Annotated in this window: 91 protein-coding genes, 8 tRNA genes, 1 pseudogene and 1 riboswitch; of the genes and pseudogenes, 51 read left to right on the forward strand and 49 right to left on the reverse strand. The window is 42.1% G+C overall.

Annotated elements, in window-relative coordinates:
* The first annotated feature begins 32 nt into the window (after nucleotides 1–32).
* Nucleotides 33–542, forward strand: coding sequence for a GGDEF domain-containing protein (locus IEY42_RS03310; protein WP_188923931.1), 510 nt, complete (start codon nucleotides 33–35; stop codon nucleotides 540–542).
* A 141-nt stretch (nucleotides 543–683) separates the two neighbouring features.
* Here the strand turns inward: IEY42_RS03310 and IEY42_RS03315 are convergent, their stop codons facing one another.
* Nucleotides 684–998, reverse strand: a complete 315-nt coding sequence (locus IEY42_RS03315) for a hypothetical protein (protein WP_188923932.1) — start codon at nucleotides 996–998, stop codon at nucleotides 684–686.
* A gap of 201 nt (nucleotides 999–1199) precedes the next feature.
* Between IEY42_RS03315 and IEY42_RS03320 the strand changes: the two genes are divergently transcribed.
* On the forward strand, nucleotides 1200–1694 hold the full coding sequence (locus IEY42_RS03320; protein ID WP_188923933.1) for a putative 4-hydroxy-4-methyl-2-oxoglutarate aldolase: 495 nt from the start codon (nucleotides 1200–1202) through the stop codon (nucleotides 1692–1694).
* A 25-nt stretch (nucleotides 1695–1719) separates the two neighbouring features.
* Entirely contained in the window at nucleotides 1720–3558 is a 1839-nt protein-coding gene (locus IEY42_RS03325; protein ID WP_188923934.1) for an AsmA family protein, read from the forward strand.
* 72 nt (nucleotides 3559–3630) lie between these two features.
* Here IEY42_RS03325 and IEY42_RS03330 read toward each other — a convergent pair whose 3' ends face one another.
* Together IEY42_RS03330 and gloB are read right to left on the reverse strand one after the other, a co-directional pair.
* A complete protein-coding gene (locus IEY42_RS03330; protein WP_188923935.1) occupies nucleotides 3631–5184 on the reverse strand; it encodes a lytic transglycosylase in 1554 nt (517 codons plus the stop codon).
* A 149-nt stretch (nucleotides 5185–5333) separates the two neighbouring features.
* Nucleotides 5334–6113, reverse strand: a complete 780-nt coding sequence (gloB, locus tag IEY42_RS03335) for a hydroxyacylglutathione hydrolase (RefSeq protein ID WP_188923936.1) — start codon at nucleotides 6111–6113, stop codon at nucleotides 5334–5336.
* Between the two features lie 98 nt (nucleotides 6114–6211).
* Between gloB and IEY42_RS03340 the strand changes: the two genes are divergently transcribed.
* On the forward strand, nucleotides 6212–6943 hold the full coding sequence (locus IEY42_RS03340; RefSeq protein WP_188923937.1) for a class I SAM-dependent methyltransferase: 732 nt from the start codon (nucleotides 6212–6214) through the stop codon (nucleotides 6941–6943).
* Between the two features lie 55 nt (nucleotides 6944–6998).
* On the opposite strand, the gene rnhA is transcribed toward IEY42_RS03340, so the two are convergent.
* The gene (rnhA, locus tag IEY42_RS03345; protein ID WP_188923938.1) at nucleotides 6999–7472 is read right to left on the reverse strand and encodes a ribonuclease HI; all 474 of its coding nucleotides are present in this window, start codon (nucleotides 7470–7472) and stop codon (nucleotides 6999–7001) included.
* A gap of 77 nt (nucleotides 7473–7549) precedes the next feature.
* Here rnhA and dnaQ point away from each other — a divergent pair, with 77 nt between their 5' ends.
* The 4 genes from dnaQ to IEY42_RS03365 all read left to right on the forward strand — a co-directional run bounded on the left by dnaQ (nucleotide 7550) and on the right by IEY42_RS03365 (nucleotide 10016).
* Nucleotides 7550–8278 (forward strand): DNA polymerase III subunit epsilon, encoded by a 729-nt coding sequence (gene dnaQ, locus IEY42_RS03350; protein WP_188923939.1) that lies wholly within the window; start codon nucleotides 7550–7552, stop codon nucleotides 8276–8278.
* Between the two features lie 10 nt (nucleotides 8279–8288).
* Nucleotides 8289–9623, forward strand: a complete 1335-nt coding sequence (locus tag IEY42_RS03355) for a TIGR03503 family protein (protein ID WP_188923940.1) — start codon at nucleotides 8289–8291, stop codon at nucleotides 9621–9623.
* 151 nt (nucleotides 9624–9774) lie between these two features.
* Nucleotides 9775–9851: transfer RNA gene (locus tag IEY42_RS03360), tRNA-Asp, on the forward strand.
* An 88-nt stretch (nucleotides 9852–9939) separates the two neighbouring features.
* Nucleotides 9940–10016: transfer RNA gene (locus IEY42_RS03365), tRNA-Asp, on the forward strand.
* A gap of 556 nt (nucleotides 10017–10572) precedes the next feature.
* Here the strand turns inward: IEY42_RS03365 and IEY42_RS03370 are convergent.
* Nucleotides 10573–12627 carry a TonB-dependent receptor plug domain-containing protein gene (locus tag IEY42_RS03370; protein WP_188924026.1) on the reverse strand — a complete coding sequence of 685 codons (2055 nt, stop codon included), beginning with the start codon at nucleotides 12625–12627 and terminating at the stop codon, nucleotides 10573–10575.
* A gap of 309 nt (nucleotides 12628–12936) precedes the next feature.
* Nucleotides 12937–13036: riboswitch (TPP riboswitch) on the forward strand.
* A 206-nt stretch (nucleotides 13037–13242) separates the two neighbouring features.
* Here IEY42_RS03370 and thiC point away from each other — a divergent pair.
* From thiC to IEY42_RS03410, 8 genes are all read left to right on the forward strand, one after another.
* A complete protein-coding gene (gene thiC / locus IEY42_RS03375) occupies nucleotides 13243–15207 on the forward strand; it encodes a phosphomethylpyrimidine synthase ThiC (RefSeq protein WP_188923941.1) in 1965 nt (654 codons plus the stop codon).
* Nucleotides 15207–16865: a thiamine phosphate synthase gene (gene thiE, locus IEY42_RS03380; RefSeq protein ID WP_188923942.1), complete on the forward strand. Its 1659-nt coding sequence runs from the start codon at nucleotides 15207–15209 to the stop codon at nucleotides 16863–16865. The genes thiC and thiE overlap by 1 nt, the downstream gene beginning before the upstream one ends.
* Nucleotides 16862–17689 carry a HesA/MoeB/ThiF family protein gene (locus IEY42_RS03385; protein ID WP_188923943.1) on the forward strand — a complete coding sequence of 276 codons (828 nt, stop codon included), beginning with the start codon at nucleotides 16862–16864 and terminating at the stop codon, nucleotides 17687–17689. The genes thiE and IEY42_RS03385 overlap by 4 nt, the downstream gene beginning before the upstream one ends.
* Nucleotides 17676–17924: a sulfur carrier protein ThiS gene (thiS, locus tag IEY42_RS03390; RefSeq protein WP_188923944.1), complete on the forward strand. Its 249-nt coding sequence runs from the start codon at nucleotides 17676–17678 to the stop codon at nucleotides 17922–17924. The genes IEY42_RS03385 and thiS overlap by 14 nt, the downstream gene beginning before the upstream one ends.
* Before the next feature lie 3 nt (nucleotides 17925–17927).
* Complete coding sequence (locus IEY42_RS03395; RefSeq protein WP_188923945.1) at nucleotides 17928–18698, forward strand: thiazole synthase; 771 nt, start codon at nucleotides 17928–17930, stop codon at nucleotides 18696–18698.
* A complete protein-coding gene (thiH, locus tag IEY42_RS03400; RefSeq protein WP_188923946.1) occupies nucleotides 18695–19813 on the forward strand; it encodes a 2-iminoacetate synthase ThiH in 1119 nt (372 codons plus the stop codon). Before IEY42_RS03395 ends, thiH begins: the two co-directional genes overlap by 4 nt.
* Before the next feature lie 172 nt (nucleotides 19814–19985).
* Nucleotides 19986–20270: a chemotaxis protein gene (locus tag IEY42_RS03405; protein ID WP_188923947.1), complete on the forward strand. Its 285-nt coding sequence runs from the start codon at nucleotides 19986–19988 to the stop codon at nucleotides 20268–20270.
* Between the two features lie 2 nt (nucleotides 20271–20272).
* Nucleotides 20273–21706, forward strand: a complete 1434-nt coding sequence (locus IEY42_RS03410; RefSeq protein WP_188923948.1) for a putative metalloprotease CJM1_0395 family protein — start codon at nucleotides 20273–20275, stop codon at nucleotides 21704–21706.
* A gap of 70 nt (nucleotides 21707–21776) precedes the next feature.
* Here IEY42_RS03410 and IEY42_RS03415 read toward each other — a convergent pair whose 3' ends face one another.
* The 8 genes from IEY42_RS03415 to cmoA form a co-directional block, all read right to left on the reverse strand.
* Nucleotides 21777–22673 (reverse strand): LysR family transcriptional regulator, encoded by an 897-nt coding sequence (locus tag IEY42_RS03415; RefSeq protein WP_188923949.1) that lies wholly within the window; start codon nucleotides 22671–22673, stop codon nucleotides 21777–21779.
* Between the two features lie 162 nt (nucleotides 22674–22835).
* Complete coding sequence (locus IEY42_RS03420; RefSeq protein ID WP_188923950.1) at nucleotides 22836–23966, reverse strand: DUF3541 domain-containing protein; 1131 nt, start codon at nucleotides 23964–23966, stop codon at nucleotides 22836–22838.
* Complete coding sequence (locus IEY42_RS03425) at nucleotides 23944–25710, reverse strand: hypothetical protein (protein ID WP_188923951.1); 1767 nt, start codon at nucleotides 25708–25710, stop codon at nucleotides 23944–23946. Before IEY42_RS03425 ends, IEY42_RS03420 begins: the two co-directional genes overlap by 23 nt.
* On the reverse strand, nucleotides 25673–26629 hold the full coding sequence (locus tag IEY42_RS03430) for an alpha-L-glutamate ligase-like protein (protein ID WP_188923952.1): 957 nt from the start codon (nucleotides 26627–26629) through the stop codon (nucleotides 25673–25675). Before IEY42_RS03430 ends, IEY42_RS03425 begins: the two co-directional genes overlap by 38 nt.
* Complete coding sequence (locus tag IEY42_RS03435; RefSeq protein ID WP_188923953.1) at nucleotides 26629–28137, reverse strand: UUP1 family membrane protein; 1509 nt, start codon at nucleotides 28135–28137, stop codon at nucleotides 26629–26631. Before IEY42_RS03435 ends, IEY42_RS03430 begins: the two co-directional genes overlap by 1 nt.
* An 8-nt stretch (nucleotides 28138–28145) precedes the next feature.
* A complete protein-coding gene (locus IEY42_RS03440) occupies nucleotides 28146–28919 on the reverse strand; it encodes an ATP-dependent zinc protease family protein (protein WP_188923954.1) in 774 nt (257 codons plus the stop codon).
* A gap of 25 nt (nucleotides 28920–28944) precedes the next feature.
* Nucleotides 28945–29937 carry a tRNA 5-methoxyuridine(34)/uridine 5-oxyacetic acid(34) synthase CmoB gene (gene cmoB / locus IEY42_RS03445; RefSeq protein WP_188923955.1) on the reverse strand — a complete coding sequence of 331 codons (993 nt, stop codon included), beginning with the start codon at nucleotides 29935–29937 and terminating at the stop codon, nucleotides 28945–28947.
* Nucleotides 29934–30665, reverse strand: a complete 732-nt coding sequence (gene cmoA / locus IEY42_RS03450; protein WP_188923956.1) for a carboxy-S-adenosyl-L-methionine synthase CmoA — start codon at nucleotides 30663–30665, stop codon at nucleotides 29934–29936. Before cmoA ends, cmoB begins: the two co-directional genes overlap by 4 nt.
* 478 nt (nucleotides 30666–31143) lie before the next feature.
* Between cmoA and IEY42_RS03455 the strand changes: the two genes are divergently transcribed.
* The 6 genes from IEY42_RS03455 to ruvB all read left to right on the forward strand — a co-directional run bounded on the left by IEY42_RS03455 (nucleotide 31144) and on the right by ruvB (nucleotide 38944).
* Complete coding sequence (locus IEY42_RS03455) at nucleotides 31144–33966, forward strand: transporter substrate-binding domain-containing protein (RefSeq protein ID WP_229779896.1); 2823 nt, start codon at nucleotides 31144–31146, stop codon at nucleotides 33964–33966.
* 169 nt (nucleotides 33967–34135) lie between these two features.
* Nucleotides 34136–35911 carry an aspartate--tRNA ligase gene (aspS, locus tag IEY42_RS03460; protein WP_188923957.1) on the forward strand — a complete coding sequence of 592 codons (1776 nt, stop codon included), beginning with the start codon at nucleotides 34136–34138 and terminating at the stop codon, nucleotides 35909–35911.
* Nucleotides 35912–36024: 113 nt separating this feature from the next.
* Complete coding sequence (locus IEY42_RS03465) at nucleotides 36025–36777, forward strand: YebC/PmpR family DNA-binding transcriptional regulator (RefSeq protein ID WP_188923958.1); 753 nt, start codon at nucleotides 36025–36027, stop codon at nucleotides 36775–36777.
* A complete protein-coding gene (gene ruvC, locus IEY42_RS03470; protein ID WP_160052837.1) occupies nucleotides 36774–37292 on the forward strand; it encodes a crossover junction endodeoxyribonuclease RuvC in 519 nt (172 codons plus the stop codon). The genes IEY42_RS03465 and ruvC overlap by 4 nt, the downstream gene beginning before the upstream one ends.
* Nucleotides 37289–37906, forward strand: a complete 618-nt coding sequence (gene ruvA, locus IEY42_RS03475; protein ID WP_188923959.1) for a Holliday junction branch migration protein RuvA — start codon at nucleotides 37289–37291, stop codon at nucleotides 37904–37906. Before ruvC ends, ruvA begins: the two co-directional genes overlap by 4 nt.
* Before the next feature lie 33 nt (nucleotides 37907–37939).
* Nucleotides 37940–38944: a Holliday junction branch migration DNA helicase RuvB gene (gene ruvB / locus IEY42_RS03480; protein ID WP_188923960.1), complete on the forward strand. Its 1005-nt coding sequence runs from the start codon at nucleotides 37940–37942 to the stop codon at nucleotides 38942–38944.
* Between the two features lie 68 nt (nucleotides 38945–39012).
* Here ruvB and gloA read toward each other — a convergent pair whose 3' ends face one another.
* From gloA to IEY42_RS03550, 14 genes are all read right to left on the reverse strand, one after another.
* A complete protein-coding gene (gene gloA / locus IEY42_RS03485; protein WP_188923961.1) occupies nucleotides 39013–39423 on the reverse strand; it encodes a lactoylglutathione lyase in 411 nt (136 codons plus the stop codon).
* A 441-nt stretch (nucleotides 39424–39864) separates the two neighbouring features.
* Nucleotides 39865–40506 (reverse strand): endonuclease III, encoded by a 642-nt coding sequence (gene nth / locus IEY42_RS03490; protein WP_188923962.1) that lies wholly within the window; start codon nucleotides 40504–40506, stop codon nucleotides 39865–39867.
* 10 nt (nucleotides 40507–40516) lie between these two features.
* On the reverse strand, nucleotides 40517–41212 hold the full coding sequence (locus IEY42_RS03495; RefSeq protein WP_188923963.1) for an electron transport complex subunit E: 696 nt from the start codon (nucleotides 41210–41212) through the stop codon (nucleotides 40517–40519).
* Nucleotides 41205–41849 carry an electron transport complex subunit RsxG gene (gene rsxG, locus IEY42_RS03500; protein WP_505973595.1) on the reverse strand — a complete coding sequence of 215 codons (645 nt, stop codon included), beginning with the start codon at nucleotides 41847–41849 and terminating at the stop codon, nucleotides 41205–41207. Before rsxG ends, IEY42_RS03495 begins: the two co-directional genes overlap by 8 nt.
* Before the next feature lie 2 nt (nucleotides 41850–41851).
* On the reverse strand, nucleotides 41852–42904 hold the full coding sequence (gene rsxD / locus IEY42_RS03505) for an electron transport complex subunit RsxD (protein WP_188923964.1): 1053 nt from the start codon (nucleotides 42902–42904) through the stop codon (nucleotides 41852–41854).
* A gap of 2 nt (nucleotides 42905–42906) precedes the next feature.
* Nucleotides 42907–45375 (reverse strand): electron transport complex subunit RsxC, encoded by a 2469-nt coding sequence (gene rsxC / locus IEY42_RS03510; protein ID WP_188923965.1) that lies wholly within the window; start codon nucleotides 45373–45375, stop codon nucleotides 42907–42909.
* Complete coding sequence (gene rsxB, locus IEY42_RS03515) at nucleotides 45369–45947, reverse strand: electron transport complex subunit RsxB (protein WP_188923966.1); 579 nt, start codon at nucleotides 45945–45947, stop codon at nucleotides 45369–45371. The genes rsxC and rsxB overlap by 7 nt, the downstream gene beginning before the upstream one ends.
* Nucleotide 45948: 1 nt before the next feature.
* On the reverse strand, nucleotides 45949–46527 hold the full coding sequence (gene rsxA, locus IEY42_RS03520) for an electron transport complex subunit RsxA (protein ID WP_188916400.1): 579 nt from the start codon (nucleotides 46525–46527) through the stop codon (nucleotides 45949–45951).
* 139 nt (nucleotides 46528–46666) lie between these two features.
* Nucleotides 46667–48565, reverse strand: a complete 1899-nt coding sequence (locus IEY42_RS03525) for an EAL domain-containing protein (protein WP_188923967.1) — start codon at nucleotides 48563–48565, stop codon at nucleotides 46667–46669.
* A gap of 410 nt (nucleotides 48566–48975) precedes the next feature.
* Nucleotides 48976–49051: transfer RNA gene (locus IEY42_RS03530), tRNA-Asn, on the reverse strand.
* 29 nt (nucleotides 49052–49080) lie between these two features.
* Nucleotides 49081–49156 (reverse strand) — tRNA-Asn (locus IEY42_RS03535).
* 28 nt (nucleotides 49157–49184) lie between these two features.
* Nucleotides 49185–49260: transfer RNA gene (locus IEY42_RS03540), tRNA-Asn, on the reverse strand.
* A 23-nt stretch (nucleotides 49261–49283) separates the two neighbouring features.
* Nucleotides 49284–49359 (reverse strand) — tRNA-Asn (locus tag IEY42_RS03545).
* Between the two features lie 32 nt (nucleotides 49360–49391).
* Nucleotides 49392–49467, reverse strand: a tRNA-Asn gene (locus IEY42_RS03550).
* A 1407-nt stretch (nucleotides 49468–50874) separates the two neighbouring features.
* On the opposite strand from IEY42_RS03550, the gene uvrB reads away from it, so the two are divergent.
* Both uvrB and IEY42_RS03560 read left to right on the forward strand, forming a co-directional pair.
* Nucleotides 50875–52896, forward strand: a complete 2022-nt coding sequence (gene uvrB, locus IEY42_RS03555; RefSeq protein ID WP_188923968.1) for an excinuclease ABC subunit UvrB — start codon at nucleotides 50875–50877, stop codon at nucleotides 52894–52896.
* Between the two features lie 352 nt (nucleotides 52897–53248).
* A pseudogene (locus tag IEY42_RS03560) lies at nucleotides 53249–54020 on the forward strand (EAL domain-containing protein).
* A 65-nt stretch (nucleotides 54021–54085) separates the two neighbouring features.
* On the opposite strand, the gene asnS reads toward IEY42_RS03560, so the two are convergent.
* Entirely contained in the window at nucleotides 54086–55486 is a 1401-nt protein-coding gene (gene asnS / locus IEY42_RS03565) for an asparagine--tRNA ligase (protein WP_188916396.1), read from the reverse strand.
* Between the two features lie 300 nt (nucleotides 55487–55786).
* On the opposite strand from asnS, the gene IEY42_RS03570 reads away from it, so the two are divergent.
* A complete protein-coding gene (locus IEY42_RS03570; protein ID WP_188916395.1) occupies nucleotides 55787–56122 on the forward strand; it encodes a hypothetical protein in 336 nt (111 codons plus the stop codon).
* Between the two features lie 14 nt (nucleotides 56123–56136).
* Here the strand turns inward: IEY42_RS03570 and IEY42_RS03575 are convergent, their stop codons facing one another.
* On the reverse strand, nucleotides 56137–56712 hold the full coding sequence (locus IEY42_RS03575; RefSeq protein ID WP_188923969.1) for a CoA pyrophosphatase: 576 nt from the start codon (nucleotides 56710–56712) through the stop codon (nucleotides 56137–56139).
* A 424-nt stretch (nucleotides 56713–57136) separates the two neighbouring features.
* On the opposite strand from IEY42_RS03575, the gene malQ reads away from it, so the two are divergent.
* The 6 genes from malQ (at nucleotide 57137) to IEY42_RS03605 (ending at nucleotide 69326) form a co-directional block, all read left to right on the forward strand.
* Nucleotides 57137–59326, forward strand: coding sequence for a 4-alpha-glucanotransferase (gene malQ, locus IEY42_RS03580; RefSeq protein WP_188923970.1), 2190 nt, complete (start codon nucleotides 57137–57139; stop codon nucleotides 59324–59326).
* 13 nt (nucleotides 59327–59339) lie between these two features.
* Entirely contained in the window at nucleotides 59340–61565 is a 2226-nt protein-coding gene (gene glgB, locus IEY42_RS03585) for a 1,4-alpha-glucan branching protein GlgB (protein WP_188923971.1), read from the forward strand.
* Nucleotides 61566–61613: 48 nt separating this feature from the next.
* The gene (glgX, locus tag IEY42_RS03590; protein WP_188923972.1) at nucleotides 61614–63713 is read left to right on the forward strand and encodes a glycogen debranching protein GlgX; all 2100 of its coding nucleotides are present in this window, start codon (nucleotides 61614–61616) and stop codon (nucleotides 63711–63713) included.
* 3 nt (nucleotides 63714–63716) lie between these two features.
* The gene (locus tag IEY42_RS03595) at nucleotides 63717–66251 is read left to right on the forward strand and encodes a glycogen/starch/alpha-glucan phosphorylase (protein WP_188923973.1); all 2535 of its coding nucleotides are present in this window, start codon (nucleotides 63717–63719) and stop codon (nucleotides 66249–66251) included.
* Nucleotides 66252–66352: 101 nt separating this feature from the next.
* Nucleotides 66353–67612, forward strand: coding sequence for a glucose-1-phosphate adenylyltransferase (gene glgC / locus IEY42_RS03600; RefSeq protein ID WP_188923974.1), 1260 nt, complete (start codon nucleotides 66353–66355; stop codon nucleotides 67610–67612).
* Between the two features lie 13 nt (nucleotides 67613–67625).
* On the forward strand, nucleotides 67626–69326 hold the full coding sequence (locus IEY42_RS03605; protein ID WP_188923975.1) for a glycogen synthase: 1701 nt from the start codon (nucleotides 67626–67628) through the stop codon (nucleotides 69324–69326).
* A 90-nt stretch (nucleotides 69327–69416) separates the two neighbouring features.
* Here the strand turns inward: IEY42_RS03605 and IEY42_RS03610 are convergent, their stop codons facing one another.
* The 3 genes from IEY42_RS03610 to IEY42_RS03620 all read right to left on the reverse strand — a co-directional run bounded on the left by IEY42_RS03610 (nucleotide 69417) and on the right by IEY42_RS03620 (nucleotide 74959).
* The gene (locus tag IEY42_RS03610; protein WP_188923976.1) at nucleotides 69417–71810 is read right to left on the reverse strand and encodes a TonB-dependent receptor plug domain-containing protein; all 2394 of its coding nucleotides are present in this window, start codon (nucleotides 71808–71810) and stop codon (nucleotides 69417–69419) included.
* A 243-nt stretch (nucleotides 71811–72053) separates the two neighbouring features.
* Nucleotides 72054–73775, reverse strand: coding sequence for a phospho-sugar mutase (locus IEY42_RS03615; protein WP_188923977.1), 1722 nt, complete (start codon nucleotides 73773–73775; stop codon nucleotides 72054–72056).
* A gap of 506 nt (nucleotides 73776–74281) precedes the next feature.
* The gene (locus tag IEY42_RS03620) at nucleotides 74282–74959 is read right to left on the reverse strand and encodes a glutathione S-transferase family protein (protein ID WP_188923978.1); all 678 of its coding nucleotides are present in this window, start codon (nucleotides 74957–74959) and stop codon (nucleotides 74282–74284) included.
* A gap of 208 nt (nucleotides 74960–75167) precedes the next feature.
* Between IEY42_RS03620 and IEY42_RS03625 the strand changes: the two genes are divergently transcribed.
* On the forward strand, nucleotides 75168–75794 hold the full coding sequence (locus tag IEY42_RS03625; protein ID WP_188923979.1) for an HD domain-containing protein: 627 nt from the start codon (nucleotides 75168–75170) through the stop codon (nucleotides 75792–75794).
* Nucleotides 75795–75816: 22 nt separating this feature from the next.
* Here IEY42_RS03625 and pabB read toward each other — a convergent pair whose 3' ends face one another.
* Nucleotides 75817–77253: an aminodeoxychorismate synthase component I gene (gene pabB / locus IEY42_RS03630; protein ID WP_188923980.1), complete on the reverse strand. Its 1437-nt coding sequence runs from the start codon at nucleotides 77251–77253 to the stop codon at nucleotides 75817–75819.
* A gap of 198 nt (nucleotides 77254–77451) precedes the next feature.
* Here pabB and IEY42_RS03635 point away from each other — a divergent pair, with 198 nt between their 5' ends.
* From IEY42_RS03635 to IEY42_RS03680, 10 genes are all read left to right on the forward strand, one after another.
* Nucleotides 77452–79008, forward strand: a complete 1557-nt coding sequence (locus IEY42_RS03635; protein ID WP_188923981.1) for a fumarate hydratase — start codon at nucleotides 77452–77454, stop codon at nucleotides 79006–79008.
* Between the two features lie 197 nt (nucleotides 79009–79205).
* Entirely contained in the window at nucleotides 79206–81257 is a 2052-nt protein-coding gene (locus IEY42_RS03640) for a dipeptidyl-peptidase 5 (protein ID WP_188923982.1), read from the forward strand.
* Nucleotides 81258–81735: 478 nt separating this feature from the next.
* Nucleotides 81736–82368 (forward strand): YchE family NAAT transporter, encoded by a 633-nt coding sequence (locus tag IEY42_RS03645; RefSeq protein WP_188923983.1) that lies wholly within the window; start codon nucleotides 81736–81738, stop codon nucleotides 82366–82368.
* A gap of 242 nt (nucleotides 82369–82610) precedes the next feature.
* Nucleotides 82611–82700 (forward strand) — tRNA-Ser (locus tag IEY42_RS03650).
* 133 nt (nucleotides 82701–82833) lie between these two features.
* Nucleotides 82834–84150, forward strand: coding sequence for a DEAD/DEAH box helicase (locus tag IEY42_RS03655; protein WP_188923984.1), 1317 nt, complete (start codon nucleotides 82834–82836; stop codon nucleotides 84148–84150).
* A gap of 508 nt (nucleotides 84151–84658) precedes the next feature.
* Nucleotides 84659–86458 carry a DUF885 domain-containing protein gene (locus IEY42_RS03660; RefSeq protein WP_188923985.1) on the forward strand — a complete coding sequence of 600 codons (1800 nt, stop codon included), beginning with the start codon at nucleotides 84659–84661 and terminating at the stop codon, nucleotides 86456–86458.
* A 154-nt stretch (nucleotides 86459–86612) separates the two neighbouring features.
* Complete coding sequence (locus tag IEY42_RS03665; RefSeq protein ID WP_188923986.1) at nucleotides 86613–87272, forward strand: response regulator transcription factor; 660 nt, start codon at nucleotides 86613–86615, stop codon at nucleotides 87270–87272.
* A gap of 284 nt (nucleotides 87273–87556) precedes the next feature.
* Nucleotides 87557–88681, forward strand: coding sequence for a M14 family metallopeptidase (locus tag IEY42_RS03670; RefSeq protein ID WP_188923987.1), 1125 nt, complete (start codon nucleotides 87557–87559; stop codon nucleotides 88679–88681).
* A gap of 31 nt (nucleotides 88682–88712) precedes the next feature.
* Complete coding sequence (locus IEY42_RS03675) at nucleotides 88713–89030, forward strand: zinc ribbon domain-containing protein (protein ID WP_188916374.1); 318 nt, start codon at nucleotides 88713–88715, stop codon at nucleotides 89028–89030.
* On the forward strand, nucleotides 89027–89308 hold the full coding sequence (locus IEY42_RS03680) for a YeaC family protein (RefSeq protein ID WP_188923988.1): 282 nt from the start codon (nucleotides 89027–89029) through the stop codon (nucleotides 89306–89308). Before IEY42_RS03675 ends, IEY42_RS03680 begins: the two co-directional genes overlap by 4 nt.
* A gap of 98 nt (nucleotides 89309–89406) precedes the next feature.
* Here the strand turns inward: IEY42_RS03680 and ansA are convergent, their stop codons facing one another.
* The gene (gene ansA, locus IEY42_RS03685; protein ID WP_188923989.1) at nucleotides 89407–90420 is read right to left on the reverse strand and encodes an asparaginase; all 1014 of its coding nucleotides are present in this window, start codon (nucleotides 90418–90420) and stop codon (nucleotides 89407–89409) included.
* A 169-nt stretch (nucleotides 90421–90589) separates the two neighbouring features.
* On the reverse strand, nucleotides 90590–92434 hold the full coding sequence (gene sppA / locus IEY42_RS03690; protein WP_188923990.1) for a signal peptide peptidase SppA: 1845 nt from the start codon (nucleotides 92432–92434) through the stop codon (nucleotides 90590–90592).
* A 163-nt stretch (nucleotides 92435–92597) separates the two neighbouring features.
* Between sppA and IEY42_RS03695 the strand changes: the two genes are divergently transcribed.
* Nucleotides 92598–94613 (forward strand): oxidoreductase, encoded by a 2016-nt coding sequence (locus tag IEY42_RS03695; protein ID WP_188923991.1) that lies wholly within the window; start codon nucleotides 92598–92600, stop codon nucleotides 94611–94613.
* Between the two features lie 82 nt (nucleotides 94614–94695).
* Here the strand turns inward: IEY42_RS03695 and yghU are convergent, their stop codons facing one another.
* Together yghU and IEY42_RS03705 are read right to left on the reverse strand one after the other, a co-directional pair.
* Nucleotides 94696–95547, reverse strand: coding sequence for a glutathione-dependent disulfide-bond oxidoreductase (yghU, locus tag IEY42_RS03700; protein ID WP_188923992.1), 852 nt, complete (start codon nucleotides 95545–95547; stop codon nucleotides 94696–94698).
* A gap of 139 nt (nucleotides 95548–95686) precedes the next feature.
* The gene (locus IEY42_RS03705; RefSeq protein WP_188923993.1) at nucleotides 95687–96358 is read right to left on the reverse strand and encodes a haloacid dehalogenase type II; all 672 of its coding nucleotides are present in this window, start codon (nucleotides 96356–96358) and stop codon (nucleotides 95687–95689) included.
* A gap of 240 nt (nucleotides 96359–96598) precedes the next feature.
* On the opposite strand from IEY42_RS03705, the gene IEY42_RS03710 reads away from it, so the two are divergent.
* The gene (locus IEY42_RS03710; protein ID WP_188923994.1) at nucleotides 96599–96913 is read left to right on the forward strand and encodes a hypothetical protein; all 315 of its coding nucleotides are present in this window, start codon (nucleotides 96599–96601) and stop codon (nucleotides 96911–96913) included.
* A complete protein-coding gene (locus tag IEY42_RS03715; RefSeq protein ID WP_188923995.1) occupies nucleotides 96910–97578 on the forward strand; it encodes an SDR family oxidoreductase in 669 nt (222 codons plus the stop codon). Before IEY42_RS03710 ends, IEY42_RS03715 begins: the two co-directional genes overlap by 4 nt.
* 85 nt (nucleotides 97579–97663) lie before the next feature.
* Here the strand turns inward: IEY42_RS03715 and IEY42_RS03720 are convergent, their stop codons facing one another.
* The 6 genes from IEY42_RS03720 to betI all read right to left on the reverse strand — a co-directional run bounded on the left by IEY42_RS03720 (nucleotide 97664) and on the right by betI (nucleotide 104223).
* Nucleotides 97664–98146, reverse strand: coding sequence for a MarR family winged helix-turn-helix transcriptional regulator (locus tag IEY42_RS03720; RefSeq protein WP_188923996.1), 483 nt, complete (start codon nucleotides 98144–98146; stop codon nucleotides 97664–97666).
* Nucleotides 98147–98287: 141 nt separating this feature from the next.
* Nucleotides 98288–98995 (reverse strand): TorF family putative porin, encoded by a 708-nt coding sequence (locus IEY42_RS03725; RefSeq protein ID WP_188923997.1) that lies wholly within the window; start codon nucleotides 98993–98995, stop codon nucleotides 98288–98290.
* A gap of 26 nt (nucleotides 98996–99021) precedes the next feature.
* On the reverse strand, nucleotides 99022–100239 hold the full coding sequence (locus tag IEY42_RS03730) for a BCCT family transporter (RefSeq protein WP_188923998.1): 1218 nt from the start codon (nucleotides 100237–100239) through the stop codon (nucleotides 99022–99024).
* A gap of 212 nt (nucleotides 100240–100451) precedes the next feature.
* Nucleotides 100452–102146 carry a choline dehydrogenase gene (gene betA, locus IEY42_RS03735; RefSeq protein WP_188923999.1) on the reverse strand — a complete coding sequence of 565 codons (1695 nt, stop codon included), beginning with the start codon at nucleotides 102144–102146 and terminating at the stop codon, nucleotides 100452–100454.
* Nucleotides 102147–102160: 14 nt separating this feature from the next.
* Entirely contained in the window at nucleotides 102161–103627 is a 1467-nt protein-coding gene (betB, locus tag IEY42_RS03740) for a betaine-aldehyde dehydrogenase (RefSeq protein WP_188924000.1), read from the reverse strand.
* Complete coding sequence (gene betI / locus IEY42_RS03745; RefSeq protein ID WP_188924001.1) at nucleotides 103615–104223, reverse strand: transcriptional regulator BetI; 609 nt, start codon at nucleotides 104221–104223, stop codon at nucleotides 103615–103617. The genes betB and betI overlap by 13 nt, the downstream gene beginning before the upstream one ends.
* Nucleotides 104224–104762: 539 nt before the next feature.
* Here betI and IEY42_RS03750 point away from each other — a divergent pair.
* Nucleotides 104763–105287, forward strand: a complete 525-nt coding sequence (locus IEY42_RS03750) for a NifB/NifX family molybdenum-iron cluster-binding protein (protein ID WP_188924002.1) — start codon at nucleotides 104763–104765, stop codon at nucleotides 105285–105287.
* A 6-nt stretch (nucleotides 105288–105293) separates the two neighbouring features.
* On the opposite strand, the gene IEY42_RS03755 is transcribed toward IEY42_RS03750, so the two are convergent.
* Entirely contained in the window at nucleotides 105294–106616 is a 1323-nt protein-coding gene (locus IEY42_RS03755) for a sigma-54 interaction domain-containing protein (protein WP_229779900.1), read from the reverse strand.
* 240 nt (nucleotides 106617–106856) lie between these two features.
* Here IEY42_RS03755 and IEY42_RS03760 point away from each other — a divergent pair, with 240 nt between their 5' ends.
* From IEY42_RS03760 to IEY42_RS03770, 3 genes are all read left to right on the forward strand, one after another.
* A complete protein-coding gene (locus IEY42_RS03760) occupies nucleotides 106857–108140 on the forward strand; it encodes an NAD(P)/FAD-dependent oxidoreductase (protein WP_188924003.1) in 1284 nt (427 codons plus the stop codon).
* Nucleotides 108140–108772: a Tll0287-like domain-containing protein gene (locus IEY42_RS03765; RefSeq protein WP_188924004.1), complete on the forward strand. Its 633-nt coding sequence runs from the start codon at nucleotides 108140–108142 to the stop codon at nucleotides 108770–108772. Before IEY42_RS03760 ends, IEY42_RS03765 begins: the two co-directional genes overlap by 1 nt.
* Before the next feature lie 222 nt (nucleotides 108773–108994).
* Nucleotides 108995–109861 (forward strand): MBL fold metallo-hydrolase, encoded by an 867-nt coding sequence (locus tag IEY42_RS03770; protein ID WP_188924005.1) that lies wholly within the window; start codon nucleotides 108995–108997, stop codon nucleotides 109859–109861.
* A 40-nt stretch (nucleotides 109862–109901) separates the two neighbouring features.
* Here the strand turns inward: IEY42_RS03770 and IEY42_RS03775 are convergent, their stop codons facing one another.
* From IEY42_RS03775 to IEY42_RS03790, 4 genes are read right to left on the reverse strand one after another with little or no spacing between them, the layout of a single operon-like run.
* Nucleotides 109902–110306 (reverse strand): rhodanese-like domain-containing protein, encoded by a 405-nt coding sequence (locus IEY42_RS03775; RefSeq protein ID WP_188924006.1) that lies wholly within the window; start codon nucleotides 110304–110306, stop codon nucleotides 109902–109904.
* Between the two features lie 15 nt (nucleotides 110307–110321).
* The gene (locus tag IEY42_RS03780; RefSeq protein ID WP_188924007.1) at nucleotides 110322–111071 is read right to left on the reverse strand and encodes a sulfite exporter TauE/SafE family protein; all 750 of its coding nucleotides are present in this window, start codon (nucleotides 111069–111071) and stop codon (nucleotides 110322–110324) included.
* Nucleotides 111072–111087: 16 nt separating this feature from the next.
* Nucleotides 111088–111957: an MBL fold metallo-hydrolase gene (locus IEY42_RS03785; RefSeq protein WP_188924008.1), complete on the reverse strand. Its 870-nt coding sequence runs from the start codon at nucleotides 111955–111957 to the stop codon at nucleotides 111088–111090.
* 58 nt (nucleotides 111958–112015) lie between these two features.
* Nucleotides 112016–112657, reverse strand: a complete 642-nt coding sequence (locus IEY42_RS03790) for a peroxiredoxin (protein WP_188924009.1) — start codon at nucleotides 112655–112657, stop codon at nucleotides 112016–112018.
* Between the two features lie 563 nt (nucleotides 112658–113220).
* On the opposite strand from IEY42_RS03790, the gene IEY42_RS03795 reads away from it, so the two are divergent.
* Entirely contained in the window at nucleotides 113221–113514 is a 294-nt protein-coding gene (locus tag IEY42_RS03795) for a hypothetical protein (RefSeq protein WP_188924010.1), read from the forward strand.
* 398 nt (nucleotides 113515–113912) lie between these two features.
* The gene (locus tag IEY42_RS03800; protein ID WP_188924011.1) at nucleotides 113913–114314 is read left to right on the forward strand and encodes a hypothetical protein; all 402 of its coding nucleotides are present in this window, start codon (nucleotides 113913–113915) and stop codon (nucleotides 114312–114314) included.
* Nucleotides 114315–114389: 75 nt separating this feature from the next.
* On the opposite strand, the gene IEY42_RS03805 is transcribed toward IEY42_RS03800, so the two are convergent.
* Nucleotides 114390–115310 (reverse strand): homocysteine S-methyltransferase family protein, encoded by a 921-nt coding sequence (locus IEY42_RS03805; RefSeq protein ID WP_188924012.1) that lies wholly within the window; start codon nucleotides 115308–115310, stop codon nucleotides 114390–114392.
* Nucleotides 115311–115343 lie beyond the last annotated feature (33 nt).

Consider the following 115343-nt stretch of genomic DNA (forward strand, 5'->3'; position numbering starts at 1 on the left):
AGATGTATTAAGAGCTGGTTTTGCTAGCTTGATTGAAATTTAAGCATTCATGCGGTCGCCCTGATCCGCTAACGGGCCTTAAAAACCGGTTATTTTTATCAGCAAACTTAGAGCGGATATCTTCATCAGCCAACACCTTAACCGTTTTAATGATCGACATTGATAATTTTAAACAGATTAATGATACCTATGGGCATCCATTCGGTGACGAAGTCATTTTAAGAGTTGCTGACACAATTGGCCAATATTGTCATGGCCGTAATAAAATTGGTGTGCGCTACGGTGGAGAAGAGTTTTTATGTTTAATGGTTGATGAAACTGCAGAGCACACAGCAGAATTAGCTGAAACGATTTGCCATGCAATAACTCAAATAACATGGCCAATTAAACAACTCATCGTTACCGTATCGATTGGTGTCTCGACAAATACCTTACATAAATCGGGTGATTTTAAATTAATTGAACAAGCTGATGAGGCTTTATATCAAGCAAAAAGTGACGGCAAAAATCGTGTTGTAGTGTATTCACAACAACAGTTGTAGGGGGATCCTTTCCCTATAACAGTGATGTATTGGTTAAGGTAAGGTGACGTGATGCTTGCTTATTTAAGATTGATTAGCAACGTGAATAACACCGTTAATAATAAGTTAACTGTACGATTGAAAATAAATGATTAGCCAAACTTATTTACGTAGTTGCACCATAATATTAATAACATCTTGGTATGCGATATTATACTGGCGAGATAAATTAATAATTTTGGTTTTGTAAGTTTGAATATGTTCTTGTTTCAGAAGGTCAAGTTGCTTTTCTTCTACTATGCTATTAATCGAATCTTGTAAGATTTGTAAGCGACGTAAACTGAAATCCAACGACGTAATATAAGCCGTCATCTGTTGCTTATTACGGGCGTTTTCAAGGTTTGTTGTGGTGCGTTGCTCAAAGTCTAACTCATCAAACGCATTCATCATTTGCTGTAAATTTAAATCGTTGCTCATAAGTGTAGTGTTCTAGATTATTTTCTAAAATTATATTCAAAATTAATGATTAAGTCACCATTTAACGTGTTGATGATTATTAATGTAAACAAATTGAGTTGTTTGGGTGTCGAACATAGAAATAGATGATCTATCGTTAACAAAACTTGTTGAATTGATTCATTATTAGTAATCTAATATTTTGATTCCCAAGGAGGGCTTATGTTAGATTTATTACCAGACTTATTTGATCATTATCCCGAAAAATTGACTTTGTTGGTTAATCCATGGCGCAGCTTTGGTGCAAAATCGATATTTTTTGGCGAGGTCGTCACCGTAAAATGTTTTGAAGATAATTCGATGGTGAAATCTGAGTTAGCCAAACCGGGACAAGGCAAAGTATTAGTTGTCGATGGTGGTGGCTCAAACCGTCGAGCTTTATTGGGCGATATGATAGCACTCAATGCTTATGAAAATGGTTGGGAAGGCATCATTATCAATGGTTGTGTTCGCGATGTTGGCACCATTAATGAAATACAAATCGGTGTGCAGGCTCTGGGCAGCAACCCGATAAAGACAGAAAAAAAAGACGTAGGTGAAGTGAACATAAATATCGACATCGCAGGGGTTAATATTGCTCCCGGCATGATGATTTATGCTGATTTAAATGGGATTGCAGTCAGTAAACACCCCTTAGACCTGTCTATTTTACAATAGAAAAAATACAGACAAGGAAGCAACAATGAAAGCAGTAAAGTGGTTCTTAGCAATTGTGCTCATCCTCATAGTAGGCATTACTGTCTATTTAACGATGTTTTTCGATTTAAATAATTTTAAACCGCAAATTGTCGATGCTGTCAAAAAGCAAACCGGGCGCGATTTACAAATTAAAGATGATTTGAGCTGGAGCGTTTTCCCTTCTATCGGCATTAAGCTCGGCGGGATTTCGCTGTCTAACCCTGAAAACTTTTCACCGGCATCAATGTTAGATATTAATGAAGCCGTGGCCAATGTGGCGTTAATGCCACTGTTTAGTCAACAAATTGAAGTCGATTTATTAAAACTCGATGGATTAACTCTTAATTTAGTCACACAAAAAGATGGTAAAACCAGTTTTGATGGCTTATCGGGTGAGGGTGTTTCAGAGCCTGCTGGCGATACGGCAACAGAATCTAACAGTGGTGATAGCAAAATGTCACTGCAAACGTTAGATATTGGCGGGATTGAACTCACCAATACCAATATTAACTTAATTGATATGGCAACGGATACCAGCCAAACCTTTAGCTTAAAAAGCTTTACGCTAGGCCAATTTAGCTTAGGTAAGTTTGCTGATTTTGCTTACGAGTTTGCAGCGACTTTACCGGATATGCAATTGGCATCGTCAGGACAAGGTAAAATACAAGTTGACCAAGCCCTAAAGCATATCACCATTAATGACTTTACCATGAGCCACAATGCTCAAGGTGACAGCCTACCTAAAAAGTCAGTCACGGTAGATATGACCACCCAGTTGCAAATGGCCTTAGATGCGCAAACAATTGAACTGCAATTGACAAAATTGTCAGCTATGGACATAGCCGCTACGGGTAAAGTGGATGTTAATTATGGCAATTCAGTGCCTAAAATAGCCATGACTTTAGATGTTGGTGATATTGATGTAGATGCGTTGTTACCTCAAGAGAGTGCAACTGAAGAATCTGTAACAGAAGACGTGACCGAGTCTACATCGACAAGTAGTGAACCCGATTTATCAGCATTTAAGACCGTTGACTTAACGGTTAAGCTGAGCGCTAAGTCAATTAAAGTTAGCAATATGCTCACTCAAAATTGGCAAATGAACATGGCGATCAAAAATGGCATATTAACGTTATCTTCATTAACTGCAGACTTATATGAAGGTAAATTAACGCTCAGTGCCAAACTTGATGGACGCAAAGCCGTACCAACTTACCAGTTTGATAAAACACTGACTGGCGTGAATATTCGTCCTCTATTAACTGATGCTGCTGAGGTTGATTTACTTTCAGGCCAAGCTAGTTTTCAAGTTAAGGGCAGTGGCTCAAGTTTAATTCCTGAGAAACTGAAAAAGAATCTTGATGCTGTAGGTCAGTTTGAAGTAGCTGATGGTTCATTATACGGAGTGAATATCCCGCAAATGATCCGCAGTGCACAGCAAAAATTAAAAGGTGATTTATCTTCAGCCGATAAAGAAGAGTTGAAAACCGACTTTACCAGTTTAACGGGCAGCTTTACGGTGAAAGATGCGGTTGTGACCAACCCTGATCTTGCAATGGCTTCGCCTTTACTGCGGATCAAAGGCGAAGGTACAGCCAATATTGCTTCAGAAGCGTTAGATTATAACTTAACGACCAGTGTTGTAGGGTCGCTTTCAGGTCAGAGTGATGCTACTGATGAGTCGTTAAAAGGCATTGATGTGCCGTTAACCATTAAAGGTACTTTCCAAGAGCCTAAGTTTGGTATAGATACTAAAGCGTTACTCGAAGGACAGTTTAAAGAAGAAGCCGATAAAGCCAAAGAAAAGCTTAAAGATGGTTTGTTTAAAAAGTTAGGCATTTAATCAACAAAGCGTAATACAAACAAAAACGGACAAGCATAGCTTGTCCGTTTTTATATGAGCGAAGCGGTTATGTTAACTGTTGGTCACGATTAACTTTAATATTTGACCAGGTTGAATGTACTTACTTTTTTGTAAACTGTTCCATTCGATTAACTCATCAACGGTGACGTTATACTTAGTGGCAATTCGCGCTAAAGAATCGCCAGATTGCACACGATAGTTTACCGTTTTCTCTTTGCTGCTGTTACTTGCAGTCACTTCGTTAGGGTAAATTACTAGGTTTTTGCCAACAGACAGTGTTGATTGTTGTTTAAGGTTATTCCAACGCATTAATTGAGCAACAGTGACCTGTTGAGTTTGCGCTATCTTCCATAAAGAATCACCGGACTTAACCGTATATGTTTGCTTGTTTGGACTAGACTTAATGACTTTCTGACGCGCTAATACTTGATCGGCTGTCATGGTGGCTAAATCAGGATCTTTAGCTGCAACAGGGATAATTAAGAATTTTCCCGCAATAATATTATTGCCCTTGATCCCGTTACTGCTACGAATTAACGTCGCCGTGGTTTCAAATTGGTCTGCTATTTCACTGATACTGTCACCAGACTTAATTTTATAGCGTACCCAGTTTATGCGAGAGTTTGGTTCAATAGCGGCTAATGCACGTTTAAAGTTTGCAGCTTTGTCGCTAGGTACCACCAATTGATGTGGTCCTTGTGGGGCCGTTGCCCATCGCTTTAAACCTGGATTAATCGCTTTTAAATCATCAATATTAACTTGCGCTAAGTCTGCCGCTAATGTGATATCTAGTTGACTCTCAATGTTCACGACTTCAATTTGAGCAGCGTTATCGATTGGCGTTAATGTGATGCCATATTTATCGGCATGTTTTATCACATCTGCTAAGGCCAATAATTGTGGTACATAATGCGCTGTTTCTCTTGGTAATTTTAGTGACCAAAAATCGGTTGGTTTTCCTTTTGCCTGATTATTTTTAACTGCATTTAAAACCCGGCCTTCACCAGAATTGTACGCCGCTATGGTGTAATTCCAATTTTGATCCATTTTAGGGTACAAATACTCGAGTAAATCTAAGGCTGCTTTGGTTGAGGAGGCCACATCTTGACGACCATCAAACCACCAGTTAGTTTTAACCCCAAAAGATAATGCTGTTGGTGGTGTTAATTGCCATAAACCAGAAGCATGACTTCCTGAATAGGCTAGGGGATCAAAGCCACTTTCTACGATGGGTAATAATGCCAGCTCAATTGGCATGTTACGTTGCTCAAGTTGCTCGACAATATAATATAAAAATGGGGTAGCACGCTGAGTGACGATTTCTAAATGCATAGGGTTGTCTATATACCATTGACGATATTGAGCAACTAAGGCGTTATCAGGGATTGGGAATGCCATTTTATTGCTGATCCGCAACCACAAGTTATTAATCTCTGCGACTTGCTCTTCTATTTCTTCAATGGTGACAGTGGAAGATTTTTTCGATTTGGCACTTACCGCAACAGCTTGTTGCTCGCCATCTGCTTGCGGCACAGTGGTTTGGAGCGTTTGGCACCCCGTCACTGCCAGGATACTGCCGGCAATAATGAATAAATTTGCTTTCATTTGAAGATACACTTCCTCAAGTTCTCTAGGGCTAAAAAAGGGTAGAACATACCAAATGCCTATGAGACTCTTTTGGTCATGCTTTAGTTCAGTTTGGCATTGTAGATTAAAATTTTTACCTTGTCTTATTAAACTGTTTTCATGTTGATTTAAAAACTATTCTTCCATTGCCTAAGTAGTGTAAAGGTATGAATTTCATCAATATTAGCTATGTTGAATTGTGCTGATATTGCGACCTGAATCGCATTTTTATGACAACGTAAAAAAGGGTTTATGGCTTTTTCTATGGCGATTGTGCTAGGTATAGACGGGATGTTTTTTGCGCGTAAATGGTCCACTTTTGTCGAATATTCAATCAGTTCAGGGTTGGTTGAATCTAGGTGCAAGGCAAAGTCAAGATTGGCTCGGGTGTATTCATGTGCGCAATAGACTAAAGTGTCGTCAGGTAAACGGGCTAGCATCTTTAATGATTGCAACATTTGCTCTGGGGTGCCTTCAAATAAACGTCCACATCCACCACTAAATAATGTGTCGCCGCAAAACAGTTTATTATCAATATAATAAGCAATATGACCTAATGTATGGCCGGGCACCGCCATGACTTGTACCTGGCCTAATGACGGGATGGCAATCGTGTCTTGGGTGGCAATGGTTAACGGTTGTGTAATGCCTTTAATGTGTTCATTACTTGGGCCGTATACCGCTAAGGTGTGATTAAAGTGCTGTTGTAATTGCTCAATGCCACCAGTGTGATCAGCATGATGGTGAGTGATCAGTATGCCGACCAAATTTAAGTCTGTTGTCGCCAAATAATCAATCACAGTCTGAGCACAACCAGGGTCGACAATATAAGCGTCTTGGCTTGTCGATTGGTGGACTAACCACAGATAATTATCATTAAATGCTGGAATGGTATGAACGTTAAGCATAATCTGGCTCGAGTGATGATTGATAATCTGTTAGGGTAACGATAAGACTAAATGACATCAAGCAAAGTGGTTTATTTTAACAGTTTGAGGAGTAAAACGTGGCAAGCTCGAGGTTAACACCACAGCACTGGGATGACTTACCATTTGGTGAAGTGTTACAAGCTGAAATAGAAACCACGTTAGCTCCATGGTGGCCGCGTATATTTGGCTATCACTTACTGAAAGTGGGTAGCTTAAGCAGTCATATTAATAGTTTACAATGTAGTATTAATCGCCATTTTTCGTTATTTGATGGCGAGGGAGGCAATATACAAGCTGACCCTCATTACTTACCGTTGCAACAAAATAGTATTGATGCCGTTGTTAGCTGTTTTTTATTAGATTTTGAGCAAGACCCATACCAAATATTACGTGAATTTGACCGCGTACTGATCAACAGTGGTTATGTGTTTATTGTAGGCTTTAATCCGGTCAGTCCGGCTTTTGTGGGCAAAATCTTACCCAAGTACCAAGATAAGCTCCCTTGGAGTGGACAATTTTTTATGCCTTCTAGAGTTAAAGATTGGTTGGGTTTATTAGGTTATCAGGTATTAGCCGATGAACGCTTAATGCATCACTCTTTGCTAGGGCCAGTGGGTCGTAATAATCAAACGCCCTGGTGGCAAAAAACCTTAGCTAACTGGTTACCAAGCACCGGCAGTGTTTATGTGATTGTGGCGCGTAAAATGACCGTTCCATTAACCCCAATAAAAGATAAAGCTAAAGTGAGCGCCCGCAATTGGTCTACTGCGCCAAGTGCTGGACGTGCAGGTTTATCTAAAACCAAATAGTATACAAGGGTTAACGTGCATGCATTTCATGCTATATGACATTAAGCTGATAGCATTATTCTGCCTGATACCCCACATCGGCTTGTTTAGGTTTAGCCTCAGCAGCTTGTCTCGCTAGGGTGTCACAACGTTCGTTTTCAATGTGGCCAGCATGACCTTTAACCCAGCGCCAATCAATTTTATGTTTTTGACTTACTGTATCTAAACGTTTCCACAAATCGACGTTTTTAACGGGTTGCTTAGTGGATGTGAGCCAACCTTTTTTTTTCCAGCCATGGATCCAAGATGTTATCCCTTGGCGCATATACTGGCTGTCGCTGGTTAAAATAATATTACAGGGATCATACAGTGCTTCGAGGGCAATGATAGGGGCGAGAAGCTCCATGCGATTATTAGTAGTGAGAGCAAATCCATCGGCAATTTCATGGGTTTGATTTTTGTATTTCATCACGACACCATAGCCGCCAGGACCAGGGTTACCTAAACAAGATCCATCAGTAAAAATATACAGCTGTTTGAGTTCGGCCATCAAGTTGTTACCATAACAAAATATTCGCGCCAGTATACTCAATTTAGGTAGTGGCGAGGGCTTAAAGAGTAAAAATTATGAACATTATTTCAAGTGCGAGTCGTCAAGTTATTCTTGATACCGAAACTACTGGTATGAATCAAGCAGGTGGACCGGTATATATTGGCCACAGGATTATTGAAATCGGTTGTGTAGAAGTGATTAACCGCCGTTTAACTGGCCGGACTTATCACCAATACATTAATCCTGGTCAAGCTATTGATCCCGAGGCCATCGAGGTTCACGGCATTACCAATGAACGTGTTGCAAATGAGCCACGTTTTCATCAAATAGCACAAGAATTTATCGATTTTATTGATGGCGCAGAGATTGTTGCACATAACGCAAACTTTGACGTGAGCTTTATGGACCATGAGTTTTCAAAACTCAATCCTTTAGGGCCGAAAACGAAAGATATTTGCAGTATTTTAGACAGTTTAGCCATCGCCAAACGATTACATCCAGGGCAAAAGAATAACCTTGATGCCTTATGCCGTCGTTATGGGATTGATAACGGCCGTCGGACCTACCATGGCGCGTTACTCGATGCTGAAATCCTAGCTGACGTTTACTTAATTATGACCGGCGGACAAATTAAGTTTAATTTGTCTAATGAAAAAGCCGGCCAAGAGGGCGGTGGGATAAAAAAAATAGACACATCAGCGTTTAATCTTAAAGTCGTGGGCGCATCGGCCGATGAAATATTACTACACGAACAACGACTTGACTTAGTTGCCAAGTCTGGAAAATGTCTTTGGAGAGGGTAATTTTACCTTTATGACTGCTAGCCGCTTGCGCCGTTTGATCATTATTTGCCTTCTTCTGTTCAGTCCTATTGGGACTTGGCAGCCTTTCGTTCACGCTGAAACAATAAAAGCATCACAGGCAGCCGAACTTAAAAACCGCTTTAGAATCGATTATATGGTCGACAAGCTAACCCTCGTTATCCAACGTAATTATGGTTCTGCACCTGTGGTTGTCGTATTGCCTGATGGCAGTAAGTGGTATTCAAATCGTCATCCTCAAACAGTCAAATGGGTAGATGGTCTTGCTGCTGATATGATTTATATCGAAAAACCTATGCCTGGTCCTTGGCAGCTATTAGGTGACATTACCGAAGGTTCAACGATTCAAAAAATCTCTGAACTTGATATTGATGTTGAGCCTTTTCCTCAACCGTTATTTCAAGGAGAAAGACTTAAAGTTACTGCCAGGCTGCTTGGTGATAACTTAACCATGAGAATGCCAGGCCTTGATTTTATGGTGGAATGGACAGCGAAATTTTCAAGTCAACATATTATTGGCGAGGATAACTTTGTTACCGGAACTATTATTGTTGGGGCATACAAAGACAATGGTGAAGATTTAGATGAAGTGCCTGACGATGGGGTATTTACCGGTGCGCAAAATCTTGATCAACCGACAGGTCACTATACGTTAAACGTCACGGCGCGCAATAACCTGTTTGAACGCGAATATGTCATGCCGTTTGTATTATCAGAGCAGCCAATCACGGCTGAAATGGTACCCAATAACGACCCATTAAAAGGCATTTGGCAAATTCAGACGTCAATAGACGACACGCAAGTGTTACTTGATCAAACCCATTTTTTGTTTGAGTTAGTTGGGCCTGCCGGTTTACAAATGCCTATCACACTGCAAGATCTCACCAGTGTTGATCAAATTTTGTATTTACCTAAAGTCAGTGATTTCGGCAGCTACAGGGTGAAAGGAACCGCGGTATCGACCACCATTGATGGCCGAGAGATTGTATTAAATCTACCGGAGATGTTTTTTAACTTAATTGAGCCACCAACACCAGGGCCAACAGCTGAAGAGTTAGCTTTACAAGCGGCTGAACAAGCAAAGGTAGAAGAGCAAAAAGCAAAAGATGATGCCATATTTTGGATTGTTACCGTGAATGTGACGTTATTATTGCTCGGAATTGTTGGGTTAGTGGTATGGCGCAAAAGACAAACATTAGCTAAAGCGATGGCCGCAGCTGAAAAAAGGTTAAAAGAAAACCCGGCAGTAGAAGAAAGCGCAACAGAGCAACAACCTGAGAGTATCGATTTGGATGACATCGATTTGACCATGCCAGACGAAAAATAGCTGCTACCTTAAATGTGCTTATTGGTAAGATTACTGCTTGAATTTTGTACTTAAAATGAATAATTGCACATTTTTTAGCTAAACGCGTTAAAACAGTTAAAAAACAGTTGACGATTAATTATCACAACTTTATTATTCATCGCACTTGAGTGGAGCGGTAGTTCAGTTGGTTAGAATACCGGCCTGTCACGCCGGGGGTCGCGGGTTCGAGTCCCGTCCGCTCCGCCAATCAAGTGCTTGTTTGTACTTAATAAAATATTTACCATGCTTATATTTTATCATGTTGTTATTTTATTAAGTGTAAACAAACCGTTTTGGAGCGGTAGTTCAGTTGGTTAGAATACCGGCCTGTCACGCCGGGGGTCGCGGGTTCGAGTCCCGTCCGCTCCGCCAAATAAACAAGCCCTTACAGCAATGTAAGGGCTTTTTTATTGGTTTTAATCTCCAACAACTTCAACATTTGCCCTCGACACCCGTCGCGGGTTCACTCATTCAAGATCAGCATCCGTTCCGCCAAATAAACAAGCCCTTACAGTAATGTAAGGGCTTTTTTATTGGTTTTAATTTCCAACAACTTCAACATTTGCCCTCGACACCCGTCGCGGGTTCACTCATTCAAGATCAGCATCCGTTCCGTTAAATAAACAAGCACTTACAGCTATATAGGGCTTTTTATTAGTTTTAATCTCCAACAACTTCAACATTTGCCCTCGACACCCGTCGCGGGTTCACTCATTCAAGATCAGCATCCGCTCCGCCAAATAAACAAGCCCTTACAGCAATGTAAGGGCTTTTTATTGGTTTTAATTTCCAACAACTTAAATAACTTCAACATTTGACCTCGACACCGGTGCGGGTTCACTCATTCAATCTGAGCGGTCGCTCTATTAAATAATAAAGCCCTGACTACTAAGAAAGGGCTTTACGGTGAATGTTTATCGCAACAAGATTAAAAAGAATAATTAACGCTCAGTTCGAGTGAACGCCCAGCTCCCGCTATTTGCTCAAAACCATGACTATTATCTGCTTTATATTCCGCAATACTGACCCCCCCCAGAGGGAGTTGATAATATTCATCAAGTAGGTTCTTTACCGCGACCGTCATAGTGGCTTGTTTCCAAGTGATACTACTGCTTAAATTTAACAATGAATAACTGTCTGTGGTGTTTTCGAGGCGTGTGTTGTCCACACGATCCTTTTCTGCCACCCATTGCCAGGTCACGCTGTTTTGCCAATCGCCACGTTGATGGTGTAAGCCAAACTCTGTTTGTAATGGTTTGATTTGATAAAGGGGCTGGTGAGTATCATCTCGTTCACCGTGTGTGGCACTCACATTGGCGGTAATTGACCACATACCACTCGTTTGTTGTGCAAATTGATACTCCGCATCAATTTTTGCGCCGTATAGCGTGGCGTCTACATTAGTAAATTGTAAAATATTGCGGCTGTTACCTTCGAGTCCACTACTATTGAAACTACCCACCACATTGGCGTCAATGTAATCATTAATATCGCTATACCAAGCAGTGGTAGTCAGTGAGAAGTCATCATTGATTTGCTTATATGCTGCACTCAATGTGTGGACGGTTTCTTGATTAAGATCGGGGTTGCCAATGTAGCCATTACCGTCACCATACCAACCAATCATGGTGGTTGCCATGGTGCTTTGCCCCCAGCTATAACGCTCGTACAAATTCGGAGCTCGGCCTTTACGTGCTAATCCAAGCTCAAAGGTTTCGGTATCACTGAGTTGGTAACGCGCCAATAGGGTGGCATCAATAATATGGTCATCGCGTTGACGCTCAAGGGCATTAAATGCCTCGGCCGCAGCAGCATTAACATTGGTCATCCCCATCATGCTCATGGTGTTATAGGGTTGTACTTCATCAGCATCGGTGGAGACATATTCATAGCGTAAACCTGCTGACAACCACCAGCGACTGTTGAGCGTTTGTTGCCATTCAGCAAATACTGCAGCACGTTTTCGCTCACCATTGTTGATATTGATATAGTCATTTGGACTCATCATAGTTGAGCCTGTCACCGCTGGCCAGCTATCGTCAAGTTGATATAAATAGTACTCCTGACCAAGTAAAAGCATGGCATCTTTATTGATGGGTAATTGCCAATGAAGTTGATAACTTAAATCTTTGCCCGTGGTTTCCATTGGCATTTTGCCGGTTTTTTCTTCACTAAAGAACCCCATTTCATGTTCAACTCTGTGCCAATTCATTTGGGCACTAAATAAACCGTCATTTTCGAGGTCCAATTGATAGCGCACGATCGCACCAAAGCTATCATTATTGGTCATATCCATATATTGGTTAGCAAAGCCTTGAAAGGGAATATGTTGGTGAGTGAGTTTTACTGCCAGTTGCTGTGTCTCGTCTTGCCAGGCGGCCATTAAGGCATGGTTTTGTGATTGATATAAGGTATCGAGTACTTTATCGCCATGGCCATCAACATAGCTATTAGCATCTTCGTATGAACCTTGATAACTAAAGCTCAATGTTTGGCTCGCCACGGTAGCATTGACTGCGGCGAGTGTGGTGTCGCTAACACTTTTGTATCCGCCAGACACATTGCCACTTTGCCAAATAACATCGTCACTGTTATTAAATATAGGCTGTAAACCGTTCACCTTAATAACACCCGCAATGTTATCACCGCCAGCACTGACAGGTGATACGCCTGCAACCACTTGTGTAGAAACAATTTGATTTGCTGATATGTATGAAAGTGGTGGATTCATTTGGTTGGCGCAAGAGGCGGTTATATCGCTACCATCAATCAGTACTTTAATTCTGTCTCCCATCATGCCATTTAAAATGGGTAATGCTGACACGCCACCAGCTTGCGAAAAATCAACTCCTTGTCGCGTCAATAATGCTTCAGCAGACCCTAATAAATCCTTGTTATTGGATTGTTGACCGTGTACTTCAAGCCGTTCAATGGTTTCAGTGTTTACTGTATTGATGGGGGTCGCAGCCACTTGTGGTGACATTGCAAGTATAATGGCAAGTGATAATGATGTGAGTGGATATGAGAAGTTACTATTTAAAATAGAAGGTTGAGTGTTATGTGTTGTCAATGTTGTCACCTGATAGTGTTTTTATAGTGAATTAATTTCACTGAATTTTGTTATCAGATAAATTATATCCTGCTAATGAACGCTCGGTATGCGACATAATGTCGCAGCCACAATGACTTACCGTATGATAAAGATGCTAGCCACGCTTTTCTTTCTGACTTTAAACCTAACATTCATTTTTTAAGGGCTTGTTATTTGCCATCAAGCTTGCTTATACTGCGTGACATCTTGTCGGAGTGCCATTATGGCTGAGACCGTTTATTCGGGATCCGTTGAACCTGATCAGGCTAGAACCTGCGAAGGAAACAAGCGTAGTAATGTATATTTTACGGTGTTAATTTAGTTGTATTATTGATCGAGCTAGGCTGATTATTTAATCATAACAGTCTTCTCTAACTGTTGATTCAATCAAAATTACTCCATTGTAAAAGAGCCATTATTGATGTCGCAAATAGCCTATATTTGCGCCGCAGCGTTACTCAACACCTCTCCTGACAAGCAACTTAACTCTTATAAATGAGGTTGCTAATGTCAACACAACACCGTCGTCAAACTCGCGCGAATGCGCAACAATTTATTGATACCTTAACGCCTTTACAACACCCAAATTCTGAAAAAGTCTATTTAGTTGGCAGTCGCCCCGACATCCGTGTTGCTATGCGTCAAATCCGCCAAAGCGATACTCTTATTGGTGGCAGCAATACTGACGCCATAACCCAAGTTAATCCACCAGTGATGGTATATGACTGCGCCGGTGCTTACTCTGATCCTAGCGCTGACATTGATGTGCGCCGCGGCCTAAATAAATTTCGCCAAGCCTGGATTGAAGAGCGAAAAGACAGTGAACAACTCACCCACGTCAGTTCAGGTTTTACCCAACAACGGCTAGCCGATGATGGATTAGATCATTTGCGCTTTGATGCGGTTAATGCCCCAAGGCGGGCAAAACCGGGTCGAAGAGTCACGCAAATGCACTATGCCCGCCAGGGCATCATTACTCCAGAAATGGAATACATTGCGATACGTGAAAATATGGCTCGAGAACAGGTAACGGATGCGGTTCTTACTCAGCAAGCCGCTGGCGAAGCATTTGGCGCTCAAATAGGTCAGTTAATCACGCCTGAATTTGTTCGCGATGAAGTAGCACGTGGCCGCGCGATTATCCCGCTTAATATCAACCACCCTGAAGCCGAGCCGATGATTATTGGCCGTAATTTTTTGGTTAAAGTGAATGCCAATATTGGTAATTCGGCAGTCACGTCATCAATTGAAGAAGAGGTTGAAAAATTAGTGTGGTCAACCCGGTGGGGCGCCGATACCGTCATGGATTTATCCACTGGGCGTTATATCCATGAAACCCGTGAGTGGATTATTCGTAACTCACCGGTGCCAATTGGCACAGTGCCCATATACCAAGCGCTTGAGAAGGTTAATGGCGTAGCTGAAGACCTAAGCTGGGAAGTGTTTAAAGACACGTTAATTGAGCAAGCTGAGCAAGGCGTTGATTACTTTACCATCCATGCAGGCGTGTTATTACGTTATGTGCCGATGACGGCCAAGCGTGTAACTGGTATTGTTTCTCGCGGTGGTTCAATCATGGCAAAGTGGTGTTTAAGCCATCACAAAGAGAGCTTTTTATACCAACACTTTGAAGAAATTTGCCAGATTTGTGCTCAGTATGATGTGTCACTGTCGTTAGGTGATGGCATGCGTCCGGGCTCGATTGCCGATGCTAACGATGAAGCGCAGTTTGCAGAGCTGGCCACCTTAGGCGAATTAGTCAAAGTGGCGTGGCGGTATGATGTACAAACAATCATAGAAGGCCCTGGGCATGTGCCAATGCAGTTGATTAAAATTAACATGGAAAAGCAACTTGCTCATTGTGATGAAGCACCATTTTATACATTAGGTCCACAAACCACGGATATCGCGCCAGGGTATGATCATTTTACCTCAGGCATTGGCGCCGCAATGATGGCCTGGTATGGCGTCGCAATGCTGTGCTATGTCACACCTAAGGAACACCTTGGTTTACCCAATAAAGAAGATGTTAAACAAGGTCTAATTGCTTATAAGATTGCCGCTCATGCTGCCGATGTTGCAAAAGGGCACCCAGGAGCACAGGTTCGCGACAATGCATTGTCTAAAGCCCGTTTTGAGTTTCGTTGGGAAGACCAATATAACCTGGGGTTAGATCCCGACACCGCTCGTGCTTATCATGATGAGTCTTTACCACAAGAGTCTGCAAAAGTGGCCCATTTTTGTTCTATGTGTGGCCCTAAGTTTTGCTCTATGAAAATCAGCCAAGAAGTACGTGATTACGCACAAACTTTAAGTCATTCAGACAAACATTCCTCAGGACAAGCTATTGAACTCACCGAGGCGAATGCTTATCAAACATTAGCCATGGCGCAAAAGTCAGCCGAATTTAAAGCTTCTGGTTCAGCGCTTTATCATGAAGTTAATGCAACCAATGAAGAGGTTGAATCATAATGAATCAGCCTAAAAATCCTACCAGCACTAATGTCAGTTCCCGCCCAATTGTATGGACCATTGCGGGTTCTGATAGTGGCGGCGGCGCGGGAATACAAGCCGATTTACTGACCATGAATGACTTAGAATGTCACGGCTGCAGTGTGATGAGTGCGATTACAGCACAAAACTCACTGTGCGTTAATCTGGTCGAACCCGTATCTGCCAGTATGTTATTAGCGCAGCTTGATACCTTATGGTCAGATTTGCCCGCTAAAGTGATTAAAATTGGCCTTATCGCCAACCAACAGCAGTTAGGGTTAATTGCTGAGTGGTTAAGGCGATTGAAACAACAATCACAATTGCCTTTTGTGGTACTCGATCCGGTGTTAGTGGCCAGTAGTGGCGATTATTTAAGTGATAGTCGTATCGACTTTAGCCCGCTTGCGGGGTTAATTAGCGTAATAACACCTAATTATCACGAGCTGTACCACCTAAGTGCGAGTTTACTGCCAGCGTGTGAGCCGCCAACGCAGAATCACAGTCAACAACACAACATGATATTAGCGGCGCAAAGTTTAGCTGAACATTTTCATTGTCATGTGGTTGCCAAAGGTGGAGATGCCAGTTGGCAGCAACAGCGTGCGATTGATGTATATGTCAGCAAGCAAGTGCAGGGGGCAAGTACGCTTTATGATAATCAGGTGTTTTTATTAAGCAGCGCCCGAGTCGATACCACTCATCATCATGGCAGTGGTTGTACATTATCGTCTGCCATTGCAAGCTTTGTCGCCCATGATTACGTGGTGCATGATGCCATCGTGTTGGCTAAGGCTTATGTCACTAATGGATTAATCCATAGCCGTGCTGTAGGCAACGGACCGGGTGTATTAGCGCGCACAGGCTGGCCAGATAATTTACTGTTAATGCCGCAAATCAGTGGCGTTAATGCTCAGCATAGCCACAACAATGTTAATCCCATAAAAGCGCCTCGAGTTGCACCGTTAGGGGTTTACCCCGTGCTAGATTGCTTAAGTCAATTAACACAGGTACTGGCTGCAGGCTGTAAAACCGTGCAATTTAGAGCGAAACTCATTGATGAAGATGATCCAATACAAGAGCAACAGTTAGAGGCCGATATTTGTGAAGTGATTAAGATTGGTAAAGCATTTAATGCCCAGATATTTATTAATGACCATTGGCAACTCGCGATCAAGCATCATGCTTTTGGCGTGCATTTAGGCCAAGAAGATTTAGCTTGTGCCAATATAGAAGCCATACAACAAGCTGGACTGGCTCTTGGCATTTCAAGTCACAGTTATTTTGAAGCCTTAATCGCGCATCAATGTTCACCGACTTACATTGCTCTTGGGCATATATACCCAACCACCACCAAACAAATGCCCTCCGCGCCGCAAGGGTTAGCCAAGCTACGTCGTTATGTCAGTTTAATGGCTAAGCATTACCCAACCGTGGCAATAGGCGGCATAAATCTATCGCGCCTTGCAGATGTTGCTAACTCAGGCGTGGCAGAGGTTGCCGTCGTTAGGGCGATATCACACGCTAGCGATGTGGCAGAGGCCTATCGCCAATTACACCAAGCATGGCTTCATCTCACAAGGACTCGTAAATATCTCACTGTTCATCAGCGCAACAACGACGGTCAGGAGGCAATATGAAAAGCTTAACTGACAGAGAGTACCAGCAATACTCTCGGACAATGTTACTCAACGACATTGGTGAAGCAGGACAAATAGCAATAATGAATAGTCAGGTCGCTATTATTGGAATGGGCGGTTTAGGTCTGCTAGTGGCCCAGTATCTTGCTGCGGCGGGTGTTAAGCATCTGCTATTTATTGATAATGATGTTGTGGAGATTTCAAATCTACCGAGGCAATTACTTTATACACCAACTGATATTGGCAAGCCAAAGGTGACGGTGGCAAAGCGCACATTCAGTCGTATACACAGTGATATTCACATTGATGCAATGAATATTAAACTCACCGATGACACGATTAAAGCCAACCTACAGCTAATCACTAGCAAACTCGCAGATGTTGATGTGGTATTTGATTGCACCGATAACTTGCCCAGTCGGCATGTGATTAATCAATTATGTGTACAACACCAGTTGATTTTAATCAGCGGCGCCATTAGCGGTTACCAGGGGCAAGTGTTTTGCCTCAACTTTGCAGACCAGACTTCAGTGATATTGTCTGGTTGTTATCACTGTTTATACCCCAGTCATACTCATATTGAACAAAACTGCACACAGCAAGGCGTGCTTGGTCCTGCTGTGGGTGTGATAGCGAGTATGCAAGCCTTGATGGGATTACAGCATATTAGCTCTACGCTCAACCAATATGGTGTATTGCATTGCTTTAATGCGAAATCTTTTTTATGGCAACAAGCTCAAATGAGTCGAGATCATCAATGCCATGTTTGTAAGCCAATGCACATTAGCGCGCAAGATCAGGGAGCAGAATATGTCACTAATTAACGCAACACCGTCTATCACCGTTACAACAGATTTGATTCGTCTAGAGCTCAATGGCACAACCGTGATGCTTGAGTCAGACTTAAGTTTGTCGGGGCTATTGGTTGTTAACAATATTGATGTCGCGAGTGTGGCCATTGTGGTTAATGACACTGTGATCCCCCGCAGTGGTTGGCAACACATTCAATGTCAGGCAAATGATCGCATTAACGTATTTTCAGCCGTGGCGGGAGGTTAAACCATGTTGACGATAGCCAACCATCAATTTAGTTCTCGCCTGTTCACCGGTACCGGTAAGTTTAGCGATCAGCAAACCATGCTGGCAGCCATCGCTGCGTCTCAATCACAGCTGGTGACCTTGGCAATGAAGCGCATCAATTTACACAGTAAACATGATGATTTATTAGCGCCACTGCAATCAATGGGCGTTCAGTTATTGCCTAATACTGCAGGGGCTCGCAACGCCAAAGAGGCAATATTTGCCGCACATCTTGGCCGTGAAATGTTAGCCACAAACTGGATTAAATTAGAAATACACCCGGATCCTAAATATCTGATGCCCGATCCTGTTGAAACCTTATTGGCTGCTAAGCAACTGTGCGAGCAAGGGTTTATTGTACTGCCTTATGTACACGCCGACCCCGTGTTATGTAGACGCTTAGCAGAGGTAGGTTGTGCCGCAGTGATGCCATTAGGCAGCCCCATTGGTAGTAATCAAGGCCTGGCCAGTGAAGCTTTTTTAAAGATTATTATTGAGCAAGCAACGGTGCCTGTGATTATCGATGCAGGTATTGGGGCACCTTCTCAAGCCTGTCGGGCCATGGAGATGGGGGCCGATGCCGTATTGGTTAATACTGCCATTGCCAGTAGCGCCGAGCCTATCAAAATGGCACGATGCTTTGCTCAAGCCGTTGAAACCGGAAGGTTAGCCTATGAAGCTGGGCTTGGACAGATTAATCGACAGGCTTATGCAACCAGCCCATTAACCGGATTTTTAGGCGGTGGACTATGACCACGTTTGCTGAGCAATTTAAGCAGATATCAATAAGTGATATGTCATTAACAATGAAAAGCTGTACTGCCAGTGATGTCGAGTGGGCGTTACAAAATCCTACCGCTAACTTAAACAGCTTAATGACATTATTATCGCCAGCTGCGATGGCATATTTAGAACCCATGGCTCAACAAGCTGCAGCTATAACGCGACAACGTTTTGGCGCCAATATCGGCTTATATTTACCCCTTTATTTGTCTAACTTATGTGCTAATGAGTGTGATTATTGTGGTTTTAGCATGAGAAATAAACTTAAGCGTAAAACCTTGTCATCATTAGAACTTGAGCAAGAAATCGCCATTATCAAACAACGTGGCTTTAATTCGGTATTGCTGGTTTCTGGTGAACATGAAACCAAAGTCGGCATGAAATATTTTGAGTCAATGTTGCCTCAAGTCAAAGCGGCATTCAGTCAGGTTGCGATGGAGGTGCAACCGCTTAACATATCTGAGTATCAGCGTTTAAGACAATTAGGGCTTGATGCTGTGATGATATATCAAGAAACATACCATCCGCAGACTTATGCAAAACACCACACTCGAGGCAATAAGCAAGACTTCGCTTATCGGCTAACCACACCCGATAGAGTGGCACAAGCAGGGGTTGATAAAATAGGTTTAGGGGTATTATTAGGTTTAGATGATTGGCGAGTAGATGCGTTATTAATGGGCCACCATTTAGCCTATTTAGAAAACACTTACTGGCGCACTCGTTACAGCATTTCTTTACCCCGTTTACGGCCTTGTACTGGCGGGATAATCCCAAAAGTGACTTTGACGGATGCGGGTCTTGTGCAATTGATTTGTGCCTTTAGATTATTTAATCCCCAGTTAGAAATCAGTTTGTCGACCCGTGAATCTCCCAGTTTGCGCGATAATTTACTGCCCTTGGGGATCACTCATTTAAGCGCGGGGAGTTCAACCCAACCTGGCGGTTATCAAAACCCAAGCAGTGAGTTAGACCAATTTGACATTAGCGATGAGCGCTCGGTCGAGCAAGTTGTGACACAACTAAAACATCGTGGCTTCAACCCTTTATGGAAAGATTGGGAGATGGGTTGGATAAGTGACTAATATCAGCGTCGCGCAGCGCCTAAAAACTGTACATTTATGTCGATTTAAGCCATACTAAATTGTCATTTTGGCTAGGAGAGTGCGTAGATAGAGCGTTAATTTAACGCTCGTAGTTAAAGTGCTAGCCTCAAATATCAATATCAAGTTTATAAACGCTATCAGGAGCAAAAATATGCAAGTTCAATCAGCGTATGCATCAGGAATGCAGGGATTGCAAAGTGCACAACAAGGTTTAGCGCAAGCTACCACCGCAGTTGCCACACCTGATCAGCAAAAACCAGCAGTATCAGCGTCAACTCAAGATACGGTTACATTGAGCTCACAAGCGGTAAGTCAAAGCGATCAAACTTCAGCACTCATTGATGCTACGCAGTCGGTTAATCAAGCTCAAGCTTCAACTAAAGTCATTGAAGCTGCTTCAGAAACCGTCGGTAGCTTGATTGATATCGAAGTGTAAATATGTCTTCAGCCATGAGTGCTGTTTCGGTGGGGGGAGCGAGTGTCGCTCCCTATAAGCTTGATACAAGCAAGCATTCTTCCGCTGCCCTCACACAATCTACAGCCTCTTTATCTACTGCCACTTTATCTACAGCATCGGTATCAACAAGCGTTCAAACTTCATCTGCTCAATCTAGTCACTCATCAGTTTCTGCGGTGTTATCTTCATCAACTCATCATGATGCCACAGCAAAAGCAGCTACCCATACCAATGCAGCCGCTACAGCGTTACCGCCATCAATAAACCGTGAAGTAGTACAACCATTGAGCGCGAGTTACAGTCTTAAAAGTGGCCCTAAAACAGTTGCTGCAGTATTACAGCAACCCATTTCAAGTGCGTCAACAGAGCCTGAAACAGCAAGGTCTGTTAGCTCGAACGCTCAAGCAAGCAATGTTAATACCCAGACCGTGCCTTATCCATCCAGCCTTACACAGCAAACTCACACAGCCAGTAATACCGTTCAAACACCGGTTAATATCTTTGCCGCTGAAACCGATAATCCAGCAACGGCAGATAAAGCCAATGCCACCTCGCAAGCTCAAACTGATACTGTTGTGACAACATCAAATTCACAAACTTCATCAGCAGATACCATCACGCAAGGTGAAGATGACGTTGCTGAACAACATGCACAACAGCAAGAAATCAATAAACAGATTGAACAAAAGCAGCAACAAATAGAACTCGCAGAAGCTGCACAGATAGCAGAGCTTGCTAAGCGTGATGTTGAGGTTAAAACCCACGAACAAGCCCATGCCGCGGTGGGGGGGAGTTTGGCACAAAGTCCAACTTACGAATATGAAAAGGGGCCAGATGGTCGTCGATATGCTGTTGATGGTGAAGTCAGTATTGATGTGTCAACGATTGCAGGCGATCCACAAGCGACATTAAATAAAATGCAAAAAGTTTATGCTGCGGCAATGGCACCCGTTCAGCCATCAATGGCAGATATTAGGGTCGCGGCGCAGGCGTTACAAAATATTAGCGAAGCCAAACAAGCATTAGTTGTCGAGCGTCAGCAGTCGGTCATGACTTCGGAAGAAAGCCAAAAAATAATCGAACTAGGTGATGTTTTTGCCGACCCCGATGCGGTGGACCCTTTAGCCCCGTTCATGAATAAAACCACTGAAACGTCAAGTGTAATAGATAACCTTACCAGCAATATAACCAATGAAACGGCAATTGAGTTAACTCAAGTGACCTCGTCGCAGTCAACCCTTACGGCCAATGCTCAAGCAGATGTTGTAAGTCCTTCACAAACAGATTTATCGGACACTCGTCATTCTGAATTAGCTGCGCAGTCTAATAAGGCTCGCCAGCATAGTAGTTATCAAAATACGATAGCCGTCAATGATCAGCACACTTCTTACACTAACATTGCTTTCTACGTCTAGGTTTTTTAGTTCTCATCATTACATCCATGTTATCTCATGTTAATAGCGCTATGATCTAGTCACTATAAACCTAGATTTTACTTTCATTGTGTTGCTGTAAAATCAAACTCTCTAATAGCTTAGATGCCGGTCCTTGATTATCCCGATCAGGAACCAGTAAGTTCATGATGATTTTTCGCTGTGAGCTGCCACGTAAACGTAGGCGGATTAATTGTTTGCTGGCTAGTTCTTGTTGTACAACAAAGTTGGGGATCCAACAAAAGCCAATATTACTGGCTAAAATGGTTTTTGCTTCGTAAAAATTAGACACTGTCCATCGTTGCTCTGCTTTTAGCCAGCCAATATCGTTTGCTGTATTGGTTGCTGTATCTTTAATCACAATTTGCAAGTGTTGAGCCAATTGCTTGTCATCCTCTATGTAACCTACTTGTGCAAGCGGATGATCGGGATGACACACTAGTTCAAATTTGGCTTCACAGAGCGGCTCGCTTATATGGCCTTTAGGAGGGGTGGTACAAATAGCGATATCGGCTTGTTTGTTATTAATTAACTCATGGGTTCCGGTGATCACCGAATCAATAATAGTAACTCGTGTGCCACGACTTTGCGGCAAAAATGCTTTAAGAGCTTGTACCAGCGTTTCCATTGGGTAGATAAGTTCACGGGCAATGGTTAAGTTGGGCTCCCATCCTTGACCTAAATTACTGGCAAGTTGCTCTAGTTCATCCACGGATTGGGTTAAGTGACGAGATCGACGTAATAAGACTTCACCTTGTTCGGTTAAATATGCTTTACGACCTTTCACTTCAAGTAAATTAATGCCAAGTTGATGCTGTAATTTAGCCACTGCATGATTAAGTGAAGATTGGCTCTTACTGAGCTTTTCAGCGGCTTGGGCGTAACCGCCAAAATCAACCACCGCTTGCACTATACGCCATTGTTCTAACGTTGATTTTGCTCGGCTCATGCTTAGTTCCAAATCTAATGTTTAAAATGCTTATTTTGGCATATAAAAAAGGCAAATGCAGTGCATTTGCCTTTGCTCAGTCACTGTGACTAATACGGTTCACCAATGTGGATAAGCCAATAACTGTAGTGACCAATCATCGCTTATGAGAACAAGATTATTTTAGTGCGTTATTGATTTACCTTGTGTCGGTTTGGGTGTCACTAACTTGGGCAAATGTTTTTTGGTGCTTGAAATATTATTAAGGTAGGGCCCTTGATGTAAGGTTTCAGGCCAATCTAATAGCATCATCGCCAGTACGTTTCTGTGCTCTCCCGAAGATAAGATTGCATCGCCATGTGGTGATGGGATCATGTTCACTTTCGGGTCGTACGCTGCGATGACATGTTGTTTTACCTTGTTTACAACAGGGTTGTTTGGGTTGCCTGTAATTAAAAAGCCAATGCCCACTTCGGTAATAATGTCTTCTGTGGTGTCAGTTAAAATACGATCGATGTTTTTTTCAAAATAATCCAAAATCCATTGGTATTCTTTGGGGTCAACAGGATACTGGTAGTATTCACTGGCAGCAAAAATAAAATGTGTCATGCCATATATTTTATTTTTGTATTGGCTTTTGCTCAGTTGAGCGTCTTGATCATTTGGGTAAGTCGCTATAAAAGCTTCTTTATAGACGTCATAATAGTCGCCCACGCCAATTTGCTTAGCCCAAAACACATAGTTAATTAATTGTGCCGCCCACGCTTTGATCATCTGCTTGTCTGTTAACGCTGGGGTTAAATCAGCCTTCTTTAACGTAGTGATCAATAAATCATGGCACGGTCCGGTAAAACCAAACTCATCAATACGGCTGGCATAACGCAATAATACGTTGCTGTACAACATAAACTCAGGGTAGGGCGCGATGGCTAATTTGCGTGCATCACCACGGATCCCAGGTTTGAGTTTATTCACTTCAATTTGCGATTCTGTTTTGATAAAACCGGGCCTGTCTAAATTACATGCATAGTAAGCTTGGCGCTCTGCAATGGTGAGTAAGTCAATTAACGAGCCGTTGGCGTACTTGTTTTCACCTGTCATACGATATTGACGGATGGCATAGTGCCCTTGAACCCGAGGTGGCAGTGAATACAGGTTAGTTTCTAATGTGGTTTTGATACCCTGGTAAACTTGTTCAGCGGTTAACTGATGAGCAATGTCTTCTGTTGGCTGTTTTGCCAGCGCCACACTACTTAATAAACTAGCTGATAAAAATAAGTACGAGAGTGTTTTACTCTTGCAACGTTCCAGCATGTTTAAATCTCCAAATAAGTGAATGTGGGTCAATTGGCGCGCCAATAAGCTGCTCAAGTTGATCGTGTATGGGTAAATAGGCTTCATTAATCACTAACAAATCAAAAACTGCTAGGTTTGACAGTCGGTCATTGCCTTGTTGGGTAATCAGTTGCATTAATGCCTGTTGCCACAATGGAAGATAATCGCTAATCCCTTGATTAGCAATAGCTTGATAACTATATATTACATCTGTTGCCTGCGGCCAAGGTTGACCAAAACTGTTGGCAAATTCGGCAGATAATCTAGCATTCAGATTTAGCCATTCTGCATCATCAATTTCGCCTGTAAATTGGTAAAAACTTAACGCCACTTTTGCTCTAAAGGCATGCATTTGCGTTTGATATTGCAATGCTAATTGTTCACGAGTAGACATAGGTGCAAAGTGTTGAGTGGAGCGTAAAAAATGACTTAACCACAAGTTGGCTATGGCATGCTGTTGACGGTTTTGGGTCTTATTGGCAAGTAAGTAATATTGACTGCCTTGTGCTAGCGAGACGATGGCCTGGCTTAACGCTTCAATCAATTTTTGTTGTTGTTTTTGGCTATTTAAGGTTTTAGGGTATGTGATTGAATATTGGCCAAACTGATGGCCGATAACCGATTGTTTTATCAGCTGGGCATTGATCCTCTTAGACAATGCATCTTGTGCAAGTGGATATGTATACAGTTCTCCAAGTAACCTTTGTTTATGCCAAAGTCGAATAATATTAATGGTAGGCGCGTCATCGGCTGATTGTTTATTAGTTTGTTGTTCCGCTGTAGTCTTGTCTGCTAGCAGTTCAAAACGTAGCCCAAGTGGGGCAAGTTTACTGAGTAATTGCAGTAAATAGGCTTGGGCAGAAACCGCCTCTATTGCTTCTGGTTTTGCTGTTTGCGATAGGGCGCGCGCAATATTCCAAGGGGCAATATCAAGTTGTTCGGTTTGGTCGTTTAAAAACTGAGAAAGTAAGTCAGCATTAAGTCCATGTGTTGCCAATACATATTCAGCAGTATTTTGGTAACCTAGGGTTAATGCTCGTTGTTGCTGTAATTGCTGAATATAGGAAATCGCAGATTTTATTTTATGTTTGGCACGCGTTTGATAAGCAAACCAAGCTTGTTTACGGCAGTTTTCATTACTTTGCTTAATTAGGTATTGAGCAATGTGAATATCGATATTGTTTGTATCTGTTTGCGGTGTGGCTTGCGGCAATACACATTGTTCATCATTGAATTGCATTTGTAACTGACGCTGTGACAATGCTTGGTTTACCGAAGCCTGAGCACTATGCAGTTTGGATTTTTGCTCGATATCCCATTGGTTTTGTTTGACGGTTAACAGCCGTTCACTTAATTGTTTGTAAGGAGCTGGTTCGGTCTGTAATACATCGATAAGTGCTAGGGTTTGTGTTGCTTGAGTGAGCATATATAGCTCATCAGCAAGGTGCAATTGACACCACAGTAAGCCTTGTTTACTTAGGCTGTCAGTGGCAAAAGGACGGTAGTATTGTATCCGATCATTGATGTTGTTTAATGCGAGCGTGTTTTTTTCAAACTCAACAGCTTGGTGAGCAGGAGATAAGCTAGCATTCTGCGACAAAGGCGTGAGTTTTGGTTGATATTGAAGGCACTGCTCTACAAACAGTGCCAACGGATTTGCCACAGCATTTGCTGTGGCAAACAAACTAAAACTTAGGATTACTAGAGAAATGCTTTTTAGCATAAGCCACACGTTCTTCAACTGACATCGCAGGGCCTTTCATAGCTTCAACGTGTTTGAGTCGAGGTAAAATGCCTCTACCGTTAGCTATTTGAATGGTTAACCCTGGGCGGGCGTTCAATTCAAGCAATAATGGTCCTTTGTTTTTGTCCAATACCATGTCGGTTCCAAGGTATCCCAGTTCACACATCTCATACGCACTAGATGCTGTATGTAATAAGGTTTCCCAATGTGGCACTGTCATATTATTCAATGGAAAATGAGTGTCTGGGTGTTTATCAACTGGCAAGTCAAACTGCACCGCATGTAAACTTTTACCGGTAGCAATGTCTAGACCTACGCCCACAGCACCCTGGTGCAAGTTGGCTTTACCGTCAGACGCCGCCGTTGATAAACGCAACATCCCCATGACAGGGAAGCCCTTAAATACAATTAAGCGAATGTCTGGAACGCCTTCATAGCTGAAGCCTTCAAATACTGGGTCGAACTCAATTAACCCTTCAACAATCGCTACGTCAGGCTTGCCCCCCAGAGAAAATAATCCACTGAGTATGTTCGATACATGTCGGTAAATTTCATTCTGAGTGACTTCATGACCATTTGGCTTGTAATAACAGCCATTGTTCACTTTAGTGATCACCATGATACCTTTACCGCCAGAACCTTTGGCTGGCTTGATAACAAAACCAGTACGGTCACTGACCATGGCTGGAATTTCTTGAATTTTATGTTGTTCGTGGACAACACCAATCAGGTCAGGAACCGCAATGTTATTAGCAAGTGCAAGCTGCTTAGTGATCAACTTATCATCAACGCGTTTATAAAATTTACGCTGATTATAACGACCAATATAGCTAATATTGCGCCTGTTCATATTCAGTACACCGCTACGGCTCAATTCCCAAGGCCAGGCGTACTTCATTATTTATCTCCAACCAATGGTTTAAAGCGCTTTAACTCAGTTAGGCGATAGCCTGTGTATTGACCCATCACTAATACCAGCGCCAAAATCACTAAGTGAATACCTAAAAAGTTAAACACCCAATGTTGTACTAATTGGTTATCCATTGCTAAGTAGGCAAGGGTGGCGACAAATAAACTGCCACCGCCTGAAACGAATACCTTTTTAGGGCCTTCTTCTTCCCACAGGATAGACATACGCTCGATGGTCCAGGCAAGAATGATCATCGGGAAGAATGTAATGGTTAATCCTTCACTTAAGCCTAACTTGAATGAAATCAGCGTGAATAAACCAATGATAAATATCACCACAATAATGACCGCGGATATTCGGGATATGAGCAGTAGATTAAGGGTGGACAGATAGGAACGGATCATTAAGCCAAATGCCACGATTAACAAGAAACCAATTAAGCCAGTCAGCAAGGTTGTTTGAATAAAGGCTAAGGCGATTAACACAGGCATAAAGGTACCAGAGGTTTTAATGCCGACGATGACGCGCAAAAATACCACCACTAAAACCCCAATAGGGATCAGCAAAATACCTTTAAACAAACTTTGCTCTTCAAGCGGTAATTGATAAAGCGAGAAGTCTAATGCATCGTCATTCATCATCATGTCAATTGAGGTGGCCAATGCTGAACGGGTATCTTGCAACATTGAAAAATTGACTTGAGAATTAATTCCGCCCATTACATCTAATACAGAATGGCCAGAGTATTCCCATAATACTAAGGTGTTATCACGACCTTTTTTGTTGTTTGGTATATCAAATAATACCCATTCGCCGTTGTTATAAACCTGCACATACGAGGTTAATTGTTGGCGGCGACGTTGATCCTCTAGCTGTAAACCATTGACGATACGAGCTGGAACACCTTTAGAGTGCAGCATTTGCACAAACAAGTTTGTTGAGGTATTGGCCGACAGTAATAATGCCATATTCTGGCTTTGTTCACTGTCGTTGATAAGGTTCATCAATTGCTGTGCAAATGATAAATTAGTCGCACTACGACCCCAAACATCTTCAATAACTTGATCTGCTGCTGATTTTTCGGTCGCTGGCCACAAATATGGCTCAGGTACCATCGGTGTTCCAGTAGCCTGGATATCAAGCTTACCGGTAGGTACTAAGGTCACGCGGTAATATAACGCTTGTGGACCAGAAGCTTCACGAATTGACCATATTGCCCGGCGGTTTGAGACATCGTTTGAAATGCTTAACCCGTAACCTGGTGATGTGGCGTTTTCGACAAGCACGTCAAATGCAGGGTCATTAGGTAAAGAAAAGTTCACTTCAGCAGGTTGATTACTGCCCACAAAACTCACTTTTGCATCTACAGCCCAGCTTTGAACTTGCTCACCCGGTAGAAAGGGAACATTGTGTTCAATCCCACGATAAATACTCGTGCTGATGCCGATGATAAAGAGCAGTGCAACAAAAATGTAAAACGGTTTACGAGAATGCATTACTGATCCTACTTATTTAAGGTTGTGATTTGTTTTTTTGCTTTACCGTGGATATAGATTTGGCCTACATCAACAATTGCAATATCTTTCATAAACTTGCGGCCAAGTAGTAACGGATAATCTAGGTGACTACGGTCTACGAGGTTTAAATCGGTTTCGGCTGAATATTTACCTATTTTTAAATGTGCATGAATAACAGGGCGACGATCATCATCTGAGTCGACGTCTTGTTTAATTCTCACAAATTTAACGACTTTTGTTTCAAAGGTGTTTGCGGGTTGATCAATGCCATTAGACATCACGTCATAGCGCACCCATTGCACACCGTCACGTTCAAATAATACAATATTACGTGCATCAAGTGATGATGATTCTGCACCGGTATCAATACGGGTTGCAAACATAGCTTTGACTTCATCAACAAAGACACTTTCCACTTCGCCTAATAAAAACTTTTCACCTATCATCGCTTCTGGGCATTGCTCCGGTACGGCGACAGGTTTTGGCATTGGAGGAGGCGGCATTACAATGGTTTTAGGTCTTTCAGCCATGGCAGTGCTGACTTGGTTTTTTAATTTTCTCATTTCAGCCGATAATGCGCTAATTTCGGCAGTCTGATCAATACAGCTACTATTTATCGCGTCAATTACTGCTGTTTGTGTATTAAGCAAACTGCTATTCAAGTCAGCATTCGTTAGCGGAGGTGTGGTTGGTTTTTCTGTAGTGGTACAACCTACTAATAAAGCCGTCGCAATGGATAGAGCAATTACCTGCTTTAACATGTCAATTCCTGTTGAATAGTATTCGTTAAACTAAATCGTGATTCGGTTGGTTCTTGGTAGCAATGATGATGGCCCGTTTAGGTGCGGGGTAACCTTCTACCGTTAAGGTTGCATCATTTGGATCGAGATAATCGACTAGTGATTCATTTTTCATCCAGTTTGTACTACGTTGCTCTGCAAGTGAAGTAGTATCGATATCAACACAGCGTATATCGGTAAACTCACATTTTTTTAACCATAACATCAGTGCGGCCACAGACGGTATAAACCACACATTGTTCATTTTTCCGTAACGATCTTGTGGCACTAACACTGCGTTTTCGTCACCATCTATCACTAAGGTTTCAAGCACCAACTCACCGCCCATACGCAGTTGATCGCGTAATTGCAGCAAATGGTCTATCGGTGAACGACGGTGGTACAACACCCCCATCGAAAAAACCGTATCAAATGCATCAAGAGGGGGTAACTCTTGAATACCTAAAGGCAACAAATGTATTGGGTGTTGATTGCCCGCGAGTCGTTTTATTGCTTCAAACTGGCATAAGAATAATGGCGATGGGTCAACTCCCACAACGCGAGAAGCGCCTTCACCTAACATTCGCCACATATGGTAGCCACTACCACAACCCACATCCAATACAGTGCGGTTTTGTAATGCAGAAATATGGCCTTTTACTCTATCCCATTTCCAGTCGCTGCGCCATTCGGTATCAATTTCAATACCATGGACAGTAAATGGGCCTTTACGCCAGGGTTGAAACATGCCGAGCAAATTAGTGAGCTTTTCTACCTGACCGGGTGTTAATTGATCACCACTGCCAATATCGACACTTGAAGTCAACTCTATAGTATCGGGTTGGGGGTAATTGAACTTATTGAGGACCTTTTCCCATTTTGGTAAGTTGCCGTGTTTATGGTCTCGTTGCCATTGACCTAAAATAGAAGGTAATGTTTCTAACCAGTGTTGCAGGTTAGAGTCGGCAATGTCTTTATAAAAAGAACTAAAACTTATCATTTAATCGCTACCATAGATGCAAAATTAAAGCATTGGAACCACACCGAGAAGTGTGAAAAACCATTATCATTCAAACGTTGTTGGTGAATCGTTAGGCTGTCTGGACGCATCACGTTTTCAAGTGCACTGCGTTTTTGGCTGATTTCGAGTTCACTGTAACCATTGGCGCGTTTAAAATCTAAATGCTGCTCATCTAATAGGGTTTGAATTTGAGTGTCTTCAAAAAAAAGCTTTTCAGAAATGACCAATACACCGCCAGGCAACAAACCTTCGTAAATACGTTTAATTAACGCATTACGATCGTTTACCGGCAAAAATTGTAAGGTAAAATTAAGTACAACCATTGAGGCGTTCTCAATGTTGATGTCTCTTATATCGGCACACAATAAGTTTACTTGGGTATCACTAACATAAGCCGTCAAATTCTCTTTGCAGCGGTCAATCATTGATTGACTATTATCAATAGCAAAAATTTGGCAATCGCGTCCTTCTATTTGACGTCGAATACTTAATGTTGCTGAACCTAAAGAGCTGCCAAGGTCATAAACATTACTGTTGGGAGTGACAAAGCGGTGAGCAAAATCACCCAGTGTATTGATAATTTGCGCGTAACCTGGGACAGAACGACGGATCATGTCATTAAATACGCCCGCAACACGTTGATCAAATTGAAAATCCGTTATTTGATCTGCGGCGTGTGCGTAAATCTTATCTTGTTGAGAGTTCATGAGCTGTAATGTGGGAAAAATTCAGCATGTATTTTAGCTAATCATGGTGAAGTGCAGCAAGTATCCTACTGGTAATTTGTGTGTTTTTTTTAAAATAGTTCGCCATAGTGTTAATACTATTGGTTCAGCATGGGTTTTATTGTAGTTAACATTAACATTAACAATAATTAATCATTGTTGTATGTTTTAGCGTTAATTAGCCGTAAATAAGGTGAATGATGAGCGATTTTTTCGTTTAAAAAACAACCGTGAAAAGTTAAAAAATTAATAAAATGTGCATTCACTTTGTCTAAATAATGATATTATTTGCGACAATGCTACAAACTAATAACAAATTGCTTATACAGTAGCGTAAAACGGGCATTCACCACTTTAAAATACGGTTAAAACAAGTCAAAATAGCAAGTTAACATGCGGTAAAACGCAATAACGATATAAAGTGATGTAACCATCAAAATAAAAGTATTAGGGAAAAAACTTGAAATTGATACCTTGGGCGCTGGCATTGTTTATGTGGATGCTAATTTTGCCCGCATACGGCTTTCATCACGATGATAATACCTCAGAACAGCCGACGCCATTAATCATCGTTATGGGTGAAGATACATATCCGTTTGAATATTTGGATGATAAAGGAAATCCAGCGGGTATTTTAGTGGATTTATGGCGTGAGTGGTCAACCGTCAGCGACACTAAAATTCGCTTTGTAACTCGTCATTGGCAGCAATCATTAGATCAACTCGAGCAACATAATGCCGATGTTCATATTGGTATGGCGATAACTGAAGCTCGTGCTAAAAAATTCGATTTTGCTATGCCATTTACGTCATTAAATACTTACCTCTACGTTCACAAATCACTGAATAGTAAAAAACAGATCCACGATTTAATTCCGTATCAGATAGGCATTGTTGATGGTTCTTCTCATGAAGCAATGCTGAGTGCAATAGAACCTCGCTTAAGTTTTAAACGCTTTACAAACAGAGAGCAATTACTGCAAGCGGCGGCGAAAGACGAGCTGCTTGTGTTTGCTGGGATTGAAGGATATCAACGTAACCTTGCATTAGAGCAAGATATTGCCGCTAATTTTTACAGTTCTTCGCGTATTCTCATCAAAAAAGTCCAGTTAGTTCCTGCCGTGGTAAAAGGTAATCAAGCCTTGGTTGATAAAATTAACCATGGTTTTGGATTAATTTCGCCGCAAACCATTAAACATATCGAGCGCCATTGGTTGGGATATCACAAACAAACATCTGGGATCATTATAGCAATGCAGGCCGGTGTTGAACCCTTTGCCGATCTCGGTGTCGACGGTTTACCTACAGGGATGCTGGTTGATTTATGGCGATTGTGGTCGAAAAAAACCGGCATTAATATCGACTTTGCCACCGGAGACATGAACAGCACGATTGATGATGTAAAACGTGGTGTTGCCGATGTGCATATTGGCTATCCTGAAAGCCAAGAAATGCGCAGCGGGTTAACACAGGCTTGGCATATCACATCGGTGAAAAGCCGTTACTTTAGTGCTAAAGAAAATACTAAAGATCTTCAGAGCAGTGCAATTCGGGTTGGGGTATTTCCTACTGCCCCTTATATCACCCAAGTTCAATCTGCGTTTCCCCAAGCACAATTGCGTTTTTACCACACGTTAGGTGAGATGGTTAAAGCGGCACATAATGACGAAATTAGTGGTTTTATTTCTTCTGCTGCAATGACATCGCATTATCTATTGGCCAATAAACTTTGGGCTGAATTTCGACAATATTCCGATATTGAGTTTACGACTGATATGTATGCATTAACGCGTATCGACGACAGTGGCCTTGCGGACCGTATTCAAGCAGGTTTTAACTTGATTTCGGTAGAAGAGCAAATTCAAATTGAACGTAAATGGTTGATTAACCCTGACGATCGCTTCTTTACGGGCAGTGACAGTAAAATAAAATTAACCACCCAGCAAAAGCAATATATCAGTAGTTTAGGTGCAATTAAGATGGGCTACCTTAAAAATTGGGCGCCGATGGAGTTTCAAGGTAAAAATGGCCAGTTTTTAGGGGTTAATGCTGATATTAAAAATCTACTCGTTAAGCAGTTAAACCTGACGATTATTCCTGTGGCTTATGATGATTTTGGTAAAATGGTCAATGATCTTATTAAAGGGGAGATTCATCTGGTGGCCAGTATGGCGCAAAGCAATGAACGCGAAAACTCCTTGGCTTTTTCGGCGGCTTATTGGCCCTCACCATGGGCAATTGTGACCTCGTTAACTCAACCCCCCATCTTTAATATTTCACAGGTTGTCGGTAAGCGACTGGCGGTGGTAGATGGTTACCACATTATTGACCAATTAAGGCAGCAATACCCCGGTATTGATTTGGTGATAGTTGCTGATACTGAACAGGGTATCAACGCTGTGATTAATGGTCGGGCGGATATGTTTGTTGATCAAGTTGCAACATTAGCGACAACGCTAAAAAGTGGCCAATATCCGAGTCTAAAAATGTCGCTGGTGGCTGAGTTAACCGAGCAGCATAGCCGTATAGGACTGTTCCCAGGAGTGAAAGACTTAGTGCCGTTAATCGACAGAGTCATAGCGACAATCGATGAAACCGAGCAACAAAACATGTACCAAAAGTGGGTTTCATTAGACATTAACAGTGATACTTTGCGGTACCAACGCTGGTTACAAATATTGATTGTTAGTTTGCTTGTACTGTCATTTATCGCATTGATGATATATATGTCAAATCGTCGTTTGAATGTTGAAATACAAAAGCGAATTAAAGCTGAAGAAAACCTCAAATTTATGGCAAATCACGACAATGTGACTGGCTTACCCAACCGCAGTTTACTTGACGACAGATTAAATCAAGCTGTCATGACTCATCAACGAGACAAATCTCGTTTTGCGGTATTGTTTGTCGACCTTGATGGCTTTAAAGCAGTTAATGATATGTACGGGCATCATATTGGTGATAGATTATTACATCGGGTGGGGTTAATGCTGTCAAAGAGTGTGCGTGAATCAGACACGGTAGCCCGATTTGGCGGTGATGAGTTTGTATTATTACTTCAACATATCGACAGCAAAGAAAATACTCGTCAAGTTGCCGATAATATATTACTGGCATTAAAAAGAATTACCGTGATTGACGGTCACCAGGTGAATATTTCAGCCAGTATCGGTATTGCCTTGTTTATTGAAGATGCCGATACCCCAGCAACATTACTTAAAACAGCTGATCAATTAATGTATCAAGCCAAAAAGATTGGCGGTCATCAATTTAAAATGAATTAATGCTTGTAGATTTTTCCGTCAATCAACCATGTTTATCAACTGCAACTATGGTTAATTGATGCAAACTAACTGATACTGCAATGCATAAGTGCGAGTCACGGTATATAATGCCGTTTTTATCGTTTTCAATTTCCAAAAATACCGCTTTGTGGATAAAGGATAGGGTTCAATGCGCAGTCAATATTGTGGAGACATTAATAAGTCTCATCTTGGTCAAGAAGTTACTTTAGTCGGTTGGGTTAACCGTAGTCGTGATTTAGGCGGAGTTGTATTTTTAGACTTACGCGACAGAGAAGGGCTAGTACAGGTTGTTTATGATCCAGACTTAAAAGAAGTCTTTGACGTTGCTAGCACATTGCGCAGTGAATTTTGTGTTCAAGTGACCGGTGTCGTCCGTGCACGCCCTGACAGCCAAGTTAATTCACAAATGAAATCCGGTGAAGTTGAAATTCTTGGTAAGCAACTGAATATTATCAATGCGTCAGCACCTTTGCCGTTGAGCATGGACAATTACCAAAACAACAGCGAAGAGCAACGTCTTAAATACCGCTACTTAGATTTACGTCGTCCAGAAATGGCCGAGCGTTTAATCTTCCGCGCAAAAGTGACCAGTGCTGTACGTCGTTTCTTAGATAGCAATGGTTTCCTAGATATCGAAACACCCATTTTAACCAAAGCGACGCCAGAAGGCGCACGTGACTATTTAGTGCCTAGCCGGACTTATAAAGGTCAATTCTTTGCGTTACCACAATCACCACAATTATTTAAACAATTACTGATGATGTCGGGCTTTGACCGTTACTATCAAATAGTGAAATGTTTCCGTGATGAAGATTTACGTGCTGATCGTCAACCTGAATTTACTCAAATCGATATCGAAACCTCATTCATGAGCGCCGAGCAAGTGATGGAGAAAACTGAGCAGATGATGCGTGGTTTGTTCCAAGACTTACTCAATGTTGATTTAGGTGAGTTTCCACGTATGTCATACGCTGAAGCCATGCAACGTTACGGTTCTGATAAACCAGACTTACGTAACCCACTTGAATTAGTCGATATTGCCGACTTAGTTAAAGACGTCGAGTTTGCCGTATTTAATGGCCCAGCAAATGATGCAGAAGGCCGCGTTGCCGCACTTCGTATTCCAACAGGTGCATCTTTGTCTCGTAAGCAAATAGACGACTACACCAAGTATGCCGGCATTTATGGTGCTAAAGGCTTAGCATGGATGAAGATTAACGATTTAGAGGCGGGTATAGACGGTATTCAGTCTCCTGTGCTTAAGTTTTTATCTGAAGACATTGCTAAAAACATTATTAGCCGCACAGGTGCACAAACAGGCGACATCATTTTATTTGGTGCAGACAAAGCCAACGTGGTAGCAGAAGCCATGGGGGCTTTGCGCTTAAAAGCGGGTGAAGACTTTGATTTACTTGAAGGTGAATGGCGCCCAATGTGGGTTGTTGATTTCCCAATGTTTGAGAAAATCAATGGCAGTTTCCATGCTGTTCACCATCCGTTTACCGCACCGCGCGGCATCACCCCTGAAGAATTAGCTACCGATCCGGGCGCTGCAATTTCAGATGCGTATGACATGGTACTGAACGGTTGTGAGTTGGGCGGCGGTTCTGTGCGTATCCATAATGCCGAAATGCAAAGCACGGTATTTAACATTTTAGGTATTGAAGCCGAAGAAGCCAAAGAGAAGTTTGGCTTCTTACTTGAAGCATTACGCTATGGTACACCACCACATGCTGGTTTAGCGTTTGGTTTAGACCGTATTATCATGTTAATGACGGGGGCAACGTCAATTCGTGATGTAATGGCATTCCCTAAAACAACAACCGCAGCGTGTCCATTAACGAACGCGCCAGGTTTTGCTAACCCAGTTCAATTAACTGAACTCGGCATTGCGGTTATTGAAAAGCCAAAAACTGAAGAGTAATTTCAAGCGTTCAGCATAACTCGCTCTAAATGAGCAACACATACCGAGGCTGCTGCCTCGGTCTGTTTTTTTACAAGTAGCATTTTATACTTGAATGGAAAAAGGAGCTTAATGTGGCAGGACACAGTAAATGGGCAAATATTAAACACCGTAAAGCGGCACAAGACGCCAAACGCGGTAAATTGTTTACTAAATTCATTCGTGAACTTACCGTCGCCGCAAGAGAAGGCGGATCCGATCCTGATTCCAATCCCCGTCTTCGCGCAGCAATAGATAAAGCCCTATCAAATAACATGACTCGTGACACCGTTGAGCGTGCAATCAAACGTGGCGCCGGTGAACTTGATGGTCAGCAACTTGAAACCATTATCTATGAAGGCTACGGTCCTGGCGGCACTGCAGTCATGGTCGAAACTATGACTGATAACCGCAATCGCACAGTATCAGGTGTACGTAATGCGTTTAATAAATCAGGTGGTAATTTAGGCACCGACGGCTCTGTGGCATACCTTTTTACCAAATCTGGGGTGATTTCTTACGACAATGACACTGACGAAGACACCTTAATGGAGATAGCGCTAGAAGCAGGTGCCGATGATGTGCTGACACATGATGATGGTTCAATGGATGTGTTCACTAGTCCAGATGCATTTGGCCAAGTTAAAGATGCACTTGATAGCGGTAAGCTTGAGTCTGTTAACGCAGAGGTGACGATGGTGGCCTCAACTAAAGCCGAATTAGATGCTGATACCGCTGAAAAATTTTTACGGTTAATTGACAATTTAGAAGATCACGATGATGTACAAGAGGTATATCATAACGCTGACATTTCTGATGACGTCATGGAAGCATTAGATAATCTATGATCATATTAGGGGTCGATCCCGGCTCGCGCATTACTGGCTATGGTGTGATCCAATGCCAAGGCAGACAACAAATTTATTTAGGCAGTGGTTGTATTCGCACCTCAGCCGATGATTTACCCCAGCGTTTGCAACAAATCTATGCAGGATTAACTGAAATTATCACTCAGTATCAACCTAATGAATTTGCCATCGAGCGGGTTTTTATGGCAAAAAATGCCGACTCGGCATTGAAACTTGGTCAGGCTCGTGGCGCAGCCATTGTGGCGGCAACCTGCGCGAACTTACCTGTAGCAGAATACAGTGCGACTCAGATTAAAAGTGCCGTTGTGGGCACTGGTCGTGCTCAAAAAACACAAGTACAACACATGATAAAACAACTGTTAAAGTTACCCGCCGCGCCACAAGCCGATGCCGCGGATGCTTTAGGGGTCGCAGTATGTCATTTTCATACTTATCAAAGTCTTATTGCTATGGGCGGTAAAGCGAGTAGCAGAACTTACGGAAGATACAAATGATTGGTCGTCTCAGTGGGATATTAATAGAAAAGCAAGCACCTGAAGTCGTGTTAGACGTTAACGGTGTCGGTTATGAATTACAAGTACCGATGACCAGTTTTTATGAGTTACCTGAACTCAACCAACATGCCAGTTTGTTCACCCATTTTGTGGTACGTGAAGACGCACAATTGTTATATGGTTTTATCACTAAACAAGAACGTGCATTGTTTCGGTTATTGATTAAAACCAATGGTGTTGGCCCTAAATTGGCGTTAACGATTTTGTCAGGAATGACCGCCGCTGAGTTTGTCTCTTGTGTTGAACGTGATGATATCGTCACTTTGGTCAAATTACCGGGTGTGGGCAAGAAAACGGCTGAGCGCTTAGTCATTGAAATGCGAGACAAACTCAAAAGTTTACTTGAAGCTTCTGTTGGCTCTGAGCGCGAGTTTATGCTGCAAAGTAATTATAAACCAGCGCCAATTGTTGATAGTGCAGAAGAAGATGCCATATCAGCATTATTGTCATTAGGTTATAAACCAGCACAGGCGAGTAAAGCGGTTTCTGCGGCATATGCAGAGGGCATGAGCTCAGAAACGCTGATTAAAGCGGCATTAAAATCGATGTTATAACACATTGAAAATACAGACTAGGGTATCTACATAATGATTGAAGCTGATCGCCTGATCCAACCGCAAGTACAAGGTCAAGATGAGCAAATTGACCGTGCTATGCGCCCGAAAATGTTGGATGAATATACCGGGCAGGACGATACTCGTGCCCAACTTAAAGTGTTTATTCAAGCGGCAATCAATCGCGGTGAAGCATTAGATCATATGCTGATTTTTGGCCCTCCAGGCTTAGGTAAAACCACCCTCGCGATGATTGTGGCGAATGAAATGGGCGTTAATATTAAATCAACCTCAGGCCCAGTACTTGAAAAGGCCGGAGATTTAGCAGCATTACTGACAAACCTTGAACAAGGTGACGTGCTGTTTATTGATGAAATCCACCGATTAAGCCCAGTTGTTGAAGAAATCCTTTATCCAGCGATGGAAGATTATCAACTCGATATTATGATTGGTGAAGGTCCTGCTGCACGTTCAATTAAACTCGATTTACCGCCTTTTACCTTAGTGGGTGCCACGACCAGAGCTGGGGCGTTAACCTCACCACTGCGAGCACGTTTTGGTATTCCTTTGCGATTAGAGTTTTATAACATCAAAGATCTTACTACGATTGTAACGCGCTCAGCCAAAGTGATGGAGTTAGAAATTGATCAGCAAGGTGCAATTGAAATTGCCACTCGTTCACGCGGCACGCCGCGGATAGCTAATCGCTTATTACGCCGTGTTCGCGATTATGCTGAAGTTAAACATGATGGCATTGTGACTCAAGAAGTGGCGGAGTATGCGCTGGATTTGCTTGATGTTGATATGCAAGGCTTTGACTATTTGGACCGTAAGCTCTTATTAGCGATTATTGATAAATTTATGGGCGGCCCTGTAGGGTTAGACAATTTAGCAGCAGCCATTGGGGAAGACAGAGAAACTATTGAAGATGTGCTTGAGCCATTTTTAATTCAACAAGGTTTTATTCAACGTACCCCAAGAGGGCGGATTGCAACCCAACGTGCCTATGACCATTTTAGTTTGGTCAAGCCAGAATAAATAACCTAACTTCAGATTAAATAACAAAGCCAGCGATTAGCTGGCTTTGTTTTAGGTTCATGTTGTGATTAACCTAGAGCAGCAGTCGCTGACTTCTTCTGGATCAATTCAATTTTATATCCATCAGGATCTTCAACAAAGGCAATTTCTGTTGTGCCGCCAGCAACAGGTCCTGGAGCACGCGTGACTTTACCGCCTGCTGTAGTAATGGCATCACAACGGGCGTAAATGTCATCTTCGCCAATGGCTAAGTGGCCAAAACCATTGCCTAGGTCGTAGCTCTCTACGCCCCAGTTATAAGTTAATTCGATTACGGCTTGACCAGTGGTTTCTTCTCCAAAACCTACGAAGGCAAGGGTATATTTATAGTCAGCATTTTCTGACTTTCGCAGTAACTTCATACCCATTATGTCTGTATAAAAACGAATACTGCGATCTAAATCGCCAACGCGGATCATCGTGTGTAGTAATTGCGACATATTTTACTCTCTTATTTAAAATAAAGCTGACTTTAACAAGCTCTGATGACAATGAAAAGATTAGTGCGACCACATGAATACATCACAGACAAATACGTTCTGCAGTAAATACATATTTTTTTTGCATTAGCTCACATTTGTGATGATATTTTTTGGGTTCATAAGCAAAAGGCGTTATTCTTCTTTCATACCCACATGGAGGCAGCACAATGACTACAGAATTAAAAATGGCCTTAGGCACTACCGTTGTAATCGCAATTTGTTTTAGTGCATTTTTTGTTGCAATGTATTAAGCAACAATAAGATCCTATGCTAGCGCTACATGTTGTTAGATGTAGCATAAAATATTAGTTTATTGCACGTTAGTTGATGAGTTAACCTACAATAAATTACTTAATAAAGACCAAAGCATCATACGTGTTTTGGTCTTTATTATTTCAGTTAATCCTCAGGATAGACTTTTTCTTTAAATTCGCATAAATCTTCGATCATGCAGCTGCCACAACGTGGTTTTCGTGCTAAGCAAGTGTAGCGGCCATGCAAGATAAACCAATGATGTACATCCACTTTAAATTCTGCAGGCACGACTTTTAGCATTTTTTGTTCTACCTGGTCGACATTTTTGCCCGGTGCAAATTTAGTTCGGTTTGCCATACGAAAAATATGTGTATCAACTGCAATCGTGGGCCAGCCAAAGGCAGTGTTGAGCACCACATTAGCGGTTTTACGTCCCACGCCCGGTAATGCTTCTAACGCTTCACGGTTTTCAGGGACTTCGCCGCCATGTAAATCAATTAACATTTTACACGCGTTAATCACGTTAATGGCTTTATTGTTATATAATCCAATGGTTTTGATATATTGCTTTAATCCATCGATACCTAAGTCATAAATGGCTTGAGCGGTATTGGCCACCGGAAATAACTTGTCAGTGGCTTTGTTTACGCTGACATCGGTTGCTTGCGCGGATAGGGTCACTGCCACTAACAATTCAAATGGACTGGAAAAATTCAACTCAGTTTCAGGCTTTGGATTGTTATCTCGTAACCGCGTTAAGATCTGAATGCGTTTTTCTTTATTCATAATATTTGTATTAACTTACCTTAGTGATCCGTGCGCGGGTAACGCCGACTGATTCCGCTTTGGGTTGTCTGGCTTTTACGTTGCTGTCGATAACATTTTTTAAGGCAATTAATAGCCCCATGCCAATAAACGCCCCTGGTGGCAGCATGGCTAATAAAAATGGGGTATCGACTTGCCACACATGAATCGTCAGCACACTTGCCCATTCACCTAATAACAAATCGGCGCCATCAAATAACGTGCCTTGACCTAACAGTTCTCGTGTCGCGCCTAATACCACTAATACTGCAGTAAATCCTAGACCCATCATCAATCCATCGAAGGCAGAGTGTGCCAATGAATTTCGTGATGCAAAGGCTTCTGCACGGCCGATAATGACACAGTTGGTGACAATCAGCGGCAAGAAGATCCCTAATGAAAGGTACAAATTGTAGGCATAAGCGTTAATCAATAACTGCACGCAGGTCACTAGTGCGGCAATGATCATCACAAATACTGGTATGCGGATTTCTTTGGGTACGTAATCACGCACCAGTGACACTAAAATGTTTGAACCAACTAATACCAATAGGGTTGCTACGCCAAGCCCTAAAGCATTGGTAATGGTAGCCGTTACTGCTAATAGCGGACATAAGCCGAGTAACTGTACTAAGCCTGGATTGTTTTTCCATAAGCCTTGGCTGGCAATATCGCGATAATTACTCATGATTATCCTCACATTTCACATGACTTTGGTACAGTACTTTGCGGTTTTGTTTAACAAAGGTAAGCGCCTTACTCACAGCGTTAACATAAGCCCGTGGCGTAATGGTTGCACCGGTAAATTGGTCAAACTGTCCGCCATCTTTTTTCACTTTCCATAAGTCAGTATTGTCTTTAAAAAACAATCCACTAAAGTGTGTTACCCAGTCAGATTTACGTAAATCAATTTTGTCACCCAGTCCTGGAGTTTCTTGATGAGACAGCGTTCGTACACCTAAAACCTGACTGCTATTATCCACACCAATAATAAGCTTGATTTCGCCGTTATATCCATCAGGTGCAATCGCTTCAATGGCAATCGCTACGGGTTGTTGATTTTTGTATGCCAAATACGCTGGCAAGGCTTTTTTACTGCCTAGTAACTCAGGTGAATGCACTAAGATACATTGTTCAAATAGGGCATTATCATGCAGTTCATGAGGGATAACTTGGGTGAGTGTTTCAGTTAATTGCTTTTGTTCTTGCATGGCTATTGTGTCGTAGGTAAGGGCATTGACTAACGCCACTAAACCGGTGCAGCATAATGCAAATAAGCCGAGTAATAAGCCATTTTTAATCATTGGGTTATCAGTAATAGACATAGTTATTTTCCTGTACGATGACCGTAACTGCGTGGACGCACATAATAATCAATAAAAGGCGCGCACATGTTGGCGAGTAATACCGCAAAGGCCACCGCATCAGGATAACCACCGAAGGTTCGAATTAGATAAATCAGCACGCCTATCATGGCACCAAATATTAACCTGCCCCTAGGGCTCGTGGCTGCAGTAACCGGATCGGTTGCAATAAAAAATGCCGCTAACATTGTGCCACCGCTAAACAAATGCATTAACGGGCTAACAAAGGTATCTGGACTGACTAAAAAACCAAAACTGGCGCACACGAATAAACTTGCAATGATTGCAACACTGATGTGCCAACGGATCACCTTAAGCTTAAGCATGACTAAACCGCCGACAAGATACGCTAAGTTGACCCCAAACCAGCCTTCAGCGGCCAAGCCGGAGAAAATGGGCTTGGCCAGGCTTTCGGTGGTGGTTAAGCCCATTGATAAATCGGTTTTCAACGTATCAAGCGGGGTTGCCATTGCTATGCCGTCAATACCTAAACGAAAATACTCAGCCGCAAAAGATTGATTTATTTCAAAAATAGTTTGCACACTGGTAAGCAAAGACGCGTGATTCATCGCAATGGTTTGCGGTGCAACCCACGAGGTCATTTGAACCGGAAATGAAATAAGCAGTAATACATAAGCAGCCATTGCCGGGTTAAATACGTTATTACCAAGACCACCATAAAGTTGCTTAACGATAACGATGGCAAATAACGTCCCTATGACAATCAACCACCAAGGTGCTAATGATGGAATGGCAACAGCCAATAAACATGCGGTAACTAATGCACTATTGTCACTTAAAGTCGCTTTGATGTTTTTGTTACGCAGTTTCATTACCGCTGCTTCAGCAAGATATGCCACGCTGACGGCTAACAAAATTTGCACCAGTGTGCCAAAACCAAAGTAATAACTTTGAACAGCAATACCCGGAATAAGACAAAAAGCCACCCGTTTCATCACGGTATTAGTGTGTAAACTGGTGCTCACATGGGGTGATGAGGCAATTTTAAATGCCATGATTATTGTTCCTCTTGCTCAGCACGTTTGGCGAGCTGTTTCGCTTTTGCTTTGGCTACCGCCGCTGCGACTTTGGCTTTTTTTATTTGCTCAGGGGATAAATCTGCTGAGTCCGCCGTGACTGTCAATGCTGCGTCTGGCGCTATATCGGCGGTAGACTCGACACTAACTGTAGGTTGAGACGCAGCTTCGCCGATATCGATTTGACTGGCTTGAACCATTTTTTTTGCCTTGGCTTTAGCGACTGCTGCGGCAATACGAGCTTTTTTGTCGTCAACTGCATCTGTTGTCGGTTCTGCTTCAACAGCCGTGTTATCAGTTTGGCCAACTTGAGCCAGTTTTTTTGCCTTGGCTTTAGCGACTGCTGCGGCAACGCGGGCTTTTTTGTCGTCAACTGCATCTGTTGTCGGTTCTGCTTCAACTGCCGTGTTATCAGTTTGGCCAACTTGAGCCAGTTTTTTTGCCTTGGCTTTAGCGACTGCTGCGGCAACGCGGGCTTTTTTGTCGTCAACTGCATCTGTTGTCGGTTCTGCTTCAACAGCCGAGTCATCAGTTTGGCCAGCTTGAGCCAATTTTTTTGCCTTAGCTTTAGCGACGGCTGCGGCAACACGGGCTTTTTTGTCGTCAACTGCATCTGCAGTAGGTTCAGTTCCTGCGACTTCAGTTTCAGCCGGATTGGGTGTTTGAACCGTTGATTCAGTATTTGCTTGTGCGGCTTTCTTCGCTTTGGCGCGTGCAACTGCGGCGGCAATTTTAGCTTGCTTGTCGTCGACACTCACCTCAGCTGAACTGGTGTCGAGTTCATTTGCGCGACTCACGGTATTCGCCTTAGCCGCTTTTTTGGCCTTAGCACGTTCAATGGCTGCATTAACCGCGGCCTTTTTCGGGTCTACTGTCGTTTGAGGTGCTTCAGGTGACACAGTACTTGATGTCGCTTGGGCTTTTTTAGCTGCTATGCGCGCCATGGCGGCCGCTACGGCATCTTTATCCGTTGATTTCATGTTGGATTGACGCTTAGCTGCGGCTTCTTTGGCTTTAGCTTCTCGTGCATTTTTTTCATCTTCTAAGCGTTGTATACGCGCTTCAAATCGAACTTTAGCTTGTTCAGCTTGGCGCTTTTCTTCGGCTTCTATTTTTAATGCCGACTTTGCAACACGATAGTATTCAACAAGAGGTATATCGCTGGGACAAACATAGCTGCAACAACCACATTCAATGCAATCTTTTAAATTAAAGCTGGCCGCTTTGTCATATTCTTCAGCTTTTGCATGCCAAAATAGCTGTTGTGGCAGTAATAATGCAGGACAGGCGACGGCACATTCACCACAACGGATACAGGCTTTTTCATCAACATCAGGGGCAATCTCATGAGCACTAGGTGCTAATAAACAGTTAGTCCCTTTCAATATTGGCACATCTAAATCCGCCAAAGCGTAACCCATCATAGGGCCGCCTACGATAACCTTTTGTGCAGCAGATGGATTAAAGCTTACAGCTTGTAAGGCATCGTTAATGGTGGTACCGATAGGCAACCAATAGTTGCCCGGCTGACCAATTTGCTCACCGGTTAAGGTGACAACTCGTTCAATGAGTGGTTTACCTTGATATACCGCTTCTTGAATGGCATAAGCTGTGCCCACGTTGTGAACCACTATACCCAGTTGTGCCGGGATATGGCCGCTGGGTACTTCTTTCCCGGTAATTATTTGAATAAGCTGTTTTTCACCACCTGATGGGTATTTGGTCGGGATGACTGTAACTCGTATGATACCCGCAGGTAATGTACTGCGCTGCACAGCATCTTGCATGGCCTTTGCTGCTTCAGGTTTATTGTCTTCGATGGCAATGATGATGCGCTGTGGATTTAGTAAGTGATGTATTACTGCAATCCCTTTTAAGATTTCATCACTGTAATCGCGCATTAACCGATCATCAGAGCTGATGTAAGGTTCGCATTCAACCCCATTAATAATCACTAAATTGATTTCGCTAGCTGGGTTTAGTTTTACATGGGTTGGAAAGGCCGCTCCACCCATTCCTGCAATGCCTGCGTTTTTTATCTTGTCTAATATTTGATTTTTGGATAATTGTTCGAGTGAGTGCGGTATCAGCTCGCACCAAGCGTTTTGGCCATCGGCCTCAATAACGCAGCTTAATGTCGGCAATGAAGAAGGATGATTAGTTGCGTGTTGTTCAATGGCCACCACTCGGCCAGAGGTAGGTGCATGTACTGGTAAATAGGTAAAACCTGTACCTTCTGTCAGCATTTGGCCTTTGAGTACCTGATCGCCTACTGCAACGGTTAACACGGCTTGCTCACCAACCAAAGGGACGGGAACCACAAAGCGATGTGCTAGCGGTAAACGAGCAATGGTTGATTGATTCGATAATGTCTTTAATTGGGGAGGGTGGATCCCGCCAGGAGATTGCCACAAAGTTCCTTTATCGAGTTGTTCTAATAACGTTAGCACGCTGGCTCCTCTTGCTCAGAATGGATCACTTTGACTGGAATAGTATTGAGTTTCCAATCCCAGTTTTGCAGCGTCGTTTCTACGGGTATCATATCGATACAGTCAACAGGACAAGGCTCCACACACAAGTCACAGCCGGTGCAGTCATTGGCTATGACGGTATGCATGAGCTTACCTGCACCTATAATGGCATCGACAGGGCAGGCTTGAATACACTTAGTGCAACCAATGCATTCATCTTCACGAATGTAAGCCACTTTTTTTACACTAGATTGAGCTTCGGCATTTAATGGTTCTTGTTCAACGCCCATTAGCTCAGCTATTTTTTCCATGGTAGCTGTGCCGCCCGGCGGGCACTTATTGATATGATCGCCATTGGCAATCGCTTCAGCGTACGGTCTACAACCTGGGTAACCACACTGGCCACATTGAGTTTGTGGTAATAAGGCTTCAACTTGGTCGATGATAGGGTTACCTTCGACCTTAAACTTTTTAGAAGCAAAGCCTAAAATTACCCCAAACACTAATGCCAATATACTTAATACCGCAACGGCAATAAAAATACTCGTCATGCTAATTAACCAGCCCCGCAAATCCCATAAATGCTAATGACATTAATCCGGCGGTGATCATGGCGATGGCGCCGCCTTTAAAGGGGACTGGCACATCCGCCGCCGCTAAACGTTCACGCATTGCCGAAAATAAAATTAATACTAATGAAAACCCCACCGCGGCACCAAAACCGTAAATGGCCGACTGAATAAAATTGTGGTCTTCGTTAACGTTTAATAATGCTACGCCTAAGACTGCACAATTAGTGGTGATTAACGGTAGATAAATACCTAAGGCGCGATGCAAAGATGCACTGGTTTTTTGTACAACCATTTCAGTGAACTGAACCACTACTGCAATGACCAAAATAAAGCTCATGGTACGTAAATAGCTCAAGTCAAAGGGTTGTAACAAAAACTCATTGGTGAGATAGCTAAGAATAGATGCAAGGGTTAATACAAAGGTTGTTGCCATTGACATGCCAATAGCAGACGCCAACTTGCTCGACACCCCCATAAAAGGGCATAGACCTAAGAATTTAACTAGGACGAAGTTATTAACTAGTACTGTGCCGATTAATAAGAGAAGATACTCTGTCATTGCTACATTTTTTTGACCAATAGATCTTGGTATTATCTAAGGTTTAGCGCTGAGAAACAACGGATAAAAAATAAGGTTAAACATAAAATGCTTAACCTTAGAATAAAATCGTGTTTTTTACGGTTTGTTAACACCAAAATTACTGTTTTTTGACCAAAACTTCAGGTTTAGCAATATAATATCCTTGCAGACCGTCAACTAATAATTTTTCTAAGGTTAATTTTTCATCTTGTTTTTCAACCCCAGTGGCGATAACCCGAATACTAATCCGCTTGGCGATATCAACAATCATCCGTACAAAGAACTTATTGTTGTTATCTTGTTCAATATTATCACTGTAGCTACTGTCTAATTTAATAAAGTCTGGACGGACTTCGCGGAAAAACTTAAACGACGTAAAACCTAAACCAAAGCGTTCAATGGCGACTTTAGCACCGACCTTGTGCATTTGACTCACAAATTGACGGCTAGATAAAAGATTCGCTTGCATGCCGGCTTCGTTGAGTTCAAACACCAAACGTGAAGCTATTTGGCGATGCTTTGACAATAAATCTTTAAGCCAACTGATAAAATTATCCTGCAATGCAGATGAGGCGCTAATATTAACCCCCATATTGCCTGTTAAGTTGGGATTTTGACTCAGTACTTTGATTGTTTGAATTACGATCATTTGGTCTAATTCAACATTAAGCCCATAGCGCTCAGCCATGGCAATCACCGTTGTCGTAGGCAAATACTTGCCATCAGCATTAGTAAAACGTGCGAGTAATTCGCGGTAAACATCAGTTTGATTGTTGCAGGGTTGGATCGGTTGCTGATAAAAATGAATACTGCGGTGTTTAATTAAATCATTAATAGTCAGTTTCCAATGATCATCGCCGTGTTGCTCATCGCCAGAGAGTTTTTCGAGTTGATAATAACGGTTAGGGCCTAAGGTTTGTGCCACACTGACAGCAGTGTCAGCTAATGCCATTAATGCCAATGGTTCACTGCCTTCTTTATAAGGCACCATACCAGCGTGGGCAATCGAGTCACTGCGAGCGCTTTGAGCATATTCATCTAGTTGAACTTTGAGTTGCTCTAAACATTTCTCACCTTCTTTTAAGGTAATACTGTCTATGAATACTGCAAAATCACCACTGGAAACCCTAAAGCACTCCGTAACACCAAAACTTGCAACTGATTTGCGAATGCAGGTAGCCAATTTAGCGAGATAATCATCCCCGGCTGCACGGCCGTGTAATTGGTTGATACTGGCAAGTTCTGCCGCTTTAATCATTATTAGCACGCCATACTGCTGTTTTTCTGATTTGTTTAAGGTTTCTAAGTGTTGGGTAAAACGTTGTCGAGTCGAAAAACCACTGACAGGATCTTGATAAGCGGCTTTTGTTAGCTGTTCATTTTCTTTTCTAACTCTATCTAAACTCAGCTTTAACTGGCTACGGCATACTTCTAATTCATTCCCTAATGGGCGTAACACCCCAGGAAATCGAGAGCGCTCTAATGCTAAAAATGACAGTTCCGGAATATGATTAATGTATTCTGCAGCGTATTTAATACGAGAGCGGTGTAATTTCACTAACAAGGCGAATAACACCATTAATAATAGATATGCACCAATTAAAAGTATGGCGGTTTGCTCTAAGTCAGCAAAACTTGAGGAGAGTACACTTGCGGTGTCTAAACGAACTTGTAAACGCGCATCACCAACTGTTTGGATATGGCCTAATTGGATGTTAAATATTTTACTTGGAAAATCATCTATTGGGCGCTTTAAACTACCGTGTGTGTAGTTAAGGTTACTGTCTGTATTGTGTATGAATTGAAAAAACTGAAAGGTGAAATCTTCAGCCATTTTTTTATATAACGCTTCACCGCTACCTGCCCAGTGACGGTAAGTTTGTACATATTGCTGATAATGCTCTTGAGCAATTTGTCCTTGCTCTAGCACTTCATTATTTTCGACGGTATAGATCCTGAAGATCAATAAGCCGAAAACAATAAACAACACCATCTGAAAGGATTTTGATAAGCCCATAAAACTTCCGTTCCCTACGAGTTTACAATAATAAGTCAGTTTGATTTTGATTCACTATCAGCATGAATGGTTGCTGATGATGTTCTGCTTAAGGTTATGATGTAATGATAGTTTATATTTATGGTTATTGAACCTTGCGCCGTTAACTGCCTTTAACAAAAGACTCAGCATGGCATTGTACGTTCCCATTTGGTATTGGCACAGTGTTGATGTCTGAATTGCTTGCTATTCGATCAATGTGTTTTATTTTTGAACAGGGGTATCATAGCAGATTTTAGATTAATATATGATTAACCTAAAGCACTATTTTTATGAGAGAAAACGAAAACAAACAATGAAGTAGAAAATGTAAGTTAAGATTGTGAGAAAAGTGAAGGTTACATATAAACAGGAAGGGGATTATTGAATGATGGCTCCCCAAACTGGACTCGAACCAGTGACATACGGATTAACAGTCCGCCGTTCTACCAACTGAACTATTGGGGAATTGAAAATTATGTAGTATTGCTTTGAAATGGCTCCCCAAACTGGACTCGAACCAGTGACATACGGATTAACAGTCCGCCGTTCTACCAACTGAACTATTGGGGAATGGGTCATTTCAAATTTGTTATCTCGATGGCTCCCCAAACTGGACTCGAACCAGTGACATACGGATTAACAGTCCGCCGTTCTACCAACTGAACTATTGGGGAATTATCTAGATAACAGTAAACGTTGGCTCCCCAAACTGGACTCGAACCAGTGACATACGGATTAACAGTCCGCCGTTCTACCAACTGAACTATTGGGGAATTACGTTTGTGTTCTCACTTACTGACTAAATTGGCTCCCCAGACTGGACTCGAACCAGTGACATACGGATTAACAGTCCGGCGTTCTACCAACTGAACTACTGGGGAAACGTTTTTAGCAATGTATTGCTGAGAACGGAGCGCATAGTAAAACGCTCTGGTAACTGAGTCAACTCGAGTTATAAAAAAAAACGCAATTATGTGACTAATTGGTTACCAATTACACATCGTGCACGACTTTTGGGCATTTATGCCGATTTTTGAACAATGAATATAAAATGAATCACTTATCTACTCGCAGTGTGATTTCGCTTCGTGAGTATAAATATCAATTTAACGGCAACAGCAAAAGCGTTTTCAATGATGTTGTCTTGCTATGGGGTGATAGTCTTGCGGCCTATTAATGAAATAACGGTTTCGACAGTGAAATGTCAATCTGTGTTCAGATGTGAGGCGGATAAATATGATTCAAATTTTCAAGGACTGCTGAGTAAACACTGATTAAAGAATCTGCTCCTTACCCATAATGTTTGTATGTATTAGTGACTGAACGGTCTTTAGCGTATAGGCATTACATAGAGTAAATGCATTACAGGGTAGCATTAAGCAAAAACCATTAGAGATGAACCGTAAAATAGTGTGTTAGTTTGTTGTCGTTGATAATTGATAGTCGTTAATCACTTTCAGTTAATAACAGTCAGTCAATAAAAGCAGTTGAGTCAGCAGACAAAAAGTCGTGTCGCGTTTTAGCACACTAATTTCAGTGAGTGTTGGGTCAGTAGATCTTGTCAAGGTCGATTGGCACGACGTATAAAGTATCAATTAAATCCTATTCGCTTATTCGCTGCTAAATAAGCCTTTATGCTTAACTCACGCAGTATTTTGATCATAATCTTATCACTTTGGTTTATTGCCTATTAAAGGTAAATCTATAATATCTAATACTAATTAAGTTACTCGCTTGATCCAATTGTCTTGTAACTGCGTATTTACCGACAAATGTAATTAAATTACATCAACAAATTCTTACGGTTTTATGAATTGAGGATGTGCTCGACCCCGCATTCGTATTGGGCTTTAGTGACTTATCCACTAAATCTGTGGATAAACATGTGGACTTCTGCTGTAAATACGCTGCTAACCCTTGCTGAGTAAGGATTGGACTTAAAATGTGCTTTTTCATTAGCGACAAATAAAGCCAAATACTATCAATTAGATAGGAAAATCAACTGTTTTATTTTGTCACTGTTCTGTCAACAGTAAAATTGTAATCACTTTGCATGACAGATTGTGCATTAAATTGTATTTAAGCTTAGTTTTTTAGCGGATTTTAAGGTGTTTCTCCATGATTTATGAATTTGTTTGCCACTTTCACATTATGTTCTTCATTTTGTCATAATCAAGGTGTTGATGCGGTAATGATCTTATTAATACAGGGAAATTGAGTATTAGATATCGCCAATACTCCGTGTTTAGGTATATCATATCGGGTTCTATTTATAAGGGATGTACGTTGTGTCAGAGTCTGTTTTTACCTTAGAGTCCAAATTTGAACCTGCGGGCGATCAGCCCACCGCAATTAACCAACTTGTCGATGGTTTACAGTCTGGCATTGCCAGCCAAACCTTACTCGGGGTGACAGGATCAGGTAAAACTTACACTATTGCCAATGTGATTAAACAAATGGGTCGGCCAACCATTATTATGGCCCCCAATAAAACCCTTGCTGCCCAACTTTATGGCGAAATGAAAGAGTTTTTTCCTCACAATGCGGTTGAATACTTTGTTTCTTATTATGATTATTATCAACCAGAGGCGTATGTGCCGGCCTCAAATACTTTTATTGAAAAAGATGCATCTGTTAATGCCCACATAGAACAAATGCGATTATCTGCGACCAAAGCGCTGTTAGAGCGAAAAGATGTGGTACTGATTGCTTCAGTGTCAGCCATTTATGGTCTTGGCGATCCAGACTCGTATATGAAAATGCTGTTGCACCTTCGTCAAGGCGACTTTATGGGGCAGCGTGACATACTTATTCGCTTAAGTGAGCTGCAATATACCCGTAATGACATTGAACTGCAGCGAGGCACTTACCGTGTGCGAGGTGAGGTGATTGATATCTTCCCGGCGGAATCTGAACGTGAAGCTATTCGGATTGAACTGTTTGATGATGAAATTGAACGTTTAAGTGAGTTTGACCCACTCACCGGGCAAATTAACAAACGTATCGTTAGAACCACGATTTACCCTAAAACGCATTATGTCACGCCTCGTGAAAAAATCTTAGCAGCAACGGAAGAGATTAAAGAAGAGTTGCGTGAACGCCGGCAATTTTTGCTCGACAATAATAAGTTGATAGAAGCACAACGGATCACCGAACGTGTGCAATACGATGTCGAAATGATGGTTGAGTTAGGCTATTGCTCAGGCATTGAAAACTACTCGCGCTACTTGTCGGGGCGCAGCACCGGAGAAGGGCCGCCAACGCTATTGGATTACTTACCTGCTGATGGTTTGTTAATTATTGATGAATCACACGTCACGGTGCCGCAAATTGGTGCCATGTATAAAGGCGATCGTAGCCGTAAAATGAATCTGGTTGAATATGGATTCCGCTTACCATCCGCGTTAGACAATCGTCCGTTAATGTTCGAAGAATTCGAGCGCTTAATGCCACAAACCATTTTTGTGTCAGCGACACCGAGTCAGTACGAGCTTGATAAAAGTGACGGCGAAGTTGCCGAGCAGGTGGTGCGGCCAACCGGATTACTTGACCCCGTATTAGAAGTACGCCCCGTGGCGATTCAGGTTGATGACTTATTATCTGAGATTCATAAACGCGTAGCAGTGAATGAACGGGTATTAGTCACTACGTTAACCAAACGTATGTCTGAAGACTTAACAGAATACCTCGACGAACATGGCGTTAAAGTGCGCTATTTGCATTCTGATATCGATACCGTTGAGCGTATCGAAATTATTCGCGATCTTCGCTTAGGTCACTTTGATGTGCTTGTCGGGATTAACTTGTTACGCGAAGGGTTAGATTTACCCGAAGTGTCCTTGGTGTGTATTCTCGATGCGGATAAAGAAGGCTTTTTACGCTCAGAACGTTCACTTATTCAGACAATTGGCCGCGCTGCACGTAACGTTAACGGTAAAGTTATCCTTTATGCAGACAGAATTACCAATTCAATGGCCAAAGCCATGGGAGAAACTGAACGTCGACGTGAAAAACAACACCAGCATAATCTTAAACTCGGTATTGTGCCACGCGGTGTGGTGAAGAGCATTACTGATGTTATGGATGTGGGTGAAGCGAAACAAGCTAAAGGCCAGCGCAGCCAATCAGGTAAGTATGCTGAGGTTGCCGATAAACGTGCAACTTATGCCAGTGTTGCCGATCTTAGTCATCAAATTGATGCCCTAGAAAAACAAATGCACGAACATGCTAAAAATCTCGAGTTTGAACAAGCTGCAGCACTGCGCGATGAAGTGAAACATCTACGCGAACAAATTATTTTAAACAGTTAAGCCTTGTTGTTAGATTGACGTCTCGCTTGTGGCTAAGGTGTTTTGATATCTACACACGGTTGTAATGAGTAAAATAGGGCGCGACTGTAAAACACTGCCGCGCTATTTATCAACGCATTGTCGTGTTAATCATTGCTGAACTAACGGCCTGTTTTGAGGTGACTTCGCTTAACAAAACGCTAAGTATCCTTGTCATTAATGTCGAAAAAATACTGTTTAAATATCTGTTTATAACTTGACTGATACTTATATTAACGTCTAAATTTTTAACTCAGCTGAACTCAAGGTTAGCCAATATATTTAATTGTTTATCGTGTACTTAGCAAAATGAAAATACCAATAAAGGTCATTTATGAATGAAGAACTGACGATTTGCAATGCAACTGCTTGTCATTAATGTTCGATGCCAATGAACTTGATTTTGACTTTACTATGGCATTTCAGCCCATTATTAATTGCCAAACTCAACAGGTATTTGGTTACGAGGCCTTAGTTCGTGGGCTCAATAATGAGTCGGCTTACTCTATCATTTCTCTAGTGAATGACGATAACCGATACCTATTTGATCAACTTTGTCGGGTTAAAGCCATCGCCTTAGCGGCTAAACTGGGCATCAACTCAATGTTGATATTAACTTTTTACCAAATGCTATTTATAAGCCAGAAAGGTGCATTCGTACCACGTTCGAGGCGGCTAAACAGTATCAGTTTCCCACCCAGCAGATTATGTTTGAGTTTACCGAGGTTGAAAAAATAGAAGACAGTGAACACATCAAAAAAATTGTTAATTATTATCAAGCGTTAGGATTTAAAACCGCGAACGATGACTTTGGTTCTGGTTTTTCTGGGTTGAATTTATTAGCCGACTTCCAAACTGATATTATTAAGCTTGATATGGGGATTATCCGCAATATTGACTTAAATAGCACTCGTCAGGTCATCGTCAACCATTGCTTGAATATGATGCAAGAACTCAATATCACGGTGTTAGCCGAAGGGATAGAAACTATGGAGGAGTATTTTTGGTTAAAAAATGCCGGAATCGAACTGATGCAAGGTTATCTTTTTGCTAAGCCCGGTTTTGAATCTTTGCCCGAAATTGATTTTACATTGCTCAAGGCATAATCAAATAATAAAAAACGCGCCATCAAGGCGCGTTTTAACATTTATTTGCTTATGGTATTAGCGTATTAGAAGTTAGCCGAACGTGGTGCTCGTGGGAACGGAATAACATCGCGGATGTTGTTCACGCCAGTCACGTAAGACACTAAACGTTCAAACCCTAAACCAAACCCTGAATGAGGCACTGTGCCATAACGGCGCAGATCACGGTACCACCAGTAGTCTTCCTGGCTTAATTCCATTTCAGCTAAACGAGCATCTAACACGTCTAAACGCTCTTCACGCTGCGCACCACCAATGATTTCACCGATGCCTGGTGCCAGTACATCCATTGCAGCAACGGTTTTACCGTCATCGTTTAAACGCATGTAGAAGGCTTTAATGTCTTTCGGGTAGTTTTTCACAACAACCGGTGCTTTAAAGTGTTCTTCTGCTAGGTAACGCTCATGTTCAGACTGTAAATCGATACCCCATTCAACTGGGAATTCAAAAGTCTTACCACAGTTTTTCAGGATTTCAACCGCGTCAGTGTAATCAACCTGAGCAAAATCGCTGCTCACAAACGACTGCAAACGCTCAACCACGGTGTTATCAACACGTTGGTTAAAGAAGTTCAAATCATCCATACGTTCTTCAAGCACGGCGTTGAATGCAAACTTAAGCATTTTTTCAGCGAGCTCAGCTGCATCATCTAATGTCGCGAAAGCCACTTCTGGCTCAACCATCCAGAATTCAGCAAGGTGACGAGTGGTGTTTGAGTTTTCAGCGCGGAACGTTGGGCCAAAGGTATACACTTTAGACAATGCACAAGCGTAGGTTTCAGCGTTTAACTGACCAGAGACCGTTAAGAACGATTCTTTACCAAAAAAGTCTTTATCGTAGTCCACTTTACCAGCGTCAGTGCGCGGCAAGTTTTCCATGTCTAATGTTGATACACGGAACATTTCACCAGCACCTTCACAGTCAGATGCGGTGATCAATGGGGTCGATACCCAAATGAAACCTTCTTGGTGATAGAAGCGGTGAATTGCTTGTGATAAACAGTTACGAACGCGAGCAACTGCACCAATAATGTTGGTACGTGGGCGCAAGTGGGCAAGTTCACGTAAATGCTCAATAGAGTGGCGCTTAGCTGACATTGGGTAGGTATCTGGGTCATCAACAAAACCGGTGACAACCACTTCACTCACTTGTAGCTCAAATGCTTGGCCAGCACCTGGAGAAGCCACAACTTCACCAGTCATGACGACAGAACAGCCGGCAGTCAATTTCAATACATCGTCATTGTAATTGGCTAGGCTATTTGGCACGACACCCTGAATTGGGTCGAAACATGAACCGTCATAAACGGCCAAGAATGAGATACCAGCTTTAGAATCACGACGAGTTCTAACCCAGCCACGAACCGTGACTTGCGAACCGATGGCGTGTTCACCTTTAAATACAGAAGCGACAGATGTAATGCTCATTGTTGCTTAATTCTCCAACGTATCGAATTATGAATATAAATTTGGGGTTTATCTTACCTTGCTGGTGGCTTTTCTCAAGCTGAAAACGCTTTTCTATTGCGATTATTATGTTACTTTTAAATAAGCCGCTTAAATATTTGGCAAATGAGTGAGTTAAGCCAAAGCTTATTCGCAGATTTAGCCGATATAATGAAAAAGTCACTCAATAGTGAGTACTCAGATTATCACTGGCATATAAAACGGTTTACACACTGTTTATGTTGTATGCACAAATGTGTGGTATTAACCAAGGAACAGAACATGTCTCGATTAGGCGTTCTACAAGTCATATTAACCGTGTTGTCGCTGTTAGGCTGGAGTTTAGCCATTTATGCTCTGATTATTTACGGTGAGGCTAGGCCAGATCGCGCTGTCGGTTACTTTTTAAGTAAAGGTGTGTCTGTGCGTTTGTATTGGGATCCGGACTTAACGATTAAGTTAGAATATTTGATTTGGTGTTGCGCTGCGGTAAGTTTTTTAAATTTACTGGTCAATTTCTATGCGAAAACCACCACCAGAATGGGTTTCTGGGTCAATATCCCTCTGTTGTTAGTGGTGTCATTGTCTGCTGGGTTATATATCCGCTACGTAGTGTGATGGTGATTATGCGATTATTCGTGAGTCACATGACGGCATAATAAATCAATAATGGCTGCAGTAACGCCCCAAATAAAGCGGTCTTCAAATGGCATAAAATGGACACGGTATCGTTTACCATGACGGTAATGAAACACCTCATGTCGATTGTCTTTTTCAATAAAAAAGCTCAACGGTACAGTAAAACAATCTGCAACTTCACCAGGATCAATCAGTAAATCAAAGGGTTGTTTTATTAAACCGACCACAGGGGTGATTTCAAAGCCTGTGAAGGTTTTGTGCGCCGGAAAGATCCCTAATACATCCACATTACTAGCTAATAAACCAATTTCTTCATTGGCTTCTCTTAATGCAGTATGGACCATATTGATGTCTGTTGGCTCAGCTTTACCGCCAGGAAAACTAATTTGTCCAGGGTGATGACGTAAATGCAGTGGTCGTTGCGTTAATATCAATTGCAATTGTTGATCTATTTCAATAATCGGGATTAACACGGCAGCCTGACGGCCTAAATACGAGGTCGGTGCAGACGCAATTGCTGCACTGAGTTGATGTAAATTATAGCGTATTTTAAATTCGTGTTTATTCAAAAGGCGACTCTTTTTTACCTGTAAAAATTGGTTATTTATTTATCATAACAGGACCCAGTTAACAGACAAAGACTATTCCGCTTGTGTAAGGCATTAAAAAGTGGGCTTCTTGATCAGTAACTCTTTGGTATCATGCATAAAACACGCCCAATAATACCAGCTTGATGTTATCGCACTAAATCTCTTTTTATGATCAATTATTGCACTATCTTTGTTTGTTATGCGCTGTTATAGTGCAAGAAGATAGTTTAAAACATATGTCTTACATAGCTGTTTTATCGATTAATTATCTTTTTAACTTTCTGATTTATAATGGTTTATTCTTGTCATTTTTCTGCCATTAATTTGTCGCTATATTGTTACGATTAACTGGCATGGTAACTGCTGGGATTCATGCAGTTAATAATCGCGAGGGAAGACAAATATGGAACTTGAGAAGTTGCTGTATTTGCAAGGCGTTGGAGCAGAGTTTATCGATTGTGTCGGTAAACTGGTTTACATACCTGCTAAGGATAGGCAGGGCATATTAACTACGATGTTAATACCTACATCGTTTAATCAACATCAATGTGATCCTTCCGAATATCCGCATTTACTGACCGAACAAAATATCGCTCAACGTATTGAGCAGTTAGATGTAAATCCTTGGTTGGTGCCATTGCACCGTTTTCAATGGTGTGAAATCGACAACCCCCACATTGATGTGCAATTACCCGATAATTATCCCTTCGCGTTTAAAGCCACCATTTATGGTGAGGGCATAGACACCTTAACGGTGACAGCGAGCTGTCAAGATTGTGACATCGTTGGTGAGTACTATTATGGTGGGCAACGTTACTGTCAGTATCGTTTGGTGTTAGACAAACCCAATTTGCACTTAGGTTACCATCATATAAGCCTAGCGTTTATTGGTGATTCTACGCGGGTGAGCACCTTATACGGTCAAATTATGCTAGCGCCACCAACCGCATATCAAGGTCGCCTCGCGGCACATTCTCAAGCACAAAAGCAACCTTGGGGTTTAAACGCGCAATTGTATGCCATGCGCAGCGGTCAACAATGGGGAATTGGTGACTTTGGGAACCTCGCCGAACTCATTGATTATGCCGCCCAAGCCGGAGCCGATTTTATTCTGCTTAATCCACTGCACGCGTTAGACATCAGTCAGCCAGAAAATCCCAGTCCTTATAGCCCTACCGATCGCCGCCGTTTAAATCCTTTGTACATTCAAATTGAAGCGGTTTTCGAATACAAAGCAGTGCAAAAAGAACTCACAACTGAACCGTGGCAGCAAAAGAAGCAAACGTTAAATCAAGCACAATTGATTAATTATGAAGAGGTACAGCTGCTTAAATACGCAGCGTTTGAAAAGTTGTATCAAATATTTTGTCAGCAACACAAAAAGTATGAAACCACTAGGTATCATGCTTACTTAAACTTTGTGGAACAGGACGAAATAGCATTGATGCAGTTTGTTCACAAAGAGATTGAATTAGGTTCGAAATTTTTCACTCAAGAAGTCGGCTTCTATTTGTACTTGCAGTTTATTGCTAGTGAGCAATTAGAAGCATGCCAGCTTAATGCAAAACAATGCGGTATGAGCATTGGCCTTATTCGGGATTTAGCAGTGGGTGCGGTGAGTCATGGCGCTGAAGTGAGTGCCAATTTAGCATTGTTTTGCGATAACGCCAGTATTGGTGCACCGCCAGATCCTTTTGCAGAGCAAGGGCAAAATTGGGGATTAACCCCATTTGACCCAGTAAAATTAAAGCAACATGATTTTAGCCATTTTATCCAATTGGTGCGCAGTAATATGCAACATTGCGGTGCATTACGGATTGACCATGTCATGGGCTTATTACGTTTATGGTGGTGGCCACTTAACCGCGAGTTAGGCGAAGGCAGTTACGTTTATTACCCGGTTGAAACCCTATTAGCCATTGTGTGTCTTGAAAGCCAACGTGCCCGCTGTCTTGTTATAGGTGAAGATCTTGGCATTGTACCGCCTGAAATTGTATCGCGTTTAGCGCAAGCAGGGGTGTTCTCTAACGAGTTGTTTTACTTCTGCAAAGATTACGATCGCTTTAAATCACCAAAAGAGTATAAACATCAAAGCTTAATGATGCTGGCTAATCATGATGTGCCTACCATTAAAGCGTGGTGGACGGGTGATGATCTTAAATTACGGCGACAACTGCAGTTAATCGATAACGACGAACGATTACTTTACGTTTTGCATACTCGTCAGCTTGAAAAACAACAGTTAATCCATTTATTGGTTGAGCAGGGGGCGATTGAACCTGTTGCTGATGACAATATTGATCAAATTGATTTTGAGGTGTTATTACTGGCATGGATATCGGTGGCCGCTAGAGGCAATGCACAATTATTCAGTGTGCAATTGAGTGATTTAGTTGCTGATGAGCATGGGGTCAATATTCCAGGTACATGGAAAGAATTTCCAAACTGGCAACGTCGTTTGCCATTGAGCATTCAAGAAATGTCACACAGCGTTAAAGTACAGCAAAGGTTGAATGCAATTAAACAATCAAGACAGGCTAGCGGCCAACAATTTGCTGCCAATATGTCTTCATCCAACAACTCAGAACAATAATGGATCATTGTATATGACTGTAGCGACTCCATATTTTCATCAAGGTAGCGATATCGCGTTATTAAATGGTGAATACACTGATGTGTTTTCATTGCTTGGCATGCACAGTAGTGATGACGACAAAGGATTAATTGTTCGTTGTTATGTACCTGGTGCGATATCGGTTGATGTGATTACTCTGAAAGATGGCCGAAAAGTAGCGAGCCTTGAACACATTAATGACCAGGGTTTATTTGCCGGCAAAATGGGCCGCAGAGTGAAACCTTTTACTTATCAACTGCGGGTACAATTTCCACTTTGTGAACAACTTATTAATGATCCATACCAATACGACAGTTTATTAGACCCACAAGATGTGTATTTATTTGGTGAAGGCAGCCAGTTACAGACATATCATTTTCAAGGGGCTAACTGGCGCGAACATAAAGGTGTCACTGGCGTACATTTTTGTGTGTGGGCGCCAAATGCTAAAAAAGTCGCATTAATAGGTGATTTTAATGCATGGGATCAAAAACGACATATTCTGCGCTTCCACCCAGCGAGTGGTTTGTGGGATATCTTTATCGTTGAGGTGGAAGCCGATCAGCATTACAAATTTGCGATTACCGATGAGCATGGTCACGTGGTCGTAAAGTCAGATCCTTATGCCGTGTCGATGCAACCATCGCCGCATAACGCATCTAAAATTCCTTCACCAGCATTATATCAATGGCAAGACCAGCAATGGCTTAAGGATCGTAGCCAAAGCCACAGCCATAATCAGCCAATGTCGATTTATGAGGTGCACTTAGCGTCTTGGCGAAGAACCGGCGAGGAAGGCCAAGAATATACTGATTATGTACAGTTAATTAACGAGTTGGTGCCCTATGTAAAAGAGATGGGGTTTACCCATTTACAATTGATGCCAATTAGCGAGTTTCCCTTTGACGGTTCATGGGGGTATCAACCCGTAGGTCTGTACGCGCCGACTTATCGGTTTGGTGATGCTAATGGCCTTAAAGCGTTTATTGATGCGTGTCATCAACAAGATATTGCCGTGTTGCTCGACTGGGTGCCGGCGCATTTTCCTCGTGATCCCCATGGTCTGGTGCGTTTTGATGGCAGTTGTTTATATGAGCATCAAGACCCACGTAAAGGTGAACACCCTGATTGGGACACGTTAATTTATAACTATGGCCGCGCTGAAGTGCGCAGTTTTTTATACAGTAATGCCTATTATTGGCTCGATGAATTCCATTTTGATGGGTTGCGTTTAGATGCGGTGTCATCGATGTTATATCTTGATTACAGCCGTAATGCTGATCAGTGGGTACCCAATGAATTTGGTGGGCGTGAAAACCTGCAAGCCATTCAATTTTTACAAGAATTGAATGCCCGTATGTACCAGTGTTTTCCGGGTATCAATATGATTGCTGAAGAATCCACAGCATGGCCGGGTGTCACTCAAGCAACTGATCAAAATGGTTTAGGTTTCGGCTTTAAGTGGAACATGGGTTGGATGAATGACACATTACGTTATATCAGCTGCGATCCACTTTACCGTCGTTTTCATCACGGCGAGCTCACATTTAGCTTAGTATATGCCTTTACCGAACAATTCATTTTATCGTTAAGCCATGATGAAGTGGTGCATGGAAAAGGGTCTTTACTGCACAAAATTCCGGGTGATGATTGGCAAAAATTTGCCACATTACGCGCTTATTATGGCTATATGTGGTCGCATCCGGGTAAAAAACTGCTGTTTATGGGCAATGAGTTTGCTCAACGTAATGAATGGAATCATAACCAAAGCCTTGATTGGCATTTACTCGAATATGCACCTCATCAAGGCATGCAAGATTGGGTTCGTGACCTTAATCAGCTTTACCAACAAACCCCCGCACTATACGAATGCGACCATCAAAGTGACGGTTTTGCCTGGTTTGATTGCAACAATGCTGACAACAACATTTTGGTTTACTGCCGTTACGCTAGAGACAAACAACAACACGCGATAATTGTAGTGAATATGTCTCCGCAAGTGCATCAGGGTTTCCGTCTTGGGCTACCCAGTGCAGGGCAATATACCGAAGCACTCAACAGCGATCACCACTATTACGGTGGCAGTCATGTGATTAATGAAGGCCCATTGGAAACACAAACCACGCCATGGCAGGGTATGGATAACAGTATCGTGATTACTGTTCCCCCTCTAGGTTGTACTATTTTTGTGCCAGAAGCACTCGACCCCGCTGAATAGTATTAGCGCTGAACAGTCTTTAGGCTTATTTACATGTAGGGATTCAGTATGGATATGACCAGTGGTTACCCCTATCCTTTAGGGGCAACAATTGATGACAACGGAGTGAACTTTTCGTTGTTTTCAGCCCACGCAACCAAAGTGGTGTTATGTCTATTTGACCCTAGCGGACAAGTTGAAGTGGCACAGTATATTATGCGAGTCAGCACCCGCCAAATTTGGCATTGCCATCTTGCAGATGCTAAAGCCGGCTTGTTATATGGTTATCGTGTGTTTGGCCCGTATCAGCCTGAGCTCGGGCATCGATTTAATCATCATAAATTACTGCTCGACCCTTACGCAAAAAAACTGGTAGGTGAGGTCATCCAACATCCCGCGTTATATGGTTATGATGTTGATGACCCAACAGAAGACTTGTCATTTGATACCCAAGATAGTGCGGCATATATGCCAAAATGCCAGGTTATTGACCATCAATTCGTTGATGATATACCTATTGCGCCTTTACAGACTCCACTTTACAAAAGTGTGTTATTTGAAACCCATGTAAAGGGTTTTACTAAGCAACACCCATTAGTCGACACCGCAAAACAAGGCACTTTTGCAGGGTTTTCTAGCCAGGCGGTTATTGATTATTTGCAAGAGCTTGGGGTGACGGGCGTGGAATTGCTCCCTGTACACGGTTTTTTTGATGAGCCGTTTTTAACAGAAAAAGGCCTAAATAATTACTGGGGGTACAATAGCATTGCATTTATGGCGCCACACAGTGGATATATAGCCAATAAAAACGGTGATATTGCCGAATTTAGACACATGGTATCTCGTCTGCATCAAGCCGGTATCGAAGTAATACTCGATGTGGTATTTAATCATACTGCAGAGGGTAACCATCTTGGCCCCACATACAGTTTTCGTGGCATAGATAACGCCAGCTATTATCGATTATTGCCCAATGATAAGCGCTTTAACATTAACGACACTGGCTGTGGTAACACCTTCAATTTAAATCATCCCCTAGTGCTTATGTTAGTCATGGACTCATTACGTTATTGGGTTGAAGTGATGGGCGTTGATGGTTTTCGTTTCGATCTAGCCAGCTGTCTTGGCCGGGAGGTCTATGGTTTTGACCCAGGTAGTGGTTTTTTTGATGCCATTACCCAAGACCCCGTATTGTGTAAAGTCAAACTGATTGCAGAGCCGTGGGATATTGGCCCAGGCGGTTATCAACTCGGTAACTATCCAGTTGCCTTTAGTGAATGGAATGACCGCTACCGTGATGCTATGCGCCGTTTTTGGCGCGGTGACGGTGGCATGCTGCCAGAGTTTGCCAAACGCTTTCATGGTTCAAGTGACTTTTTTGAGCACAATGGCCGTGGTCCTTCTGCCAGTATTAACTTTATCACTAGTCATGACGGCTTTACCTTGCATGATTTAGTGAGTTATCAGCAACGACATAATCTTGCCAATGGTGAAGAAAATCGCGACGGACACCAAGAAAATTGCAGTGATAATTACGGTGTTGAAGGTGAAACCAATGACCAAGAAATTAATGCCATTCGTGAACGCCAAAAACGCAATTTACTCACCTGTTTATTGCTATCCCAAGGGGTTCCTATGCTGCTTGCCGGTGATGAATCTGGCCAAAGTCAACAAGGAAACAATAACGCCTACTGTCAGGACAATCCACTTGGATGGTTTGATTGGGATGTGATTGACTGGTCATTGGTGAGCTACACTGCAAAGCTGATTAGCTTACGTAAACGCTTTCCTATGTTATGTCATCAGGCGTTTATTCATAAACCTGAAGCCCTCTTTGACAATGGCTTAGCTTGGTTTAATCGCCAAGGTGAAGTGATGACCAAATCTCATTGGTGCGAACATCATACTCGCACACTCAGCGTCATTATTACCGGTAATTTAGGCCATGCCGATATCGGCGCCGGGCCAGAAAGCACCGAAGCCTTATTGCTACTCATCAATGTAGATTATCAATCTCATACGTTCACATTACCTCAACTTGCTCACCTTAAGCATTGGCACTGTTTAATACATACCCAAGCCTCTGAGCCTGCCGTTGATAGCAATCAACAAGTTAAGCTAATGGATCGCAGTTTAATGTTATTTCATACCGAATTTACCAAGGAGTGATGAATGACCACAGCTAAAGAAAGTGCCAGTGAAAAAAAAGCCCCAGCACCACGCAACAAAACGCTTAATACCAACAAGGCCGAAGCTGACCCCATCGCGGATCCGACGACCCCAGCAGATACTTGTGAACCATGTGATACCTTAGGTGCATCACTTGCACGGCATATTCGTTACGGTTTATGCCGTGATGATCATGATCCAGAAGAACTATTTACCGCCGTGGGTGAAAGTGTAAAAGAACAAATGCTAGATGATTGGCGACAAACGCGGATTAAAGACAATCAATACCAGCAAAAGCAAGTGGCCTACTTATCACTTGAGTTTTTAATGGGCAGAGCGTTAGGCAATGCGTTATTGAGCTTAAATTTAACCGACGAAGCTAAAGCCGTATTAACTGATTACGCAACAACGTTAGAAGATATTGAACAAGTTGAACATGATGCCGGTTTAGGTAATGGTGGCTTAGGGCGCTTGGCAGCCTGCTTTTTAGACAGCTGTGCCAGCCTGGATTTATCGGTTACAGGTTATGGTATTCGCTATCAATATGGCATGTTTATGCAAAAAATTGTCGATGGCTATCAAATTGAACAACCTGATCGTTGGTTACGTCACGGTAATCCTTGGGAAGTTAGGATTGCTCATAAAATTGTTTCGGTGCCATTTTTTGGTCATACCGAAAATTATGTGGATAAACATGGGCGCCGACATCATGTTTGGACCGACACTCAAAATGTCTTAGCGATACCTTATGACGTGCCCATTCCGGGGTTTAATAATGGCCGGATCAATACGCTACGGTTATGGAAAGCAGAAGCAAACGATGAGTTTGACTTAGCCGAATTTAATGAGGGTGATTATGCTGAAGCGGTTGCCACCAAAAATTTGGCCGAACAAATCACTATGGTACTGTATCCAAATGATGCCAGTGTGAATGGTAAAGAGCTTAGGTTAAGGCAACAGTATTTTTTATCGTCAGCCAGTTTGCAAGATTTGTTAGCGCGTTATGTTGCCCATTATGGTAAAGATTTCAGCCAATTTAGTCAGCATAATGTTTTGCAACTTAACGATACTCACCCAAGCATTGCGGTGCCTGAGCTCATGCGCCTACTGCTCGACCAATACGAACTCACTTGGGATGAAGCCTGGGCTATTACTAGTGAATCTATGGCCTACACTAACCACACACTGCTGCCAGAAGCGTTAGAGCGTTGGTCAGTGCCGATGATGAAATACATGTTGCCACGTATTGTTGAAATCATTTTTGAAATCAATTCACGTTATCTTGAACAAGTGGCACATCACTGGCCTGGAAACATTGAAAAATTGACGAGTATGTCGATTATTGAAGAAGGACCAGAGCAACACATCAGAATGGCCTACTTGGCCATCGTCGCGAGTTTTTCTGTCAATGGCGTTGCTGGTTTACATACGCAATTATTAAAAGAAGGCCTCTTTAGTGATTTTTACCAATTATGGCCAGAGAAATTTAATAATAAAACCAACGGTGTTACCCCAAGGCGTTGGCTTGCTTATTGTAATCCGAAGTTGGCAGGCTTAATTACTCGTCGCTTAGGCAAAGAGTGGATCACCGATTTATCACGACTTGCCGCTTTAAATGCCTTTACCAGCGATAAAGCCTTTGTGAAGGAATGGGCAGAGATTAAGCTTGCGAATAAACAAGCGTTAAGTGAATTTGTATATCAGGAGTGCGGGGTTAAATTTGACCCCACCATGATGTTTGATGTGCAAGTTAAGCGCATACACGAATATAAGCGCCAACTGCTAAATATTTTGCATGTGATTCATTTGTATCGTCGTATTTTAAATGGCGATACCGAAGGCATGGTACCGCGATGTGTATTAATTGGCGGTAAAGCGGCGCCGGGTTATGCCATGGCGAAACAAATCATCAAATTAGCCAACAATGTTGCCCATATGGTCAATTCAGATCCATTAGTGACGCCTTATCTGCGGATGGCATTTTTACCAAATTATAATGTCAGTGCAATGGAAAAAATTTGTCCTGGTACCGATTTATCTGAACAAATTTCTACAGCAGGTAAAGAAGCCTCGGGCACAGGTAACATGAAATTTATGATGAACGGCGCATTAACCATTGGTACGTTAGATGGCGCAAACATTGAAATGTTAGAAGAGGTGGGGCACGAAAACTTCTTCCTGTTTGGTTTAGACGCTGCTCAGGTTGCACAAGCCAAAGTGAATTATCAACCACAACAAATTATTGCTCAATCTGAAGCCCTTAGTGGGGTAATAAGTATGCTTAAAAGTGGTCACTTTAATTTGGTCGAGCCGGGGATCTTTGATCATATTATTGCTTCAATTATTGACCCATACGATCAATGGATGACCGCAGCAGATTTTGAGGGTTACCGCATTGCACAAGAAAAAGTCGCGCAAACCTATTTAGATCAGGACACCTGGCAACAAATCAGTATCAGAAACAGCGCCGCAAGTGGCCGTTTCTCTAGTGATAACACCATAGCGGGTTACCGCGACGATATCTGGATGAAAAAGTAAACTAAAAACCGGCGGTGTTCGCACCGCAAAATATACACAGTAAACGTGGATAGATACTTAATAATCGTGGCTTTTGATTAAAAGCCGAATGGAGTCTGTTTATGAGTAATGTTCGTTATATTAGTAATTTAACCCGTGATACCTATGCAATTATTCTTGCTGGTGGCCGTGGTTCGCGTTTGTATGAGTTAACCGATTGGCGTGCAAAGCCTGCGTTGTACTTTGGGGGTAAATTTCGAATTATCGATTTTCCGCTATCAAACTGTATTAACTCAGGCATTCGTCGTGTGGGCGTGGTGACACAATACAAGTCTCACTCACTGATACGACATATCACACGTGGTTGGGGCCACTTTAAAAAGGAACTGGGCGAATCGGTTGAAATCTTACCGGCTTCACAACAAACATCAGGTAATTGGTATCAAGGGACTGCCGATGCCGTGTTTCAAAATATCGATATTATTCGTCATGAAATCCCAAAATACGTGATGATTTTATCCGGCGATCATGTATATCGTATGGATTATGCCGGACTATTGGCTGCACATGCAGAGTCGGGGGCCGATATGACCGTATGTTGTTTAGAAACGCCCATACCTGAAGCCGCTGGGGCATTTGGTGTCATGGAAGTTGATGAAAATAGGCGAGTGATTGGCTTTCAAGAAAAACCTGAACACCCTAAACCTACGCCTAATGATCCTGAGAAATGTTTGGCATCGATGGGTAATTATGTCTTTAATACCAAATTTTTGTTTGATCAATTAAAAAAAGATGCCGATAACGTCGCCTCTGATCGCGATTTTGGTAAAGACATTATTCCGTCCATCATTGAACAATTTAATGTTTACGCTTTTCCATTTACCAGCGCGGTACCAGAGCAACCAGCATACTGGCGAGATGTGGGTACCCTTGACTCATTTTTTCAGGCGAATATGGAGCTATTGTCACCTACGCCACAGCTGAACTTATATGATGCTAAATGGCCTATTTGGACTTATCAGGAGCAATTGCCACCGGCAAAATTTGTCTTTGATGATGACGATCGCCGTGGGATGGCCGTAGACTCAATCGTGTCAGGCGGTTGTATTATCTCTGGTGCCAAAGTCAAACGCAGCGTATTGTTTGACGAAGTCCGAGTGTGTTCTTACTCATCGGTTAAAGACTCGGTACTGCTTCCTGATGTCGTGGTATTAAAAAATTGTAATATTCAAAATGCAATTATTGACCGAGGTTGTATCATTCCTGAAGGCACCTTCATTGGCCATAGCCAAGAGCACGATATCGCTAGAGGATTTAGAGTGTCAGAGAAGGGGGTCACCTTGGTGACCCGTAAAATGCTCGGTTTACCCGAAGGTTACTAATAAGGAACCCTGAATGACCCAAGAAAATGTCAACCGCGTTTTGCTGGTGGCAGCAGAAAACGATGCATTGTATGGGGCGAAGGTTGGCGGGATGGCGGATGTTATCCGTGATCTACCGCCTGCATTAGCACAATGCGGAGTCACTGCAGATGTCGCAATGCCAAATTATGGTTTTTTGGCTGAACACTACCATGCTAAGCATTTTGCTAATATTTCGTTAGATTTTGCAGGCTCAAAACACACCGTTAAAGTGTTTTGCATGCCAAGACCCACACATAAAACGGATGCCTCTGCCATCAACAGGATGTCAGATGCAGATTTACAGCCCCAACAGCTGCAAACCAATCCGCCGATGGTATATTTATTTGACCATCCATTATTTAATCATAATGGCCAAGTGTATTGTAATGGTGCTCATGATCGTCCATTTGCAGAAGATGCAACCAAGTTTGCTTTGTTTTCACTCAGTGTTGCTACATGTTTAGTCGACAATATTTTACCGCGTTACGATGTGCTTCATTTGCATGATTGGCATGCTGCCATGGTGGCAATGCTCAGAAAATGTGTCGACTATTTTGATAGCCTCAATTCTATGGAATGTATTTACACCATTCATAATTTAGCCTTGCAAGGTGTACGGCCTTTTAGTGGCGATCATTCATCGTTTCAAGCTTGGTTTCCGCAATATGCGAGTCAGCTTAAACCTGTCGCTAACCAAAGTATTTATGACCCGCGTTATTCCAATTGCATTAATCCAATGCGAATGGGGATTGTACTAAGTGATAAAGTGCATTTAGTGTCACCGACTTATGCCCAAGAAGTGTTATTGCCGTCCGATCATCAAAAGGGCTTTTTTGGCGGTGAAGGATTAGAAGCCGATTTAGCGCTTAAAGCCGAACATCAACAATTGATAGGCATTATTAATGGCTGCATGTATGACGACAGTTCGCAGACAGAAACATCAGCTGCAGATAATACCGTGTTGGATTTACTCACGTTAGCTGAAAATGCCATTTTATCTTGGCAAACAAAAGTAGAGCATGTATCGGCGTTAGACAGCATTGCATTATCACGCATATCACAATTAAAACTGGCAATGAGTCTGGCTGAAAAAGGTGCTCAAACACCATTTTTATTAACCTCTGTCGGCCGATTAACAGAGCAAAAAGTGCTGCTATTGCTACAACCTTATGACAGCCCCAATGGCCAATCTGATATCACCGTACTTGAAGCATTGCTGCAAGCGTTTAAGCAGCTGCAGCCTAATGGGGTATTATTATTGTTAGGCAGTGGTGATGATCAAATTGCCAAGGATTTGCAAACGGTCGCGGCGCGATTTGATAATCTGCTCTTTATGCATGGTTATGATGAGTTATTGTCTGACCGTTTATATCAACAAGGTGATTTGTTTTTAATGCCTAGCTCATTTGAGCCTTGTGGCATTAGCCAAATGCTGGCGATGCGGGAAGGGCAGCCATGTTTAGTGCATGCTGTGGGTGGACTCAAAGATACCATTGAGGACAATGTCAGTGGTTGGGCATTTACGGGTGCATCATTGCCAGAGCAAAGTGAAGCATTAGTTGAGCGCTTCAGGCAAGTGCTGGCTTTGTACGGTACACCGACATGGCGAAAGGTGGCTAAAAATGCGGCCAAACAACGTTTCACCTGGGACAGTGTGGCGAAAGACTATATTGAAAAACTCTATCGGCTTTAAGCCATTACTGAAACATAACCTTAAATACAGCTAAATAAAAAGCACCGACGCATCGGTGCTTTTTTGTTTTAACCTAATCTCAAAGTGAGTTTAGTAAGTGTAACGTAGATCTAAGTAGTAATATCCACCGTTAAATCCAAATGGTGTATTGGTTAATGGGTAAACAAAAATACCATTGAAGTTATTGTCTTCAGGACGTTTCTCTGGGTAGGTATCAAACAAGTTTTGTACTCCGAGTGTTACCGCTAATGAATCAGTTGCTTGATAACGCGTGCTGATGTCTGTTACCCATTTTGCGTCATATTCTACTTCACTTGACGAATAGCCTACGGTGTATTTACCGAAATAGCTAAAACGTAAGTTAGTGGTGAAGTCATCATACCGATGAGTAAAGCCAATATTACCGGTGTTTTTAGGCGTTGCTTCAGTCATACGGATAACTTCAATACGATCAAATAGATCATCTTCTAATCCATCAAGAATAGACGGTAAGTTAATTGATTCAATTTTGGTTTTTTTGTATGAATAAGCAAGATTGGCGCTCACATCACCAAATTGGCCAAGGTCAAACTCCTGGGTCATAACCAAATCAACCCCTTGAGTTTCAGTATCAACTGCATTTATAAAGAAACGCGCTGAGTCGGCATTGCTACCGGCTAAGGCTTCAGCAATCACAGGTGAACTTTCTTGGTCTACCGAACCCGATAAAATAATACGGTCATCAACATTAATTTGATACGCATCTAAAGTCGCCGTAAAGCCATTGTCGCCGTTATACACTAAACCTGCACTGACTGAATGCGAGATCTCAGCTTTAAGATCTGGAATATCTAATGCATCTTTGATTGGCGATAACTGGTTAAAGGTACCTGATTCGCGTGGTACAAACTCACCGGTTACCGGGTCAGGGTCAAAGAAGGTCGATACGTTGGTAAAGTAAAGCTGCTGAACACTTGGTGAACGGAAACCCGTATCTGTGGTTAAACGTAATGCTACATTGTCAGTAATATCGTAACGACCAGACAACTTCCAGCTGGTGTTACTGCCAAAATCTGAATAGTCTTCATAACGCACTGCAGCAGACCAATAAAATTCATTGGTTAACTGGTTTTCAAGTTCGAAGTATATACCGGTATTGGTACGGTCTTCATCCACTTCAGATTCTTTAGTAAAACCACCAAAGCCCTGGCTTCCACCCGCTTTATCTTCGTAATCACCTTTAATGTATGATTCTTCTTGGCCGGCTTCAATTTCATAGCCACTTTCGCGGAATGTGACACCTGTGGCGACCACGATTTCTGAATCATTATAAAAATCATAATAGGTAGACGCATCAAGATTGAGGTTTAACTCACTATTAGACAGGGTGCCAGCATAAAAATCGGTTGGACTCGTTGGACCTAAAGAGGCGTTAATGGTGTTTTCAACGTTATATTCAAAGCTGTTGCTACCGTATCCGGCAGAGGCATCAATGTTCCAATCACCTAATTCAGCGTCATAACCCATTACAAATGAATAATCGAGGATTTCAGGGCTAATTTGTGGTAAATAACCATCTGGGTATACTTCAATAATATTACGTGAATCTATCGCGCGACGGTAAAAAGCACCAGAGGTAGATTCGCGTTGGCTTACGCCACCAAAAGCATAAACTTTACTGGTGTCATTAATGGCTTGTTCAGCATTAACAAATAAGCCATAGTTTTCATATTCGCTGTCGCCAACGTGGTGGTTTTGACGATCAAAGGTTTCTTCACGTGGATCTAAGCTACCATCATCCAATTCTGGGTATTGTTGACGGCTATCAAGACCTGCACGGTTAGTGGCATTTTTTTGATGCGCTTCTAAAGACACATTCACAAAGCCATCATCGCTAAAGCTAAAGCCTTGGTTAAGGCCTACTCGGACTTGCTCTCCGTCACCTTCGTAGGTTTGGCCGATTTGGGTTGAGATGCTGCCGCCTTCATCGCTGTCTTTTAGTACAACGTTAATGACACCGGCAATGGCGTCTGAGCCATATAAAGCAGAAGCACCATCACGCAGTATTTCAATGCGTTTAATCGCAGTCATCGGAATGGCATTTAAGTCAACGTTTGACGAGCCTTTACCCACAGTACCTGATAAGTGCACTAGGGCAGAACCATGACGACGTTTACCGTTTACTAACACTAAAGTGTGGTCAGGTGACATGCCTCGTAAACTCGCCGGACGCACTGCATCGCTACCATCAGTAATGGATGAAAATGGTACGCTGAAACTAGGGGCGGCAAACTGAAGTGCTTTTGCGGTTTCCGTAATCCCGGTCGCTTCAAGTTGCTCAGAGGTAATAATATCAACAGGTGTTGGGCTATCAGTGGCAGTGCGCAGGGCAATACGTGAACCAATCACTTGAATGCGCTCTAGATTTTCACCTTCTTCAGCAGCATAAGCTGTTGGTGCGCTGATACTGGCAATAACTGCCAAACTGACGAGACTTTTATACATTGAGTCATCCTGCTTTAACGTTACGGTAATTTTTATAACATTATAGAGCACTTTTATCGTTTAATAGATCAGTTTCATCTAGTGTCAATTAGTTTAAAGAAGTATAACTAATGACACACAGTTATAGTGAAATTTACTCATACTTACAGGATGTTAATAAGATGTTTAAAACAAATAAAAACGCCCGTTTTGTTAACGGGCGTTTAACATTAACGCTTTTAGTGATGGATTATTTCTACTAAGCTAGCTTGGCAAACTTGCTTGATGAGCTTGAATAAATTGCGACATTGCTTGTTCAGCACGTTGTTGAGCGCTTTCCCAGGTATCAGTCACGTTCATGGTTTCTACTACTTCGTAATAGCACTTAATTTTAGGCTCTGTTCCCGAGGGCCTAACAATGACGCGAGCGCCATTCTCCAGACAATAAATTAATACATCGCTTTTGGGTAAATCAATAACGGCAGTCGTACCATTAGCAAAAGTACGAAGCGACTGGCTTAAATCATCACATGACAGCACAGCATAATCAGCAATTGCTGTTGGCGGTTGTTGGCGTAAAAATTCACCGATATTGGGTGTGTCGGCTTTAAGGGCAATACTCACTTGCGCATTAAGGTGAAAGCCATGCTGGCGATAAATTTGTTCTAACTTATCCCAAACGGTTTGACCTTTTTCGGCTAATTCAGCACAAAGTTGGGCAAATGCCACTAATGAAGACAAACCGTCTTTGTCCCACACCATGCTGCCTACCGTATAACCAAGTGCTTCTTCATAAGCGAATAAGAATTGATTATCAGCCTCGCATTTGTTAATCCCTACATTCATTAACCATTTAAAGCCGGTGAGGGTAGTGTAACAGCTTGCATGTAACGACTGAGCCACTTTAGACAATAAGCTCGAAGACACAATTGTGGTGCCCACTAACCGTTGGTGTGCTGGCGCATGAGATAATAAATAGTCACCAAATAACACGCCAACTTGATCGCCGGTTAGCATTTTATAGTCGTTGTCTGCCGTACGAACGGCTACAGCAAAGCGATCGGCATCAGGATCGTTCGCGCATGCAAGCATGGCTTGATGCTTTTTAGCTTCAGTAATGACTAAATCCATCGCGCCTTTTTCTTCCGGGTTAGGGAAGTTCACCGTAGGGAAGTCACCGTCTGGTTCGCGCTGCGCCGTAACAGAATACACTTGCTTAAAGCCTGCATCGTGTAACACAGCTTCAGCCATATTCGCTCCAACGCCATGCATGGCGGTATAGGCTAGACTTACACTTTTGGGATCGGCATATTGTTGTAACTCACTGGCACTGTGAACGCCTTGACGATACGTCTGATAAAAATCATCTTTAAGCCAAATGAGTTTATCTTGTGCTTTGGCGGCACTGAGTTCCATAAATGGAATAGTTTGGGTTGCAGCCTGTGTAATTCTGGCTGCAATACCTGAGTCGTGCGGTGGAATAATCTGTGCGCCATTTTCCCAATACACTTTATAACCATTATATTGTGGCGGGTTGTGGCTAGCAGTAACCACAATACCTGCCGCAGCATTAAAGTGTTTTACGCCAAATGCCACAAGTGGCGTTGCTGCGACCTGTGTGGTTAAGCGAACGGTAATTCCCATAGCGGTGAGCACGCTGGCAGCATCGTGAGCAAAAACATAGGAGTCATGACGGCCGTCATAACCAATAATGACACCGCGCGTTGCAGCATGACTAATTTGAGATAACAAATATGCGCCTAAACCTGCGGTTGTTTGCCTTACGACTAAACGATTCATGGCCATTGGCCCTGGGCCTACTACACCCCGCAGTCCGGCAGTACCAAATGCTAGCCGGCCAGAAAACATTGCTGTTAATGCTGCTTCATCTTGGTTGTCGACTAGGGTTTGCAATGCTTGTTGAGTTTTTGGATCTGGGTCTTGTTGTAACCATTGGTTAACTTGATGTTGTAAGTGAGTATTCATGATCAACCTCATTGATAATCATTTTCAAACGCTATACTAACAGTAGAAAAATTACTTGATAAGAACAAGTTAAATCGTACTATATCAATAGTAAATAATCACAACGTGGCATATTGAATACCTCACTCATTGCGTTGTGGTCTTTATGGTAAAATGGCCAAATAAAAACGCGTAGTGCAGGGCATTACGCGTTTTTGATTTCTTGAGCGGTATAAACTAAATATTGGTTAGTTAAGGTGTGTCTATCCTTGTTGATAAATTATGCAGTCTGCTATTTTTCTGTCAGACAATCGCTAATTAGCGCCATTTGCCCCGCTAAATAAGTGAATTTGTCAAAATAGCTTTGCTCGTAGGGTTGAGCCTAAAATGGTTTTATGCCGCGTTCGATAATTTCGATGTAGTGCAACGATGCCCGCCACTATTCCCGCAACTATTCCAGCCATTATCCGCATTGCCTAAAGCCATTTTATCTCTCAACATAAAAAATAAACAAAGATTAACAGGCTCTAGGTTTTAGGAAAATTCTGTGGGAAGAAAGCGCGTTTTGCTTCATCATCAAATTCACCTTTAAAGGCGATATCTTTACCAAGGTTACGGGCAGCTTCAATTGCAGGTCGTGCACTTACGCTGTCAAACCAACGTTGTAAATTAGGGTATGGTGCTAAACCTTCTTCACCTAACACAACTGTTGCTTTATCAATCCAGCCCCAGGCTGATACATCTGCAATGGTGTAATCATCACCGACAAGGTATTCACGACCCGCTAAATGGTCGTTTAGTACTTCATAATGGCGCTGTGCTTCACGTAAATAACGGTTGGTTGCATAAGTCATTTCTTCTGGTGCAAAGTGTCTAAAGTGAACTGATTGACCAGAAAAAGGCCCTAAGCCAGTAGCGATAAACATTAACCATGACAGCAATTCACCACGATCTTCTGGTTTACCTAAAAGCTGATTATGTTTATCTGCAAGGTAGAGCAATATGGCGTTTGAGTCGAATACTCTTACACCATTGTCATCAATAGCAGGGGTCTTAGCGTTTGGGTTTATCGCCTTAAACTCAGCGGTATGTTGCTCACCTTTAAGTGTATCAACAGGTACCAGTTCAAATGGTAAACCTGTTTCAGCTAAAAACAACGCGACTTTCATTGGATTTGGGCCGGGATGGAAATAAAACTTAAGCATGGGTCACTCCTTTTCTGATAATGATGATATTGAAACAGATTTTGAATGAATGCTCAAGATGCGTTTGAGCGAATGGTCAATTAGGTTCTGAGATTGCGTTTTTAAGCTATTCAATAAAGGTTAAATCGCAAATAGTGTTATTGTGATGTGTTTGCCAACTTACGTTATGCTAAACCATGCTAATCATAGATTCACTAAGAGGGTGTAAATGATTGAAATGTATGAGACCCAAATAATTGCGTTTATTAACAAACAGATGCAACAAGACCTGGCGCATGATCTTAATCATGTGTATAGAGTCGTTAACACCGCTAAAGCATTATGCTTAAGTGAAGGTGCTATGGTCGAAGTAGTGCTGCCAGCAGCTTATTTACATGATTGCTTCTCGTTTGCTAAAAATCATCCAGACCGTGCTCAAAGCTCACGTTATGCAGCAGATAAAGCCATCGCATTTTTACAGAGTATTGATTATCCAACTCAATTTTCACCTGCCATTCACCATGCGATAGTTGCGCACAGCTTTAGCGCCAATGTTGCGCCACAAAGTGTCGAAGCTCAAATAGTTCAAGATGCCGACAGGTTAGATGCATTAGGCGCCATAGGTATTGCAAGGTGTCTTCAAGTGAGCACCAGCCTTGGTGTGAGCTTATATGATGTTGATGATCCATTTTGTATAAACAGACAAGCTAATGATCGTCTTTTTGCGATTGACCACTTTTACACAAAATTATTTAAGCTTGCTGATACCATGCACACCCCATCTGCAAAAATAGAAGCCAGCAAAAGAATTGAGTATATGAAAAGCTTTTTAGCTCAAATAAATACTGAGATTTAACGACTTTGCAAATATCAGCGTATTACTGTTTATTCAGATTTTCCAACAAGGGCAAGATTTTACTGACTTTATCAAAGCTTTCTTGATATTCCGCTTTCGCATCAGAATCCGCCACAATACCGCCGCCGGCCCAACAATAAATGCGGTTTTGCTCGGTCACTAAGGTGCGAATGGTAATACTGGTGTCCATATTGCCGTCATGGCTGATGTAACCAATACTGCCGCAATAAAGATTACGTCTTGATGGTTCTAACTCTTCAATAATTTGCATGGCGCGTATTTTAGGCGCGCCAGTAATTGAGCCGCCAGGAAAGGCGGCCTGGAGTAAATCAAAGGCATTATGATCATCTGCCAGAGTAGCGGTTACCGTGCTCACTAAATGGTGCACCGCAGGAAAGCTCTCAATAGCAAATAATGAGGGCACTTTAACACTGCCAGGCGCTGCAACTTTACCTATATCGTTACGCAGTAAATCCACAATCATGACATTTTCTGCGCGATCTTTTTCAGAATGACTAAGGGTGTCGGCAGCAAGTTTATCCTGAACGGGGTCAAGACTGCGTGGCAAGGTGCCTTTAATGGGTTTGGTTTCAATATTTTTTTGCTGTAAGCGAATAAAGCGCTCCGGCGATATCGATAACACACAATGCTCGGGTAAACGCATAAATGCTGAAAAGGGCGCTTGGTTAGCATGCGACAATGCACAATAAGCCTGCCATTCGTCACCTTGATAATGCGCTTCAAAACGCTGAGTTAAATTGATTTGATAGCAATCACCGCTGAGTAAATACTCATGTACCTGAGCAAATTTTTGTTGGTATTGCTGCTCAGTAAGTTGGTTTTGCCATGCTGAGGTTAAAGTAAAATCTTGTGTGGCAACGAGAGACAGTTTTTTGAGGTCATACTGATTTTTTATTTTTGATTGAATTAAATTCACTTCAGCTTCGAGCGCAACCTTTCCATTGTAATGGTAGGCATACCAGGTTCTTTCTGTATAACAGTAAATAAGGCAAAAATCGTAAAAACCGATATTCATATCTTTAAGGTGAATATCTTTGTCGGCTGTTTGTGGCAGTTTTTCAATACTGCGGCCTAAATCATAACCCCATGCGCCGACAGCACCGACACTAAAAGGGTGTTCACACGCTTGTTGAGTGGGATAAAGCAAAGTGTGAATGCGGGCTAAGTTTTCAAGAGGCGACAACGCAACTGAAGGCGTAATATTAAGTTGCCCAATATCGTGATGGATAGGGGTAAATTGGCACAGGCCATCATCGCTGGTTAAGGTCGCAATTGGGTTAAAGGCAATAATGTCAAACTTCGCATCTGGGTGCGCGGCATTGGCGGAGTCGAGTAATATGGCCCAGGGGTTATCACTAATTAATGCAAACAGTTGTTTAGTGTCAATTTTCCAATCTAATTTTTGCCCATAGAGTGCGTTTTTTACCCGCGCAAACATCGATTACCCTTATCTAAAAATGTGATGTAGCCCAAAAAGGATGGAAAGAGTATCATATTGGTCTAAATAGTTAACCTCGTTTGGTAGCCGTTTAATGACGCGTAATTGAGTCAGTTAATAATAACGAGATGGTTACCCAAACGTTTCTGTTGATAAAGATAATAATGTTAGGCCGCAATGGCTGCTGGAGCGCCCCATATGTCGAGCAATACCCCTACAACTACTTCCAATACTCCTGTTGTAATTAAACAGGCCGACTTTATTGAAAGCATCGCTGATTCACTGCAATACATTTCCTACTACCATCCAAAAGATTTTGTTGATGCGATGTACAAAGCGTACCAACGTGAACAAAGCGCAGCGGCTAAAGATGCAATAGCGCAAATTTTAATTAACTCGCGTATGTCAGCTGAAGGTAAGCGTCCACTGTGTCAAGACACGGGTATTGTGACCACATTTGTTAAAATTGGTATGTCTGTACAGTGGGATAAAACAGACATGACAGTACAAGAAATGGTCGATGAAGGTGTTCGCCGCGCTTACACCAATCCAGATAACCCATTACGGGCATCGATTGTCGCCGATCCTGCTGGCACGCGTAAAAATACCAAAGACAACACCCCGTCGGTGGTACACATTGACATGGTTGCGGGCAATCAAGTTGAAGTAATGATTGCAGCAAAAGGCGGCGGTTCTGAAAACAAATCTAAAATGGCGATGTTAAACCCGTCAGATGACATTGCAGCCTGGGTTGAAAAAACCTTACCGACAATGGGTGCGGGTTGGTGTCCACCAGGCATGCTCGGCATAGGTATTGGCGGCACGGCTGAAAAAGCCGCGGTAATGGCAAAAGAGTCATTAATGGATCCTGTTGATATTCACGAGTTAATGGCGCGCGGTGCTGAAACAACTGAAGAGAAGTTACGTCTCGATATTTTTGAGCGCGCTAACAACCTTGGTATAGGTGCGCAAGGTTTAGGTGGTTTAACCACAGTGCTAGACATCAAAATCAAATCAGCGCCAACTCATGCTGCCTCTAAGCCTGTGGTGATGATCCCAAATTGTGCGGCAACCCGCCATGTGCATTTTCATTTAGACGGTACAGGTCCAGTTGATTTAGTTCCTCCATCATTGTCTGATTGGCCTGAAATCACTCGCGAAGCGGGCGAGAACACTCACCGTGTCAATCTAGATAACATCACACAAGCTGAAATCGAAACCTGGAAGAGCGGTGATACCTTATTACTTAACGGTAAAATGTTAACCGGTCGCGATGCTGCGCATAAACGCATTCAATCGCTATTAGATTCTGGCGAAGGTTTGCCTGAAGGTGTCGATTTTACCGGTAAGTTTATTTACTACGTCGGCCCAGTTGATCCTGTGCGTGAAGAAGTAGTTGGCCCAGCAGGCCCAACAACGGCAACCCGTATGGATAAATTCACCGACATGATGTTAGACAAAACCGGTCTAATGGGCATGATTGGTAAGTCTGAGCGTGGTCCTGAAACCGTCGCGTCAATTAAAAAGCACAAAGCTGTATATTTGATGGCAGTGGGCGGCGCGGCTTATTTAGTGTCTAAAGCCATTAAAAAAGCTCGTGTTGTGGCATTTGAAGACTTGGGGATGGAAGCCATTTACGAGTTTGAAGTACAAGATATGCCTGTGACCGTTGCGGTTGATTCTAATGGCGTTAACGCTCATGAGACTGGCCCTGCAATATGGAAAGTCAATATTGCCAATAGCAAAGCCAAGTAAGCAATGACAAGCTAGAAAACATCGACAATCTTGTTAAACAGCATGATGTCATGTGATAAGACGCTCAGGTTTACAGCTTTTTACAAAAGGCCTGTTGCCTGAGTGTTTTGCTTTCGCTAGTCTGCAATACATATTTATCGTAAGCCATGCACAACACGGCTCACAATCACTACTAAAACAATTGAGACTCGATAACAATGAAAAAGTCCACTGTATTATTTGCACTGGTTGCCGCCGGAATGGCAAGGTCAGCGCTTGCGGCTGAGCCGACCCCTTTTAATGTGCAACAATTAGTTAATTTAAATAAATTGCATTCAGCCGCTGTGTCAAACGACGGTAAAAGCCTGGTTTATGGCGTTAAAGTGGTTGATGATCAAGGCGAAGCCAGCTCTGATCTGTATCTACTCGATTTAACCAATAAAAATGCGCAGCCAAAACAGATAACCGCTGCGGCAGGTACTGAACATGATGTGAGTTTTTCTGCCGACAATAAATCGATTTATTTCCTTGCGAGCCGCACGGGCAGCAGCCAGTTATACCAATTGGCGCTTAATGGCGGTGAAGCCATGGCGGTTACCGATTTACCATTAGATATCAATGGTTATAAATTGTCGCAAGATGGCAAGCAAGTTGTTATGACCATGCGTGTGTTCCCTGAATGCAAAGATTTAGCCTGTTCTAAAGACAAGTTCACTGCCATTGATGAAAGCAAAACCTCAGGCCGTGAATATAAACAGTTGATGGTTCGCCACTGGGATACCTGGGAAGACCATGCCCGCAATCATTTATTTGTGGCGCAATTAAACGGTAAAAAAATTACCGAGCCAACTAATGTAACCGCTAATCGCGATACAGAAACGCCGCCAAAGCCGTTTTCTGGCATGGAAGAAGTGACCTTTACCCCAGATGGTAAACACGTGGTGTATAGCGCAAAAGCGCCAAGTCGCGATCAAGCTTGGACCACTAACTACGATTTATGGCAAGTACCTGTTACCGGCGGTGAAACTCTTAACTTAACCGAAGCAAACACCGCATGGGACTCACAGCCAACATTTTCAGCTGATGGCCGTTATTTAGCGTATTTAGCCATGACCAAGCCAGGTTACGAAGCAGACCGTTACCGCATCATGTTACGTGACAATGTCACTGGCCAAGAAAAAGAAGTCGCACCTTTGTGGGATCGTAGCCCAAGTTCACTGACATTCAGTGCCGACGGCCGTACTTTGTACGTCACCGCACAAGATCTTGGTCAGGTGTCTATCTTTGAAGTGAACACCCAATTTGGTGATGTGCGTCCAATTTACAATCAAGGCAGTAACAGCTTAATCGCTGTGACAAACAATCAATTGATTTTCAAAAAATCATCTTTAGTTGAACCGGGTGATTTATTTAGCGTGACCTCAGAAGGTGAGCAGCTTACACAGCTAACTGACGTCAACAAAGACAAACTGGCTAACATCAAATTTGGTGAGTATGAGCAGTTTAACTTTAAAGGTTGGAATGATGAAACCGTACATGGTTACTGGATTAAACCGGCTAACTATGTTGAAGGTAAACAATACCCGATTGCGTATTTAGTTCACGGTGGTCCGCAAGGTTCATTTGGTAACAGTTTTAGTGGTCGTTGGAACGCACAGCTTTGGGCCGGTGCTGGTTATGGCGTCGTGATGGTCGACTTCCACGGTTCTACAGGTTATGGCCAGGCGTTTACCGACTCTATTGGTAAAGATTGGGGTGGAAAACCGCTAGAAGATCTTAAAAAGGGCATGGCGTCAGTTACCGCACAACAACCTTGGTTAGATGCCAACAATGCATGTGCCTTAGGTGGTTCATACGGCGGTTACATGATGAACTGGTTCCAAGGTAATTGGAACGACGGTTTCCAGTGTCTTGTTAACCACGCAGGTTTATTTGATATGCGCTCAATGTACTACGTGACTGAAGAGTTATGGTTCCCAGAATATGAATTCGGCGGTACGTACGACAAAAATAAAGAGCTGTTTGAGAAGTTTAACCCAGTTAACTATGTTGAAAACTGGAAAACGCCAATGTTAGTGATCCACGGTGAAAAAGATTACCGCGTACCCTATGGTCAAGGCTTAGCGGCATACACTTACATGCAACGTAATGGCATTCCATCTGAGTTGTTAGTGTTCCCAGATGAAAACCATTGGATTTTAAATCAAGACAATTTACAACAGTGGTACAAAAATGTACTCGGTTGGATGGATCGCTGGACAGCAAAATAGTGATTACCATGAACTAAATCGATAACGTTAATACCACTCAAAACGGTATTACAGATTAAGCAAGAGATGCCACCTTAGGTGACATCTCTTTTTTTATGTCTAAGTTTACCTTAACGTTAGTATTTTTCATCATGGTTGTTTTCTGCTCAATATTGTGAGGTATGACTGAAATGCATAATTAAAAACGAGACTTACCTCAAACATGCCATTTCACGTAAATATCCAACATTATTGATCTGTTGAAGCCTTTTGAGTACATATTAAAAGCAGTTTATGAAATAAAATTACACCAAATTTCATCCAGTAGATCATTGGAGTATCGTAATTATAATATTTTGCAGCAAATCACATTAGCTTTTCTAAGGCAAAGTGGCATTTAAATAGCAAAAAATCTCATTATGTAAATCAACATGTTTCGGCTACATTAGCGCGCTCAGAATCGAGCGTCAAAACAGGTAATTTCAAGAGGGTTCAGTTAGTGGATTTCATGCTTTATATCAAGTTCTTCTTAGGACTGTTAGCGATAATCAATCCGGTAGGGTTGTTGCCTGTTTTTGTCAGCTTGACGAGCCATCAAACCGAAGTTGAGCGCCAACATACCAATCGGGCCGCTAACTTTGCTGTGGTGGTGATTTTATTGGTGACCATGATCGCCGGTCAGCATATTTTGAGTATGTTCAGTATTTCATTGTCAGCATTTCGGATTGCTGGCGGTAGCTTGATTTGTATTATTGCGATGTCGATGTTGCAAGGTAAAATCAGTGAGGTAAAACGTAACCAGGAAGAGGATCGTGAGTCTTCTGGAATGGAATCTGTCGCAGTCGTGCCTTTAGCGTTGCCTTTAATGGCAGGGCCAGGTGCAATTAGTTCGGTTATCGTATTTGCTGCAGAACATAACAAAATGGTTAACTTTATTGGGATGTTTTTAACCATTGTCACTCTAGGGTTAGTGAGCTGGGGGCTATTTCGTATGGCGCCAGTGTTATTTAAGTTCTTAGGTAAAACCGGCATTAACGTTATTACTCGTCTAATGGGCTTATTGATGCTGTCGTTAGGTATTGAAGTGATTTCAGCGGGTGTAAAAGGCTTGTTTCCTACCTTGATTGGATAGATTTTGCGTAAGTTGACGAGCAATTGTGCAAACGCTTGATCCTGGGGTGATTTAGCTTGACCCGCTATCGGCATTTGCGTAAAGTACCGCACGATTGGCATTACAGCTGCTATTGGGCATTAACGCTTAAAACAATGTAATGCTTTATTAAATAGGCAGGTTAGATTAATAACGCGTGTATTTAATGAAAACGAAAAGAATAAATGGATTTGAATATGTAAGGTATTTGAATCTACAAAATTGGTGAGCTGGCTGAGTGGCTGAAGGCGCACGCCTGGAAAGTGTGTTTAGGTTTATCCCTAACGAGAGTTCGAATCTCTCGCTCACCGCCAAATATGAAAAAAGACGTCTTCGGACGTCTTTTTTCATTTCTAATAAGATAACCTCACTCAAGTGTATTGACCTTTGAGTGAATGCTATACTGACTCCACGCTATTTTCTGTTCTATTATTGAGTACTCATTTCATGCCATTTTCGACACTTGGATTACGCGACACTATTGTCAAAGCCTTAGCTGAAGTGGGTTACAGCAACCCAACGCCTATTCAACAACAAACTATTCCGGTCATTTTACAAGGTAAAAACCTACTTGCCGCAGCACAAACCGGTACCGGTAAAACAGCCAGTTTTGTGTTGCCAATATTAGAGCGTTTAGCCGACACGCAAACCCAGCGCAAAAAACGTATTCGTGCGCTTATTTTAACGCCAACACGCGAGCTTGCTGTGCAGGTTCAAAGTAATATCGTTGCGTATGCCAAATATGTTGGAGTGTCATCGTTTGTGATTTACGGTGGTGTTGATGAAAAGCCGCAAAAACAAGCGTTGCTCGACGGTGTCGACATTTTAGTGGCAACGCCAGGTCGTTTACTTGATTTATACACCCAAAGAGCGGTGCACTTTGACGAGTTAGAAGTGTTAGTGCTTGATGAAGCTGACCGCATGTTAGACATGGGCTTTATTGAAGACATCAATAAAATCATTGATAAACTGCCATCAGAACGTCAAAGCTTGTTATTTTCGGCGACGTTATCAAATCAAGTCCGTGCTTTGGCAAAAACCGCCATTCATCGTCCAGTAGAAATCTCGGTCATTGCTGATAAAAGCTCTGCACCTAAAATTTCGCAATGGTTAACCACGGTCGATAAAGACAAAAAATCAGCATTGTTGAGTCATTTGATTAAAACCCAAGCCTGGGATCAAGCGCTTATTTTTATTGAAACTAAGCAAGGCGCTGCCAAGTTAGTCAGTCAACTGGAAAAACGCGATATTGAGGCTGAATGCATACACAGTGGCCGTAGCCAACCTGTACGTGAACAAATTCTTGCTGATTTTAAATCTGGTAAAATTCAATACTTGGTCGCAACGGGTATTGCATCGCGTGGTATTGATATTGACGATCTTTCACGAGTCATAAACTACGATTTACCGTATCCAGCTGATGATTACATTCATCGCATTGGTCGTACCGGCCGTGCTGGTGCTGTCGGTGAGGCAATATCCTTTGTCTCTAAAGATGATTTTAAAAACCTCTGTATGATTGAAAGCCGTTTAGGTCATTTGCTAGAACGTAAAGTGATTGACGGCTTTGAGCCGAAAAAGCCAGTACCTGAGTCTATCCTCAACTACATGCCTAAAAGTCGTCAAAATAAGTCCAAAACGCAGGATGAAAGGCCGACCTTAAGTTTAGGTAAATCTAAAAGTGACAGTAAAGACTTTAGAAAAGCCAAAACCCAGAAAGCACCAGTAAAAAAAGGCCCAAAGCCTAATCCGTGGAATCTATAAGCTTATTACTTTTTGGCGAAACCTTTACTCATAAAGCGCTTATACATTAAGCGCTTTATTGATGTTGCTGTAACTCGTGGTTTTGTTGATAGGCAAGGGCTGTTATCTGGCAATACCATGCGCAATGCGTGTGGTACAACTTCAAAGTGCATTTGTTTGTGTATGGCTTGCCACAGGCTTAAATGAAAGTTATCGCTAATGATTCAAAGTGCCGATGACCCTTGCAAAGTGATTTTTGCCTAGATTGCGATAGCATCCAATCGCCACGATTTACCTCTCCAGCAATTCACTCAATAAAGATCAATTGCACCTCATAATTCGTTGACGGAATAAGTATTTTTTTGTGTCACAAAAGATGTCAAATTGCTGCAAAACATCAATGAACATGGTTAACTATATCAAGAGTAAAAATCATTTAAGGCTTTGGCGTTAACTGGATGGTTAACGTCATTAAACAACGATTAAATCGCAATCAAAAATACAAAAACAATAAATTTAGGGATATAAAATGAACAAAGCATTATTGCCTTTAGCTGTCTCTTTGGCACTAACAAGTTTGCTAGGCTGTAGCGACAATCAAGCGAGCGTTGCGACAGAGCAAACGCCTGCAGTAAAAGACGTTACCTCAGTTGTTGCCCCAAAAGCGGTAGACTTTAACCAATATTCACAACAGTTTATCGATGATTTATGGGCGCTGTCACCAACATGGGCACTTTACAGTGGTAAACATGTTAACGATGGTTATCTTGATATTCCCAATAAACAAAGCCGTGCCAACACCATGGCTTTTGTCGACAAGCAACAAACTGGCCTTGCCCAATTTGATCCACTGACATTAACCCCTAATCAACAGATAGATTATAAATTGTTGGTTAATCTCGTGGAGTCGATGAAATGGGACGTTCAAAGTTTTAAAAGCTGGCAGTGGGATCCATCAAACTATAATGTGGCTGGCGGTTTTGCCCAAATTATTAATGAAGACTTTGCCCCGCTTGATGAACGCCTAGCGTCTGTGATTGCCCGCCTTGAAAATGTGCCAGCTTATTATGAAGCGGCCAGAGCAAATATTAGTGACCCAACCCTTGAGCATACGCAATTAGCGATAATGCAAAACCAAGGTGCGTTTTCGGTATTGTCTGATGCACTAGTCAAGCAAGTGGCAGACTCAGGCTTAACCTCTGAACAAAAAGCGCTGTTTAGTGCGCGCTTTGATGCGGCAACCGCGGCAATTACCCAACATATTGAGTGGTTAACTGAGCTTGAAGCCAAGCTCACCAAAGACGGTGCACGTGATTTTCGTATTGGTGAAACCCTATACGAAGAAAAGTTTGCTTTTGATATTCAGTCAGGCATGACAGCAAAACAGTTATATGACAAAGCCATAGCAGATAAAAATCAAATCCAGCAAGAAATGGCTAAAATCACCTCAAAAATTTGGTCAAAATACATCGACACACCAAAACCTGCAGATGACAAAGTGGCGATTCGTCAGTTAATCGATGTGCTATCAGCAAAACATGTTAAGCGTGAAAACTTTGTTGAAGAAGTGCGTAAACAAATCCCTGAACTGATCAAATTCGTCAACGACAAGCAACTCGTTACCCTTGACCCAAATAAACCATTAATAGTACGTGAAACACCTGAGTACATGCGCGGGTTTGCAGGAGCGTCTATTAGCGCACCAGGGCCATATGATCAAGGCGGTAATACCTACTATAACGTGTCGCCATTAGATAGCATGAGCGATGAGTCAGCCGAAAGTTATTTACGTGAATATAACCATTGGATTTTGCAGGTTCTGAATATTCACGAGGCAATCCCTGGCCATTACACCCAGCTTGTATACTCGAATCAATCTCCAAGTTTAGTCAAAAGCTTGTTTGGAAATGGTGCCATGATTGAAGGTTGGGCGGTGTACACAGAGCGCATGATGCTCGAAGAGGGCTATGGCGATTTTGAACCTGAAATGTGGTTAATGTATTACAAATGGAACCTGCGAGTAATATGTAACACCATCTTAGATTACGGCATTCAGGTTAAAGGCATGGGTGAACAAGAGGTGATAAACCTACTTGAAAACGAAGCCTTCCAACAACGTGCTGAGGCAGAAGGTAAATGGCGCCGTGCAACATTAAGCCAGGTGCAGCTTACTAGCTATTATGCGGGTTATCGTGAAATTTATGATTTCCGTGAGCAGCAAAAAACCAAGTTAGGCGACGATTTTGACTTAAAGCAGTTCCATGAACAGTTTTTAAGCTATGGCAGTGCTCCGGTGAAGTTCATTAAACAGTTAATGACCGAGAAGTAATTATCAATTTAAAGAACGTAAACAAAATGGCCTGATATTTCAGGCCATTTTCATATCTGCCCCCAAATTTGCTAAGAATGTGATATTGCTACATGGCCTGCTGTTAATAGTTATGATAACCTAAATAGAAATCGTTATCATTAAGTGGTTTGCAATGAAACAAATTCTATTAATTGATCTACATTCAGCGTCTCATGAGTTATTTCATCAACTTACAGCGCAAGGGTACTACGTCCATCAAGTCAATAATGCCTTTGATGCGTTGATCAAAATGGAAACCTTAACCCTAGAAGCCATTTTATTAGACTTTGCCGTACCCAAAATGGATTCCTTTTGGTTGTTAATCGCACGGCGAGCACCTACACCTATTATTGTCATTGCTGATGCGAATAGTGAACTAGAGCGTATTAATGCATTAGAGCTAGGTGCAGATGATTACTTAAGTCAACCAGTCAATGTACGTGAATTACAATTACGCCTCAATATCCTCAAACGTCGCACTCAAATACCTGTTAATGATATCACTGAGCAGCAGGTACGTTTTGATGATGTTAATTACACTGTGCACCTGGTTGATAAACCATTAATACTCACTCAAACAGAGTATCGCTTGTTTAAATATTTATATGAGCGCCAGGGGGTTGTGGTGACAAAAGCTGAATTACAGCAACGTGTTTTACATAAAGAACTCGGTCGATTTGATCGAAATTTAGACATGCATATCAGTAATACCCGACGTAAATTAGTTAAAGGTAATTTACCTCGCGATTTAATCAATACCGTCAGAGGGCAAGGGTACAGCTTTAGTTTTTAAAGGTTCACAGCAATAGCCGCATTTGGTAAGCTATGACGCATAAAATAAGGCATATAAACAGAGTTCGGGATAATAAACGCATTTCAAACAGCCCTTTGTCCTGCTAACAACGATGAATCGACTTGTAATTGGTTAGCTATTGTTGCGTCAATTCACCTTATTAGCTTAACAAATGACTAGCTTGAAAGTGAGGTTGGTTAATATGCTGATGTTAAATAGCATAACTTCATGCCTTATACCGATTCAGGTTAAATTTTAGCGCAAGCAATTAAAGGAACATCCTAATGCGGATCACTGCAAACTTTGACGGTGGCAATATTAACGTCATCAATATCGATAAACACGATGATATTCAACTCGCTATTCGTCCTGATTTTGGCGATGAATTTTATCAGTGGTTCAACTTCCGTTTAGAAGGTGAGGTCGGTCAGACCTACACCATGAATATCCTTAATGCAGGCAGCGCATCTTATCCAGCAGGTTGGGAAGACTATCAAGCGGTGGCCAGTTATGACCGAGCAACATGGTTTAGACTGCCAACGCAATATGAGAATGGCGTATTAACCATTCAAGCGGAACTAGATTGTGAAGCTATTCAAATTGCTTACTTTGCCCCATATAGCTACGAACGTCATTTAGATCTGATCAGTGAAGTACAGCTTCACCCAGCAGTGAGCTTAGAGCATTTAGGCTTAACCTTAGATGGCCGTGACATGAGCTTACTTAAAATTGGTGACGGTAACCCAGAGAAGAAAAATATTTGGATTACCGCACGCCAGCATCCAGGCGAAACCATGGCCGAATGGTTAGTTGAAGGCTTACTGAACCGTTTACTCGACGGTGATTGCCCAACGTCTAAAGCACTGTTAGACAAAGCTAACTTTTATATTGTACCTAACATGAACCCAGACGGAAGCGCACGTGGCCACTTACGTACTAATGCTGTGGGCACCAACTTAAACCGTGAATGGCAAACGCCAAGTCTAGAAAAAAGCCCAGAAGTGTATTACGTAGTGAACAAAATGCACCAAACAGGCGTAGATCTATTTTACGATGTGCATGGTGATGAAGGTTTACCTTATGTGTTTTTAGCCGGCTGTGAAGGTGTGCCAAACTTTACTGACAAAATGGCCGCATTGCAGCAGCAGTTTGTGAGTGCGTTAACCATTGCCAGTGCAGATTTCCAAACACAGTTTGGCTATGACAAAGACGAGCCAGGTAAAGCGAATTTAACCGTGGGTTCTAACTGGGTTGCAAATACGTTCTCGTGTTTATCAAATACATTAGAAATGCCATTTAAAGATAATGCGAACTTAGCTGACCCATTCGTTGGTTGGTCTCCTGAGCGCAGCATTTATTTAGGCGAAGCGTCGTTAGTGGCCATGTTGGCCGTTGTCGACAGCTTATAATCATTTAGTTGATATAGCAGGTATTATCATCATGGCGTTAATTGCATGCCCTAAATGTCAAAAGCGTATTTCTAGTCAGGCTAAACAATGTCCACATTGCAAAACAGATTTGACTGGAAACACCGAATCATTAGCTGTTATTAGCCACATCGAGCGATCAAACAGTTTAATGAATCAGAGCTTTATCTATTTAACCTTGTTTATTGCAGGTGTGGTGGTGTGGTTCTGGGGCGGCGAGCCTGCTCAAGGTTTAACGTCATACATTGCTATTGCAAGTTTTGTTGCAGGGTTTACAGGTTACTTGATTACTCGAGTCAGAATTGTGTTACATAAACGGAAGTCAGTATGAACGATATCAATAAAGTCATTGATGAAATGCCAGAAGAAGTGTACCAGCGTTTACTGTCTGCTACAGAACTCGGTAAATGGGATGACGGTACAGTGTTGACTGAGCAACAACGTGAGTCAACACTACAAGTGGTAATGATGTATCAAGCGCGCAAGCTTAAGCAAACCGAGCACTTTACCATTGCTGCAGGCGGCAACATTAACGAATTGTCTAAATCTGAATTAAAAAAGCAGTTTAAAGGCGAAGCGATTGCTGAATTTAAAGAATCTGATTTATAAGTTTGTGTGAAAATATTTGAACAAAAGAACAAAAAAGCGAACCGTTTGGTTCGCTTTTTTTTTGTTTTTAAAGATAACAAAGTAAATAAGTTAATATATTATCCTTCGGTGAGTTCACCCACTAGATTTTGCTGCATACGTTGCTTTATCTGATTGGGTGTCAAACCAATTGATAGCAAATAATGCAATTTAGCTAATGCCGCTTCAATGGTCATGTCAGCACCACTTATCACCCCAGCTTGCGCTAACGCATTACCCGTCGCGTAACCGCCCATATTCACTTTACCTTGGAAACATTGTGTTAAGTTAACCAGCACAATTCCGCGTTCATCAGCTTGTTTTAAAGTGTCCAACAAGTTTTTATCTTGTGGGGCATTACCTACCCCAAAGGTCAGCATGATCAGGGCTTTCACTGGCTGCTGTAAAATATTCATAAAGATTTCGGTCGAAATACCCGGATATAAGGTCACCACACCGACAGGTTGCGGGCTAATGGTGACTACTTCAAGCGGTTGATCAGTTGGTGCGCTGATTTTACCCGCTTTAATGTTTATCTTAATACCTGCCTCTAATAATATCGGAAAATTAGGCGAAGCAAAGGCATCGAAACCATCGGCATGCGCTTTGGTAGAGCGGTTACCACGGAATAATTTATTGTTAAAAAATAAACAGACTTCTGCCACAGGATAATTAGCGGCAATGTATAACGAATTAAGTAAATTGGTTTGTCCGTCTGAGCGCAGCTGCGCTAGTGGGATTTGCGAACCCGTGACAATAACTGGTTTGGATAAACCTTGCAGCATAAACGACAATGCAGATGCGGTGTAAGCCATGGTGTCAGTGCCATGCAAAATCACAAAGCCATCGTATTTGTCATAATTTGCATGAATATCATTGGCAATCATTTGCCAGTCTGTAGGGGCCATGTTTGACGAGTCAATCAGTGGGCTATATTCATGGATGACAAAAGAAGGCATTTCGTCATGGTAAAACTCAGGCATCGATTGAACACAATCCGTTAAAAAACCTGCTACAGGCACAAAGCCATTAGCTGTTTTTTGCATACCGATGGTACCGCCAGTGTAAGCTACGTAGATAGAACGTTCTGTCATGAAGTGTGTACTCTAAAGAGACTGGTATTGAAGATAATGCAAATTATACGAGTTTATTTACACATCCCCAATAAAAAAGCCTGCAAAGCAGGCTTTTTTTGAATAATCTTCATATTGGTTAAAAATATCAATCATTCACATTGCGCAAATTATTGCGTTAACACAGCGATTAATAACTGCAATCTTCACAATATAGGTAGGCATTATTGGGATCATCAAACTTTGAAAACTCCTCGTAAACGCTCGCCCATTGTTTTACCATCTTCTCAACGACAGTGCTTTGGCTAAAGCTGCTTGGCATATAAGAGGCCGTAGCATTGAAGATTTCTTGCATCAGCTGTTGTTCTGCGCTTAACTCTTGCTCAATTAACTTAACATCATATTTATCCATGTTAGCCAACTCAGCAGCTTTAGTGAGTGCAACGTCTATATCACCTAATTCATCAACTAAACCTAAGGTGAGGGCGCGTTTACCGGTCCATACACGGCCTTGGGCAATATTATCAACTTGTTCAAGGGTCATATGACGTTCTTGTGCCACTAACGAAATAAACTCATGGTATCCGCGTTCAATATGACGTTGAATAACGGCAGCAACTTGTGGACTGAGTTCACGCGCTGGTGATAAGCCTGCCCAATCTGAAGTCGCCACCCCATCAGATGTAACACCAATATGTGTCAATGCCTGTTCAAAGGTGGCAAACATACCAAAAATACCGATAGAGCCAGTTAACGTTGTTGGTGTCGCAACAATGTAGTCTGCGCTAGCTGATATCCAGTATCCGCCAGATGCGGCTAAGCTACCCATGCTGACCACAACCGGTTTACCCGCCGCTTTTAATGCTAATACTTCTTGGCGAATTTGCTCTGATGCAAATGCACTGCCGCCTGGGCTGTCAACACGTAACACGACCGCTTTAACAACAGGGTCAAAGCGTGCTTTCATCAATAGCTCAGAAGTGCTCTCACCACCAATCTGACCTGCTGGCTGCTTACCGTTTAAAATATTACCCTTTGCCACGATGACAGCAACTGAGTCACTTTCAACAAAGTTAGGTAACGGTGCGGTGACACTGCGATAGTCGTTAAAGCTAATCTGTCTAAAGGTTTTGCCTTCTTTATCGCTACCAACACGTTCCATCATGGCTAAACGAAATGCATCTGCAGTGACGAGTTCATCAACCCATTTCATGTTAATGGCCATTTGGGCGCTGTCGCCATCCGCTTGTTCAAGTTGTTCTAGATATGCATCTGTGCTCAATACCAATTGATCAGGTGCTATCTGACGGTTACTGGCTACTATGGTTGAATAACTCTGCCAGATGTCGCCTAGCAGCACTTTACTGGCTTCTTTGTCTGCTTGAGACATATCATCGCGAATAAAAGGTTCTACCGCTGACTTAAAGGTACCTACACGGAAAACATGGGTGGTGATTTTGAGCTTTTCTAACGCCGCTTTGTAATAAAGGCGATAACGGCTTAAGCCATCAAGTGACACCATACCTTTGTTGTTAAGGTAAATTTTGTCAGCAAAACTGGCTAAAAAGTATTGGTTTTGATCATAACCATTGGCCATGGCAATGACTGATTTGTTGGCAGCTTTAAATTGCGTTAGCGCTTCGCCAATGGCGGTCATTTTACTTATCCCTGCACTTTGCAGGTTGGCTAAGTCTAATACGATGCTGGTGATGCGCTTATCTTCAGTGGCGTTATTAATGCTGTAAAGCACGTCAGATAATAAGATTTCACCATTCGGATCGTTTTCTTGGCCTTGGGTCAATGCCGCTTCAAAAGGGTCCACATAATGTTTTTGATCAACAATGCTACCAGAGAGGTTTAGTACTAATGCTGATTGGTCTTCGACGATGATTTCGTCATCACTGCTCAGTAACACCACACCGATGATGGCGAGGATACCAAAAAAAACGAAGTTAATAATAAGCTTGCGAATAGTGTTTACCGTGTTCCACAACAGTAAAAACATCCTTTTTAAAAACGAGGGTTTAGCGGACATTAGCCACTCCTTTATCAGTCTAATATAGTCATCCTAACTGAAAATCAATTTAAATGTGAAACTGAATTGTAAAGGTTTTTAACAAACGACCGTTTAAATGATTGAGCAAACGGTAATGTCGTTGTATGCTGGTTTAAATCACTTGTTTAAAAAGGATGTTTGAATGTCGTTTCCACACTTATTAGAACCTTTAGATCTAGGCTTTACACAGCTGAAAAATCGCGTGTTAATGGGCTCAATGCACACAGGCTTAGAAGAAGAAAAAGGCGGATTTGAGAAACTGGCAGCGTTTTATAAAGAACGCGCTCAAGGCGGAGTTGGCTTAATTGTCACCGGTGGTATTGCCCCAAATTTACGCGGCCGCTTAGCACCAAACGCTTGTCAGCTGAGTTTTTCATGGCAAGTGGGTAAGCATAAAATTGTTACCGACGCTGTACATGAAGCGGGCGGTAAAATTTGTATGCAAATCTTACATGCGGGTCGTTACAGTTACCATCCATTTAGTTTAGCACCGAGCAAAATTAAATCGCCTATTACCCCGTTTACGCCTTCTGCGATGTCTGGTCGCCAGGTACGCAGTACCATTAAAGACTATGCAACCAGTGCAGCACTAGCTAAAAAAGCAGGCTATGACGGCGTTGAAGTGATGGGCTCTGAAGGTTATCTAATTAATCAATTTATCAGCTCACGTACTAACAAACGTACTGATGAGTGGGGCGGCAGTTTCGATAACCGTGCACAATTTCCAGTAAAAATTGTTAAAGCCATTCGTGAAAAAGTGGGTAAAGACTTTATCATTGTGTTCCGTTTATCGATGCTCGATTTAGTCGATAACGGCTCAACATGGGATGAAGTGGTAAAGTTAGCTAAATGGTTAGTACAAGCGGGTGTCAGCATTATTAACACCGGTATTGGCTGGCATGAAGCGCGTGTACCGACTATTGCAACTAGCGTTCCACGCGGTGCATTTGCATGGGTAACCGAAAAACTTAAAAAAGAAGTAAAGGTGCCATTAATTGCCACCAACAGGATTAACACGCCAGAAATTGGTGAGTCGATTATTGCCTCTGGTCAGGCTGATATGGTGTCAATGGCACGTCCTTTCTTAGCCGATGCCGATTTTGTGAACAAAGCCGCGGCCAACACCCCTGAGCTCATTAACACCTGTATTGGCTGTAACCAAGCATGTTTAGACCATACGTTCTCAATGAAACGGGCAACCTGTTTAGTCAATCCTCGTGCCTGTTATGAAACCGAAATTAACTTTACCCCAACGACCAATAAAAAACGTATAGCAGTGATGGGCGCGGGCCCTGCTGGTATGGCTTTTTCTGTGTATGCGGCTACTCGTGGCCATGAAGTGGTATTGTTTGAAGCCAAATCTGAAGTGGGCGGCCAATTTAATCTGGCACGTAAAATCCCCGGTAAAGAAGAGTTTAACGAAACGATTCGCTATTTTATTAACCAGATTAAGCTACATAACATCGATTTACGCTTAAACACTAAACTGGATGCGTCAGTACTGGCAACTGAAAAATTTGATGAGGTAGTTATTTCATCGGGTGTTGTACCGCGCGAACTGAAACTTCCAGGTTTTGATAATCCTAAAGTGGTTGATTATCAACAAGTGCTTAATGGTCAGGTCGAGATTGGTCAAACCGTCGCGCTTATTGGTGCAGGTGGTATTGGTTTTGATATGGCGCATTTTTTATGTGAACGTGAATCAACCAGTTTGCAAACTGACAAATGGTTAGAGCAGTGGGGCATTGATAAAACATACCAACATGCTGGCGGCTTAACGGAAGAAGGTGAACATCATCCGGGTCGTGATGTGTATTTGCTACAACGTAAAACCACTAAAATGGGTAAAGGTTTAGGTAAAACCACAGGCTGGATCCACCGCAGCGTGCTTAAACAGCATGAAGTGAAAATGAAAACTGGCGTAAGTTACGAGAAGTTTGATGAGCAAGGCTTACACATCAAAGTAGGTGAGCAAGCTGAAGTGCTCGCGGTTGATAATGTTGTATTGTGTGCAGGTCAAGAGTCGAACACGACACTGGTTGACGAAATGAAAGCCACCGGATTGCCTGTGCATCTTATTGGCGGTGTTGATGTTGCCGCTGAACTTGATGCTAAACGCGCTATTCGTCAAGGTGCCGAGTTGGCCATGGTGATTTAAGCTCAGTTAAGCCGCTAACCAACAAAAAACCTAGCAATCATTGCTAGGTTTTTTATTGGTTTGAAAATACCCTTAGTACAGGTTATTTTTCACTGTTAAGTGCAGCATCAATGTCTGCAGCGCTGTGACGTTCAGCCAAGCTCACATCACCCCATGATGTATTGACAATTTTGCCACGTTGCACACCAGGACGTTGTAATACAAGATTTGCCCAACGCATCACATTTTTATAACTGGCAACATCTAAAAATTCTGCCGCACTGTATAAGTTGCCTAAAACTAAGTTGCCATACCAAGGCCAAATAGCCATATCGGCTACGGTAAATTCTTCACCAGCGATAAAGGTGTTGTTGGCGAGTTGTTTGTCGAGTACATCTAACTGACGCTTAGCTTCCATCGCAAAGCGATTAATTGGGTATTCTTGTTTTTCATCAGCATAAGCATAAAAGTGGCCAAATCCACCACCAAGAAATGGTGCAGAACCTTGTGCCCAGAATAACCAGTTAAAGGTTTGAGTACGTGCCTGCCCAGATTGTGGTAAGAAATGGCCAAATTTTTCAGCTAAATGCACAAGGATAGACGCTGACTCAAATACATTGATGCCCTCATCACCTGAGTTATCAACTAGGGCAGGGATTTTTGAGTTAGGGTTAACAGCAACAAAGCCTGAAGAGAACTGGTCAAGTTCGCTGATATTAATGAGATACGCATCGTATTCGGCTTCTTTTACACCAAGCGATAAAAGCTCTTCAAGCATAATAGTCACTTTTTGGCCATTAGGCGTACCAAGTGAATACAACTGCAATGCATGTTCACCTACAGGCAGTGTTTTTTCAAAACGAGCGCCAGAATCAGGGCTGTTTATGTTAGCCCACTTGTTGGCACTGCTTGGTTCATTAACCCATACTTTAGGTGGAACATATTGATTACTCATAAAAATCCTCTTACTTGATAAAGTTTTGTCGCCTGTCATTGCTGATGCCATGATTCTTACAATGTGTTGCGGTTAATTAAATGTCTGTTGTTATCGCCGTGTAATCTCTGTGGTCAACACGAGACGGTAAATTGGGCAATTAACTATTGAGAACTTCAGCTAATTCACACAAATCACTCACGATTAAATCAGGTTGAATTTCCCATGGGTCAAATAATTTACTTGGGCTTCTTTTTACCCATACTGCTTGTAAACCCGCCGATTTAGCCCCAATAACATCCCAAGGGTTGCTCGATACCATCATGCATGAGTTCATATCAGCGTGCATTCGTCTCATTAAATACTGATAAACGTCAGGATTGGGTTTATAAGTCTGTAAATCATCAACGCTTATCACGTGTTGCAAGTGTGGCAAAACATGGGAATTAGTCATTAACTTTCGTACAGACAATTCAGGGCCATTAGAAAATGCTGCTAACTGATGCCCATGCTGTACGAGCTTTTTAAGCCCTGGGATCACATCATCAAACGTGCTTAACTCAGCAAATCTTGCCATTAACTGTTGTTGGTCTGTAGTCGACAACGATATCTGATATACATTTAAACAATATTGCAGCGCCTGTTGAGTGCAAACGGTAAAGTCGGCATATTGCTGCATTAACCCACGTCTAAAGGCATATTCTACTTTTTTATCGTGCCACAACTGACCAAATTCCGAGGCTTTATCGCCAATAAGGTTTTCAAGATGCAGTCCCATATCAACTGGGTCGACAAGGGTACCATACACATCAAAACCAATAGAGTAGTTCATACGTTTTTCATTCCTACATGATCAAAGCAGTTATCTGCGCGAGACACTCACTTTAATCGTTAAATCTATTGTCAGACTATAAACCAACTGTATCAAGTGTTCAAATACTTATTTGAATGAACATTCAAAAATTGTAAGCGGATTTGATTATCGATATATCATATTTAACTGCATTGTAACTTTATCAGACAGTTAGGCCGCGTTATCATATTGGCATTGAGAGACTTGAGGTGTATTTAAATGGAATGTCCTAGCTGCAACAGTCAATTAGCAAGACGATCGTTAAAAGTGGTTCGTAAAGGTCAACATGGCGTTGAAGCGCAATGCCCTAAATGCGAAACCTGGTTGATGTTTGAGCCCAAAATGATGCAAGTCAAAAATATCGGCATGCTGATATTGCTCATATTCAGTGTTGCTAACTTTTTTATTGAAAACAGTGATTATCGCTTAATGTGTTCTTTTGCGGCATTTGGTGGTGCTTGTATTGCACTGTTGGGTGTATTTAAAGGCAAAATGATTGTGGCCGATACAACTGATAATAAGGATTTAACATGAAAACGATTGTGATTACCGGGGCAAATCGAGGCATCGGCTTGGCGTTTACGACATTATATGCACAGCAAAACCACGTTGTTTATGCGCTTTGTCGACAATCGTCGGTAGAACTCGCCGCCTTAGGCAACAATGTTAAGGTGATTGAAGGTGTTGATGTGACAGAAGCTTCAGGTATTGAAACCATGCAACACAGTTTACATGGGGTGAAAATTGACCTGTTAATTTGTAATGCGGGTATTTTACGTGACGAAAAATTAGGGCGCCTTAACCTCGACACCATACGCCAACAGTTTGAGGTTAACGCTTTAGCGCCTTTACATGTAGTGGCCAGTTTACAAACCAATTTAGTTAACGGAGCCAAAGTGGCGATGATCACTTCACGAATGGGATCGATTACCGATAACACTTCGGGTGGTCGTTATGGTTACCGCATGTCTAAGGCGGCGTTAAATGCAGCGTCAATGTCATTAGCTCATGACTTAGCTCCAAGAGAGATTGCTGTGGGTATTTATCATCCAGGTTATGTGCAAACAGAGATGGTTAACCATGGTGGTGATATTTCTGCCACTGACTCAGCCTCGCGGTTGATTGGCCTCATTGATGGCTTAACCCTGGCAAACTCTGGTGTATTTAAACATTCTAATGGCCAAGAGTTACCTTGGTAATTAACAGATAAACTAGATATAAAAACGCGAGCTCATGCTCGCGTTTGTGTATTTGGTTGAATCCATAACAATAAAACAGGGCTGTTTATTGCGGTACTTCTGGCTGAATTTGGCCAACTAACAGTACTGGTGCTGCGTCTATTTCATCTGCGTCCATCATTGAGGCGATGCGTTCAACTGCCGATAAAAGTTGGCTTTGCTCCCACTCTTCAAGATTTTGATAATGCTTAATAAAATGCTCTTGAAGTGGTTTTGGTGATCCACTGAGTAACTCTTCACCAGCTTCGCTTAACGACAAATGCACCTTACGTTTGTCGGTTTCACTGCGAGTACGGATCACCAGATTACGGCTTTCTAAGCGATCAATAATGGTGGTGACAGTGGCTGCGCTTAAATTAATTTCTTGAGCAATCTGTTTAGCTAAAGGCGCATCCAATTCATTGACTTTTTTCATCACCATAAGTTGAGGACCCGTGAGGCCAGACAGTTTGTTCAATTGACGAGAATGAATATCGATAGCTCTAATCACTCTGCGCAATGAAATTAATAGTTGTTCGTACTTTTCCATCATGTCCTCTTACCAATCACTTGGTTAGTCTGAGAATAATTAAGCCTGCACCTTAACAGAAAACGGCCTATTACTCATGCGCAAAATCAAAAAAGCAGAATAACTGCATGCAGCTATTCTGCTTTTGACGTTTAGATCAAATTACAGCGAGAATGTGCGTGATACTGATAGCACTGCACGAGTGTCGCTTAAGTCAGTGTCCATGCTAGTGTCTTCAACGGCAACGTTAAAATCAAAGCCTTCCCAACTTGTCATATACTCTGCACGATAATGGTTATAAGACTTATCACCATCCCACGACCACTTGTCTTTATCGTTTGATGTTGAACGGTCAAAACTGACGCGGATGTCATGCCCTTCAGCAACGCTAAAAGTATGGGCTACCATGGCAATGTAATGGCCAGCATCTAGGCCAAAGTAATCCCATGAATACCAAAAGTTTAACTCACTTTTGCCTAACGAAGAGGTATAGCCAAATTTACTGTAAACTTCTGGATAGTAATATTCATCAGACGCGTCATCACCGTGGTAAGTGTAGTAAGCGATACCTGCATCGAGTGACACTCGGTCGGTAAGTTCCATGTACTTACCCACATAAAAATCGAGCTCAAGCCAGGTATCTTCACCGTCACCAAAATCAACATTCGACGCCCATGCGCCCATGTACCAACCACTGTCTAATGCATAATCAAGGCTAGCTTGTAATGCAGGGTCGTTGTCAGTTTGGCTCACACCGTTAAAAGTGTAGTCAGACGTTGCATTAATAGTGGTACTTAATTCATCAGCCATTAGTGTATTTGGCAGTGCGAATAAGCTTAATAGCGCAAGTGTTTTTATTTTAGTGTTCATTTTCAATCCCTGTTTTGGTTATTGTATTAATCAAGTAATTCAATTTTAGTAAAATCAATTTTATTGGCTTTCGGTGAACGTTCAATGTCAGCCACTTTCGATAGATGACCTTTCAGAATATAAACAAAACATCCTAAAATGAGCGTGATAGCTAATGCGCCAACCCATTGAATGGCTAGGAAGTCTAATTTAAATAACAAGGTTAGGCCGCTCAATACTACGATGTTACCAATGATGTAAGGCACTTTACCTAAACGATCTACCGTCATGTTTAAGTTGTCTGTGTATAAGCGCACCAGTGAGTCTAATGAGTTAATCACGAAGGTGATGCCGACAATTACCATCGCAAGGTTATAGAATCCTGTGGTATCAATGCCATTTGCGCTGTAGTAATAAAGTACAGTAAACCAAATCGCAATTGGGATAGACGGGAAAATCATCATGGCTAATAACACTTGGTAGGTTTTCATGCCGCCCACAAAACGTGAGGTAAATTGACCAATCATGATGCTCCAAGCAAACCACCAGAATAGGTAAAACTCATGGTAATCATTCATCGGTAATACAAATTCATGCATATTTGAAAAATAGCCACCAATTAGCGCAAAGGTACTAAAGAACTCACCGACACTTGAATCTTCAGACAAAAATGCCCCAGACCACATAATGGCGATTAAGCCAAAGAATAACCAAGTACTGCCTAAACTTAAGTAGCGTACATATTTAATGCTGGTGCTTGAATAAACTGCAGCGGCAATCACCATAAATACAATTAAGTAGAATGAGCTGACAATGGTTTCACCGTCGCCAAGGTTAGGTAAATACCAAGGTAAATTAGACAGTAATAAGTAAGCGGTAAACGCACAGGTGCCTATAATAACTAAGTTGTTGATAAACTTAATTAATGGGATTTCAAAGAACTTCACTCTTGGTTCTATTACACAAAAATAGAAACAAGTTAAAAAGTAAAAAGCCCATATTAAACAAGCCCAAAAGCCAAATTCAATGGCCAATGGATTAGTAAAACCGTATTCAGGACTGGCAGCTAAATCTGCATACCCAGCAAATTCGGTTAGCGGGAACATAATCAGTCCCACATCTAATCCAGAGGTAAATAAAATCGCGATAAAGGTAAATTTACGTACAGGTGTGACCCCGATACATTGCATGTTACCCCAACGATAAATTACAAAGGCGATGGCGGCAAAAGTAAATAAAATGCCTATTGATAACCAGGTAGTCATTACTTAACTCCTGCTTTTATTGTGTGTGCAAACATAGTGTTAGCTCCTTGTTTTATGTTTTATTTCGCCATAGAACAATGTTTAAAGACAATCATGCCCTCAAGCCTTAAATATCGCTGTCGATAGTTAAACCCTGATAGATTGAACTTGGCTTAATTGGCCATTTACAAAATTGTAGGTTGGCCAGTAACCCTTAAAACGAATTACATCAATTAACTCACCGATCTTTTCGGTGCTTGTTGGCGTTGTTGTTGCTGCCAATCATTAGCGACAGTCACTTTGGCCAAGCTTGGTGCTAATAACTTGTTACCCAAAATGATGTCGGCGGCACGTTCAGCAACCATAATGGTTGGCGAGTTTAAATTTCCGTTAGGAATGGTTGGGAATATTGACGAGTCAACAACGCGTAATCCCTTAATGCCGTGGACTTTAGTTTCAGAGTCCACTACCGCCATATCGTCTTCACCCATTTTGCATGAACAAGAAGGGTGGTAAGCACTCTCAACTGCACTGCGTACAAACGCATCGATTTGCTCATCGGTTTGAACGGCTAAACCAGGCTGAATTTCTTCACCACGGTATTCATCCAGTGCCGGTTGGTTAATGATTTCACGGGTTAAGCGTACGCAAGCTCTAAAGCCTTCAATATCATCTTGATGTGATAAATAATTAAACTGAATTTGTGGTGCAACCTTGGCATCTTTTGATACCACTGTTACTGCACCACGGCTTTTAGGCTTGTTATGACCAATGTGAACCTGGAAACCATGGCCTGCAAAGGCTTCTTTACCGTCATAACGCATTGCCGCAGGCAAAAAGTGGTATTGCAGATCGGGCCATTCAAGCCCAGGTTTTGAGCGGATGAAGCCACAAGATTCAAAGTGATTTGTCGCGCCTAATCCTGATTTATTTAAAATCCAACGGGTACCAATGAATAATTTATTCAGTGGATCTAACTTACCGTTGAGAGAAATCGGCTTTAAGCACTTAAATTGAAAATAAAATTCCAAGTGATCTTGTAGGTTTTGCCCAACGCCCGGTAAATGATGTACAGGCTCAATACCCGCATCTTCAAGGGTTTGTTTGTTGCCAATACCAGACAATTGCAAAATATGCGGTGAACCAATAGAGCCTGCAGACAACACAACCTCTTTATTGCACATGACATCTTGCATTTGGCCTTTACGCTCGTAACGTACACCTACAGCGGTTTTGCCTAGCATAATGACGTTATGAACCAGCGCATGAGTCACCACAGTTAAATTGTCACGCTTCATTGCTGGGCGTAAATATGCATTTGCGGTTGACCAACGCACACCGTTTTTAACGGTCATGTGCATTGGGCCAAAGCCTTCTTGCTGTGATGCGTTATAGTCGGCAGTTGCTAAATACCCGGCATCAACACCGGCATCAATAAAGGCTTGATACAACGGGTTTTTCATCTCGTTACCGTTATTAACCCCTAACGGGCCGCTATCACCACGGTAAACGTTGCCACCAAACGACCATGTTTCAGCTTTTTTGAAATACGGTAAACAATGGGCGTAGTTCCAATCTTTAGCGCCATGTTGTTGCCATTCGTCAAAATCACGGGCATGACCACGCACATATACCATGCCGTTAATTGACGATGAACCGCCCAACACTTTACCGCGAGGGCAGTGCATACGGCGATTATCTAAATGTGGCTCTGCTTGGGTTTCAAACTGCCAAGCATACTTTTTAGTGTTCATCGGAATAGACAGTGCCGTCGGCATTTGGATAAAAATACTTTTATCGCTACCACCGGTTTCTAAAATTAACACTTTATTGTCTGGGTTTTCAGTTAAACGGTTGGCTAATACACAACCTGCGCTACCGGCACCGACAATAATGTAATCATATTGATGAGATATTGACTTAGACATTAATTGGGTCACTCCTAAAATGGGCTTTCAAGTGGTTGCATGCCAACATAAACAGCTTTGATTTGAGTGTATGCCTTTAATGTTTCGTTGCCGTTTTCGCGGCCGATGCCCGACATTTTATAACCACCTACTGGCATTTCTGCAGGCGATGCACCATAAGCATTAATCCAGCAAATGCCTGCTTCTAATTGATGTATTACGCGGTGAGCACGAGTAATGTCTTGGGTAAAAACCCCAGCAGCAAGGCCTAAATGAGTATTGTTAGCACGTTGAATGACTTCTTGTTCATCTTCAAAGGTAAACACTGACATTACAGGGCCAAAAATTTCTTCTTTAGCAATGGTCATATCATCGGTGCAATCGGTGAAAATAGTTGGTGCAACAAAAAAACCATGGGGCGCGTTTTCTGGTTGTAACGCAGTGCCGCCAGTCAGTAAAGTCGCACCTTCTTTTTGGCCTATCGCAATGTACTCAAGGACTTTTTGTTGATGACTTCGTGATATCAACGCACCAAAGTTGGTTTCAGCATCCATAGGATCGCCACACACAATATTATTTTCAGTACGTTGCTTTAAACGCTCAATAAATTGTGGGTACATGTCTTTTTGCACAAATACGCGTGTGCCATTGGTACACACTTCACCTTGAGTATAAAAATTGGCCAACATGGCTGCTGATACCGCATTGTCTACATCGGCATCATTGAAGATGATTAACGGTGATTTGCCGCCAAGTTCCATGGTGACTTCTTTTAAGGTACTAGACGCGGCAGCCATCACTTTTGTGCCAGTGCCAACTTCACCAGTAAATGACACTTTAGCGATATCATCATTAGTGGTTAACCACGCGCCAACACGGCCGTCGCCTTGAACCACATTAAATACGCCATCAGGTACGCCAGCTTGGGTGAATATTTCGGCTAAACGCATTGCACCGCGTGGGGTTTCTTCAGAAGGCTTAAAAATCATCACATTACCGCATGCCAAAGCCGGAGCCGCTTTCCAACATGCAATTTGTAATGGGTAGTTCCAGGCGCCAATACCGGCGCAAATGCCTAATGGTTCGCGACGAGTGTAGTAAAAGTCTTCACCTACCGGTTGCTGATTACCTTCAATGCTTGGTGCAAGGCCCGCAAAGAATTCAATTGAATCTGCGCCAGTGACAATGTCGACCACTGAAGCTTCTTGCCAAGGTTTACCTGTGTCGAGTACTTCGCCTGCGGCAAGCTCATCATTGTGCTCGCGTAATAAAGCAACGGCTTTTAATAAAATACGGCTGCGTTCCATAGGCGTCATTTTTGACCACACAGCAAAGCCTGCTTTTGCACTGTCGATGGCGGCTTGCTTGACTGCATCGGTTGCTACTTCAACTAAATAACTCACACTGCCAGTAGCAGGGTTGATGACTTCGAAGGTTTCTCCGCTGCCATTTGAAATGTATTGACCATGCACATAATTTTGATAAGTGACTAACGCTGACATTCAATTTCTCCGTGTTGCACCAGTACAGACTCTATAAAGGCTTTCGATAGCGTCTGGGCTTGCTTAAATTCTTCAGAAGGGTTGGTGCTTAACGCACTTCGTAACCAAAACCCGTCAATGATTGCCGCAGTTTGCTTGGCGGCACTTACCGCGTCAGCCTTAGGCAATAATTGTTTAAATGAGTACAGCAGGTTGCTGTAAAGGCGGTGGCTATTAATGTTTTGCAATCTTGCCAATCCTGGGTCGTGCATAGCTTGAGACCAAAAGCTTAGCCATGTTTTTGTGGCCGCATTTGAGCGTTGCAACTCGGTAAAGTTGGCTTCGACTATGATCGACAAGCGTTGAGGAGCGGTTAACGATTTGCCTGACGTTTTTGCCAGTAAGGCTTGCTTTAATTCTTCTAATAAGAATTTTAGCGTGGCTTCGATTAACCCTTGTTTACCACCAAAATAATGACTGATTATCCCTGATGACATCCCCGCTAAACCACTAATCGTGTTGATGGTGGTGTGCTGTAATCCATGACGTTCGACAGACATTAACGTGGCATTGATGAGCTGTTGTTGTCTGACGTTTTTCATTGCAGGTCTTGGCATAAATAACTCCCTTTTTATCGCTTGAACGTTATTAATTGAACGTTCAATTAATAACGATCCTAATGATTAGGGGTCTAACTATCAAGTGTTTATTTGATCTAGATCATAAAATGCTAGCTCAATAAATGATCTAAAAACTAAAGCGGTCAACATAAATCATTGTTAATGTTTATATTTATAAATAAATAATTTACCTAAAACTAAATTAATTATTTTAAAAAATATTTTAGCTGTAATGATTATTTTGTTAGTTGTGAGCAAGTACGAAAGGCGGCAATACGTGGTTAAAAAATATTAAATTGGGATTACCCATAGCAAGTTTCTGAATATTTTCCCCATAAGTCGACATTGAATAAATGAGAAAAAGATCACAAACGTCAAAATATAATTGGCATATGCCATAAATAGGGGTATAAATAGCATATGCCATTAAATGGTTTGTGATGATTAATAGTCTATCCATTGCCGATTAATCACAGACCTAATTTGGTGATTTATTAACCCGATGAAGCAGGGTAAGCCCTGCAAGAGAGATTAAAATGATTACAGCCATACCAATAAAAGATGACCATATTGCCAGCCATTTTAGCCGTGCAGATAGCATGATAATCATTAATGAGCAGGCGGAAGTGATAGCGCGTTTTGCTAATCCTGCTTTAGCTGCTGGTTGTGATGGTAAAAAACAATTATTGAATTTGATTGTGGCCCATGGGGCAGAGCGGGTTATTGTGCGGAATATTGGTCAACAATTACTGTCTAAAATGCTTAATCACCAACTTAATGTATTCCATGTCAAAAATGGTCGTACAGCCATTGAAGAGTTAGCTAGTGACCATTTGCCACAATGTGAACAATTTAGCGAAGTGACACAAGGTAGACCTTCAATGAAGCATTTGGCTAAACAAGCTAATGGTGGCTGTTGTGATCATGAGCATGGTGAAGGTGGTTGCCATGGCGGGCATTGCGACTCCCATGACCATGATGCAAGTGATATTGAGTTACCAGAGGGCATGCACATGAAACGTTGTTGCCAGAAAAAACATTCTCTATTACGTCAAAACTAACAACTATTAATTTGCTACAGGCAATTTTAAGCCATAACGTTGCAATTTTCGGTATAAGGTTCGTACGCTCACATTAAGCATGATGGCTAATTCAGCAGGCGAACCTTGATATTGTTGGCATACTTTGGATAAATATTCAGCTTCAACATCATCTAAACTGATCACTGCAGTGTCGACAGCCGGGGCCTGATTAACCGTTGTGTTTTTAGAATGAGTAATGCTCTCGGGCAGATCGCTTCTGTGGATAATATCTTCGTTTGCGATTAATGCAGATTGTTCAATGATATTTTTGAGTTCACGAATATTGCCTGGAAACGGATACTGGCTTAATAGCGTTAATGCATTGGCCGAAAATTTCTTATGTTTATAATCAGACAACTTGACAAAATGATTGGCGAGGACTGGAATATCTTCCTGGCGTTCACGCAGTGAGGGCAGGTAAATAGGAAAACCGGCTATGCGATAATAAAGGTCGCGGCGAAATTCACCTTTTTCAACTAAATCGAGTAAGTTTTTATGGCTGGCACTGACTAATCTAAAATCAGAGCGTTTTTGCTTTAATCCACCCACTGCACGATAACATTGCGTTTCTAATAACCTGAGCAGTTTAACCTGCATATTCATTGGAATATCGCCAATTTCATCAAAGAAAACTGTGCCGCCATGTGCGATTTCAATTAAGCCTTTTTTAGTGGTTGTTGCCCCAGTAAAGGCGCCTTTTTCATAACCAAATAGCTCGCTTTCAAATAAACTCTCGCTCAATCCGGTACATTCAATCACCACAAAAGGTTTGTCATTTCTATCGCTTGCGGCGTGAACCGCTTTTGCTACAAGTTCTTTACCTGCTCCAGTTTCACCCTGTAATAACACGGCAATATTAGACTGAGATGCCCGATTAATCTTATTGAGCATTTGTTTAAAAGGCGCAGATTCTCCAATCATTGTGTCTTTTTTTGATTCAGTAGATGCATAGTCAATGGCATCTAAAATTTCAAGAAACCCCATTATGATACCGTTGTCATCTTTAATCGGCTTCATCAAAATATCGCAATACGATCTTCCCTCTGTTGTATTGTGAATATGTACAGCATTGGCTGCTCGGGCTGTGCTTTGGCATTGCTGTAGCGGACATTGTTCTCCGTGTTTATCGCAAGGCTCATTACTGTGATGTGATATTTGATGGCAACGGCTTTGTCCTAATGTCACTTTAGTGTCATAGGTTTCTACATAAGCTTGATTCACCGCATGTATAACATAATCAGGCGTGATAAATATGGCAGGCTTATCAATCGCATTGATCATCGACTGTACTACGGTGGTGTTTTTCATAAGGATAGGGTCTTTATCATATAAGGAGTGACAAATTTATCATCAAAAATGGCATCGAGTGTCATTTTTGTCAATCGTTTTCCCTAGCAGATTTAGATTAATTTTTGCAACACTTTTTAACTTGTTGTAAATGTTAGTATTAATATTATTTTGTGACGTGGCACAAGCTTTGTATAGCAATAGCTTACATATCTCTGCAAACAATCGCGTTTACAGAGAAGGTTAATGGAGCTTAATGCAATGGCAAAAATTGTAGTGCTAGGTGCTGGTACAGGTGGAATGCCTGCTGCTTATGAAATTAAACACCTGCTGGGTCAAGAGCATCAAGTGTTGATGGTCAATGAACGAGAAAATTTTCGCTTTATTCCTTCTAACCCCTGGGTGGCCGTTGGTTGGCGTGAGCCTGATGCGATAAGCATTCCAATTGCCAAGCATTTAGCCAAAAAACACATTGATTTTATCTGCGCTTTTGTCACTAAAATTGATGCTGATAACAACCAATTGATCACCGCTGAACATGACGTTATTGATTACGATTATTTGGTGATTGCTTCTGGTCCCAAATTGGCATTTGATGCAATTCCTGGGGCAGGGCCAGAGCACTATACTCAGTCGGTGTGCTCTCTTGAACATGCATTGTCTTGTAAAGAAAATGTCGATGCACTCATTGCCAATCCAGGGCCCGTATTAGTGGGGGCATTTCAAGGTGCCAGCTGTTTTGGCCCTGCATATGAATATGTATTTATCCTCGATAAGGTATTACGTGATGCCGGCATACGCAAGCACGTACCCATTCAATTTATTACCAGTGAGCCTTATATCGGTCATTTGGGGCTTGATGGTGTAGGAGACTCTAAATCGATGTTGGAGTCGGCACTACGTCAACGAGACATCAAATGGATATGCAACGCCAGCGTTGATTACATCGAAAAAGACATCATGCATATTGACGAGTTAGATCGTAAAGGAAATATCGATTTTAATTATTCACTCCCTTTTAATCATTCAATGTTTATCCCTCCGTTTGTGGGTATTGATGTTGTGGCAAATGTAGAAGGGCTGTGTAATAAAAAAGGGTTTGTGATTACCGATGAGCATCAGCGCTCAACAAAATACAGTAACATTTTTGCGGGCGGCGTTTGTGTTGCTATTCCTCCTGCTCAAAGTACACCAGTACCTACGGGCATGCCTAAAACAGGCTATATGATTGAGTCGATGATGACCGCAGTCGCACAGAATTTACACAGTATTATCGTTAATAACGTTGAACCTACACATAAAGGCACCTGGAATGCCATTTGTATCGCCGACATGGGCGACACCGGTGCAGTGTTTATTGCCACGCCACAAATTGCCCCTCGCAATGTGTCCTGGTTTGCAACAGGCAAATGGGCACACTTAGCCAAAATAGGTTTTGAAAAATATTTTCTATTGAAAATGAAGAGCGGAAGTAGCGAACCGCTGTATGAAAAATATGCCCTAAAACTAATGGGAATAACGCGTCTAGAAGAGGATAAAGAGTAATGAAAAATACACATAATGCTAAGCGTCAACGGGTTAAGTTAATCACCATAGGCACGATGACATTATTGGCAAGCTTAAGCGCCAATGCTCAATCATTGTCTGAGCAACAACAACTTGAGCTAGAGGCTAACCAAAAAATTTCAGAGTTTAGCCAAGCGTTAAAAGGGCAATTACAAGCGGCAATAAAACAAGGTGGACTCCCTGCTGGCGTGTCAGTTTGTCAATCTGTAGCCCCCTCTATTGCTGCACAAAACTCGACAGATGGTTGGATGTTAAAGCGTACGAGTTTAAAAGTTCGAAATAGCAATAACAGCCCAGATGCTTGGGAGTTAGCGCAATTAAATTACTTTGAACAAATAAAAGCTGCTAGTGATCCGCAAACACCCATTGTCACTAGCGAATATGTTGCTAAGGGTGACACCACAACGTTTAGGTATATGAAAGCCATACCAACACAAGAGCTGTGCTTAGGTTGCCATGGTAGCAATATTACTCCCGAGTTAAGTACGTTGATTAAACAAGCCTATCCAGATGATAAAGCAATAAACTTTGAACTAGGTGATATACGCGGAGCATTTTCATTGCAAAAAGTCTTAGGTAGTCAATTGCACACGACAAACGGAAAACCTTAACAAGGTTTACGATATATTTCTGGTTTGGTATTAGGACCATAGGCAATTATCAATATTTTGCGGTTATGCAGGCTCTTTGTTGCGAGGTTAGCCGCAGTTTATTGATGTAATTTCATTTATTATTTTACTGACGTTAGTATCACCTCAATAGGTCCAATAAATAGGCCACATGAGGATTAATTTAGCAAAATCATTGTGTATTTTGTTGCGAGTGTTTAAGCCATGAGTAAAATCCGTATTGATCCATTTTATCATCAAGACAGCCAGTCAATTAGTTATGTGGTGACCGATCTTGCGTCACGGCAAAGCGCGGTTATTGACCCTGTTTTAGATTTTGATATTTCCTCAGGTAAAATTACCACTGACTTTGCCGACAGTATCATCGAGCATCTTGATAAAAATGGTTATGAGCTTGAATGGATTTTAGAAACACATGCTCATTGCGACCATATCTCAGCTGCTTGTTATATTAAGCAACTACGAGGCGGAAATACGGGGATCGGTGAGCATATTGTTAAAGTTCAGCATATGTTTAAACGTATTCTTAACCTCGATGACAACTTTCATTGTAATGGTGAGCAGTTTGATCACTTATTTGCCGATGAAGAACTGATTAAACTCGGTCATTTAGATATTCAAGTGATGCACACTCCTGGACATACTCCAGCATGTGTGAGCTATTTAATTGAAGATGCCATATTTGTCGGCGACGTGATAGCGTCACCTGACGTCGGTACCGTTAACCTAGATTTTCCCAATTGCAGTGTGACAACCTTATATCAATCGATTCAAAAAATATTGACGTTGCCCAATAGCACTCGTGTATTTGTGGGTCATAACCCGCCTTTAAATCATGCTCAGAACCCGATGTATGAAACATCAATCATTGCTCAAAAACGCACCAATAAAGTGGTTGGCGGTAAGGTTGATTTACAAGAGTTTGTTAAGTTACATCAACAGCAACATAACAATGCCAGCCTGCCGCAATTACTCTTGCCAGCGATACAACTCAATATTAGAGCGGGTCATTTACCGCCGCCTGAAGGCGAAGATAATTATTTTCTCAAAATTCCAGTTAATCAATGGTAAAAAAATGAGCCAATTAAGGCTCATTTTTATCAATTGAATTCTATGCTTTATACGGTATCACTGGAAAACCATCCTGTTGCCACTGCACCATACCACCGGCAACAGATAAAGGCTTGGTAAAGCCCATGTTTTGTAGCGAGGCGGCTGCCAAAGCTGAGCGCCCACCAGTACGGCAAATTAGGTAAATATCTTTGTCGGATAACTCATTCAATGCGAACTCCCATTCGCAGTGATGACTGACGGATGGATGCTCATGAATTTTCATTTCTAACACGCCGCGAGGAAGATTGACTGCGCCTTCAATATGACCTGCTAAAAACTCTTCATGCTCACGTACATCAATAATAATCACTTCTGGGTTTAACATTGCAGAGAGTAATTGCTGAGTCGAGACTTCAATAATGTTGTTTTTTACTTCACTAATATATTCTTGTGCAGTTTTCATATGTACCTCGTGAAACTAAATAATGGATTGAGTGGTAATAAACGTCGCCATTACCACTAAAAATACGGCGAATACTTTTTGTAAAATGGCTTTAGGGAGGTATTGAGTTATCTTTCCTCCCGCTAGGCTGCCAATAAAGCCACCGCCAATCATGATGGCGATAACCGGCCAATCAAATTGCACGCCCTGGGCTGAAAATAAGCTGTAATATTTAATAAACCCGATAGAAGAGTTCATGGTGATAATTAATAAACTGGTGCCCACTGCTAATGTCATTTCAATACCGCCTAATAACACCAAGGCTGGGATAATTAAAAAGCCACCACCAACACCAACAAAGCCTGTGACTACCCCCACTAATAAGCCTTGCAGTAATACATTTATGAGAACTAATTTCCCTTGAGTAAGGCTGTTACTTTGTTTACGCCACATCATTACAGCGCCAATTAGCATTAAACCAACAAATACACTGAGTTGAATTTGGCTTGTTGCAAAAGTACTCATCCAAGCACCGAGGTATGTTCCTGCCATTCCTGGAAGACCAAACATCAACACATGCGGCCACGAAACCATTTTTTGTTTGATGAAACTGATACTACTAAAACAGCTGATGGCGGCAACGATACAAAGTGACGATGCAATAGCTACCTCTGGCTGCATACCCACAAGGTATAGCAACACTGGCACCGTGAGTATTGAGCCACCAGAACCCAGCATGCTCAATACTAAGCCAATCACTAACGCACCTAAAACGGCTTGTATCATATTGACAACCTTAGTTTTAAAGTAAGTTGATAGGCACTTTTAAGTACACTGTGCCATTGTCTTCTGGTGCAGGCATATTACCGGCACGAATGTTGACTTGAATTGATGGCAATATCAGTCTTGGCATGGGTAAGGTGGCATCGCGCGTTTGGCGAAGTTCGACAAAATCAGCTTTACTTATGCCATTTTTGACATGAATGTTGTGTGCCTTCTGTTGGCCTACTTGAGTCTTAAATTGATGCTCACGTCCCTCTGTAGGGTAATCATGGCAAACATAAATATCGGTTGATTCAGGTAAGCTAAACAATGATTGAATCGAGTCATATAAGGTATTGGCGTCACCACCAGGGAAGTCACATCGTGCCGTGCCGACATCTGGCATAAATATAGTGTCACCCACAAAAGCAGCTTGCTCATTAATGACATAAGCTAGATCGGCTGGCGTGTGGCCCGGGGTATGCATAATGCGAATGGCCATATTGCCGATTTGCAATAATTCGTTATGTTTGAATAATCGGTCAAACTGACTACCATTGGGCAAAAAATCACGTTCTAAGTTAAAGACTTTTTGAAAAGTTTGTTGTACTTGAGTGATATGTTCTCCAATACCAATTTGCCCACCAATTTGTTCGCGAATATAACTGGCTGCAGACAAGTGATCGGCATGAGCATGTGTCTCAAGAATCCATTTCACACTTAACTCTTGGCGTTTAACCCAATGTATCACTCGTTGTGCACTGCGAGTGTCTGTTCGGCCAGACTTATAATCAAAGTCTAAAACCGGATCGATAATCACAGCAAAACGGGTCGCATTATCTGCAACCACATAAGTGAATGTTTCGCTGTCATCATCTAAAAATTCATGGACGCTAAATGTTGAGTTCATTACAAACCTCCTATAAATGATGCACAGGGGGCGGGGGACTCCCCTGTGCAATAACGGATTAAAGAGCCTTCTTGCTGAAGTACCAATCAACGTAGTCAAAACCTTGCTCTAAACGTGCTTTAGCATCGGCAGTCGTTGCTGGTGGCGGAACAATCACGTCGTCACCTGGCTGCCAGTTTTCTGGAGTGGCGACAGCGTTGGCATCACTTGTTTGAAGTGCTTTAACTAGGCGTACAAACTCATCAACAGAACGGCCGTTACTCATTGGGTAGTACACCATCGCACGTAGTACACCTTCTGGGTCGATAATAAAGGTTGCTCTTACTGCTGCAGTGTCGCTGGCACCAGGTTGGATCATGCCGTATGCTTTGGCTACTTCCATTGATAAGTCAGAAATGATTGGGAAAGTAATTTCAACACCAAAGTTTTCTTCAATGTTACGTACCCAAGCAATGTGAGAATGGATACTGTCGATTGATAGGCCTAGTAGTTCAGTATTTAATTGCGCAAATTCTTCAGCTCGTTGTGCAAACCCCATAAACTCAGTAGTACATACTGGGGTAAAGTCAGCAGGGTGTGAAAATAATACTAACCACTTACCTTTATAATCATTCAATGAACGCATACCGTGCGTTGTTTTAGTATTGAACGCTGGTGCAGGGCGGTTAAGTTGTGGAAAAGATACGATTGATTCAGTCATGTTATTACTCCAAATAGTTTTAAATTAAGGATGTTTAAATCTGAAAACTAGATTACAAACATACTTTGTAATAGCAATGGCTGGGCCAAGTTTGGGTTTAATACGTAAAAACAATGAAAGAAAATGATAAGCTATTGTTTGTATTGGTTTAATTAAATTTATTTTATTTTCATACACTTGCTATTTTACTTATATCTGTAAATCCTAAACTAAAGGTTAACGACACTTATGACGCTAAAGACAATAGGGACTGTCATTTTTGTCATTGCTTTGCTTGTTTATAAGGATTAGGTCGGTGAGAGTGGCGAGATAAAATGTGTCATGACGAACAATGGTTGCTTTTTATCAGTTTTAGGCGGAGGTAAAAGATTGATAGATAAGAGGCTGCGAAAATGTATACATGTGAACATAAAGACGTTATGCAGTGCATTGCCTAATGTGTAAACTGTTCAGTGGTGTTTTATAAAACTCGTATTGAATTTTTATCTTTTAGTGGTAAAAAATTTCGGTGCCGAACTCATCGGGAGAATCCGATAAAAGCGTAAGCTAAGTAGGAAGGTGATATGGAAATAAAAGTCGATGTGTATTCTAATAAGATGGTGTTAAGTTCTGAAGGCCGCAGTATGACTTTTTACGCTAAAGAGCCATTCACAACAACGAGACTGCTTATCGGTAAGTTCTTTGTTGCAGAAAGTTTCCTCAAAAATGCACTTAAAGAATTTGGCGCAATCAGTTTTTTCAAACGTGCCCCCAAAATAACTATTCAACCACATGAGTTCCTTGAAGGTGGTTTATCAGACATTGAAGATCGTGTACTCAGGGAGATTGCCTTAGGTGAAGGATCTAGGGGCTGTTGATCTTTCAAGGTTGTTTTTGCAGCGAATTATTGACCATTACTCACATCTACAACTACGCGGCAGAGACTTCGAGGTGCAGTTATTCTACATAAATAGTCGATAACGCAGTAAAAAATGGCTCAAAATACGCTGCCCGAAGGGTTCGGCTAAATACGTTTTACTCTTTGTTGAAAGGATTTTGCTTAGATGACTAGGCATCAATCCATTCGCCTCGATTAAAACGTTTTTAACTCGAATAAAATTCAACCAGCAAAGATCAACAGCCCCTATAGAAGCTCATGTCGTTGTGTAATAAACGTTTAATCATATTTAAAAAATAGGTGGCTATGTTGCTACACAAACAGTTGAACGCATAAAGTCGCTATTGTTTTTGATCGTTGTATTTTAAGGAGTGTTTGGTGAAAAAAATTGAAATTGGGTTAGGGGCGTTATTAATATTACTAATCAGTGCATGTTCATCTACCGACAAACCCGAACTAAAAGAAGTAATGAAAGTTGAACAAAATAACCCTTTGAAGGTAAAGGATGCGCTAATTGCCACTTTCGTTAATGCGCCAAAACCACAAGTCGGGGCGCTACAAGAAGATGTTAAAAATACTATATCATCACATTCAGCTGTAATACTTCAACAAAGTGAAACTCTTATAGTCGCACGGTTTAATACCAAAGGTTCCCCAATAGAATCGATATACCAACATTGTGATTTAGAATATCATTTTTCGTCGTTAAAGTTTGTTCTTGGCCCCTATGTTACTGGGGATTGTAGTTCAATCGTGATTGAAGCAACTAAAGTGGATTAAATATAGGGTAGCTGGAGGTATTAGCCTCCAGTCACACTAACCCCTGCATACTACTGTGCAAGTGGCTATTCATTGCTAATCAAGCTCTGGTGAGCCTATTTCTTCTAGGCTATCTCGCCATGTGGCTAGCGCGTTAATGTGGCTCGGGTAAATACCACAACATCCACCAATAATGCTTGCTCCTAATTGATGCCAGCACTTGGCAAACTCAAGGTATTCGTCCTCAGAAACATGACGTAACGTTTGAAAGGTGCCATTGGCTTGATGCCCCGATTTTATTGGGGTAAAACTATTTGCAAAGACACCAATAGCAAGCGTTTTATTATGTTGTGCTAATACCTGTACCACATCCTTAATGGCTTGCTCGATAACCTCTGGGATCGAACAATTAAACAAGATCCCCGTTGCATTTGTTGCCAACAATGCCGCAACAGCATCGGTTAGCAGCTCTCCAGAACGTAGCCGAATCGGCTGGTCAACTTCATCTATCAGAGTATAAGCGAAATAACAGGGCTTATCGGTATTGGCTAGCACCTTAGCTATCACTTGTGCTTCAGCAATACTGGCAATTGTCTCAGCAAGCCAGATATCGACCTGTTTATCCTGAGCATTAAACAAGGTAGAACAAATCTCGTATGCCCGCTCTGCTTCAAATAAGTCGGGACGATAGGAGCCTAAGGCGGGGGGGATTGAGCCAGCAACAAGCACCTGTTGTTGAGACTGAGTGACAACCTCACGCGCAATATCTGCCGCTTTTTCAGCAAGTTTTGCACCTTGTTTAGCATAGAGCTCTTCACCTAAATGAAAAGGGACACATGCATAGCTATTGACTGTAATAATCTGCGCTCCGGCTTCGATAAAGTGTTGATGAGCTTGCGCTACAAATTGTGGCGACTCAATCAGTGCTTGCGCACTCCACAGTGGTTGAGAAAAAGGTGCGCCGATACGTTTGAGCTCACGCCCCATACCGCCGTCTAAAATCGTCAGTGCTGTCATAATGGATTCCGTACTACTCAATATCTACTCGGC

This window comes from Shewanella algicola (assembly GCF_014648035.1).
Lineage (GTDB): Bacteria > Pseudomonadota > Gammaproteobacteria > Enterobacterales > Shewanellaceae > Shewanella > Shewanella algicola.

Coding starts and splice junctions, on each gene's coding strand:
- ansA (WP_188923989.1), bottom strand. CDS start 90,420: ATGACAGAACGTTCTATCTACGTAGCTTACACTGGCGGTACCATCGGT.
- IEY42_RS03640 (WP_188923982.1), top strand. CDS start 79,206: ATGAAAAAGTCCACTGTATTATTTGCACTGGTTGCCGCCGGAATGGCA.
- nth (WP_188923962.1), bottom strand. CDS start 40,506: ATGAATAAAGAAAAACGCATTCAGATCTTAACGCGGTTACGAGATAAC.
- IEY42_RS03705 (WP_188923993.1), bottom strand. CDS start 96,358: ATGAACTACTCTATTGGTTTTGATGTGTATGGTACCCTTGTCGACCCA.
- rnhA (WP_188923938.1), bottom strand. CDS start 7,472: ATGGCCGAACTCAAACAGCTGTATATTTTTACTGATGGATCTTGTTTA.
- glgC (WP_188923974.1), top strand. CDS start 66,353: ATGAGTAATGTTCGTTATATTAGTAATTTAACCCGTGATACCTATGCA.
- IEY42_RS03320 (WP_188923933.1), top strand. CDS start 1,200: ATGTTAGATTTATTACCAGACTTATTTGATCATTATCCCGAAAAATTG.
- IEY42_RS03570 (WP_188916395.1), top strand. CDS start 55,787: ATGTCTCGATTAGGCGTTCTACAAGTCATATTAACCGTGTTGTCGCTG.
- IEY42_RS03430 (WP_188923952.1), bottom strand. CDS start 26,629: ATGAAGTACGCCTGGCCTTGGGAATTGAGCCGTAGCGGTGTACTGAAT.
- IEY42_RS03715 (WP_188923995.1), top strand. CDS start 96,910: ATGAAAACGATTGTGATTACCGGGGCAAATCGAGGCATCGGCTTGGCG.
- IEY42_RS03750 (WP_188924002.1), top strand. CDS start 104,763: ATGATTACAGCCATACCAATAAAAGATGACCATATTGCCAGCCATTTT.
- rsxG (WP_505973595.1), bottom strand. CDS start 41,849: ATGTCTATTACTGATAACCCAATGATTAAAAATGGCTTATTACTCGGC.
- pabB (WP_188923980.1), bottom strand. CDS start 77,253: ATGTTTGCGCGGGTAAAAAACGCACTCTATGGGCAAAAATTAGATTGG.
- IEY42_RS03775 (WP_188924006.1), bottom strand. CDS start 110,306: ATGAAAACTGCACAAGAATATATTAGTGAAGTAAAAAACAACATTATT.
- IEY42_RS03415 (WP_188923949.1), bottom strand. CDS start 22,673: ATGAGCCGAGCAAAATCAACGTTAGAACAATGGCGTATAGTGCAAGCG.
- IEY42_RS03795 (WP_188924010.1), top strand. CDS start 113,221: ATGGAAATAAAAGTCGATGTGTATTCTAATAAGATGGTGTTAAGTTCT.
- IEY42_RS03610 (WP_188923976.1), bottom strand. CDS start 71,810: ATGTATAAAAGTCTCGTCAGTTTGGCAGTTATTGCCAGTATCAGCGCA.
- malQ (WP_188923970.1), top strand. CDS start 57,137: ATGGAACTTGAGAAGTTGCTGTATTTGCAAGGCGTTGGAGCAGAGTTT.
- glgX (WP_188923972.1), top strand. CDS start 61,614: ATGGATATGACCAGTGGTTACCCCTATCCTTTAGGGGCAACAATTGAT.
- IEY42_RS03315 (WP_188923932.1), bottom strand. CDS start 998: ATGAGCAACGATTTAAATTTACAGCAAATGATGAATGCGTTTGATGAG.
- cmoB (WP_188923955.1), bottom strand. CDS start 29,937: ATGATAAGTTTTAGTTCTTTTTATAAAGACATTGCCGACTCTAACCTG.
- IEY42_RS03420 (WP_188923950.1), bottom strand. CDS start 23,966: ATGCTGGAACGTTGCAAGAGTAAAACACTCTCGTACTTATTTTTATCA.
- rsxA (WP_188916400.1), bottom strand. CDS start 46,527: ATGACAGAGTATCTTCTCTTATTAATCGGCACAGTACTAGTTAATAAC.
- IEY42_RS03670 (WP_188923987.1), top strand. CDS start 87,557: ATGCGGATCACTGCAAACTTTGACGGTGGCAATATTAACGTCATCAAT.
- rsxB (WP_188923966.1), bottom strand. CDS start 45,947: ATGACGAGTATTTTTATTGCCGTTGCGGTATTAAGTATATTGGCATTA.
- IEY42_RS03780 (WP_188924007.1), bottom strand. CDS start 111,071: ATGATACAAGCCGTTTTAGGTGCGTTAGTGATTGGCTTAGTATTGAGC.
- sppA (WP_188923990.1), bottom strand. CDS start 92,434: ATGTCCGCTAAACCCTCGTTTTTAAAAAGGATGTTTTTACTGTTGTGG.
- IEY42_RS03330 (WP_188923935.1), bottom strand. CDS start 5,184: ATGAAAGCAAATTTATTCATTATTGCCGGCAGTATCCTGGCAGTGACG.
- IEY42_RS03680 (WP_188923988.1), top strand. CDS start 89,027: ATGAACGATATCAATAAAGTCATTGATGAAATGCCAGAAGAAGTGTAC.
- IEY42_RS03720 (WP_188923996.1), bottom strand. CDS start 98,146: ATGGAAAAGTACGAACAACTATTAATTTCATTGCGCAGAGTGATTAGA.
- IEY42_RS03675 (WP_188916374.1), top strand. CDS start 88,713: ATGGCGTTAATTGCATGCCCTAAATGTCAAAAGCGTATTTCTAGTCAG.
- IEY42_RS03725 (WP_188923997.1), bottom strand. CDS start 98,995: ATGAACACTAAAATAAAAACACTTGCGCTATTAAGCTTATTCGCACTG.
- IEY42_RS03765 (WP_188924004.1), top strand. CDS start 108,140: ATGAAAAATACACATAATGCTAAGCGTCAACGGGTTAAGTTAATCACC.
- IEY42_RS03655 (WP_188923984.1), top strand. CDS start 82,834: ATGCCATTTTCGACACTTGGATTACGCGACACTATTGTCAAAGCCTTA.
- ruvA (WP_188923959.1), top strand. CDS start 37,289: ATGATTGGTCGTCTCAGTGGGATATTAATAGAAAAGCAAGCACCTGAA.
- IEY42_RS03385 (WP_188923943.1), top strand. CDS start 16,862: ATGAAAAGCTTAACTGACAGAGAGTACCAGCAATACTCTCGGACAATG.
- IEY42_RS03660 (WP_188923985.1), top strand. CDS start 84,659: ATGAACAAAGCATTATTGCCTTTAGCTGTCTCTTTGGCACTAACAAGT.
- IEY42_RS03805 (WP_188924012.1), bottom strand. CDS start 115,310: ATGACAGCACTGACGATTTTAGACGGCGGTATGGGGCGTGAGCTCAAA.
- betB (WP_188924000.1), bottom strand. CDS start 103,627: ATGTCAGCGTTAGTCACTTATCAAAATTATGTGCATGGTCAATACATT.
- IEY42_RS03615 (WP_188923977.1), bottom strand. CDS start 73,775: ATGAATACTCACTTACAACATCAAGTTAACCAATGGTTACAACAAGAC.
- ruvB (WP_188923960.1), top strand. CDS start 37,940: ATGATTGAAGCTGATCGCCTGATCCAACCGCAAGTACAAGGTCAAGAT.
- IEY42_RS03665 (WP_188923986.1), top strand. CDS start 86,613: ATGAAACAAATTCTATTAATTGATCTACATTCAGCGTCTCATGAGTTA.
- IEY42_RS03405 (WP_188923947.1), top strand. CDS start 19,986: ATGCAAGTTCAATCAGCGTATGCATCAGGAATGCAGGGATTGCAAAGT.
- aspS (WP_188923957.1), top strand. CDS start 34,136: ATGCGCAGTCAATATTGTGGAGACATTAATAAGTCTCATCTTGGTCAA.
- IEY42_RS03525 (WP_188923967.1), bottom strand. CDS start 48,565: ATGGGCTTATCAAAATCCTTTCAGATGGTGTTGTTTATTGTTTTCGGC.
- yghU (WP_188923992.1), bottom strand. CDS start 95,547: ATGAGTAATCAATATGTTCCACCTAAAGTATGGGTTAATGAACCAAGC.
- IEY42_RS03635 (WP_188923981.1), top strand. CDS start 77,452: ATGTCGAGCAATACCCCTACAACTACTTCCAATACTCCTGTTGTAATT.
- IEY42_RS03410 (WP_188923948.1), top strand. CDS start 20,273: ATGTCTTCAGCCATGAGTGCTGTTTCGGTGGGGGGAGCGAGTGTCGCT.
- betI (WP_188924001.1), bottom strand. CDS start 104,223: ATGCCAAGACCTGCAATGAAAAACGTCAGACAACAACAGCTCATCAAT.
- IEY42_RS03325 (WP_188923934.1), top strand. CDS start 1,720: ATGAAAGCAGTAAAGTGGTTCTTAGCAATTGTGCTCATCCTCATAGTA.
- IEY42_RS03595 (WP_188923973.1), top strand. CDS start 63,717: ATGACCACAGCTAAAGAAAGTGCCAGTGAAAAAAAAGCCCCAGCACCA.
- glgB (WP_188923971.1), top strand. CDS start 59,340: ATGACTGTAGCGACTCCATATTTTCATCAAGGTAGCGATATCGCGTTA.
- IEY42_RS03770 (WP_188924005.1), top strand. CDS start 108,995: ATGAGTAAAATCCGTATTGATCCATTTTATCATCAAGACAGCCAGTCA.
- asnS (WP_188916396.1), bottom strand. CDS start 55,486: ATGAGCATTACATCTGTCGCTTCTGTATTTAAAGGTGAACACGCCATC.
- IEY42_RS03355 (WP_188923940.1), top strand. CDS start 8,289: ATGACTGCTAGCCGCTTGCGCCGTTTGATCATTATTTGCCTTCTTCTG.
- IEY42_RS03495 (WP_188923963.1), bottom strand. CDS start 41,212: ATGAGTAATTATCGCGATATTGCCAGCCAAGGCTTATGGAAAAACAAT.
- IEY42_RS03755 (WP_229779900.1), bottom strand. CDS start 106,616: ATGAAAAACACCACCGTAGTACAGTCGATGATCAATGCGATTGATAAG.
- IEY42_RS03435 (WP_188923953.1), bottom strand. CDS start 28,137: ATGCATTCTCGTAAACCGTTTTACATTTTTGTTGCACTGCTCTTTATC.
- IEY42_RS03785 (WP_188924008.1), bottom strand. CDS start 111,957: ATGAACTCAACATTTAGCGTCCATGAATTTTTAGATGATGACAGCGAA.
- IEY42_RS03395 (WP_188923945.1), top strand. CDS start 17,928: ATGTTGACGATAGCCAACCATCAATTTAGTTCTCGCCTGTTCACCGGT.
- ruvC (WP_160052837.1), top strand. CDS start 36,774: ATGATCATATTAGGGGTCGATCCCGGCTCGCGCATTACTGGCTATGGT.
- IEY42_RS03710 (WP_188923994.1), top strand. CDS start 96,599: ATGGAATGTCCTAGCTGCAACAGTCAATTAGCAAGACGATCGTTAAAA.
- betA (WP_188923999.1), bottom strand. CDS start 102,146: ATGTCTAAGTCAATATCTCATCAATATGATTACATTATTGTCGGTGCC.
- IEY42_RS03440 (WP_188923954.1), bottom strand. CDS start 28,919: ATGTTAAAGCAGGTAATTGCTCTATCCATTGCGACGGCTTTATTAGTA.
- thiS (WP_188923944.1), top strand. CDS start 17,676: ATGTCACTAATTAACGCAACACCGTCTATCACCGTTACAACAGATTTG.
- gloA (WP_188923961.1), bottom strand. CDS start 39,423: ATGTCGCAATTACTACACACGATGATCCGCGTTGGCGATTTAGATCGC.
- IEY42_RS03620 (WP_188923978.1), bottom strand. CDS start 74,959: ATGCTTAAGTTTTATTTCCATCCCGGCCCAAATCCAATGAAAGTCGCG.
- IEY42_RS03370 (WP_188924026.1), bottom strand. CDS start 12,627: ATGTCACCACAAGTGGCTGCGACCCCCATCAATACAGTAAACACTGAA.
- thiE (WP_188923942.1), top strand. CDS start 15,207: ATGAATCAGCCTAAAAATCCTACCAGCACTAATGTCAGTTCCCGCCCA.
- cmoA (WP_188923956.1), bottom strand. CDS start 30,665: ATGAACTCTCAACAAGATAAGATTTACGCACACGCCGCAGATCAAATA.
- IEY42_RS03625 (WP_188923979.1), top strand. CDS start 75,168: ATGATTGAAATGTATGAGACCCAAATAATTGCGTTTATTAACAAACAG.
- thiC (WP_188923941.1), top strand. CDS start 13,243: ATGTCAACACAACACCGTCGTCAAACTCGCGCGAATGCGCAACAATTT.
- IEY42_RS03730 (WP_188923998.1), bottom strand. CDS start 100,239: ATGACTACCTGGTTATCAATAGGCATTTTATTTACTTTTGCCGCCATC.
- thiH (WP_188923946.1), top strand. CDS start 18,695: ATGACCACGTTTGCTGAGCAATTTAAGCAGATATCAATAAGTGATATG.
- IEY42_RS03605 (WP_188923975.1), top strand. CDS start 67,626: ATGACCCAAGAAAATGTCAACCGCGTTTTGCTGGTGGCAGCAGAAAAC.
- gloB (WP_188923936.1), bottom strand. CDS start 6,113: ATGCTTAACGTTCATACCATTCCAGCATTTAATGATAATTATCTGTGG.
- IEY42_RS03760 (WP_188924003.1), top strand. CDS start 106,857: ATGGCAAAAATTGTAGTGCTAGGTGCTGGTACAGGTGGAATGCCTGCT.
- IEY42_RS03790 (WP_188924009.1), bottom strand. CDS start 112,657: ATGACTGAATCAATCGTATCTTTTCCACAACTTAACCGCCCTGCACCA.
- IEY42_RS03425 (WP_188923951.1), bottom strand. CDS start 25,710: ATGCTAAAAAGCATTTCTCTAGTAATCCTAAGTTTTAGTTTGTTTGCC.
- IEY42_RS03695 (WP_188923991.1), top strand. CDS start 92,598: ATGTCGTTTCCACACTTATTAGAACCTTTAGATCTAGGCTTTACACAG.
- rsxD (WP_188923964.1), bottom strand. CDS start 42,904: ATGGCATTTAAAATTGCCTCATCACCCCATGTGAGCACCAGTTTACAC.
- dnaQ (WP_188923939.1), top strand. CDS start 7,550: ATGAACATTATTTCAAGTGCGAGTCGTCAAGTTATTCTTGATACCGAA.